The organism is Novosphingobium sp. 63-713 (assembly GCF_001898925.1).
Taxonomy (GTDB): domain Bacteria; phylum Pseudomonadota; class Alphaproteobacteria; order Sphingomonadales; family Sphingomonadaceae; genus Novosphingobium.
Genome location: NZ_MKVS01000008.1, coordinates 115,344 through 230,686, shown reverse-complemented (window position 1 = coordinate 230,686; position 115,343 = coordinate 115,344). Strand labels below are relative to the sequence as shown.

95 protein-coding genes, 1 tRNA gene and 1 other RNA gene (2 of these 97 cut by a window edge) are annotated in these 115,343 nt (G+C 63.6%); 60 read left to right on the top strand and 37 right to left on the bottom strand.

Annotation, left to right across the window (positions count from 1 at the left end; all coding sequences use genetic code 11):
• The 4 genes from recN to BGP00_RS06200 all read left to right on the top strand — a co-directional run.
• Positions 1 to 524 carry the 3' portion of a DNA repair protein RecN gene (gene recN, locus BGP00_RS06215; RefSeq protein WP_168604520.1) on the top strand. It extends 1,141 nt beyond the left edge of the window, so only the last 524 of its 1,665 coding nucleotides appear in the window; the start codon falls outside the window, past its left edge; it ends in the stop codon at positions 522 to 524.
• 103 nt (positions 525 to 627) lie between these two features.
• Positions 628 to 1,302, top strand: coding sequence for a GNAT family N-acetyltransferase (locus BGP00_RS06210; RefSeq protein ID WP_292690000.1), 675 nt, complete (start codon positions 628 to 630; stop codon positions 1,300 to 1,302).
• Between the two features lie 9 nt (positions 1,303 to 1,311).
• A complete protein-coding gene (gene ligA, locus BGP00_RS06205; protein WP_292690002.1) occupies positions 1,312 to 3,414 on the top strand; it encodes an NAD-dependent DNA ligase LigA in 2,103 nt (700 codons plus the stop codon).
• Positions 3,415 to 3,508: 94 nt separating this feature from the next.
• Complete coding sequence (locus tag BGP00_RS06200; protein ID WP_292690004.1) at positions 3,509 to 4,240, top strand: methyltransferase; 732 nt, start codon at positions 3,509 to 3,511, stop codon at positions 4,238 to 4,240.
• 236 nt (positions 4,241 to 4,476) lie between these two features.
• On the opposite strand, the gene BGP00_RS06195 is transcribed toward BGP00_RS06200, so the two are convergent.
• Positions 4,477 to 5,460, bottom strand: coding sequence for a 50S ribosomal protein L11 methyltransferase (locus BGP00_RS06195; RefSeq protein WP_292690005.1), 984 nt, complete (start codon positions 5,458 to 5,460; stop codon positions 4,477 to 4,479).
• Positions 5,461 to 5,654: 194 nt separating this feature from the next.
• Between BGP00_RS06195 and sdhC the strand changes: the two genes are divergently transcribed.
• From sdhC to sdhA, 3 genes are read left to right on the top strand one after another with little or no spacing between them, the layout of a single operon-like run.
• Complete coding sequence (gene sdhC / locus BGP00_RS06190) at positions 5,655 to 6,056, top strand: succinate dehydrogenase, cytochrome b556 subunit (protein WP_168604709.1); 402 nt, start codon at positions 5,655 to 5,657, stop codon at positions 6,054 to 6,056.
• 12 nt (positions 6,057 to 6,068) lie between these two features.
• Positions 6,069 to 6,449: a succinate dehydrogenase, hydrophobic membrane anchor protein gene (sdhD, locus tag BGP00_RS06185; RefSeq protein ID WP_168604525.1), complete on the top strand. Its 381-nt coding sequence runs from the start codon at positions 6,069 to 6,071 to the stop codon at positions 6,447 to 6,449.
• Between the two features lie 4 nt (positions 6,450 to 6,453).
• Complete coding sequence (gene sdhA / locus BGP00_RS06180; protein WP_168604526.1) at positions 6,454 to 8,262, top strand: succinate dehydrogenase flavoprotein subunit; 1,809 nt, start codon at positions 6,454 to 6,456, stop codon at positions 8,260 to 8,262.
• A 317-nt stretch (positions 8,263 to 8,579) separates the two neighbouring features.
• On the opposite strand, the gene BGP00_RS06175 is transcribed toward sdhA, so the two are convergent.
• On the bottom strand, positions 8,580 to 9,098 hold the full coding sequence (locus tag BGP00_RS06175; protein WP_292690008.1) for a hypothetical protein: 519 nt from the start codon (positions 9,096 to 9,098) through the stop codon (positions 8,580 to 8,582).
• A 65-nt stretch (positions 9,099 to 9,163) separates the two neighbouring features.
• Positions 9,164 to 10,078, bottom strand: coding sequence for a neutral zinc metallopeptidase (locus tag BGP00_RS06170; protein WP_292690010.1), 915 nt, complete (start codon positions 10,076 to 10,078; stop codon positions 9,164 to 9,166).
• Between the two features lie 240 nt (positions 10,079 to 10,318).
• Here BGP00_RS06170 and BGP00_RS06165 point away from each other — a divergent pair, with 240 nt between their 5' ends.
• The 6 genes from BGP00_RS06165 (at position 10,319) to BGP00_RS06140 (ending at position 16,964) form a co-directional block, all read left to right on the top strand.
• Positions 10,319 to 11,794 carry a M20/M25/M40 family metallo-hydrolase gene (locus tag BGP00_RS06165; protein WP_292690012.1) on the top strand — a complete coding sequence of 492 codons (1,476 nt, stop codon included), beginning with the start codon at positions 10,319 to 10,321 and terminating at the stop codon, positions 11,792 to 11,794.
• A gap of 92 nt (positions 11,795 to 11,886) precedes the next feature.
• On the top strand, positions 11,887 to 12,213 hold the full coding sequence (locus tag BGP00_RS06160; RefSeq protein ID WP_292690014.1) for a hypothetical protein: 327 nt from the start codon (positions 11,887 to 11,889) through the stop codon (positions 12,211 to 12,213).
• A 210-nt stretch (positions 12,214 to 12,423) separates the two neighbouring features.
• A complete protein-coding gene (locus BGP00_RS06155) occupies positions 12,424 to 13,305 on the top strand; it encodes a GGDEF domain-containing protein (protein WP_292690016.1) in 882 nt (293 codons plus the stop codon).
• Between the two features lie 146 nt (positions 13,306 to 13,451).
• Positions 13,452 to 14,909, top strand: coding sequence for an IMP dehydrogenase (gene guaB, locus BGP00_RS06150; RefSeq protein WP_168604710.1), 1,458 nt, complete (start codon positions 13,452 to 13,454; stop codon positions 14,907 to 14,909).
• Between the two features lie 264 nt (positions 14,910 to 15,173).
• Complete coding sequence (locus BGP00_RS06145; RefSeq protein WP_292690018.1) at positions 15,174 to 16,352, top strand: RsmB/NOP family class I SAM-dependent RNA methyltransferase; 1,179 nt, start codon at positions 15,174 to 15,176, stop codon at positions 16,350 to 16,352.
• A gap of 27 nt (positions 16,353 to 16,379) precedes the next feature.
• Positions 16,380 to 16,964 (top strand): tetratricopeptide repeat protein, encoded by a 585-nt coding sequence (locus BGP00_RS06140; protein ID WP_292690020.1) that lies wholly within the window; start codon positions 16,380 to 16,382, stop codon positions 16,962 to 16,964.
• Here the strand turns inward: BGP00_RS06140 and BGP00_RS06135 are convergent.
• Positions 16,961 to 17,461 (bottom strand): RNA pyrophosphohydrolase, encoded by a 501-nt coding sequence (locus BGP00_RS06135; RefSeq protein WP_292690022.1) that lies wholly within the window; start codon positions 17,459 to 17,461, stop codon positions 16,961 to 16,963. The genes BGP00_RS06140 and BGP00_RS06135 overlap by 4 nt on opposite strands.
• A 332-nt stretch (positions 17,462 to 17,793) precedes the next feature.
• Here BGP00_RS06135 and BGP00_RS06130 point away from each other — a divergent pair, with 332 nt between their 5' ends.
• The 3 genes from BGP00_RS06130 to BGP00_RS06120 all read left to right on the top strand — a co-directional run bounded on the left by BGP00_RS06130 (position 17,794) and on the right by BGP00_RS06120 (position 22,397).
• A complete protein-coding gene (locus BGP00_RS06130; RefSeq protein WP_292690223.1) occupies positions 17,794 to 19,674 on the top strand; it encodes a 2-oxoacid:acceptor oxidoreductase subunit alpha in 1,881 nt (626 codons plus the stop codon).
• Between the two features lie 11 nt (positions 19,675 to 19,685).
• A complete protein-coding gene (locus BGP00_RS06125) occupies positions 19,686 to 20,729 on the top strand; it encodes a 2-oxoacid:ferredoxin oxidoreductase subunit beta (RefSeq protein ID WP_168604535.1) in 1,044 nt (347 codons plus the stop codon).
• 294 nt (positions 20,730 to 21,023) lie between these two features.
• Positions 21,024 to 22,397: a deoxyribodipyrimidine photo-lyase gene (locus BGP00_RS06120; protein ID WP_292690024.1), complete on the top strand. Its 1,374-nt coding sequence runs from the start codon at positions 21,024 to 21,026 to the stop codon at positions 22,395 to 22,397.
• Between the two features lie 186 nt (positions 22,398 to 22,583).
• Here BGP00_RS06120 and BGP00_RS06115 read toward each other — a convergent pair whose 3' ends face one another.
• From BGP00_RS06115 to BGP00_RS06105, 3 genes are all read right to left on the bottom strand, one after another.
• Positions 22,584 to 23,285, bottom strand: a complete 702-nt coding sequence (locus BGP00_RS06115) for an SDR family NAD(P)-dependent oxidoreductase (RefSeq protein ID WP_292690026.1) — start codon at positions 23,283 to 23,285, stop codon at positions 22,584 to 22,586.
• 3 nt (positions 23,286 to 23,288) lie between these two features.
• Positions 23,289 to 24,782 (bottom strand): amidophosphoribosyltransferase, encoded by a 1,494-nt coding sequence (purF, locus tag BGP00_RS06110; protein WP_292690028.1) that lies wholly within the window; start codon positions 24,780 to 24,782, stop codon positions 23,289 to 23,291.
• A gap of 106 nt (positions 24,783 to 24,888) precedes the next feature.
• Positions 24,889 to 26,658, bottom strand: coding sequence for a sensor domain-containing diguanylate cyclase (locus BGP00_RS06105; protein WP_292690029.1), 1,770 nt, complete (start codon positions 26,656 to 26,658; stop codon positions 24,889 to 24,891).
• A 186-nt stretch (positions 26,659 to 26,844) separates the two neighbouring features.
• On the opposite strand from BGP00_RS06105, the gene BGP00_RS06100 reads away from it, so the two are divergent.
• The 6 genes from BGP00_RS06100 (at position 26,845) to dnaE (ending at position 33,822) form a co-directional block, all read left to right on the top strand.
• Positions 26,845 to 28,086, top strand: a complete 1,242-nt coding sequence (locus BGP00_RS06100; RefSeq protein ID WP_292690031.1) for a lipoprotein-releasing ABC transporter permease subunit — start codon at positions 26,845 to 26,847, stop codon at positions 28,084 to 28,086.
• Positions 28,079 to 28,783 carry an ABC transporter ATP-binding protein gene (locus tag BGP00_RS06095; RefSeq protein WP_292690033.1) on the top strand — a complete coding sequence of 235 codons (705 nt, stop codon included), beginning with the start codon at positions 28,079 to 28,081 and terminating at the stop codon, positions 28,781 to 28,783. Before BGP00_RS06100 ends, BGP00_RS06095 begins: the two co-directional genes overlap by 8 nt.
• Positions 28,784 to 28,840: 57 nt before the next feature.
• Positions 28,841 to 29,083: a hypothetical protein gene (locus BGP00_RS06090; protein WP_290005108.1), complete on the top strand. Its 243-nt coding sequence runs from the start codon at positions 28,841 to 28,843 to the stop codon at positions 29,081 to 29,083.
• Positions 29,084 to 29,086: 3 nt separating this feature from the next.
• Positions 29,087 to 29,683, top strand: a complete 597-nt coding sequence (locus BGP00_RS06085) for a GNAT family N-acetyltransferase (protein WP_292690035.1) — start codon at positions 29,087 to 29,089, stop codon at positions 29,681 to 29,683.
• 10 nt (positions 29,684 to 29,693) lie between these two features.
• Positions 29,694 to 30,176 (top strand): glutathione peroxidase, encoded by a 483-nt coding sequence (locus BGP00_RS06080; protein WP_168604543.1) that lies wholly within the window; start codon positions 29,694 to 29,696, stop codon positions 30,174 to 30,176.
• Between the two features lie 88 nt (positions 30,177 to 30,264).
• Positions 30,265 to 33,822, top strand: a complete 3,558-nt coding sequence (gene dnaE, locus BGP00_RS06075; RefSeq protein ID WP_292690038.1) for a DNA polymerase III subunit alpha — start codon at positions 30,265 to 30,267, stop codon at positions 33,820 to 33,822.
• Here the strand turns inward: dnaE and BGP00_RS06070 are convergent, their stop codons facing one another.
• Complete coding sequence (locus tag BGP00_RS06070) at positions 33,823 to 34,902, bottom strand: PA0069 family radical SAM protein (protein WP_292690040.1); 1,080 nt, start codon at positions 34,900 to 34,902, stop codon at positions 33,823 to 33,825. It lies immediately after the preceding gene.
• A gap of 102 nt (positions 34,903 to 35,004) precedes the next feature.
• Here BGP00_RS06070 and BGP00_RS06065 point away from each other — a divergent pair, with 102 nt between their 5' ends.
• On the top strand, positions 35,005 to 35,883 hold the full coding sequence (locus BGP00_RS06065; RefSeq protein WP_292690042.1) for an arylamine N-acetyltransferase: 879 nt from the start codon (positions 35,005 to 35,007) through the stop codon (positions 35,881 to 35,883).
• Positions 35,884 to 36,131: 248 nt separating this feature from the next.
• On the opposite strand, the gene moaB is transcribed toward BGP00_RS06065, so the two are convergent.
• From moaB to BGP00_RS06050, 3 genes are all read right to left on the bottom strand, one after another.
• Positions 36,132 to 36,671, bottom strand: a complete 540-nt coding sequence (moaB, locus tag BGP00_RS06060) for a molybdenum cofactor biosynthesis protein B (RefSeq protein ID WP_292690044.1) — start codon at positions 36,669 to 36,671, stop codon at positions 36,132 to 36,134.
• A gap of 14 nt (positions 36,672 to 36,685) precedes the next feature.
• Positions 36,686 to 38,401 carry a lytic transglycosylase domain-containing protein gene (locus BGP00_RS06055; RefSeq protein ID WP_292690225.1) on the bottom strand — a complete coding sequence of 572 codons (1,716 nt, stop codon included), beginning with the start codon at positions 38,399 to 38,401 and terminating at the stop codon, positions 36,686 to 36,688.
• Positions 38,402 to 38,547: 146 nt separating this feature from the next.
• Positions 38,548 to 39,342 (bottom strand): hypothetical protein, encoded by a 795-nt coding sequence (locus BGP00_RS06050; protein ID WP_292690045.1) that lies wholly within the window; start codon positions 39,340 to 39,342, stop codon positions 38,548 to 38,550.
• 105 nt (positions 39,343 to 39,447) lie between these two features.
• On the opposite strand from BGP00_RS06050, the gene BGP00_RS06045 reads away from it, so the two are divergent.
• The 5 genes from BGP00_RS06045 (at position 39,448) to BGP00_RS06025 (ending at position 45,503) form a co-directional block, all read left to right on the top strand.
• Positions 39,448 to 40,275, top strand: a complete 828-nt coding sequence (locus BGP00_RS06045; RefSeq protein WP_292690046.1) for a 4-(cytidine 5'-diphospho)-2-C-methyl-D-erythritol kinase — start codon at positions 39,448 to 39,450, stop codon at positions 40,273 to 40,275.
• Positions 40,272 to 41,006, top strand: coding sequence for an N-formylglutamate amidohydrolase (locus BGP00_RS06040; protein ID WP_292690047.1), 735 nt, complete (start codon positions 40,272 to 40,274; stop codon positions 41,004 to 41,006). The genes BGP00_RS06045 and BGP00_RS06040 overlap by 4 nt, the downstream gene beginning before the upstream one ends.
• A 79-nt stretch (positions 41,007 to 41,085) precedes the next feature.
• Positions 41,086 to 42,927 carry a dihydroxy-acid dehydratase gene (gene ilvD / locus BGP00_RS06035; protein ID WP_292690049.1) on the top strand — a complete coding sequence of 614 codons (1,842 nt, stop codon included), beginning with the start codon at positions 41,086 to 41,088 and terminating at the stop codon, positions 42,925 to 42,927.
• Positions 42,924 to 44,288 (top strand): NAD(P)H-hydrate epimerase, encoded by a 1,365-nt coding sequence (locus BGP00_RS06030; RefSeq protein ID WP_292690051.1) that lies wholly within the window; start codon positions 42,924 to 42,926, stop codon positions 44,286 to 44,288. Before ilvD ends, BGP00_RS06030 begins: the two co-directional genes overlap by 4 nt.
• A gap of 15 nt (positions 44,289 to 44,303) precedes the next feature.
• The gene (locus tag BGP00_RS06025; protein WP_292690053.1) at positions 44,304 to 45,503 is read left to right on the top strand and encodes a class I SAM-dependent RNA methyltransferase; all 1,200 of its coding nucleotides are present in this window, start codon (positions 44,304 to 44,306) and stop codon (positions 45,501 to 45,503) included.
• A gap of 16 nt (positions 45,504 to 45,519) precedes the next feature.
• Here the strand turns inward: BGP00_RS06025 and BGP00_RS06020 are convergent, their stop codons facing one another.
• Positions 45,520 to 46,173: a class I SAM-dependent methyltransferase gene (locus tag BGP00_RS06020; protein WP_292690055.1), complete on the bottom strand. Its 654-nt coding sequence runs from the start codon at positions 46,171 to 46,173 to the stop codon at positions 45,520 to 45,522.
• Between the two features lie 5 nt (positions 46,174 to 46,178).
• The gene (locus BGP00_RS06015; protein ID WP_292690057.1) at positions 46,179 to 47,417 is read right to left on the bottom strand and encodes a DUF3419 family protein; all 1,239 of its coding nucleotides are present in this window, start codon (positions 47,415 to 47,417) and stop codon (positions 46,179 to 46,181) included.
• 199 nt (positions 47,418 to 47,616) lie between these two features.
• Here BGP00_RS06015 and BGP00_RS06010 point away from each other — a divergent pair, with 199 nt between their 5' ends.
• The 9 genes from BGP00_RS06010 (at position 47,617) to alaS (ending at position 59,530) form a co-directional block, all read left to right on the top strand.
• Positions 47,617 to 48,828 carry a saccharopine dehydrogenase family protein gene (locus tag BGP00_RS06010; RefSeq protein WP_292690059.1) on the top strand — a complete coding sequence of 404 codons (1,212 nt, stop codon included), beginning with the start codon at positions 47,617 to 47,619 and terminating at the stop codon, positions 48,826 to 48,828.
• A complete protein-coding gene (locus BGP00_RS06005; RefSeq protein ID WP_168604558.1) occupies positions 48,828 to 49,172 on the top strand; it encodes a DMT family protein in 345 nt (114 codons plus the stop codon). Before BGP00_RS06010 ends, BGP00_RS06005 begins: the two co-directional genes overlap by 1 nt.
• A 3-nt stretch (positions 49,173 to 49,175) precedes the next feature.
• Positions 49,176 to 50,351, top strand: coding sequence for a carboxynorspermidine decarboxylase (locus tag BGP00_RS06000; RefSeq protein WP_292690061.1), 1,176 nt, complete (start codon positions 49,176 to 49,178; stop codon positions 50,349 to 50,351).
• A 309-nt stretch (positions 50,352 to 50,660) separates the two neighbouring features.
• Positions 50,661 to 51,869: a type III PLP-dependent enzyme gene (locus tag BGP00_RS05995; protein WP_292690063.1), complete on the top strand. Its 1,209-nt coding sequence runs from the start codon at positions 50,661 to 50,663 to the stop codon at positions 51,867 to 51,869.
• 129 nt (positions 51,870 to 51,998) lie between these two features.
• Entirely contained in the window at positions 51,999 to 52,481 is a 483-nt protein-coding gene (smpB, locus tag BGP00_RS05990; protein ID WP_168604561.1) for an SsrA-binding protein SmpB, read from the top strand.
• Between the two features lie 41 nt (positions 52,482 to 52,522).
• On the top strand, positions 52,523 to 53,047 hold the full coding sequence (locus BGP00_RS05985) for a DUF2062 domain-containing protein (protein WP_292690066.1): 525 nt from the start codon (positions 52,523 to 52,525) through the stop codon (positions 53,045 to 53,047).
• A 5-nt stretch (positions 53,048 to 53,052) separates the two neighbouring features.
• Positions 53,053 to 55,509: a response regulator gene (locus BGP00_RS05980; RefSeq protein WP_292690068.1), complete on the top strand. Its 2,457-nt coding sequence runs from the start codon at positions 53,053 to 53,055 to the stop codon at positions 55,507 to 55,509.
• A 107-nt stretch (positions 55,510 to 55,616) separates the two neighbouring features.
• Positions 55,617 to 56,690: a recombinase RecA gene (gene recA / locus BGP00_RS05975; RefSeq protein ID WP_168604563.1), complete on the top strand. Its 1,074-nt coding sequence runs from the start codon at positions 55,617 to 55,619 to the stop codon at positions 56,688 to 56,690.
• A gap of 191 nt (positions 56,691 to 56,881) precedes the next feature.
• The gene (alaS, locus tag BGP00_RS05970; protein WP_292690070.1) at positions 56,882 to 59,530 is read left to right on the top strand and encodes an alanine--tRNA ligase; all 2,649 of its coding nucleotides are present in this window, start codon (positions 56,882 to 56,884) and stop codon (positions 59,528 to 59,530) included.
• Positions 59,531 to 59,775: 245 nt separating this feature from the next.
• Here alaS and BGP00_RS05965 read toward each other — a convergent pair whose 3' ends face one another.
• Positions 59,776 to 61,554: a cation:proton antiporter gene (locus BGP00_RS05965; protein ID WP_292690072.1), complete on the bottom strand. Its 1,779-nt coding sequence runs from the start codon at positions 61,552 to 61,554 to the stop codon at positions 59,776 to 59,778.
• A 199-nt stretch (positions 61,555 to 61,753) separates the two neighbouring features.
• On the opposite strand from BGP00_RS05965, the gene BGP00_RS05960 reads away from it, so the two are divergent.
• Positions 61,754 to 62,479 carry a tetratricopeptide repeat protein gene (locus BGP00_RS05960; protein ID WP_292690074.1) on the top strand — a complete coding sequence of 242 codons (726 nt, stop codon included), beginning with the start codon at positions 61,754 to 61,756 and terminating at the stop codon, positions 62,477 to 62,479.
• Between the two features lie 166 nt (positions 62,480 to 62,645).
• Here the strand turns inward: BGP00_RS05960 and BGP00_RS05955 are convergent, their stop codons facing one another.
• Positions 62,646 to 63,869, bottom strand: a complete 1,224-nt coding sequence (locus tag BGP00_RS05955) for an NADP-dependent isocitrate dehydrogenase (RefSeq protein ID WP_168604567.1) — start codon at positions 63,867 to 63,869, stop codon at positions 62,646 to 62,648.
• A 238-nt stretch (positions 63,870 to 64,107) separates the two neighbouring features.
• Between BGP00_RS05955 and BGP00_RS05950 the strand changes: the two genes are divergently transcribed.
• Positions 64,108 to 65,025, top strand: coding sequence for a glycosyltransferase family 2 protein (locus BGP00_RS05950; protein WP_292690077.1), 918 nt, complete (start codon positions 64,108 to 64,110; stop codon positions 65,023 to 65,025).
• On the opposite strand, the gene BGP00_RS05945 is transcribed toward BGP00_RS05950, so the two are convergent.
• The 3 genes from BGP00_RS05945 to cpdR all read right to left on the bottom strand — a co-directional run bounded on the left by BGP00_RS05945 (position 65,002) and on the right by cpdR (position 67,214).
• The gene (locus tag BGP00_RS05945) at positions 65,002 to 66,477 is read right to left on the bottom strand and encodes an oligosaccharide flippase family protein (RefSeq protein WP_292690079.1); all 1,476 of its coding nucleotides are present in this window, start codon (positions 66,475 to 66,477) and stop codon (positions 65,002 to 65,004) included. The genes BGP00_RS05950 and BGP00_RS05945 overlap by 24 nt on opposite strands.
• 159 nt (positions 66,478 to 66,636) lie before the next feature.
• A tRNA-Val gene (locus tag BGP00_RS05940) sits at positions 66,637 to 66,711 on the bottom strand.
• A gap of 128 nt (positions 66,712 to 66,839) precedes the next feature.
• Positions 66,840 to 67,214, bottom strand: coding sequence for a cell cycle two-component system response regulator CpdR (cpdR, locus tag BGP00_RS05935; RefSeq protein WP_168604570.1), 375 nt, complete (start codon positions 67,212 to 67,214; stop codon positions 66,840 to 66,842).
• Between the two features lie 146 nt (positions 67,215 to 67,360).
• Between cpdR and BGP00_RS05930 the strand changes: the two genes are divergently transcribed.
• Positions 67,361 to 68,314 carry an N-formylglutamate amidohydrolase gene (locus BGP00_RS05930; protein WP_292690081.1) on the top strand — a complete coding sequence of 318 codons (954 nt, stop codon included), beginning with the start codon at positions 67,361 to 67,363 and terminating at the stop codon, positions 68,312 to 68,314.
• 322 nt (positions 68,315 to 68,636) lie between these two features.
• Here the strand turns inward: BGP00_RS05930 and BGP00_RS05925 are convergent, their stop codons facing one another.
• The gene (locus BGP00_RS05925) at positions 68,637 to 69,422 is read right to left on the bottom strand and encodes a SapC family protein (protein WP_292690083.1); all 786 of its coding nucleotides are present in this window, start codon (positions 69,420 to 69,422) and stop codon (positions 68,637 to 68,639) included.
• 104 nt (positions 69,423 to 69,526) lie between these two features.
• Positions 69,527 to 70,957 (bottom strand): FAD-binding oxidoreductase, encoded by a 1,431-nt coding sequence (locus BGP00_RS05920; protein WP_292690085.1) that lies wholly within the window; start codon positions 70,955 to 70,957, stop codon positions 69,527 to 69,529.
• A gap of 152 nt (positions 70,958 to 71,109) precedes the next feature.
• Here BGP00_RS05920 and BGP00_RS05915 point away from each other — a divergent pair, with 152 nt between their 5' ends.
• Positions 71,110 to 71,718, top strand: coding sequence for a hypothetical protein (locus tag BGP00_RS05915; protein ID WP_292925723.1), 609 nt, complete (start codon positions 71,110 to 71,112; stop codon positions 71,716 to 71,718).
• Positions 71,719 to 71,865: 147 nt separating this feature from the next.
• On the top strand, positions 71,866 to 73,299 hold the full coding sequence (locus tag BGP00_RS05910) for a DEAD/DEAH box helicase (RefSeq protein WP_168604575.1): 1,434 nt from the start codon (positions 71,866 to 71,868) through the stop codon (positions 73,297 to 73,299).
• A 267-nt stretch (positions 73,300 to 73,566) separates the two neighbouring features.
• On the opposite strand, the gene BGP00_RS05905 is transcribed toward BGP00_RS05910, so the two are convergent.
• A complete protein-coding gene (locus BGP00_RS05905; protein WP_292925722.1) occupies positions 73,567 to 74,697 on the bottom strand; it encodes a substrate-binding domain-containing protein in 1,131 nt (376 codons plus the stop codon).
• Between the two features lie 33 nt (positions 74,698 to 74,730).
• Positions 74,731 to 75,291 (bottom strand): NUDIX hydrolase, encoded by a 561-nt coding sequence (locus tag BGP00_RS05900; RefSeq protein WP_292690090.1) that lies wholly within the window; start codon positions 75,289 to 75,291, stop codon positions 74,731 to 74,733.
• Between the two features lie 154 nt (positions 75,292 to 75,445).
• Here BGP00_RS05900 and mscL point away from each other — a divergent pair, with 154 nt between their 5' ends.
• The 4 genes from mscL to BGP00_RS05880 all read left to right on the top strand — a co-directional run bounded on the left by mscL (position 75,446) and on the right by BGP00_RS05880 (position 78,089).
• A complete protein-coding gene (gene mscL, locus BGP00_RS05895; RefSeq protein ID WP_168604577.1) occupies positions 75,446 to 75,883 on the top strand; it encodes a large conductance mechanosensitive channel protein MscL in 438 nt (145 codons plus the stop codon).
• A gap of 75 nt (positions 75,884 to 75,958) precedes the next feature.
• Positions 75,959 to 76,360: a transfer-messenger RNA gene (ssrA, locus tag BGP00_RS05890) on the top strand.
• Between the two features lie 50 nt (positions 76,361 to 76,410).
• Positions 76,411 to 77,550 (top strand): cupin domain-containing protein, encoded by a 1,140-nt coding sequence (locus BGP00_RS05885; protein ID WP_292690093.1) that lies wholly within the window; start codon positions 76,411 to 76,413, stop codon positions 77,548 to 77,550.
• Complete coding sequence (locus tag BGP00_RS05880; protein ID WP_292690095.1) at positions 77,550 to 78,089, top strand: rRNA large subunit pseudouridine synthase E; 540 nt, start codon at positions 77,550 to 77,552, stop codon at positions 78,087 to 78,089. The genes BGP00_RS05885 and BGP00_RS05880 overlap by 1 nt, the downstream gene beginning before the upstream one ends.
• Here BGP00_RS05880 and BGP00_RS05875 read toward each other — a convergent pair.
• Positions 78,086 to 78,328: a hypothetical protein gene (locus tag BGP00_RS05875; protein ID WP_168604580.1), complete on the bottom strand. Its 243-nt coding sequence runs from the start codon at positions 78,326 to 78,328 to the stop codon at positions 78,086 to 78,088. The two genes, BGP00_RS05880 and BGP00_RS05875, sit on opposite strands and share 4 nt — an antisense overlap.
• A 338-nt stretch (positions 78,329 to 78,666) precedes the next feature.
• Here BGP00_RS05875 and BGP00_RS05870 point away from each other — a divergent pair, with 338 nt between their 5' ends.
• Positions 78,667 to 80,817 (top strand): malate synthase G, encoded by a 2,151-nt coding sequence (locus tag BGP00_RS05870; RefSeq protein ID WP_292690227.1) that lies wholly within the window; start codon positions 78,667 to 78,669, stop codon positions 80,815 to 80,817.
• A gap of 39 nt (positions 80,818 to 80,856) precedes the next feature.
• On the opposite strand, the gene rsmA is transcribed toward BGP00_RS05870, so the two are convergent.
• From rsmA to lptD, 4 genes are all read right to left on the bottom strand, one after another.
• A complete protein-coding gene (gene rsmA, locus BGP00_RS05865) occupies positions 80,857 to 81,702 on the bottom strand; it encodes a 16S rRNA (adenine(1518)-N(6)/adenine(1519)-N(6))-dimethyltransferase RsmA (RefSeq protein WP_292690097.1) in 846 nt (281 codons plus the stop codon).
• Positions 81,702 to 82,721, bottom strand: a complete 1,020-nt coding sequence (gene pdxA, locus BGP00_RS05860; RefSeq protein WP_292690098.1) for a 4-hydroxythreonine-4-phosphate dehydrogenase PdxA — start codon at positions 82,719 to 82,721, stop codon at positions 81,702 to 81,704. The genes rsmA and pdxA overlap by 1 nt, the downstream gene beginning before the upstream one ends.
• 28 nt (positions 82,722 to 82,749) lie before the next feature.
• Positions 82,750 to 84,231, bottom strand: coding sequence for a peptidylprolyl isomerase (locus tag BGP00_RS05855; protein ID WP_292690100.1), 1,482 nt, complete (start codon positions 84,229 to 84,231; stop codon positions 82,750 to 82,752).
• Between the two features lie 128 nt (positions 84,232 to 84,359).
• The gene (lptD, locus tag BGP00_RS05850; RefSeq protein ID WP_292690102.1) at positions 84,360 to 86,681 is read right to left on the bottom strand and encodes an LPS assembly protein LptD; all 2,322 of its coding nucleotides are present in this window, start codon (positions 86,679 to 86,681) and stop codon (positions 84,360 to 84,362) included.
• Positions 86,682 to 86,812: 131 nt separating this feature from the next.
• On the opposite strand from lptD, the gene BGP00_RS05845 reads away from it, so the two are divergent.
• From BGP00_RS05845 to ndk, 3 genes are all read left to right on the top strand, one after another.
• Positions 86,813 to 88,282 carry a leucyl aminopeptidase gene (locus tag BGP00_RS05845; protein WP_292690104.1) on the top strand — a complete coding sequence of 490 codons (1,470 nt, stop codon included), beginning with the start codon at positions 86,813 to 86,815 and terminating at the stop codon, positions 88,280 to 88,282.
• The gene (locus BGP00_RS05840; RefSeq protein WP_292690106.1) at positions 88,283 to 88,723 is read left to right on the top strand and encodes a DNA polymerase III subunit chi; all 441 of its coding nucleotides are present in this window, start codon (positions 88,283 to 88,285) and stop codon (positions 88,721 to 88,723) included.
• Between the two features lie 87 nt (positions 88,724 to 88,810).
• Positions 88,811 to 89,233, top strand: coding sequence for a nucleoside-diphosphate kinase (ndk, locus tag BGP00_RS05835; protein WP_168604587.1), 423 nt, complete (start codon positions 88,811 to 88,813; stop codon positions 89,231 to 89,233).
• Between the two features lie 277 nt (positions 89,234 to 89,510).
• Here the strand turns inward: ndk and purN are convergent, their stop codons facing one another.
• Positions 89,511 to 90,464 carry a phosphoribosylglycinamide formyltransferase gene (gene purN, locus BGP00_RS05830; RefSeq protein ID WP_292690108.1) on the bottom strand — a complete coding sequence of 318 codons (954 nt, stop codon included), beginning with the start codon at positions 90,462 to 90,464 and terminating at the stop codon, positions 89,511 to 89,513.
• Positions 90,457 to 91,566, bottom strand: coding sequence for a phosphoribosylformylglycinamidine cyclo-ligase (purM, locus tag BGP00_RS05825; RefSeq protein ID WP_292690110.1), 1,110 nt, complete (start codon positions 91,564 to 91,566; stop codon positions 90,457 to 90,459). Before purM ends, purN begins: the two co-directional genes overlap by 8 nt.
• Positions 91,567 to 91,664: 98 nt before the next feature.
• On the opposite strand from purM, the gene BGP00_RS05820 reads away from it, so the two are divergent.
• The 4 genes from BGP00_RS05820 to BGP00_RS05805 are packed head-to-tail and all read left to right on the top strand — an operon-like array spanning position 91,665 to position 94,776.
• A complete protein-coding gene (locus BGP00_RS05820; RefSeq protein ID WP_292690112.1) occupies positions 91,665 to 92,984 on the top strand; it encodes a heavy-metal-associated domain-containing protein in 1,320 nt (439 codons plus the stop codon).
• A gap of 18 nt (positions 92,985 to 93,002) precedes the next feature.
• Entirely contained in the window at positions 93,003 to 93,632 is a 630-nt protein-coding gene (locus BGP00_RS05815) for an ATPase (protein ID WP_292922928.1), read from the top strand.
• A 55-nt stretch (positions 93,633 to 93,687) separates the two neighbouring features.
• A complete protein-coding gene (gene epsC / locus BGP00_RS05810; RefSeq protein ID WP_292690116.1) occupies positions 93,688 to 94,416 on the top strand; it encodes a serine O-acetyltransferase EpsC in 729 nt (242 codons plus the stop codon).
• Positions 94,417 to 94,425: 9 nt separating this feature from the next.
• Positions 94,426 to 94,776, top strand: coding sequence for a DUF2794 domain-containing protein (locus BGP00_RS05805; protein ID WP_168604593.1), 351 nt, complete (start codon positions 94,426 to 94,428; stop codon positions 94,774 to 94,776).
• Here BGP00_RS05805 and BGP00_RS05800 read toward each other — a convergent pair.
• Positions 94,773 to 95,450, bottom strand: a complete 678-nt coding sequence (locus BGP00_RS05800) for an HAD-IA family hydrolase (RefSeq protein WP_292690118.1) — start codon at positions 95,448 to 95,450, stop codon at positions 94,773 to 94,775. The two genes, BGP00_RS05805 and BGP00_RS05800, sit on opposite strands and share 4 nt — an antisense overlap.
• 60 nt (positions 95,451 to 95,510) lie before the next feature.
• On the opposite strand from BGP00_RS05800, the gene glmU reads away from it, so the two are divergent.
• From glmU to BGP00_RS05785, 3 genes are all read left to right on the top strand, one after another.
• Positions 95,511 to 96,875 carry a bifunctional UDP-N-acetylglucosamine diphosphorylase/glucosamine-1-phosphate N-acetyltransferase GlmU gene (gene glmU, locus BGP00_RS05795; protein WP_292690120.1) on the top strand — a complete coding sequence of 455 codons (1,365 nt, stop codon included), beginning with the start codon at positions 95,511 to 95,513 and terminating at the stop codon, positions 96,873 to 96,875.
• 99 nt (positions 96,876 to 96,974) lie between these two features.
• Positions 96,975 to 98,798 carry a glutamine--fructose-6-phosphate transaminase (isomerizing) gene (gene glmS, locus BGP00_RS05790; RefSeq protein ID WP_292690122.1) on the top strand — a complete coding sequence of 608 codons (1,824 nt, stop codon included), beginning with the start codon at positions 96,975 to 96,977 and terminating at the stop codon, positions 98,796 to 98,798.
• 143 nt (positions 98,799 to 98,941) lie between these two features.
• On the top strand, positions 98,942 to 101,332 hold the full coding sequence (locus BGP00_RS05785) for a bifunctional diguanylate cyclase/phosphodiesterase (protein WP_292690124.1): 2,391 nt from the start codon (positions 98,942 to 98,944) through the stop codon (positions 101,330 to 101,332).
• Between the two features lie 43 nt (positions 101,333 to 101,375).
• Here BGP00_RS05785 and purQ read toward each other — a convergent pair whose 3' ends face one another.
• The 7 genes from purQ to purC form a co-directional block, all read right to left on the bottom strand.
• Positions 101,376 to 102,047, bottom strand: coding sequence for a phosphoribosylformylglycinamidine synthase subunit PurQ (gene purQ / locus BGP00_RS05780; RefSeq protein WP_168604597.1), 672 nt, complete (start codon positions 102,045 to 102,047; stop codon positions 101,376 to 101,378).
• Positions 102,048 to 102,050: 3 nt separating this feature from the next.
• Complete coding sequence (gene purS / locus BGP00_RS05775) at positions 102,051 to 102,281, bottom strand: phosphoribosylformylglycinamidine synthase subunit PurS (RefSeq protein ID WP_292690127.1); 231 nt, start codon at positions 102,279 to 102,281, stop codon at positions 102,051 to 102,053.
• Positions 102,282 to 102,429: 148 nt separating this feature from the next.
• Positions 102,430 to 103,857 (bottom strand): efflux transporter outer membrane subunit, encoded by a 1,428-nt coding sequence (locus BGP00_RS05770; RefSeq protein WP_292690129.1) that lies wholly within the window; start codon positions 103,855 to 103,857, stop codon positions 102,430 to 102,432.
• Complete coding sequence (locus BGP00_RS05765; RefSeq protein ID WP_292690132.1) at positions 103,854 to 107,012, bottom strand: efflux RND transporter permease subunit; 3,159 nt, start codon at positions 107,010 to 107,012, stop codon at positions 103,854 to 103,856. The genes BGP00_RS05770 and BGP00_RS05765 overlap by 4 nt, the downstream gene beginning before the upstream one ends.
• A gap of 18 nt (positions 107,013 to 107,030) precedes the next feature.
• Complete coding sequence (locus BGP00_RS05760) at positions 107,031 to 108,221, bottom strand: efflux RND transporter periplasmic adaptor subunit (protein ID WP_292922923.1); 1,191 nt, start codon at positions 108,219 to 108,221, stop codon at positions 107,031 to 107,033.
• 160 nt (positions 108,222 to 108,381) lie between these two features.
• On the bottom strand, positions 108,382 to 111,369 hold the full coding sequence (locus BGP00_RS05755) for an insulinase family protein (protein WP_292690135.1): 2,988 nt from the start codon (positions 111,367 to 111,369) through the stop codon (positions 108,382 to 108,384).
• Positions 111,370 to 111,601: 232 nt separating this feature from the next.
• Positions 111,602 to 112,381 carry a phosphoribosylaminoimidazolesuccinocarboxamide synthase gene (purC, locus tag BGP00_RS05750; protein ID WP_168604603.1) on the bottom strand — a complete coding sequence of 260 codons (780 nt, stop codon included), beginning with the start codon at positions 112,379 to 112,381 and terminating at the stop codon, positions 111,602 to 111,604.
• Positions 112,382 to 112,707: 326 nt separating this feature from the next.
• On the opposite strand from purC, the gene BGP00_RS05745 reads away from it, so the two are divergent.
• The 3 genes in view from BGP00_RS05745 to BGP00_RS05735 are tightly spaced (each overlapping or abutting the next) and all read left to right on the top strand, a layout consistent with a single transcriptional unit that may run on beyond the window.
• Positions 112,708 to 112,989: a TrbC/VirB2 family protein gene (locus BGP00_RS05745; protein WP_292690229.1), complete on the top strand. Its 282-nt coding sequence runs from the start codon at positions 112,708 to 112,710 to the stop codon at positions 112,987 to 112,989.
• Positions 112,986 to 113,294, top strand: coding sequence for a VirB3 family type IV secretion system protein (locus BGP00_RS05740; protein WP_168604604.1), 309 nt, complete (start codon positions 112,986 to 112,988; stop codon positions 113,292 to 113,294). The genes BGP00_RS05745 and BGP00_RS05740 overlap by 4 nt, the downstream gene beginning before the upstream one ends.
• On the top strand, positions 113,273 to 115,343 hold the 5' portion of the coding sequence (locus BGP00_RS05735) for a VirB4 family type IV secretion/conjugal transfer ATPase (protein WP_292690137.1). Its footprint extends 254 nt past the window's final position; only the first 2,071 of its 2,325 coding nucleotides appear in the window; its start codon is at positions 113,273 to 113,275; its stop codon lies beyond the right edge, outside the window. Before BGP00_RS05740 ends, BGP00_RS05735 begins: the two co-directional genes overlap by 22 nt.

The following is a 115,343-nucleotide window of genomic DNA, read 5'->3' as shown; positions in this document are numbered from 1 at the left end:
AACTGGCCCCATTGAAACTGGACGCGGCGCGGTTTCGCACCGATGTGGCCCGGCTTAATGAAGCCCAGTGGGGGGCATCGGGCATGGACCGCGTTGAATTCATGATCGCCACCAACCCCGGCGCGGATTTCGCGCCTCTGGCCAAGATCGCTTCGGGCGGCGAATTGTCGCGCTTTATCCTGGCGTTAAAGGTCGCTCTTGCGGAAGAGGGCGGGGCGGCCACGATGATCTTCGACGAAATCGACCGGGGCGTGGGCGGCGCGGTGGCGCAGGCGATTGGCGAGCGTCTGGCGCGTCTGGCCTCCTCCGGACAATTGCTGGCGGTCACGCATAGTCCGCAGGTGGCGGCGCGCGGGGGGCAGCATTATTTTATCGCCAAATCCTCCGACGGGCTGGTGACGCGGACGGGCGTGGTCCTGCTCGACGGTGGCGGGCGGCAGGAAGAGATCGCGCGGATGCTGTCGGGTGCGGAAATTACGCCTGAGGCAAGGGCGCAGGCGGATCGGCTGCTGGAGCGGGTTTAGCAGCGCTTGCGGCGATGGCGGGCGAGGGCATTGGCTGTGTTTAAATGATGGTTGGGCGATGCCGGGTCTGGACCCTCGCCTTATCCTCTCTATATAACGTGTTATGCATCCTCTCGACCGCCCGTTCTGGACCGCCCTCAACACCCGCCAATCGCATCTGGCCCGCTGGAATGCGGGGCAGACCGCGGTGCGGATTGAGCCCGATTATGGCCCTTTCGCCAATGCCGCACCGGGGCAGGAGGCTGCGCTGGCCGAACTGTTGAACGGGGCGGAGGATGAAATCTGGCTGGTCGAACCCGAGGAAGTGTTCGCCCCCGGCCTGACCGCCAGGCTGACAGCACCCTTGGTGCAGATGGTGTCGCAAAATTCGCCGCCCGAGGCGGACTTTGCCGGGATCATGTCTCTGGATAAGAGCCATGCGGAACAGATGGCCGCGCTCGCCATTGCCACAAAACCGGGGCCATGGGGGCCAAAGACCCGCCTTTACGGGCAATTCTATGGCATGTTCGATGGCGAACGCCTGATCGCCATGGCGGGTGAGCGCGCTCGCCCCGGCGATGGCTGGGCCGAGGTCAGCGGGGTCTGTACCGATCCCGATTATCGCGGGCGGGGCTTGGCGCGTCGGTTGATCCTGCGGGTGATGGCCGATCTGGCGGCGCGGGGTGATCGGGCCTATCTGCATTCATGGGCCGGGAATGCTGCGGCGATAGCACTTTATGAACAACTCGGTTTCGCCATTCGGCGCCCGATGGTGGCGAGCGTGCTGACGCTGGGCTAAGAGGGTGTCATGACGATATCCCTGCCCAACGAAGCTGAAGCCGCCAACGAACTGATGCGCCTTGCCCGCAAGATCAACCGGGCGAACAAGGCCTACCATCTCAATGATGCGCCCGAGATCCCGGACGCCGAATATGACGCGATGGTCCGCCGCAATGCCGAGCTTGAAGCGGCCTTTCCGCATCTGATCCGCGCCGACAGTCCGACCAACAAGGTGGGCCATGAAGTGGCCGCTTCGCCCCTGCGCAAGGTGGCGCATGAGGTGCGGATGATGAGCCTCGACAATGCGTTCACCGACGAGGAAGTGGGCGAATTTGTCGCGCGCGTGCGGCGGTTCTTGAACCTTGCCGAGGACGCGCCGGTGGCCTTTACCGCCGAGGACAAGATCGACGGCCTGTCGCTCTCGCTGCGCTATGAACAGGGCAAATTGGTGCGCGCGGCGACACGCGGCGATGGACAGGTGGGCGAGGATGTGACCGCCAATGTCGCGCATATTCCCGATATTCCTCAGGAATTGCGCGGAGATGCGCCCGATGTTTTCGAAATCCGCGGCGAAGTCTATATGGAGCGCGCGGCCTTTATCGCACTGAACGAGCGGCAGGAGCAGGCGGGGGACAAGATTTTTGCCAACCCGCGCAATGCGGCGGCAGGGTCTTTGCGGCAGAAGGATGCGCGGGTGACGGCATCGCGGCCGCTGCGTTTTCTGGCGCATGGCTGGGGCGCGGCCAGCAGCATTCCGGCGGGCAGCCAATGGGCGATGATGGAGCGGATTGCGGCCTGGGGTGTGCCGGTTTCGCCCTGGCTGCAGCGCTGCGACGGTCTTGCGGCCATGCTCGACCATTATCGCAATATTCAAAAGCAACGCATTGACCTGCCTTATGAAATTGATGGAGTGGTCTACAAGGTCGATGACTTTGCCCTTCAGGATCGCCTTGGCTTTGTCGCCAAGGCGCCGCGCTGGGCCATCGCCCGCAAATTCCCGGCCGAGCGCGCCGAAACCACGCTGGAGGCCATCGACATCCAGGTGGGCCGCACCGGCAAGCTGACCCCTGTGGGGCGTCTGGCGCCAGTGCTGGTGGGAGGCGTCACGGTGACGAATGTCACACTGCACAACCGGGACGAGATCGCGCGTCTGGGCGTTCGGATTGGCGACCGCGTGGTGTTGCAGCGCGCGGGCGATGTGATTCCGCAGGTGGTGGAAAACCTGACCCGCGAGGACCCGCGCCCCGCCTTTGATTTCCCCGACCATTGCCCCGAATGCGGCAGCGAAGCCGTGGCCGAGGAGGGCGAGGTCGATGTGCGCTGCACTGGGGGGCTGATCTGTCCGGCTCAACGCACCGAACGCCTCAAGCATTTTGTCAGCAGGGGCGCATTAGATATTGAAGGATTAGGTGAAAAAACGATTCAGGAATTTTTCAACCTGGGCTGGCTGGAAAGTCCGGCGGATATTTTCCGCCTCCATCGCCGCCGCGGTGATATTGTCGGGCGCGAAGGTTGGCAGGACAAGTCTGTGGATAACCTGTTGAACGCCATTGAGGCCAAGCGACAGCCCGATGCGGCGCGGCTGCTGTTCGGGCTTGGCATTCGGCATGTCGGCGCGGTGACGGCGCGCGATCTGTGCAAGCGTTTCGTGACGTTGCCCGCGTTGCGCGCGGTGGCGCAAAAGGCCAACCAGTTGCGCACAGACGGAGATGCGGGCGCGGCCGAACTTCCCGAAGTGGCCGATGCGCGCGCCGAACTGGTGAGCATCGACGGGATTGGCCCCGCCGTGGTCGAGGCATTGGGCGATTTCTTCCACGAGGCGCATAATGTCAGCGTGTGGGAAGACCTTTTGAACGAGGTCAGCCCGCCCGACTATATCGTCGAAACCAAGGCCAGCGAGGTGGCGGGCAAGACGGTGGTGTTCACCGGCAAGCTGGAAACCATGAGTCGCGATGAAGCCAAGGCGCAGGCCGAAAGGCTGGGCGCGCGCTCGGCAGGGTCGGTCAGCGCGAAGACCGATCTGGTGGTGGCCGGGCCGGGGGCGGGCTCGAAACTGACGCAGGCGGAGAAACTGGGCATCCCGGTGATCACCGAGGCGGAATGGGCCGAGATCGTCGCGCGGGCTGGATAGCGAGCGCGTACAAAATCTTACATTCGCGGCCTTGGCAATCCCTCGCGTTAGGATAGGTTCCCATCCGTCTCATAATAGGTGGGGAGTATCAGATATGTCGAAGGCGTGGATGATCGCGGGCGCATTGGCGCTGGCCGGCACGGCGATGGTGCCGGGTGCGGTTCTGGCGCAGGGCAACAAGGCGGCCATCGCGGCGGCCCTGGCCGACAAGGATCGCCCCGAGGCCGATGTGTCGCGCGATGCCGGGCGCAAACCGGGCGATTTGCTGGCCTTTGCCGGGGTCAAGCCGGGCATGAAGGTGGGCGAATTGCTGCCCGGCGGCGGCTATTTTACCCGCCTGCTGTCCAAGGCGGTGGGCCCCAAGGGCGTGGTCTATATCTGGATGCCCGCCGGAACCCCGCCCGAGCGTCTGGCGCGACTCGATCCGATCCTGAAGAACCCGGCCTATTCCAATGTGAAGCTGGTGCTGGGCGAGCAGATCGCGCCGCCTGAAAAGGTGGACCTGATCTGGACTACGCAGAACTATCACGACCTGCACCATACCGGCAAAAGCCCCGAGCCGACCAATGCGGCGGCGCTGGCCGCGCTGAAGCCGGGCGGGACCTATCTGGTCAGCGATCATGCGGCCAAGTCGGGTTCGGGCACCACGGATACGGACGCGCTGCACCGGATCGACCCGGAACTGGTGAAGGCCGAAGTGGTCAAGGCGGGCTTCAAATTTGCCGGTGAAAGCAAGGCTCTGGCCAATGCAGAGGACGATCATACCAAGAAGGTGTTCGATCTGCATGACAAGACGGATCAGTTCTTGTTGAAGTTTACCAAGTAAGGGGTTTTGCCTCCGGCGGGCCAAGGGACTCGTCCCTTGGCAATCCCGTTTTGGGGTGGCGAGAGATTTGCCAGATTGCGTCATGATTTTGGAAAGCCTGCGGCGCGGAGGCCTTGCGCCGGATAGCGCCGCAGGCTTTCAATTTCTAACGGGGCGTCCGACACCCATTGGCCGAACCTATGGCGCAACGCATACAGTCATGGGAGCGCGAGGGACGAGTCCCTCGCATCATCCTTTCACCACTTCTTCGACCAATCCGGCAATGCCCCGACCTGCGAAGCATGCACCCGCGCATAGCTCCGCTTGCGCAGCCACAGGATCGACCAGTCGCCCGAAACCATCCGCGCGGCAAGGCGCATCCCCGCCCGGCGACAGGCGGCGCGCACCTGCGGCTCCTGCGTTTCCAGCAGGCCCGCCAGCAGCAGATGCCCACCCGGCACCAGCGATTTGGCGAAATCGGGCGCCAGCGAGATCAGCGGTCCGGCAAGGATGTTGGCGATCAGCAGATCATAAGGCCCGCGCGCCTGAAGCACCGGATCGTCCATGCCGTCGGCCACGACCATCGTGACCTCGCCCGCGCGGGCGCCCATGGGAAAGCCGTTGACCGCGCAATTATGTTCGACCACGCCGACGCAGGCGGCATCGATGTCGCTGGCCGTGGCATAGGCGCGCGGCCACAATTCCAGCGCGGCAAAGGCCAGCAGCCCCGTGCCCGTGCCGATATCGGCCACATTGCGCGCGATCACGCCCTGATCCTTCATATGGCCCAGCATGGTCAGGCAACCGGCGGTGGTTTCATGATGGCCGGTGCCAAAGGCTCGACTGGCGGGAATTTCAAAGGGGATCAGCCCCGGCACCGGCGCATGGTCGGGCGTGTGCACGCAGAATCGCCCCGCCACGATCGGTTCGAGTCCCTCCTGGCTGGCCGTGATCCAGTCGATATCGGGCAGGCGTTCGACGATCAGTTGCGGAGTCGCATCGGCAAACAACGCGATGACCGCATTTTTATCTGCCTTGCGCGGTTTGCGCGGCAGATAGGCCTCCAGCACCCATTCCTCGGGCTTGTCCTTGGCCACTTCGCAGCCCGACAGCACGATCTCGAAATCCCAGTCAAAGGCGTCTTCATGCGCGATCAGCGCCGCCTCGATCTGTTTGCGGGGGCCAAAAACGGTGATTTTCCAGTTTTCGGCGGATTCAGGGCTGTCATTGGCGTCGGTCATACCGGCGCAGATAGGCCCAAGGCCGACCAATGCCAAGTGGCCGCGAAAATGACCCGCGTGTTACCATTCAATTGCGACTTTAGCGGCAATGCCTCATTGTGAAGCTTGCACGCGACAAGGATTTGGCTAAGGGGTTCTTCGCGCGGGACTGTCCCGCAACGCAACATGAACCAGCCCAAGGGGGATTCGTCGCAATGGCTCAAGCCTCGCAAGCCCGCAAAGCGCGGCCGCTTTCACCGCATTTGCAGATCTGGCGCTGGGGACCAGCTATGGCTGTCTCGATTTTGCACCGTGCCACGGGCAGCGCCGCGTCGTTTGCCGGGCTTGGCCTGCTGCTCTGCTGGCTTGGCACTCTGGCTGCTGGTCCTGACGCCTATGCGCTGTTTTCGGCGCAGGCTGGCACCTGGTATGGCCGTATCGTGCTGATCGGTATCAGCTGGTCGGTCTTTAATCATGCCGTTTCGGGCATCCGTCACTTCCTGCTCGACATCGGCGCTGGCTTTGAAGTGAAAAGCAACAATTTCTGGTCGGCGCTTTGCCCGGTCATTGGCATCTTGCTGACGGCGGCCTTCTGGGCCTGCCTGCTGGCCCGTTAAGGGGATTGGAAGATGGGTAACGGAACTTCCGTAGGCCGCGTTCGCGGTCTTGGCTCGGCCCATTCGGGCTCGCATCACTGGCTGCTCCAGCGCTTTACCGCCATCGGCAATCTGGTGCTGACCAGCTGGCTGGCGGTTTCGCTGATGGCGCTGCCGAATTTCTCTTACATCACGCTGCGCGACTGGATCATCAGCCCCGTGACCTCGACCGGTCTGGCGCTGTTCGTGATCAGCACCTTCTGGCACGCGCGCCTTGGCCTTCAGGTCGTGGTGGAAGACTATGTTCATGAGGCCGGCGCCAAGTTCGCCGCCATGACCGCGCTGAACCTGGCCGCCTTTGGCGGCGCGGCCTATGGCCTGTTCAGCATCCTCCGTCTCGCGCTGGGAGCATAAGATAATGTCCGCGCCTGCTTACAAGATCATCGACCATACCTACGACACCGTGGTTGTCGGCGCCGGGGGCTCCGGCCTGCGCGCCACCATGGGCAGCGCAGAAGCCGGTCTCAAGACCGCCTGCATCACCAAGGTGTTCCCCACGCGCAGCCACACCGTGGCGGCGCAGGGCGGCATTGCGGCCAGCCTCAAGAACAACACGCCCGATCACTGGACGTGGCACATGTACGACACCGTCAAGGGGTCGGACTGGCTGGGCGATCAGGACGCCATCGAATATATGGTGCGTGAAGCCCCGGCTGCGGTTTACGAACTGGAGCACGCCGGCGTGCCCTTCAGCCGCAACGCCGACGGCACGATCTATCAGCGCCCCTTTGGCGGCCACATGCAGAACATGGGTGAAGGCCCGCCGGTCCAGCGCACCTGCGCCGCGGCCGACCGTACCGGCCACGCCATGCTCCACGCGCTGTATCAGCAGTCGCTCAAGTATGACGCCGACTTCTTCATCGAATATTTTGCCATCGACCTGATCATGGAAAATGGTCAGTGCCGTGGCGTGATCGCCATCTGTCTCGATGATGGCACGATCCACCGCTTCAAGGCCCATGCCGTTGTGCTGGCCACGGGCGGCTATGGCCGTTCGTACTTCACCGCCACCTCGGCCCATACCTGCACCGGCGACGGCGGCGGCATGGTTCTGCGCGCGGGCCTGCCCTTGCAGGACATGGAATTCGTGCAGTTCCACCCGACCGGCATTTACGGCGCGGGCGTGCTGATCACTGAAGGTGCGCGCGGCGAGGGCGGTTATCTGACCAACTCGCAGGGCGAGCGTTTCATGGAACGCTATGCTCCCTCGGCCAAGGATCTGGCCTCGCGTGACGTGGTTTCGCGTTCGATGGCGCTGGAAATCCGCGAAGGCCGCGGCGTTGGCCCGCATGGCGACCACATCTATCTGCACCTCGATCACATCGATCCCAAGGTGCTGGCTGAGCGTCTGCCGGGCATCACCGAGAGCGGCAAGATCTTTGCCGGTGTCGACCTGACCCGCCAGCCTCTGCCGGTGGTGCCGACCGTGCACTACAACATGGGCGGCATTCCCTGTAACTATCACGGCGAAGTCGTGACCATCGGGCCGGACGGCAACCCTGACCATGTGGTTCCGGGCCTGTTCGCGGTGGGCGAAGCGGCCTGTGTGTCGGTCCATGGCGCAAACCGCCTTGGCTCGAACTCGCTGATCGACCTTGTGGTGTTTGGTCGCGCAACTGGTCATCGCCTGAAGGAAATCGTGAAGCCGGGCATGGCGCATGGCGAACTGCCCGCCGACTCGGCCGATCTGGCGCTGACCCGTCTGGATCACTTCCGCCACGCCAAGGGCGGCAGCTCGACCGCGGAAATCCGCACCGAGATGCAGCGCACCATGTCGGGCCACGCCGCCGTGTTCCGCACCGATGAGCTGATGGCGGAAGGCAAGACCAAGCTGGCCGCGACCTATGACAAGATGCAGGACATCGCGATCAAGGACCGCTCGCTGATCTGGAACTCGGATCTGATCGAGACGCTTGAACTCGACAACCTGATCTCGCAGGCTTCGGTCACGCTGCATGGCGCCCACGCCCGCAAGGAATCGCGCGGCGCGCACGCTCACGAAGACTTCCCCGATCGCAACGATGGCGAGTGGATGAAGCACACTGTGGGCTGGTTCGACGGTTGGGGCGGCAAGGGTGGCAACGTCAAGCTCGACTACCGTCCGGTCCACGAATACACGCTGACCGACGACGTCGAATATATCAAGCCGAAGAAGCGCGTTTACTAAGACGCCGGTTTCGGATTGAAATGCAAAAGAGCCGGGGGTGAGGAGCCTTCGGCTTTTTTGTTTTAGAAGTAGGGTTGAATGCGAGGGTCTAGACCCTCGCGCTCCCATTATTGTATGCGTTGCGCCAAAAGCGCGGCCAATGAGTGTCGGACGCGGCGTCTGATGTTGAAAGCCTGCGGCGCCAATCAGCCTGATGCTTCTGCGCCGGAGGCTTTCCAAATTCATCACACAATCTGTCAAACCTCCCACCACCCCAAAAATGGGATTGCAAAGGGCCGTCGCCCTTTGCCCGCCGGAGGCCCACTTTCTTTAAAACCTTACCCCGGCCGCGCCGGATAGCCGCAACCCTTCTGCAATCCCACGCCCTTCAGGAAGGCCCGCCGCGCAAACCCGGCATAGATTGCCTGCTGCAAGGCTCGGTTCTCGGCATTGGCCCCGCTGATCTCGCGCACGATGCCACGAAAGGGCAGGATGCCGCCGACCAGATCCTGCGCCACCTTGCCGGGGATGACCTTGCGCCCGCTGCGCCGGGCGGCATCGACATCCTCGCCCAGCACAGCGTTGAGTTGGCGGACTTCTTTTTGCAGCGCCGGGCAGCGGCTCATGCCACTCAGTCCATAAGGGGCGGCCTGCGCGCGGACCAGAATGTCGGGCACCCCCTTTTTGCGGATGTTGAGGTCGCTCAGCGGCGTGGTCGCAACATCTTCAACGCTTGGCGCGGCGCGGGTGACGGGCGGCGGCGGCTTGGGGCTGGGGCTGGCCGTCTGGGCCTGAACCGAGCGCGGCGTGGCCAGCAACGGGATCAGGGCAATCGCGATCAATCGGCAAAGTGTCATGGGCTTGGTCCCGCTGTTGCGTTCCTCTCATCCATGGGAACGCGCGAGACGGCAAAAGGTGGCGCTTATCCCTTCACCGCCCCGAATGTATCGCATTTCGCCGGATCGCCGCTCTCCATGCCGCGCCGCAGCCATTCCATCCTCTGGGCAGAAGAGCCATGGGTGAAGGCGGCCTCGACCGGGGTGCGGCCCGCGGATTTCATCAGCGTATCGTCGCCGATCTGATGGGCGGCATTCAGCCCGCTTTCCATATCGCCCTTTTCCAGCCGGTCGCGGTTGCGCGCGGCCCAGACCCCGGCATAGCAATCGGCCTGAAGCTCCAGCCGCACAGAGAGCGGGTTGGCGGCGTCAGGGTTGCGCTCCTGTTGGGCCTGCACCTTGGCCGAGGTGCCCAGCAGGCTTTGGACATGATGGCCATATTCATGGGCGATCACATAATCGCGCGCAAACTGGCCGGTCGCGCCCAGTTCGGTGTCCATTTGGCGATAGAAGTCGGTGTCGAGGTAGATTCCGTGATCGGCGGGGCAATAGAACGGCCCCATCGCGCTCTGCGCCGCGCCGCAGCCCGAGGATCCGCGTGAAGAATAGAACACGAGGCGAGGGCGGGCGAAAGTATGCCCGCGCCCTTCGAACAGCCCGCGCCATGTCTTGTTGAGCGAGGAGAGCGCGTTGCAGCTCTCCCGGCTTGCCGCATCCACCGTGCAACTGCTGGCCGCATCGCTGCCGCTGGCCACGGGGCGCTGCGCCACCGGCGCGCCGACCGGGCCGCCGCCCGCCAGACCCAGCACGCTGAGCGGGTTGAAGCCCAGCATCCATGCGCCAATCATCAGGACCGCGATCGTGCCGATCCCCAGTCCGCCGCCGCCCAGTTGCAGCCCCTGACCGCCCCCGCCAAAGCCGAAGCCGCCCCCCAGACCACCGCCACGACCGCGCTGATCCTCGATGTCCACATCATTGGGGTCGAAATCGTCAAGCCGCATGAAACTCTTCCTGTTCCTTGCATCGCTAGATCGGGATTTTCCCCCAGCCTTGCAAGCACGGGATGATGCGTGGAGGCAACTTTCGGAATTTTCCCCATTTTGACGTCATCGCCGGTCTTGCGGGTCAAAGCGTTCTGTGTAGGCTGGGCTGCGATGACACGAGGCCGAGTAGCGACAGACAGCAGATGGCGGCGCAGCATTGTGCCGCCTGTGGCCGCGTTGCTGGCCGCTTTTTGTGCGATGCCCGCCGCTGCCCGTACCGACAGCAGGAGCGAGAAGCAGATCGAGGCGCAATTGCTTGAGCATATCCGCGTGCTGGCCAGCGACGATTACGGCGGGCGCGAACCGGGCACCGATGGCGAGGCCAAGACCTTGCGCTATATCGGGCGGCAATTGTTCGAGATGGGGCTGGTGTCGGGCACGAATCAGCCCGCCAATCCCTGGTATGCCCCGGTCAAACTGGTCGCTCGCGAACCGGCGGGCAGTGTGGCGCGTTTCTCGCGGCGAGGGCGGGTCGTGCCCTTTGATCAGGATCAGGCGCTGCTGCTGACCTCGGGGCGGCGGGCGTTGGTTCAGGGGGCGCCGCTCTATTTTGTCGGGCGGGGCAATATCGTGCCGCCGCGCGCGGAACTGGCGGGGCGGGTGGCGCTGCTGCTCGACGATCAGGGCGGACTGGGGGCCAAAGAGGCGCCCTATGGGCCGGATGCGTCGCTGCGCCAGAACGCCTTGCTGGCAGGCGGGGCGGCGGCGGTGGTCACGGTGCTGGATGGTCAGCGCACGCTGGCCGGTGTGGCCGAGCGGCGGCGACGTCAGGGCTATGCGCTGGCCAGCGAGGCGCTGGGGGGCGATATGGAGGGGTTCCTCTCACCCGAGGGGCTTGAGCAGGCGTTGGCGGGTGTGCCCGACAATCTGGCCAGTCTGAGGCGCGAGGCGGACAGGCCCGATTTCGCACCCCATCTGCTCGACGTTTCGGCCAGTTTCGAAGCGACGACGCGCGAAACCAGCATCCGCACGCATAATCTGATCGGCCGCATTCCGGGGCGCAAGCCGGGATCGGGCGCAGTGCTGCTGCTGGCCCATTGGGATCATTTCGGCCAATGCGCCAGCCCGCCCGCCGAACATCTGATCTGCAACGGCGCGGTGGACAATGCCAGCGGGGTTGCGGCCTTGCTGGAGGTGTCGCGGCGGCTGATGAAGGTGCCAGGCGGGATGGAGCGCGATGTGATCGTGCTGTTCACCACGGGCGAGGAAATCGGCCTGCTAGGGGCGGAGGCTTTTGCGGAAAACCCGCCGCTGCCGCTCAAGAATATCGTGGCTGCTTTCAATATCGACTCGGTGGCGATTGCGCCTGCCGGAACGCCGGTGGGGATCGTGGGGCGCGGGATGACGGTGCTGGATACCGGAATCGCCACGGTGGCGCGCGAACAGAAGCGCAAGCTGTCCATGTCGGATGAGCCCAACCGCTATATCCGTCGTCAGGATGGCTGGGCCTTGATGTCGCATGATCTGCCCGCTGTGATGGTGACCAGCGCCTATGGCGATCTGGCGCGGCTCGAGAAATATTTCGACACCGATTATCACCGCCCGCAAGACGTGGTGAAGCCGGGCCTCGAATTGGGCGGGGCGGCGGAAGATGTGGCTTTTCATGTCGCCTTGGTGCAGTATTTTGCCGATACCAAACGCTTTCCGGCCACGGTGGTAGCGGGCACACGCTGAAGCTTTCGGTGCCGTGAACGGGTGGTTCATTGACTGCCAATCGGGCCGGGCATATCCAAGGCAAGTCGTAACCTGCGACGAGGAGGGATTGTATGAAAAAGCTGCTTTTGCCGATGGCTCTGATGGCTCTGGTTGCGCTGCCCGCCAGTGCGCAAGCTGAACAGTGCCGCAACGCCAAGGGTCAGTTCGCCAAGTGCGGTACGCCCGGCGCGATGCCATCCAAGGCCAAGGCCGGCCCGGCGATGAAGCCCGCCGCTCCCGCCATGAAGCCTGCCGCACCGGCCATGAAGCCCGCAGCCCCGACGATGAAGCCCGCCATGGCGCCCGCCGCCGCCAAGCCCGCCGCCCCCGCGATGGCCCCGGCCAAGAAGGCGCCTTGCAAGGACGCCAAGGGCAAATTCATCAAATGCGCCGCCTGAATTTCTGACCTGTCCCGGACGGGATGAAAACAGCGCGTCGGGCCGATCGCCCGGCGCGCTGTTTTGCTTTGAAAATGCCGGATTTTGATGGTCAGGGCTAAGAATGTATGGTGAATTGTTAACCAGTCTTGATCATCCTTTTTAATCAGTAGTTATACGAATCATCGCTCCAAGAAACTTGCCGCTTTCGCCGGGGGAAAAGGGGTTGCCATGAATTTCTATCTTGCCACCTCGTTCATTTTTCCGCGCTCCTTGCGGATGCGGATTTTCTTCCTGTGCTTTGCGGCCACGCATGTGCCTTTGCTGGTCTATACGGTCTGGGGGCTGGCCACGGGGCGGATCGCTGCGGTGGCTTTCTGGCTCTTGCTGACGGCCACGGCGGGAGGGGCGGTGCTGGCGCTGCTGGGCATTGGTGCGCTGTTGGCGCCGATCGAGAAACTGGCCGATGCGCTGGGCGACCAGGATGGCGACCAGGATGGCGAGGAGGAAGGCGAGGGCGGGCACGATATGTCGCGCGCGCAGGATCTGATCCAGAAGCTGTACAATGGCGTCCATCGCGCGCGGCGTTCGACCGACAAGACGATGCGCGAACTGGATCTGGTCGCGCATGAAGACATGCTGACCGGCATTTTGAACCGGCGCGGTTTTATGAAGAAGATCAATTCCTTGCCTGCGTCTCAGCGGCATGGCTGCTTTGCCATTCTGGATATTGACTATTTCAAGCAGGTCAATGACGAGATGGGTCATGATGAAGGCGACCGCGTGCTGCGCGCGCTGGCGGGGCGTTTGTCGGAACAGACGCGGCGGGCCGATATTGTCGCGCGTTGGGGCGGCGAGGAATTCGTCGTCTTCTTCAACGGCGTGATCGAAACCGAGGCGTGCTGGGCTCTTGAACGCATCGCCTGGCGGATGCAGGGCGACCCGATCGGCCGGATCAAGGGGCGTCCGATCACCTTCTCGGGCGGGGTTTGCCGCTGGGTCGAGGGCGATCTGACCGGCTCGCTGATCCATGCCGACGAGGCCCTGTATGAGGCCAAGCGCAATGGGCGCGATCAGGTCTGCACGGCGGTGGCGCTGACCCCGGCGCGGTAAAACGTGGCCAACAAAAATCGCAATGTCATGAAAACAGCCTGAACTCCCCTCTAGCCCTTTGCGCCATGCTTGTTTACATGGGCCGCCACGAATCGATGGGCGGATTCATCAAACGCCCTTCAGCATGGGAATTCAGCGTGGCGATCATGGACATCTCTCTCGGCCTTACCTTCGACGACGTGCTGCTGCGTCCTGCCGAAAGCGACATCGTGCCCTCCATGGCCGATACGCGCACTTGGCTGACCAAGGGCATTGCGCTCAATATTCCGGTGATCTCGTCCGCGATGGACACCGTGACCGAGGCCGATATGGCCATCGTCATGGCGCAGATGGGCGGCATCGGCGTGCTGCACCGCAATCTGACCATCGAGGAACAGGTGGCCGCCGTGCGCGCGGTCAAGCGTTTTGAAAGCGGCATGGTGGTCAACCCGATCACTGTCGGCCCCGACGCCACGCTGGGCGAAGCGCGCGCGATCATGCAGGCCAACCGCATCAGCGGCATTCCCGTGGTCGAGGCCAGCGGCAAGCTGGTGGGCATCCTGACCAACCGCGACGTGCGCTTTGCCGACAATGCGGCCCAGCCGGTGCGCGAACTGATGACGCATGAAAACCTCGCCACCGTGCGCGCGGGCGTCAATCAGGACGAAGCGCGCAAGCTGCTGCACGCCCGCCGCATCGAAAAGCTGCTGGTGGTGGACGACGCCTATAAGTGCGTCGGCCTGATCACCGTCAAGGACATCGAAAAGGCCGTGACCTATCCGGCCGCGACCAAGGATGCCGCCGGTCGCCTGCGCGTTGCCGCGGCCACGACCGTGGGCGAAAAGGGCTTTGAACGCACCTCGGCGCTGATCGAGGCGGAATGCGATGTGGTGATCATTGACACCGCCCATGGCCATAACCGCGATGTCGCGCGCTCGGTTGAGCGCGTGAAGAAGCTTTATCCCCATGCGCAGGTGGTGGCGGGCAATGTCGCCACGGCCGAGGCGACCAAGGCGCTGATCGACGCGGGCGCGGATGCGGTCAAGGTCGGCATCGGGCCTGGCTCGATCTGCACCACGCGTATCGTGGCGGGTGTGGGCGTGCCCCAGCTCACCGCGATCATGGAAGCAGCCAGCGCCGCGCGTGATGCGGGCGTGCCGGTGATCGGCGATGGTGGTCTGCGCACCTCGGGCGATGCGGCCAAGGCTCTGGCCGCTGGCGCCTCGACGGTGATGGTCGGCTCGCTGCTGGCGGGCACCGAGGAAGCGCCGGGCGAAACCTTCATCTATCAGGGCCGCGCCTACAAGGCCTATCGCGGCATGGGCAGCGTCGGCGCCATGGCGCGCGGCAGCGCCGACCGCTATTTCCAGCAGGACATCAAGGACCAGATGAAGCTGGTGCCCGAAGGCATTGAAGGTCAGGTGCCGTATAAGGGCCCGGCCAAGGATGTCATTCACCAGTTGGTCGGCGGCGTGAAGGCGGCGATGGGCTATACCGGCTGCGCCACGATTGAGGAACTGCGCACCAAGGCGCGCTTTGTCCAGATCACCAACGCGGGCCTCAAGGAAAGCCATGTTCACGACGTGACCATCACGCGTGAGGCGCCGAATTATCCGACGCGTTGATTTTTTTGGGTTCATGCCTCCGGTGGGCAAAGGGTCTCGACCCTTTGCAATCCCATTATGGGGATGATGGGGCCCAGATTGTGTGATGATTTTTGAAAGCCTGCGGCGCTAGCAAAAGGCGCCGCAGGCTTTCAAATTGGAACGGTGCGTCCGACATCGGACGGCAAACCCGTGGCGCAACGAAGACAGTAATGGGAGCGCGAGGGACTAGTCCCTCGCATTCAATCCTTCTTTAAAACCCCCAAAAGGCGAAGCCTCGAAACCATGACCCCTCAAGCCCGTGTTCAGGCCGCGATCGAGATCCTTGACGAGGTGATTGCGGCGGCGCGCAGGCAGGGCGCTCCGGCGGATCGGATCATCACCGAATGGTTCCGCACGCGCCGCTTTGCGGGCAGCAAGGATCGACGGGCGGTGCGCGAGCTGGTTTATGGCGCGATCCGCGCCTGCGGCCCGGTTCCGGTCGGCGGGCGTGCGGCGATGCTGCGCGTGGCGCAGGGGGATGCGGCGCTGGCGGCTTTGTTCGATGGCGGGCGTCATGCACCGGCGCCGATTGATCAGTCGGAAGAGGTGGCGCAGGGCGGGGTCGCCTCGGACTGGCTGGCGCAGCGACTGGCGGCGGGCGGCGTGGGCGGGGCTGACGCGCTTTCCTTGCTGGATCGCGCGCCTTTGGATGTGCGCGTGAATGCGCTCAAGGCGGATCGCGCCTCGTTGGCCTTGCCGGAAACGGGCGAGGCTTTGCTCGCGCCCCAAGGCTTGCGTTTCCCCGCCAATACACCAGTCGAGGGCTGGGACGCCTATGCGCAAGGGCAGATCGAGGTGCAGGACGGTGGTTCGCAACTGGTCTGCGGCGCGGTCAAGGCCCAGCCGGGCGAGACGGTGATCGACCTGTGCGCCGGTGCAGGGGGCAAGACTTTGGCGCTGGCCGCGGCGATGGGTAATCGGGGGCGGCTGATAGCGTGCGATGTGGACCGGGCGCGGCTTTCCCGTCTGGCGCCGCGCGCGCAGCGGGCGGGGGCGCTGATTGCCGAAACGATCCTAATGAACCCCAACCGTGAGGCGGAGGCCCTGGCCCCGCTGATGGGCCAGGCCGACGCGGTGCTGATCGACGCGCCTTGCAGCGGGACCGGTACATGGCGGCGCAATCCCGAGGCGCGCTGGCGTCTGACCGAGGCGGAACTGGGCCGGATCGCAGGGATCCAGTCCCGCCTGCTCGATCTGGCGGTGGGGCTGCTGAAACCGGGCGGGCGGATCGTCTTTGTCACCTGCTCGCTTTTGGACGAGGAGGGCGCGGATCAATTTGCCGCATTCCTGACCCGCCATCCCGCCATGGTTCAAATGCCGCTGGATTTGGGCGCGGGCGAGGTGCGCGGCGCCGGAATCCGCCTTTCTCCGGCCCATGATGGCACAGACGGCTTCTTTGTTGCCAGCGCCCGCTTGTTGTAAGCGCAAGCCTTTGGTAGCAAGATTGTCATGTTCGAAGCCTCCCCTGATATCCGGCGGTTTCGCCCCGTTTCGGCCAAGGAAATAGTCATGCGTTTTGCCCCCGTCTCGGCTGCCCTCTCGCTGGCACTGGCCGTGGCGGCCAGCAGCAGCCATTCGGCCCCGGTCGAGGTGCTCGACCCGCGCGCGGCGGTGCTGGAGGAAGCGGGGCGCGTGGCGTTGAACGCGGGGGATGTGGACAAGGCCACCGATGCCTTTGAAGCGGCGCTGGCCATTCAGCCCGGATCGAGCCGGATCACCATATCTTTGGCGCAGGCCGCGCGGATGCAGGGGATGCAGGGCAAGGCGCTGCATTATTACCGCACCGTGCTGAGCCGGGATCCGCAGAATATTGACGCCATGGGCGGCGAGGGCGAGACGCTGGCCGAAAAGGGCGCGGTGGAAAAGGCGCGCGAAAATCTGGCCAAAATCGAGAACCTTGGCGGCAAGGGCAGCGATGCGGCGAACCGTTTGATCGCCGCCATTGCCAAGGGGCCTTTGCCCGCCGCGCTGCCCAGCGCCAAGGTGGCCAGCACGGCGGATGTTGCCGCCAAGCCGACCCCTCAGACCAATTAAATCAGCGCGCGGAATTCTTCCAGCACGGCGCGATACACGCGCTTTTTGAACGGCACGATCAGATCGGGCAGGTGATCGGCCTCGGCCCATTTCCATGCGTTGAATTCGGCCGGATTATGCGCGTTCAGGTCGATGTCGTCATCGTGGCCGTTAAAGCGCATCAGGAACCAGTGCTGGCGCTGGCCGCGATATTTACCCTTCCACAGCTTGCCGATCAGGTGATCGGGCAGATCGTAGAGCAATTCCTCGCGCGTTTGGGCCAGAATGGTCGCATGAGCCTCGCCCACGCCGGTTTCTTCGGCCAGTTCGCGAAAGGCGGCGGCGCGCAATTCCTCGCCGGGGTCGATTCCGCCCTGAGGCATCTGCCAGAAATCGCCTTCGCCATCGACTTCGCTTTCACGCTGATCGATTCGGCGGCCGACGAAAACCCGGCCATGGGCATTCACCAGCATCACGCCAACGCAGGGACGATAGGGCAGGGAAGCAAGATCGGTCATGGGTTTAGGCAGGCTTTCATTGTTGCAGGGCGGCAGGATAGTCGTCTTGGCCGCACCGTCAAAGGGGAAAAGGTGAGGGCGCGGGGCAATAGAATCGCGATTGCCGCTTGACTAGAGCCCGCAACAGGTTTTGGGCAATTCCGACAGGTCCGTGCGCATGTCGGCTCTTTGGGCGGCGTTAAGGGTTGTCGGCCGGATAGCGCATCAAAAGCCAACGATGCGTTTTTGTGCTGACAGTTTTTCTCGATTGCACATGCGACGCCGCCGCGCCAAGGGCGATCACCTTCGGCGCGAAAGCAGCAGCGGTTCGGGCCGGGTATGGAAGGACGATGATGGCTACTGTTCTGGAAGCGGGCGCGAACGAAGGGCGTTCGACTGACAACACACCCGAAGCGGTGGTGGTGCGTTTTGCGGGCGATTCGGGCGACGGCATGCAGTTGACGGGCGGGCAGTTCACGCTCTCGACCGCGCTGGCGGGCAATGACCTTGCCACGTTCCCGGACTTTCCGGCGGAAATCCGCGCCCCTCAGGGCACGCTGTTTGGTGTTTCGGCCTTCCAGATCAATTTTGGCAGCACCGAGATTTCGACCGCGGGCGACCAGCCCGACGTGCTGGTGGCGATGAACCCCGCCGCGCTGAAAACCAACGTTGGTCAGTTGAAGGCTGGTGGCCTGATCATCGCCGACTCGGGCGAGTTCAACAAGCGCAACCTGGAAAAGGCCAAGTATGAGAGCAACCCGCTCGAAGACGGCAGCCTGGCCAAGTGGAACCTGCTGGCTTTCGACATTTCCAAGCTGACCATGGAATCGGTCAAGCCCTTCGGCCTTGGCAATAAGGAAGCGCTGCGCTGCAAGAATATGTGGACGCTGGGTCTGGCGCTCTGGATGTTCGACCGTCCGCGTCAGCCGCTGATCGACTGGCTCAACACCAAGTTTGCCAAGAACAAGGTGCTGGCCGACGCCAATATCGCTGCGCTGAATGCCGGTCATGCCTATGGCGAGACGGCCGAAATCGGCGGTCAGGTCAAGAAGCTGCACATAGAGGCCGCGCCCCAGACGCCGGGCCTCTATCGCACGATCACCGGCGCCGACGCCATCAGCCTCGGCCTGATTGCCGGTGCGCAGCTGGCTGAACTGCCGCTGTTCTTTGGCGGCTATCCGATCACGCCTGCCTCGGCCATCCTGCATAATCTGGCCAAGTTGAAAGAGTTTGGCGTCACGACCTTCCAGGCCGAAGACGAAATCGCCGCTGTCGCCAGCGCGATCGGCGCTTCCTATGCCGGTTCGCTGGGCGTTACGTCTTCCTCAGGTCCGGGCATCGCGCTCAAGACCGAGGCTATCGGCCTTGCGGTGATGACCGAGCTGCCGCTGGTGATCGTCAATTCGCAGCGTGGCGGCCCCTCGACCGGCCTGCCCACCAAGACCGAGCAGTCGGACCTGTATCAGGCGGTCTATGGCCGCAATGGCGACACGCCGCTGCCCGTCATCGCCGCGCGTTCGCCCGCCGACGCGTTTGATTGCGCGATTGAGGCCTGCCGTCTGGCGGTGCAGTTCATGACGCCGGTGATGCTGCTGACCGATGGCTATATCGGTAATGCGGCCGAACCGTGGAAGGTGCCGGATCCGGAAGGCTTCACGCCGTTCCCGGCCAAGTTCCTGCAGGAAAACAACAATCCCGAGGGCAAGGTTCTGCCCTATAAGCGCGATGAAAATGGCGTGCGTCCGTGGATCAAGCCCGGCACCCCGGACCTGATGCACCGCATCGGCGGCATCGAGAAGGCGCCCGACACCGGCGACCTCGATTACTCGCCCGCCACGCACCAGTTGCAGACCGATGCCCGCAAGGCCAAGGTCGATGGCATCGCCAACCATATCCCCGCGCAGGAAGTGTCGCAGGGCACCCCCAATGGCAAGCTGGCGCTGGTCGGCTGGGGCAGCACCTATGGCGCGATCCATCAGGCGGTGCGCCGCGCGCGCGCCAAGGGTCTGGACGTGTCGCACATCCATATCCGCCATGTCTGGCCGATGCCCGCCAATCTGGGTGATCTGCTGCGCGGCTATGACAAGATCATCGTGCCCGAAATGAACACGGGCCAGCTCAAGACCGTGCTGCGCGATCAGTATCTGGTCGATGCGCGTCCGCTGAACAAGGTTTCCGGCCAGCCCTTCACCATCGCGGAAATCGAAGCCGCGATCGAAGCTGCTCTGGCTTGAGGGGATAGAAGATGAACGAGATGACTGCCATCAAGACGACCCTCAAGGACTGGGAATCGGATCAGGAAGTTCGCTGGTGCCCCGGCTGCGGCGACTATGCGATCCTGAAGGCCGTGCAGCGCACGCTGCCCGAACTGGGCGCGGATCCGGCCAAGACCGTGTTCGTGTCGGGCATCGGCTGCTCCAGCCGTTTCCCCTATTATGTGTCGAGCTATGGTTTCCACACGATCCATGGCCGCGCGCCCGCCTTCGCCACGGGGCTGAAGCTGGCCAACCCCGAACTCGACGTCTGGCTGGTGACGGGCGACGGCGATGGCATGTCCATCGGCGGCAACCACACGATGCATTTCCTGCGCCGCAACATCAATTCGCAGATCCTGCTGTTTAACAACGAGATCTACGGTCTGACCAAGGGTCAGTATTCGCCCACCAGCCGCGAAGGCACCAACAGCCCGACCACCCCGCTGGGCAGCGTGGACCGTCCGATGCAGCCTTGCGCCTTTGCGCTGGGCGCGGGCGCTCGCTTCATCGCGCGCGGCTTCGATACGTCGAAGAATCTGGGCGAAGTGCTGAAGGCCGCTCATGCGCATCAGGGCGCGGCTTTCGTGGAAATTTTCCAGAACTGCATCGTCTACAACAAGGACCGCTTTGCCGACTTCACCGAAAAGGCGGTGGCCGACACCCGTCAGCTTTGGCTGAAGGATGGCGAGCCGATGCTGTTCAACAAGGGTACGCAGGGTCTGCGCCTGAATACTGATCGCCTGCATCTGGAAATCGTCGATGTCGTCGATGGTGACTGGAAGGCGGCGGGCGTGCTGGTGCATGACGTCAAGAACCGCTCGATCGCGCATATGCTGGTCGAACTGCCGATGGCGCTGTTCCCGGTCGCTCTGGGCGTGATCTATGACGATCCGCGTCCGACCTATGAATCGGCGCTGCTGGGTCAGGACGCCGTGGCGCGCGAAGGCAAGGTGGCCAACCTCGCCAAGCTGCTCGCCAAGGGCCAGACCTGGACGGTGCAGCCGGAGGATCAGGGGCCGCTTAGCGGGGTTTGATTTTGGGGTGATGCCTCCGGCGGGCAAAGGGTCTTGGACCCTTTGCAATCCCTTTACTGGTTAGCGCCAGAGGTGCGGCCAAGGCTGACCCTTGCAGCGTTTGAAATTGAAAGCCTGCGGCGCCTTTAGTTAAGCGCCGCAGGCTTTTTATCATCATGGCGGCACGCTGCGGATGAAACACCACCCCATAATGGGATTGCAAAGGGCCCCCGCCCTTTGCCCGCCGGAGGCCCTTTATAAAAACTTCCCCTTCTACCATCTTCTAAGCCCATAAATTCGCGCTACCTCCGAAGGATGACCGAACCCATCCTCCTCTGGTTTCGCCGCGATCTTCGCCTTGCCGATCAGGCGGCGGTTGTGGCGGCGGCGCATTCCGGCGCGCCGGTAATTCCGGTCTATGTGCTGGATGATGAAACGCCCAAGCATCGCAAAATGGGCGCCGCATCGCGCTGGTGGCTGCATGGCTCGCTCAAAAGCCTCGCGCGTGATCTGGAGGCTAAGGGCAGCCGCCTGATCCTGCGGCGCGGCGCGGCGGCCGAAGTTTTGGCGCAATTGGCGCAGGAAACGGGCGCGCGCGAAATTCACGGGTTGCATCATTACGAGCCATGGTGGCTGAATGCGGAAAAGGCGATCAGGCGCAAGGGTTTGGACCTGCACCTCTATGACGGCAATTTCCTGATCCCTCCCGGTAGCGTGACGACCGGGGCGGGGACGCCCTATCGAATCTACACGCCGTTCTGGCGTCAGGTGCAAATGCGGATGCCGCCTGCAGAACCGGCCCCCGCGCCCGAAAAGATTTCTGCGCCGGAAACATGGCCAGCCAGCGATGATCTCAGCGACTGGACCTTGCTCCCCACGCGCCCTGATTGGGCGCCGGGCTTCCGCGCGGAATGGACGCCGGGCGAGGGCGGGGCGCAGGATCGCCTCGACGCTTTCCTCCCCCGCTCGAACCTCTATGAGGAGCGCCGCAACCTCCCTTCGCGCCCCGGCACCAGCCGCCTCTCCCCCCATCTGGCCTTTGGCGAGATCAGCCCAGCAACCCTGTGGCATGCGGCGATGGATCAGGGCGGTTCGGTGAATGTGTTCCTTTCCGAATTGGGCTGGCGCGATTATGCGCAGAATATCATTGCCGAATTCCCCGATTACGGCGCCCATTCGGCCAAGCCCGATTTCGAGGCCATGCCATGGCGCGACGCCCCCGATGATCTGAAAGCATGGCAGAAGGGCATGACCGGCTACCCGATTGTAGATGCGGGGATGCGCGAATTGTGGGTGTCGGGCTGGATGCACAATCGCGTGCGGATGATCGTGGCCAGCTTCCTTATCAAACATCTGCTGATCGACTGGCGGCATGGCGAGCAGTGGTTCTGGGATACGCTGGTCGACGCCGATTATGGGCAGAATGCGGTCAACTGGCAGTGGTCGGCCGGATCGGGCGTCGATGCAAACCAGTTCACCCGCATCATGGCGCCCCTGACGCAAAGCCCCAAATTTGAAGCGGGCGATTATATCCGCCGCTGGGTGCCGGAACTGGCCGGACTGGATGAGAGCGAGATCCACGATCCCACGCCGATCACCCGCCGCCGCTGCGCCTATCCGATGCCGATTGTCGGCCATGTCGAGGGGCGCGAAAGGGCGCTGGCGGCCTATCGGGCTATCAAGGGCTGAAGGAAAAAGCAGGCGCGACCGGGCGGGGGTTCGCGGCGAGGGGCATGTCCACGAACGGCCACCCGTCGCGCCTGCTATAGAGATCGGGCAGCAGCGCTTCGCACAAAATACGCCAAGCCCGGTCGCCGATGGTAATCCGCGACACAGGCATCTTTGCAAAATGCAATGAATTAAGCGTTGCCGATCTTAGTTAATGGTGATCCGGTGCGGGCTGGCGAAATCCTGGCCGACCAATCCGACCACCGCATCGGCCACGACCGATGGGTCTTTGACACTCTTGGGATCTTCGCCCGGATAGGCTTTGGCGCGCATCGCGGTGCGGGTCGCGCGGGGATTAACAATCGCCACGCGGACCGAGGAAATATTGGCCACCTCCTGCGCATAGCAGTCGAGCAGGACCTCCTGCGCGGCCTTGGTGGCGGCATAGGCGCCCCAATAGGCGCGCGGCTGAGTCGCCACCGTCGTGGTGAGGCCGATCACGCGCCCGGCCTCGCTCTTGCGCAGCAGGCGATCAAAGGCGGCCAGCAAGGCCTGCGTTGCCAGCAGATGGGTCGAAACCGCCTTGCCCAGCGCCTTTTGGTCAATATCGACCACCGGCATCAGCGTGGGCAGGATGCCCGCGTTGATCACCATCACGTCCAGCTTGCCCCAGCGCCCCGCCACGGCCTCGGCCAGGCGCGCGATGGCGTCATGTTCGAGCAGGTCCATCGGGGCGATGGTGGCGGTGCCGCCCGCCTCGTGGATCGCCTGCTCAACGCCTTCCAGCGCCTTCACATCGCGGCCGGTGATGATGACATGTGCGCCCGCCGCGGCCAGAGCCTGCGCCGTGGCCGCGCCGATCCCCCGGCTTGCGCCGGTGACGAGAGCGATCTTGCCGGACAGATCCATGGTTTACGCCTCAGTCTCGCCCGCCACCGCATCAGCGTCATAGTCGGTCAGATGGGTGGGATATTCGCCGGTGAAACAGGCATCGCAGAATTGCGGGCACTTCGCGTTGCGATCCTGCTGCCCCACGGCGCGATAGAGGCCGTCGATGGAAACGAAGGCCAGACTGTCGGCCTGAATGTAATCGGCCATCGCCTCCAGATCCATCCGCGCGGCCAGCAGCTTGCTGCGCTCGGGCGTATCGACGCCATAGAAGCACGAGTGGTCGGTGGGCGGGCTGGCGATGCGCATATGCACTTCGGAGGCGCCCGCATCGCGCATCATCTGCACGATCTTGAGCGAGGTGGTGCCGCGCACGATCGAATCGTCGATCAGCACGATGCGCTTGCCCGCCACCAGTGCGCGGTTGGCATTATGCTTGCGCTTCACCTCGGCATGGCGCTTGCTGTCGCCCGGCTGGATAAAGGTGCGGCCGACATAGTGGCTGCGGATGATGCCCAGTTCGAAGGGAATGCCGCTTTCGGCCGCATAGCCGATGGCGGCAGGCACGCCCGAGTCGGGCACAGGCACGACCAGATCGGCGTCCGCAGGCGCTTCCTTGGCCAGCTCAACGCCGATCTGGCGGCGCGACTGATAGACCGATTGCCCGCCCAGGATCGAGTCGGGGCGGCTGAAATAGACCTGCTCAAAGATGCAGGGGCGCGGCGCAGGATCGCCAAACGGGCGGTGGCTGGAAATCACGCCATTGTGATCGACCACCAGCAATTCGCCCGGCTCGACCTCGCGTTCGAAATCCGCGCCGACAACGTCCAGAGCCACGGTTTCGGAGGCAAACACCACCGAGGCACCGATGCGGCCCATCACCAGCGGGCGGATGCCCAGCGGATCGCGGCAGGCGATCATGCCTGCCGGCGTGGTGCAGATCAGCGCATAGGCGCCCTCGATCAGGCGCAGCGCATCCACGAAACGGTCGAGCAGCGTGGGATAGCGGCTGGTGGCGACAAGGTGGATGATGACCTCGGTGTCAGAGGTCGACTGGAAAATCGAACCCTTGTGAACCAGATCACGTTTCAGCGTCATGGCATTGGAAATATTGCCGTTATGCGCGATGGAGAAACCACCGTCGGCAAGATCGGCAAACAGCGGCTGGATATTGCGCAGGCCCGAGCCGCCCGTGGTGGAATAGCGCACATGGCCCGAAGCCATCATGCCCGGCAGGTCGGCAAAGATATCCTGATTCTTGAACACATGCGCGACATGGCCGATGCCGCGATGGGAAAAGAACTCGCCGCCGTCAAAGCTGGTGATGCCGACGGCTTCCTGTCCGCGATGCTGCAGCGCATGAAGGCCAAGCGCCACAACCGAGGAGGCCGAGCGCGCGCCGATGACGCCGAAAATGCCGCATTCTTCATGCAGCGTATCTCCGTCATCGCCCACATCCCATGGGGTTTCATCGCGGAAAGCGTCGGAAAGGGCGGCGTGTTGGCTGATGCTGGTCATGCGGGTGGATGCGACTCTTCGATGACAATGCGCCGAGGCGGCGCGGGGCGGGGCGCATTTGGCGCTTGTTGCCCCCGAAAGCAAGGCCCCGGTGCATCACATATGATTAAGCCGCGATGGAAAGCCGGTCTCGGCCCGCTCCCTTGGCGGCATAGAGCGCCTGATCGGCCTCCGCCATGGCGTTGTCGGCGCAGGTGCCAAGGCGGGCAAGGCCGATGCTGGTGGTGACATAGATCTCATGGCCGTCGTAAATCGTGGCGGCATGGGCCAGCGTCTTGCCAAGGCGGGCGCAGATCCGTTCGGCCACCTCGATGCTGGCGCCGGGCAGCAGCAAGGCAAATTCCTCGCCCCCGATGCGCGCCAGCATGTCGGTGCCGCGCAGGCCCTGACGCGCCACCGACGCAAAGGTGCGCAGCACCGCATCGCCAGCCGCATGACCATAGCGGTCATTGACCTGTTTGAAAAAATCTAGGTCGATCAGCGCCACGCAGCCCGATTGCCCCCGCGTGATACAGCCGTTGATCGTATCGAGGAACAGGCGCCGATTGGGCAGGCCGGTCAGCTCGTCCGTCAGCGCCGCGCGGGCCAGCGCATTTTCATAGGCCTTGCGCTCGGACATATCGCGCACCACGCTGACCACGCTCTCGACCTGTCCGGCCTCATCCAGCACGGCGCGCATCTGCGCTTCATACCATCGCGGCGCAGCCTTGCGCGGCTTGCCCAGAAATTCGACCTCGACCGCATTGCCCTTGGCCGCCAGCGCGCGGCGATAGGCATCCACCACCGCCCGGCGATGGCGCGGCGCCACCAGCCGCAGCGCCGAATGGCCGATCAGGCGCTTGGGCTCCTGCTGTGCAAGCTGCTCGATCGAGGCGGAGGCAAAGCGGATCTTGCCCATCGTGTCGCTGGACAGAATGATGTCAGTCGAATTTTCCGCCAGCAGGCGATAGCGCGTTTCGCTCTCGCGCAGGCGGGCCAGCAGGTGGCGCATATGCTGGATCGCGCTGGTCACCGGCATGATGGCCAGGGCGGTGGAGGCCAGATAGACCTGAAGGAACTGCAACTGCCGCCCGATACTGTGGCCCGACAGCGCCAGCGTGCTGTCGCCCCCGCGCACGAACCACAGGCCGATAACCGCCAGAATGACATACATCAGCGACAGCGTGGCCAGATCCACAAACACCGTTGAGACCACCAGCAGCAGGATGGGCAGAAACAGCACCGGGATCATCGTCTGGGCAAAGCAGAGCGTGGCCACCAGCGCCATCGCCATGGGAAAGCCCAGCGCGACCGGCCAGCGCGGACGGTCGAACAGAAACCGCCGCCCGCGCCGCTGGGAATGGGCCAGCACGGTAAAACAGGGCAGAAAGATCATCAGCCCCAGACTGTGGCTGTAATACCAGTTGCGGAAATTCTGCAGAGCCTCGCCATGCCCTGCAATCGACAGGCCGATCAGGCTGATGCCGGCGCCCAGCAAAGGCGTGCAGACCGAAACGCCAAAGAGCAGGCCCATGAGCCAGTTGAGCGACCCCACCAGCTCGGTCTTGGGCAAAAGGCGGCGCATCAGCAAGGAGGCCGCTACCGCTTCGGACATATGGGCCAGCGCCATGATCGGCGCCGCCACCCAGCCCGCACCCCAGATGCCGGTCACCAGCATCGAGGCCAGCGCACAGGCCGCCACCCGCGAAAACCACACCCGCGTCGATACCGTGGCCAGCGATGCCGTCAGCACCGCGCCTGCGGGCCAGAGAAAGCTGTTGCCATGGTCGATCTGGGCAAAGCTGGTGCCCAGTTGCGCGCACAGGAAATAGACCAGCCCCAGAATGGCAAAGCCGGGAGGTGTGCGGTCATGGATAGGCGGGATGCGTAATCTCATGGACGAGGAATGTACGTATATAAGGGTTAATTTCGTCTTTAGGCTGGATTGCGAATGGCGAGAATCCTCTGTGCTGCGCTGTGTTTTGTCACCATCGGGGGATTGCACGTTGCGCGCTTGGCGCGGCGCGCCTAAATCCTGCGTCGGACGCCCGGGTGGGCCGCAGCAAACAGGCGCAATAATTCCGTGATTCTCAATCGTTTTGAATGGACAGTGGCCAAACGCTACCTGCTGCCGGGGCGCGGTGAGGCCTTTATAGCCCTTGTGGCCGGGATCAGCCTTGTGGCAGTCGCGCTCGGGGTGGCCGCGCTGGTCGTGGTGATGAGCGTGATGAACGGCTTTCGCGCAGAGCTGCTGGACAAGATCGTCGGGCTGAACGGCCATGCGATCATTCAGGCCTATGGCGGGCGACTCGATAATTGGGAGCAGGTGCTCAAGGATGTCCGCGCCACGCCCGGCGTGGTCAAGGCCAGCCCGCTGATCGAACAGCCCCTGCTGACCACCTTTAATGGGCGGGTCGAGGCCATTCTGGTGCGCGGACAGACCGCGCCCGATATTGCCGCGATGAAGTCCAAGGTCATTTCCGGATCGATGGACGCCATCACGCCCGACAGCGGCATGGTGGCCATCGGCGCGCGTCTGGCCGAAAGCCTGGGCGCGCGGGTGGGCGACAGCATCACCGTGATCAACCCCACCGGGCGCGACACGCCCTTCGGTACGGTCCCGCGTCAGGTCGCCTATCAGATAGGCGCGATCTTTGAGGTGGGCATCTATGACTATGACAATGCCTTTGTCATTATGCCGATTGCGGACGCGCAGACGCTGCTGCTGACCGGCGATTCCATTGGCATGATCGAGGTCAAGACCGACAATGCCGACAAGGCCGCCGAAATGCTGGCGCCTTTGGGCAAGAAACTGGCGGGCCAAGCGACGATCACCGATTGGAAAACCATCAATGCCCAGTTGTTCGACGCGCTGGCGGTGGACCGCGTGGTGACTTTTGTGGTGCTTTCGCTGATCGTGCTGGTGGCTTCGTTCAATATCCTGTCCAGCCTCATCATGCTGGTGCGCGCCAAGACGCGCGATATCGCCATCATGCGCACGATGGGGGCCTCGCGGCGTTCGATCATGAAGATCTTCCTGACCATCGGCGCGGTGATCGGTTCGCTGGGGACCGGGGCGGGGCTGGTGCTGGGCTTCACCTTCCTGTTCTATCGCCAGAATGTCCTGAATTTCGTCCAGTTGGTCACGGGCCAGCAATTGTGGGACCCCAAGATCCGTTTCCTGACCGAATTGCCCAGCCGGTCCGATCCGGTCGAGGTGATCGGGATCGTGGCGATGGCTTTGGGCCTGTCCTTTGTGTTCACCCTGTTCCCCGCGTTCAAGGCGGCGAGCACGGACCCGGTGCAGGTGCTGCGTTATGAATGAGGTTCTGAAACTGACCGGCCTGACGCGGGCCTTTGAACAGGGCGGGGTGCGGATCGAGGTCTTGAAGGGCATTGACCTGTCGATCATGCCGGGCGAGATTGTCGCGCTGCTCGGCCCATCGGGCTCGGGTAAATCGACGATGCTCCAGGCGGTCGGCCTGCTCGAGGGCGGCTTTGGCGGGCGGATCGAGGTGGCGGGGCAGGATGCCAGCGCGATGAACGGCGATCAGCGCACCGATGTGCGCCGCTCGTCCATCGGCTTTGTTTATCAGTTCCACCATCTCCTGCCCGATTTCACGGCGATGGAAAATGTCGTGCTGCCGCAACTGGTGGCCGGCCATGCGCAGGGCGAGGCCGAAGGCAGGGCGCGCGAATTGCTCGGCGCGCTGGGCCTTTCCTCGCGCGTGACGCATCGCCCCAACCAATTGTCGGGCGGCGAGCAGCAGCGCGTGGCCGTGGCCCGCGCGCTGGCCAATCGCCCGCGTCTCGTGCTGGCCGACGAACCCACCGGCAATCTGGACGAGGCGACCGCCGACCGCGTGTTCGATGAATTCCTGCGTTTGGTGCGCGAAAGCGGGGCGGCGGCGCTGATCGCCACGCATAATGAACGGCTGGCGCTGCGTATGGATCGCGTCTTGCGATTGCACGAGGGGCGGCTGCATAATGAGCGCGCGCCCAATTCTGAACAAACCGCTTGAAGGTTAATGTCGCGTCTCCCACATGGGGTTGGTAAGGCGCAAGATAAGGAGAGATCCATGACCAAACTGATCGACTGGCAGGAAACGGTGGCGCTGCATCTGGCCAATGACGGCGGCGGACTGCTGGACGAGTTGAAGACGGTGCGGCGTGGTTCTCTGGCTGATCTGGTGCGATATATTGCCCTGCTCGATGCGCCCGAGCGGCAGCGTTACGAGATCGAGCGGGTGGGCGACCACCGGATGAAGGCCGATGAAATCATGGAACTCTATGCGCGCGCCGATTTCCCCCATGCGGCATAGGGCGTGAGCCACTGGCCCGAAGTGCCGGTGCTGCGCGGGCGCCATGTCACCTTGCGCCCGCTGCAGCGCGCCGATCGGAACGATCTGCTGGCGGCCTTGTCGACGGGTTTTGAGCGAACCTTTGCGGGCGGATTGCCCACGCCCGAAACCATCGACAGCTGGCTGGACCGGGCAGAGGCCGAGACGGCGGCGGACCGGGCGCAGGTCTTTGCGGTGCTGGACGCCGATGGCGTGGTGGCGGGCACCACGCGCTATATGCGGATGAACGCAGCCGCGCGCCGGGTGGAAATCGGCACCACGCTCTATGCGCCCCGTGTGCGGCGCACCGGGCTGAACACCGAGGCCAAGCAACTGCTGCTGGGCCATGCGTTCGATGTTCTGGGCGTCCATTGTGTCCAGATCCGCACCGATGTCCTCAACCATGCCAGCCGCCGCGCGATCAAGCGGATCGGGGCCAAACAGGATGGCATCCTGCGCGGTCACAATGTCATGCACGATCCTGATTATGGCGAACGGCGGCGCGATACGGTGGTCTATTCGATCCTGGACATTGAATGGCCGGGCATTCGCCGCCATCTTGACGCCTTGCTGGACAGATAAGGATCCCCCGATGCCCCAGACGATTGCCGATTTCACCGCGCATCTCCCCAATGGCGAAACCATCTCGCTGGCCGACCGGCTGGGCAAAGTGCTGCTGGTGGTGAACACGGCCAGCAAATGCGGGTTTACACCGCAATATGACGGGCTGGAAAAGCTGTGGCGCGATTATGGCGCGCGCGGGTTTGAGGTGATCGCCTTTCCCTGCAACCAGTTCGGCGGGCAGGAGCCGGGCAGCGCGGAGGAGATCGGGGAATTCTGCCGCGTCAATTTCGGCCTGTCCTTTCCGCTGATGGCCAAGGTCGAGGTTAACGGCCCGGATGCCGATCCACTCTGGAACTGGCTGAAGGACAGCGCGCCGGGGATTTTAGGCACGAAAAAGATCAAGTGGAATTTCACCAAATTCCTGATCGGGCGCGACGGCCGCGTGGTCCGTCGCTTCGCCCCCAATGTCAAGCCGGAGGCGATCGCCGGGGCCATCGAAAATATCCTCTGAATTGTCCACAGCATTGGCCACAGGCTTGTCCGCAGATCCTGAAGGGTCAGATTGATGCCAAGGCCCCCCGCGCCCTAGGGATCTGATCATGGCTCATTCTTCCTTTGTCCCGCTGCATGTCTATTCCAGCTTCACCATGCTGGACGGCGCCATTGACCCCAAGGCCATGGCCAAGCTGGCGAAGAAGCACAATTTTCCCGCCATGGCGGTGACGGACCGCAATGGGCTTTACTGCGCGCCCGCCTATGCCGGCGCGTGCAAGGATATGGGCGTTCAGCCGATCATCGGCACGCTGCTCTCCATCGCGCGGCCCAGCGCGGGCGGCGGCGGCGTGCTGCCATCTGCGCCCCAGATCGACGCGGTGGTGCTGCTGGCCCAGAACGAGGCGGGGTGGAACAATCTGTGCCACCTGGTGTCCAAGGCGCATCTTGAACGGCCGCTGGAATTTGATCCCCATGTCCGCCTGTCCGATCTTGATGGGCATACCGACGGGCTGCTCTGCCTGACCGGCGCGGGCGAGGGCGCCTTGGCGCGCATGTTTGCCGAGGGGCAGAACGAGGCGGCCCAGCGCTATGCCGATGCGTTGCAGGCGGCCTTCCCCAACCGGCTCTATATCGAGATCGCCCGCACCGGCGACCCGGCCGAGGATGGCAGCGAAGAGGCGCTGATCGACCTTGCCTATGCCCGCGACATTCCGCTGGTGGCGACCAATCCGGCCCATTTTGCCGATGCCAAGGACAGCGCGGCCCATGACGCCATGCTCTGCATCGCTGGGTCCACCCATGTCGATGCGCCCGACCGCAAGCGCTCCAACCCCCAGCAATGGGTGCGCAGCGCCGAGCTGATGGAACAGCTCTTTGCCGATCTGCCCGAGGCTTTGGCCAATACGCTGGTGATCGCCCAGCGCTGCGCCTTTGAGCCGCCCAAGCGCAAGCCGCTGCTGCCGTCTCTGGCGGGCGACAAGGAAGGCGAGGCGCGCATGATGGTCGATCACGCCCGCGCGGGTCTGGCCAAGCGTCTGGCCCTCTATTGGCCTGGCGTGGACGAGGCGACGCTGGACAAGGCTCTGGCCGCGCCTGAGGAAAACTATGAGGCGCTGCGCCCGCTGGGCGTGGATGAAAGCTTCCTTGAATATGCCAAACGGCTCGATTTCGAGACGAGCATCATCAACCGCATGGGATTTGCCGGTTATTTCCTGATCGTGGCCGACTTTATCCAATGGGCCAAGCAGAATGACATTCCCGTAGGGCCGGGGCGCGGCTCGGGCGCGGGCTCGCTGGTGGCATGGGCGCTGACCATCACCGACCTTGATCCGCTGCGTTTGGGCCTGCTTTTCGAACGTTTCCTCAACCCCGAACGTGTGTCGATGCCTGACTTCGACATCGACTTTTGCGAAACGCGGCGCGGCGAGGTGATCCGCTATGTCCAGCGCAAATATGGTGCGGACCACGTGGCCCAGATCATCACCTTTGGTAAGCTGAAGGCGCGCGCCGTGCTGCGCGATACGGGGCGTATCCTGCAAATGTCCTATGGTCAGGTCGATCGCCTGACCAAGATGGTGCCCAACCATCCGACCGATCCGTGGTCGCTCGAACGCGCGCTCAATGGCGTGCAGGAATTGCACCGTGAATATACCAATGATCCCGAAGTCAAGCGCCTGATCGATCTTGCGATGCAGTTGGAGGGCATGCCGCGCAACTCTTCGACCCACGCGGCGGGCGTGGTGATCGGGGATCGCCCACTGGAACAACTGGTCCCGCTCTATCGCGACCCGCGTTCGGACATGCCGGTGACGCAGTTCGACATGAAATATGTCGAGAACACCGGTCTCATCAAATTCGACTTTCTGGGCCTCAAAACGCTCTCGATCCTGCGCAAGGCGGTGGATCTGCTGGGGCGGCGGGGGATTTCGATTGACCTGTCCACCCTGCCTTGGGATGACAGCGACGTTTATGACCTGCTGAAGCGCGGCGATACGGTCGGCGTGTTCCAGCTCGAATCCGAAGGCATGCGGCGCACGCTGGCGGCGGTGAAGCCCACCAATTTTGGCGACATTATCGCGCTCGTCTCGTTGTACCGTCCGGGGCCCATGGACAACATCCCCCTGTTCGGCCAGCGCAAGAACGGCATGGCGCCCATTGAATATCCGCATGAAAAACTCTCGGGCATTCTGGCCGAAACCTACGGGATTTTCGTCTATCAGGAACAGGTGATGCAGGCCGCGCAGATCCTTGCGGGCTACTCGCTGGGCGATGCTGACCTTCTGCGCCGCGCGATGGGCAAGAAGGTACAGGCCGAAATGGACGCCCAGCGCCTGCGCTTCGTCATCGGTTGCCGCGAAGTGTCGGATATCGACAAGGACAAGGCCAACGAACTGTTCGACATCATCGACAAGTTCGCAGGCTACGGCTTCAACAAATCGCACGCCGCCGCCTATGCCTTGCTTGCTTATCAGACAGCATGGTTCAAAGCGCATTATCCGCATGAATTCTATGCCGCCGCCATGTGCTTCGATATGCATCAGTCGGAAAAGCTGGCCATTTTCGTCGATGATATGCGGCGCAACGGCATCGCCGTTGCCGGGCCTTGCCTCAACCATTCCGAGGCCGAATTCATGGTCGAACAGACCGCCGATGGTCATCAGGTGCGCTATGCTTTGGCGGGCATCCGTAATGTCGGGGAAAAGGCGATGGAGGTTGTCGTCGCCGAGCGGCAGGCCAATGGTCCGTTCAAGGATCTGGCCGATCTGTTCACCCGCGTGCCTTATGGCTCGCTCAACCGGCGCATGCTCGAAGGTCTGGCAGCCAGCGGGGCGTTTGACGCGCTGGAGCCCAATCGGGCCAAGGTGCTGGCCAATGCCGACATGCTGCTCGCGGTGGCCGACGAGGCCGAGCGCACCCGCACCAGCGGCCAGCACGGTCTGTTCGGCGGCGAGGAAGCCGGCGCAGGCGCGATCCGCCTGACCGAAGCAACGCCTTGGAGCCGCAGCGACCAGATGGCCAAGGAACGCGAGAATTTCGGCTTCTATTTCGCCGCCCATCCGGTCGAACAATGGCGCGCCGTGGCCAGCGCCAATGGCGCCCGCAGCCATTCCAGCCTGCTGGCCAGCGGCGTTGCGGGCCGCACCAGCGCGGTGATGGCCGCGATGGTCGAAAACGTCCAGAAGCGCAAAACCAAGCGCGGCAAGGATTTCATCATGGCCGATTTCTCGGACCAGTCGGGCAATTTCTCGGCCTCGTGCTTTGAGGAATCTCTTGTCGACAGTTTCGTGAACTGGGCCAAGGAGGGCGCCTGCGTGCTGCTCACCGTGGAACTCGACAGCCCCAGCCCGGAGGAGCCGCCGCGCGTGACGGTGCGGGGCGCGCAGGCTCTTTCCGAAATCAAGGCGGCGGCCAAGATGACGCTCAGCCTTGATGTGTCGCGGCCCGATGTGTTTGGCGAATTGGCTGCTATGCTGCCGCGCGGGGGTCTGGGCACCGTCGAGGTGCTGCTCAAAACCGGCGGGGCGCAGGAGCCGCGTCTGCGTCTGGGGCGCGATTTCCTGCTGGATGGTGAATTGACCGATCTGATCGCCGGCCTCGACGGGGTGGCCAATGTCTCGCTCAAGCCCACGCGGGCGGGCGGGCATCTGCGGCTGGTCGCCTGATCAGAACAGCGTCATCTGCCCGTCGCGGCGCGGAGGGCGAAATTGGGTGATGTCCAGATCGGCGCGGTTGTCGGCAAGGCCTAATCGCGCCTTGGCAATGCGAAAGCGCGCGCGGATCAGGTCGGCCCACACGCCCTGCGGCTTCATCCGGGTGAAGAAATCGCTCTGATAATCGGCCCCGCCGCGCAGGGATTGCACGATATGCATGACCTTATCCGCGCGGTCGGGGAAATGCGCCTCCAGCCATTCGCGGAACAGCGGCGCGACCTCATGGGGCAGGCGCAGCATGATCCAGCTTGCCCCCCGCACCCCGCGCGCGGCGGCGGCCTCCAGAATGCGCTCGATCCATTCCTCAGTGATCGCGGGCACGATGGGCGAGACATTGACCCAGACCGGCACGCCCGCCGCGCTCAATTTTTCAATCGCCTCCAGCCGCTTGGCCGGACTGGCCGCGCGCGGTTCTAGGCTGCGGGACAGCCGCGCATCAAGCGAAGTCACCGAAACCGCCACTGCCGTCAACCGTTGCCGCGCGAGGTCGGCCAAGAGGTCGAGATCATGCAGGATGCGATCCGATTTGGTGGTGATTGTCACAGGATGGCGCGTTTCGAGGCAAACCTCCAATATCTGCCGCGTCAGGCGATAGCGCGCCTCGATCGGCTGATAGGGATCGGTGTTCGTCCCCATGGCAATCGGCGCGGGGGAATAGCCGCGTGCGCCCAATTCCCGGCGCAGCAACTTTGCCGCCTCAGGCTTGGCAAACAGGCGGCTTTCAAAATCCAGCCCCGGTGAGAGGTCGAGATAGGCATGGGTTGGCCGCGCATAGCAATAGATGCAGCCATGCTCACACCCGCGATAGGCGTTGATCGAGCGGTCGAAGGGCACATCTGGCGACTTGTTGCGCGAGATGATCTTGCGCGCGGCCTCCTCGGTCACGGTGGTGCGCAAAGGCGGCGGCCCGCCATCGACATCCTCCATGGCGTCCAGCCAATCCCCATCCGCCTCACGTCCTGGCAGGGCAAAGCGGGTGGAGAGCGCGCCGCTTTGCGCGCCGCGACCGCGGGGAGGGAGAGGCGAAACCATCGCTCATGAAGAACATAAAAAGAACAAATGCGCAAGCGCTGGCTATTGCGCCCCGCGCCGACTAAACGGATGCCCATTGCCCTCTGATCCGGAATCCCTTCCATGTCCGCGCCTTACGCCAGCCTGATTCCCGCCGATGCCGACCGCCTTTCGCTTTATCTGGCGCGAATCGGCCTTGCCTCCCCGGTCGAACCCACAGCGGAGGGGCTGGCAATCCTCCAGCGCGCGCATCGCATGAATATCGGCTTTGAAAACATGGATGTCATGCTGGGCCGCGCGATCAGCCTCGATCCCGATGCGATCTTTGGCAAGCTGGTGATGGGCGCGCGGGGCGGCTATTGCTTTGAGCAGAACTGGCTGTTCGGCACGATGCTGGCGCAGATGGGCTTTGCCAACCGGCCGCTGCTGGCGCGGGTCTGGCTTGGCCTTTCCGAAGATGCCCCGGCATCGCCGCTGACCCATACGTTCCGGCTGGTCGATCTGGATGGAGAGGCCTGGATTGCCGATGCGGGCTTTGGCGGCTCCTATGTCCCGCCCATGCTGCTGGCCGATGGCGCCACCGCCCATACCAGTGATGGCGCGCAGCATCGCATCACCCGGCACAGTGCGCCCGGCTCGCTGTGGGGCGAATGGCTGGTCGAGCGCATGGGCCCCGCCGCCGCCACTGACGGCCGCGCCACCGCGCCGGGGTGGCAAAAACAGTACAGTTTCAACCTCAACGAAGTTGCGCCCATCGACCTTGAACTGTCGAACCACTGGACCTTTACCAAGCCCGAGACGCGCTTCACCACCGCATGGATCGCCTCCATCGTGCTGGAGGATGGCTTTGCCGCGCTCAATGGGCGGCGGCTTTCCATGTATGCGGGCGGGCGCGGCGATGTGATGGAAATCGCCCATGCGCAGGATTGGCGCGCGATGCTGGCCGATTTGTTCCGGGTGGAGTTGAGCGAGGATGAGGTGGCGGGGTTGAAGGTGTTCTAGAGGGTTTAGATAAGGTGCGAGGGTCTAGACTCTCGCGCTCCCGTTACTGTCTGCGTTGTGCGCGTGGTTTGGCCGATGGGTGTCGGACGCACCCTCGCGATTTGAAAGCCTGCGGCGCCAATCGGCACAAGACCTCCACGCCGCAGGCTATAAGACCATAAGCCTCAACGGCGCCCACCAAAAGCTACCCATTAACGGGATTGCAAAGGGACGAGTCCCTTTGCCCGCCAGAGGCATAAAATCCCGGTTCAAACCTCCCGCAACCTCGGCATTAACTCGACAAAATTGCAAGGCCGGTTCCGGCTGTCCAACTGCTCGAACAGGATCCCGTCCCAGCCGTCCTTCACCGCGCCATTCGAGCCGGGCAGGGCAAAGATATAGGTAGCGCCCGCCATGATAGCCATCGCGCGCGACTGGACGGTGCTGGTGCCGATGGATTTATAGGACAGCCAGCGGAAGAGTTCGCCAAAGCCGGGGATAAGCTTGCCGCTGTGGGCAATGATGATCTGGTCGAGCGCCTCGGGCGTAACGTCGCGCCCGGTCAGTCCGGTGCCGCCGGTCGAGATCACGCAGTCGATTTCCGGGTCATCGATCCACGTATCAAGCTGCGCCACCAGCGTATGCACATCCTCGCGCAGGATCTTGCGCGTGGCGAGGATATGCCCCTTGTCGGTGATGCGCTGGGCCAGAATGTCGCCGCTGGTGTCATTGTCCAATGTGCGTGTGTCCGACAGCGTCAGCAGCGCGATGCGGATCGGTTTGAACTCGCGGGTTTCGTCAATGGCCATGGGCGCACTCCTTACTATGGAGTGGCTTGGTAGCCGTTCATGCCGGGGGCTGCAATCGCGCCATTGCTGGCCATTTTGACCCCGCGCGCGCCGTCGAGGCCGGGAAAGGTCGGCCACAGGCCCTGCGCCAGCGCGGTGCGGCTTTCCGAAGCGCCGCCCGCCTGCCGCTCATACATCCAGTAATTGCGCAGCACCGTGGCGACATAGCCGCGCGTTTCCCAATAGGGCACCGATTCCATCCACAGCAGCGGATCGCCGCCATCATGGATCTGTGTGTTCCAGCGCGCCACGGGCAGCGGCCCGGCATTATAGGCCGCCATCACCTTGGGCAGCAGCCCCTGTGTGGCGGCGCTGTTCTTAAGCGCCTGCAAATGCTGTTGGCCGAAAGCCAAATTCACATCGGGCCGCGTCAGATCGCCGACCGACCCCGAAACGCCCAGCGCCGCGGCATGATCGCGCGCGGCGGCGGGCATGATCTGCATCAGCCCGCGTGCGCCCGCGCTGGACAAGGCCGTAGCGCGAAACGCCGATTCCTGAAGCGTATGGGCCAGAACCAGCGCCGGATCGACCTGCCACCCGGTGGCGGGGGTCCATTTCGGCGTGGGGAAACGGCTTGCGGGCGCGGGCACTGCCCCGCCCGGCGCATTGTAGGCCATCCACAATTGTGTGGCGGGCAGGCCCAGATCGCGCGCCAGACGCGACAGCGGCTGATACTGATCCACGCTGCCGATGCGGGCCTGATGGCGCAGCACATCGTCGGCCAGCCCATCCTCGCCGATTTCGGCCAGAGCCACGGCCGCGCGGATATTGGGATTTTCGCGCAGGGATTGCCAGTCGGCGGCGGTGAAATCGGGCGCGGAATGGCTGGTGGGCATGCGCAGGCCCAATTGCTCGGCCGCGATCATGCCATACAGCGTTTCATCGAGCCGCGCGGCCGAACGCAGCGGCACCGAGGCCATTTCCGGCTGACGGCAACGCACCTGCGCGCGCGCCTGCCAATAATAGGCAGCGGCGGTCAGCTCATTGTTGGTGGAACCCTTGGCCGTGCGGGCAAAAGCCTCGCCTGCATTCAGGCAATCGCCCAGCCGCCATGCGGCAAGGCCCGCCACCCATGCTCCTTCGGCCACCCACGGGCCGGACATGGGTGCGCTGTTGTCGCCGATCGAGGAGGCGAGGGCGAAAGCATCGGCATCCTGATTGTTGATGTAATAGGCCCATGCGACCTTCTGCCGCCATTCGGCGCGGGCCTCGGCCGAAAGGGTGGCATCGACGCCGTCGAGCAGAAGGCGCGCGCCCAGCGGATCGTCCACCTTGATCTTGTCATTGATGCCCTGCGCGATGGTGGCGGGCATGGTGCCGTCGGCAATGCTGCGCGGGCGGGCGCGGCGCGGCGCGTTGGGCTGGGTATAAAGCGCCTGCGGCAGGGGCAGCGTGGGCAACGCCGTGCCCCCGCGCTTGATGGCCAGCGCGGCGATCTGTTCGGCCTGAGGCAGGGTGGGATTGGCATTGAGCCAGTCAGTCAGCGCGGCAAGATCAATGCGCGGCGAACCGGGGGCCAGATAATATTCGGCCCGCGCCGAACCATGCAGCGGGCCATCGGGGCGTTCGGCAAACATGGTCTGAACCCGCGTCCAGTCCTGCCGCTTGATCGCGCCGAATATGTCCTTGTACCAGGCGCGCTCGTCCTCGCTTAACAGTTTGGGCACGGCCGAGCGCGAGACGCGGCTCATGAAATAGTCGGCGGCGGCGGAATTGGCGGCGGCCGGCCCCGCCCCGGCGGCGGACGCCAATGCGGCAAGGGCGCAAAGCAACGCGCGCGCAGACCCAGCCTTTTGTCGATCCCGTAACCGCAAAATCAATCCCTTATCCCGTCCAGTCATTCGGCCCAATTCAGCCAGCTGCGCCAGAAACCGGCCTTGCGCCGTGGATTTTCCAGCAGCATACCCAGATCCTGAGCTGCCAGAACGGCGACCCCACGCGCATCCGTTCCGGCCTCCAGGCCGCCATGTCCTGCCTCACTTTGGTTAATCAGTGATAAAAGGGCAGGCTTTTGCGATGGGTCGTGGCCGAGCAGCGGCAGGATGCGATCCCCTAGCAAAAGCAGGCGGCGCGGCGCGGCCAGCGCAATATGGTGGGCCAAAACCGCACCCATGCCCTCTTGGCGCAGCAGATCCCAATCGGGCGCAGGCATCGCGCGGGGCAGTGCGGCGGCGATATAACAATTATCCGCCCCCAATCCCATCACGCGCAGCATGGCTTCCAGCAGCTTGCCCTGCGGCCCGGACAGCAGTTGGCCCGTTTCGCCATCCATGCTTTCGGGCATGGGCACGACCACCATCAGCGCCGCCCCGGCAATCCCGCGCGGGGGCACCCGACCCGAGGCGCCGGTGGGGTCCAATGTCGGCTCGCCCATCCACCATGGCGCGAAATCGGCCAGCGTTTGGGGCCATTGCCCAACCTCGCCGCCAAGGCGCGGGCGGGGTGGGGGAGGCGGCGGTTCGGGCTTGGCCCGCATCATCGGCGGTGGTGCGCCCTGCGGCGAGGCGCCTTCCTGCGCAATCTCCTCCAGCCATTCCTGCGGCTCGTCGCTGTAGGCATAGCTGACCCCGGCCTCGCGCCACCAGTCGAGCGCGGCGGCGATCTGGGCCGAAAGGGGAGGGTGGGCGGTCATTGCGCGCCTGATTGGCGGCATTGGGGGCGGATGACAAGATGCTGTGCGGTATTTTCATGCAAAGGCGTCTTGCCTGCGCGCGGCGCCCGCGCCATGGGAGGCGCCATGGAACCCGTCGATTTCCCCCTCTCCGAAACGGCTTATGCCAAGATCAACCTCGCGCTCCACGTGCGCCGCCGCCGCGAGGATGGCTATCACGAGCTGGAAACGCTGTTTGCTTTCGTCGACGCAGGCGATGCGTTGAGCGCGACGCAGGCAGGCGGGGATTCGCTGGCGATCACGGGGGAATTTTCGCCCTTGCTGGCCGGTGAGGAAAGCAATCTGGTGCTGGACGCGCTGGCGCTGATCCCGCGTGATGGCGGCTGGGCGGTGGCGCTGGACAAGGCGCTGCCGGTGGCCGCAGGGCTGGGCGGGGGCTCGGCCGATGTGGGGGCGGTGTTCCGCATGGCGCGGCGGGCGGGGGTTTTGCCGGATAATTGGCATGGGCTGGCCGCTGGGTTGGGAGCCGATGTGCCCGCCTGTGTGGAAAGCGTGGCGATGGTCGGGCGCGGCACGGGGACGGAATTGGAGCCTGCGCCCGAGGATCTGAAAGGCTGCCCGGTGCTGCTGGTCAATCCGCGCGTGCCTCTGCCCACCGGGCCGGTGTTCAAGGCTTGGGATCGCGTCGATCGCGGCGCCATGCCGCAGGGCAGCGCGCGCGAGATTGCTCTCCATGGCCGCAACGATCTGGAGGCGCCCGCGATTTCGATTTGCCCGCCGGTGGCCGATGTGTTGGGGGCTTTGGGGCAAACGGGGGCTTGGCTTTCGCGCATGTCCGGTTCGGGGGCGACGTGTTTTGCCCTGTTCGACGATGTGGCTGCGCGCGATGAGGCCGCCGCCGGAATTGCGGCGCATCATCCCGATTGGTGGCAAATGGCGGGGTTGCTGCGATGATCGCGCGCGAAACCGACGCCTATCGCCTGTTTGGCGAGCCGAAGTTCGGCGGCATCCTGATCGTATCCGACCATGCCAGCAACCGCGTGCCCGAAAGCGTGGACCTTGGCATTGCGCCTGAATTGATGGAGCAGCATATTGCCGTCGACATCGGCGTGGGTGCGATCGCCCAGATCATGGCGCAGCGCCCCGGCATTGCCGCCTATTGCGCCCATGTCAGCCGCCTTGTCTGCGACCTCAACCGGGGCGATCATCAGGCCGCGACCATCCCGCATGTCAGCGATGGCCATGCGATCCCCGGCAACGAACTGACGCAAGAGGCCCGCGAGGCCCGTCTGGCGCGGTTTCATCATCCCTATCACGCGGCGCTCTCGCAATTGCTGGATGATGCGCCGCCCGCGCTGATCCTCTCGCTGCATTCCTTCACGCCGCGTTTGGCCACCAGCGATGAGGCGCGGCCGTGGCATGTGGGCATCCTCTATAATGAGGATGATCGCGCCGCGCGCATCGCCATTCCGCTGCTGGAGGCCGAAGGGCTGATCGTGGGCGATCAATTGCCCTATTCTGGCCGCGTGCTGAATTACACGATGAACCGCCATGCCGAGGCCGAGGGGCGGCCCTATCTGGGCGTCGAGATTCGTCAGGACCTGATTGGCGATGCCGCAGGGCAGGCGCTATGGGCCAACCGCATGGTGGACATTTGTAATAAAGTTGCGCTAAATCTTCCCTGATTGCAATTTTCACATTGCCACTTGCGCAGCCCTTTAGTAGGGGCGCAAACGTCTTCCCCGAGTCTGCCGGAGTATCCCCATGCCTGCCTATCGTTCACGCACCTCCACCCATGGCCGCAATATGGCGGGCGCGCGGGGCCTGTGGCGCGCCACCGGCATGAAGGACAGCGATTTCGGCAAGCCGATCATTGCCGTGGTCAACAGCTTTACCCAGTTCGTGCCGGGCCACGTTCACCTGAAAGATCTGGGCCAGATGGTCGCGCGCGAGATCGAGGCGGCAGGCGGCGTGGCCAAGGAATTCAACACGATCGCCATCGACGACGGCATCGCGATGGGCCATGACGGCATGCTCTATTCGCTGCCCAGCCGCGACCTGATCGCCGACAGCGTGGAATATATGGTCAACGGCCATTGCGCCGACGCCATGGTCTGCATCAGCAACTGCGACAAGATCACGCCCGGCATGTTGATGGCCGCGATGCGTCTTAACATCCCCGTGGTCTTCGTCTCGGGCGGGCCGATGGAGGCGGGCAAGGTCGTGCTGCGCGGCAAGGAAGTGGCGCTCGATCTGGTCGATGCGATGGTCGCGGCGGCGGACGAAGCCTATACCGATGATGAAGTGAAGACCATCGAACGGTCGGCATGCCCCACCTGCGGCAGTTGCTCGGGCATGTTCACTGCCAATTCAATGAACTGCCTGACCGAGGCTTTGGGCCTGTCGTTGCCGGGCAATGGTTCGACGCTGGCCACGCATAGCGACCGCAAGGAACTGTTCCTGCGCGCGGGTCGTCTGGCGGTGGAACTGTGCAAGCGTTATTACGAGCAGGACGATGAAAGCGTGCTGCCGCGCAACATCGCCAGCTTCGAAGCGTTTGAAAATGCAATGAGTCTCGACATCGCCATGGGCGGCTCGACCAACACCGTGCTGCACCTGCTGGCCGCTGCACAGGAAGCGGGCGTCAATTTCACGATGAATGACATTGACCGTCTCTCGCGGCGCGTTCCCTGCCTGTCGAAAGTGGCTCCGGCCAAGAATGACGTGCATATGGAGGACGTTCACCGCGCGGGCGGGATCTATTCGATCCTTGGTGAGTTGGAGCGCGGCGGGCTGCTCCATGCCGATCTGCCCACCGTCCACTCGCCCACTCTGCGCGATGCGCTGGCCAAGTGGGACATTGGCCGCAGCAACGATCCTGAGGTTCAGGAATTCTTCCTCGCCGCTCCCGGCGGCGTGCCCACGCAGGTGGCCTTCAGCCAGAGCCGCCGTTGGGAAAGCCTCGACACCGACCGTGAAAAGGGCGTGATCCGCAGCGTCGAACACGCCTTCAGCAAGGATGGTGGTCTGGCGGTCCTGTTCGGCAATATCGCGCTCGAAGGCTGCATCGTCAAAACGGCGGGCGTGGATGAAAGCATCTTGAAGTTCACCGGGCCTGCCAAGGTTTATGAAAGCCAGGACGCCGCGGTGACGGCGATCCTGACCGGGCAGGTCGTGGCGGGCGATGTGGTCGTCATCCGCTATGAAGGGCCCAAGGGCGGTCCGGGCATGCAGGAAATGCTGTACCCGACCAGCTATCTGAAGTCGAAGGGGCTGGGCAAGGCTTGCGCGCTCATCACCGACGGTCGCTTTTCGGGCGGCACCTCGGGCCTGTCGATCGGCCATGCTTCGCCTGAAGCTGCCGAAGGCGGCGCGATCGGCCTTGTCGAAACCGGCGATGTGATCGAGATCGACATCCCCGGTCGCACGATCAACCTTGCCGTCTCGGACGAGGTGTTGGCCGAGCGCCGCGCCGCGCAGGCGGCCAAGGGCTGGCACCCGGCCAAGGAGCGTCCGCGCAAGGTTTCGACCGCCTTGAAGGCCTATGCCGCGATGACCACCAGCGCGGCCAAGGGCGCGGTGCGGGATCTCTCGCAACTGAAATGATCGCCCTGTCTCAGATCCTGTCCGCCGAGCAAATGCGCGCCGCCGAAGGCGCGCTGATCGCGGGCGGGATCGGCGTGGATGAACTGATGCAGCGCGCGGGGAACGGGGCGGCGGATTATGTCTGGCGCATCGCCGGGCCGCTGCGCCGGATCACGGTGCTGACCGGGCCGGGCAATAATGGCGGCGACGGCTGGGTGATTGCCGAGGCAATCCGGCGGCGGGGCGGCCATGTTGTGGTGGTTCCTGCCGCAGAGCCTCGCACCGATGCGGCACGGGTGGCGCGTTCGCTCTATTCCGGCGCAGTGGTTGATAGCCCAGTGGATGGCGATGTGCTGGTCGATTGTCTGTTCGGCACCGGGCTGACGCGCGGGTTGGGCGAGGCTGATCTGGCGCTGCTGAACGGTCTGGCGGCGCGCCATGGCAAGCGGATCGCGGTTGATCTGCCCAGCGGGATCGCCACCGACACGGGCGCGGCATTGAATGATGGTCTGCCCGATTATCACCTGACGATAGCATTGGGCGCGTGGAAGCCTGCGCATTTCCTGATGCCCGCGATGGCGCGGATGGGGGAGCTGCGGCTGGTCGATATTGGCTGCGGCGCGGTGGAGGACGCGGGGCGGGTGATCGGGCGGCTCCGGTTTCAAGCTCCGGCGGCCGACGCCCATAAGTATCGGCGCGGGCTGCTGGGCGTGGTGGCGGGTGCGATGCCGGGCGCGGCGGTGCTGGCGGCCACGGCGGCGCAGAGGGCGGGCGCGGGCTATGTCAAAGTGCTTTGCGATTCTCCTCTGACGGTGCCTGTCGATCTGGTCTGCGCACGGGCGGATTTTTCCGATGATCGGATCGCGGCGCTGTTGGTCGGGCCGGGGCTTGGAAGAAATGCGGCGGGCCATTTCCTGCTGGCCGAGGCATTGGCAGCGGCGCGGCCGACGGTGCTGGACGCTGACGGATGTCATTTGCTTTCCAAAGGGATGATGGCCACAATTGCCACACCGCATGAGGGTGAACTGGTCGCGCTGGAGCATCATTTCGGCAGCCATGGCGAGGACAAGATCTCCCGCGCCCGCAATCTGGCACAGGCGAGCGGGATGGTGATCGTGGCCAAGGGGCCGGATACGATAGTCGCCGCCCCCGATGGCCGCTGGGCCGCCGCGCCGCGCGCCTCAAGCTGGCTTTCTACGGCGGGTACTGGCGATGTGCTGGCCGGAACGATTGCCAGCAGGCTGGCCAATGGGGCCGAACCTTTCGCGGCGGCTTGCGAAGGCGTCTGGTTGCATGGGGAAGCGGCGCGGATTACGCCGCCGCCTTTTTCTGCCGGGGAACTGGCCAAATCCATCGCAAAAGCCTATCGGGCCTGCCTCTAGAGTTAAGGGGCCAGCATGAGTGACGATCCAATCCTGCGCATTGCCGCCAAGGGCGATGGCATAACCGCCAGCGGGGCCTATGTGGCCGGGGCTGCGCCGGGGGATGTGTTGCGCTCGGATGGCTCGATTGCGCGCGGGGCCAATTATGCCGCGCCCGTCTGCCGCCATTACGGCGCCTGCGGGGGCTGCACGCTGCAGCATGTGGGCGACGATGCCCTGTCCGATTTCGTGCGCGACCGTGTGGTCCATGCCGCGCGGGGGCAGGGGATGGAGCCCGAGATTTTGGCGCCCACCCATCTCTCGCCCGCCGGATCGCGGCGGCGCGCTGCGCTGCGCGCGGCGCGGGTGGGCGGCGCGATCGCTTTGGGCTATTCCGAGGGCGGGTCGCACAAGCTGGTCGATCTGAAGGAATGCCCGGTGCTGGCGCCCGAACTGGTGGCGGTGCTGGGGCCTTTGCGCAAATTGCTGGCGCGGCGCGATGGGCGCTTTGCCGTGGAAGTGGACCTGACGTTGGCCAGTCAGGGCGTGGATGTCGCGCTCAAAGGGCTCACGGTCGAGGGTTTGCAGCAGACCGAGGCGATGCTCGATTTTGCCCGCGACAATGGACTGGCCCGGCTCAGCCTCGATCAGGGCTATGGCCCGGAAAGCCTGTGGGAACCCGACGGCGTGACGGTCAATCTTTCGGGCGTCGAGGTGCCTTTGCCGCCCGGCGCCTTCCTTCAGGCCACGCTGGATGGCGAACAGGCGCTGGTGGGCGCGGCGGTGGAATGGCTCAAGGGCGTGTCGCCGGTGGCCGATCTGTTCGCCGGGCTGGGAACTTTCGCCTTCGCATTGGCCAAGGCTGGATCGAAGGTCTTGGCGGCCGAGGCTGATCAGGCCGCCTTCCTCGCCTGCAAATCGGCGGCGGGGCGCAGCGGGTTGATCGTTCATCCGCTGCATCGCGATCTGTTCCGCAATCCGCTGATGCCTGATGAGTTGAACCGCTTTGGCGGCGTGGTGCTGGACCCGCCGCGTGCGGGCGCGCGCGAACAGGTGGGGCGCATCGCCGCCAGCACGGTCAAGCGCGTGGTCTATATCAGCTGCAACCCGTCAAGCTGGGCTCGCGATGCGGCGCAATTGATCGAGGGCGGCTATCGTCTGGCCGAATTGCGTCCGGTGGGGCAATTCCGCTGGACCACGCATGTGGAACTCGCCAGCCTGTTTTTGCGCGATTAATTCGGGCCGGGGCGCATTACGCGCCCCGATACCGGCGGATGACGATCAGGCGATAGTAACCCAGCGGGCCGTCATGGGTCTCCACCGAGGCGATGCTGCCCGCCAGATGGTGGGCGACTTCGGCCAGATCGGGGCGGGGGCTGACATGGAAATGCGCCAGCCAGCGCATCAGCACCCAGCGCAAGGGCGCGGGCAGCCCGCGCGCATCGCCGAAATCGACAATATGCAGCTCGCCCCCCGGCGCCAGCACGGCGATGCCCTGAGCGATGGCTTCTTCCCATGCCGGGATCATCGAGAGGGCAAAGGAAATCATCACCCGTTCGAAATGCGGGCGGCCAAACAGGTCCTGCGCATCAAAATCGCAGGCATCGCCCACCGCCAGACGCGCGCGGGCGCCCAGCCGGTCCTGCGCGGTTTCCAGCATCAGGGGAGAAATATCGAGCCCATGGATCTGCGTCTTGGGCCACAGTTCGCGCACCAGCGAGAGGTTGCGCCCCGTGCCGCAGCCCACTTCCAGCACCGCGCTGCCATAGGGCATACGCAGGCCCCGGATCAGCCGGTCGCGCCCGAACAGGAAATATTTGCGCGTGACATCATAGATATGGCGTTGCCAGCGATAAACGCTGTCCATCAGATCGCCATGGGTTTCAAGAGCAGGTGCGGTAGCCATGGGGATCATCCCTTGAAGCGATAGAGGTGGAGGCCGCCATAGATCGAGGAGCGGTCGGCGCGGATCAGGCTGCGCGCTTCGGCCTCGCTGTAGTCCCAGCGCGAGAGGGTTTCCTCAGGCACGCGGCCGGGCAGGAGCGTTTCCTCGGCCGCCGTGCGGAACAGGACGCGCGCGCCGGGCCGGGCGGTGCGGGTGATCTGTTGCCACAGGTCGGTCAATTGCGCGTCGCTCATCCAGTCCTGCGCGTCGAGCAGGATGTAGCGGTCGAGGCTGGCGTCGGGTTGCTCGCGCAGATGGTCGGTAAAATTGACATGGCGCCAGTCGATGCGATCGATGCGGTCGCGCACCTTCGCGTAATTGACGGGTTGCAGATAGGGCGGCAACGGCGCGTCCGGCCCCTTGCCATAGCCGCGGTTGAAAGCCTGCCATGCGAAGTAATTTTCGCCTACGGCAAAGTCGCAGGCCAGTTTTTCCAGCCGCGCGCGCAGCACGTTGGCCATGCGCTGATCGCCCGCCAGCGCGTCAAATTGCGCAGGGGGGATGCCAAGGCCATAGAGGCTGGCGGGCTGGTTGGTCAGCCAGCGGATGAAGCGTTTGTCGAACACGGGCGCGATCTTTTCATCAAAAATGCGGCGCTGGTCCTCGATGCTCTGCGCCTCCAGAATGGCGCGCAGATCAACGCGATAGAGGCGGGCGACGAAATGGGCCATGCCGATGAAATTGCCCAGCAGGCCGCGCTTATAGATCCCGCTGGCAAAGCCGCCGATTCGCTTGCGCCCGGCCAGATCGCGCCCTTCCCAATAGCGGCGGGTGGGTTCATCGAGATGCGGCGCGAGATATTGGCGATAGGCGGCCAGATTGGCCTTGTTGTCGGCCTCGACAAAGAAGCTGCGCAGCGATTCGTAATCAGGCAGGTGACGAAACGCGGCATATTTCAGCCGCCCCAGCGCGATATGCGCGGTGTTGAGGTCCACCGCCGTGATCTGGGCCGGGTCGGCCACCAGATAGGACAGCGCATTGCACGAGCCCGAGGCGATGGTGACGATCCGGCTGTCAGGCGCGATTTCCAGCGCGGCCATGTCCACCACCGGATCTTCCCAGATCTGGGCATAGACCAGGCCGCGAAAAGCCAGCGCAAAAGCCCGGTCGGCAAGGCGTTCGCGCCGAGGGGCATGGCTGCGCACCACGGCCCTGTCGATAATATGCGGGTCGGTAATAGGGTTGGCGCGCATAGGGGCGGACATGGGCGACTGGTCTCCGGCTGAACTATTTTCAGCGCTCATATGACCGGTGCGTTGCGGCGCCATGACGCGGCCGTGACGGTTTGGCGACAATTGGGCCTATCAACGGATGTTGTGCTGTCACAATACGGCCCTATATGGCGGCATTCGGATTTTTCAGGGCCGGGCATCAGCGCCGGCCCGTTTTTATGGAGTTTCGCCCATGGGCAAGGTTCTGGTGATTGGCGCTGGCGGCGTCGGCTCGGTGGCGGTGCACAAGATGGCGATGAATGCGGACATCTTTTCCGACATCCATCTGGCCAGCCGCACCAAGAGCAAGTGCGATGCGATTGCCGCCTCGGTGAAGGAGCGCACGGGTGTCGATATCGCCACCTATGCGATCGATGCCGAGGACGTGCCCGCGCTGGCCGCTCTCATCAAGCAGATCGGGCCCAAGCTGGTGGTCAATCTGGCGCTGCCCTATCAGGATCTGACGATCATGGACGCCTGCCTGATCGCCGGCGCGCATTATATGGACACGGCCAATTATGAGCCCAAGGACGTGGCCAAGTTCGAATATCACTGGCAATGGGCCTATCAGGACCGCTTCAAGGAAGCTGGCCTGACCGCGCTGCTGGGCAGCGGTTTCGATCCGGGCGTGACCTCGGTTTTTGCGATGTGGCTCAAGAAGCATAAGCTGAAAACCATCCGCCAGCTCGACATTCTCGACTGCAACGGCGGCGATCATGGGCAGGCCTTTGCCACCAACTTCAACCCGGAAATCAACATCCGCGAAGTGACCGCGCCCGCGCGCCACTGGGAAGGCGGCCAGTTCGTCGAAACCCCGGCGATGGCCAACAAGGTCCAGTTCGACTTTGCCGAAGTCGGCCCCAAGAACATGTATATGATGTATCACGAGGAGCTGGAAAGCCTCGCCAAGTTCATCCCTGAACTGGAGCGTGCGCGTTTCTGGATGACCTTTGGCGATGAATACATCAAGCATCTGACCGTGCTGCAGAATGTGGGCATGACCCGCATCGATCCGGTCATCTACAATGGCGTGGAAATCATTCCGCTTCAGTTCCTCAAGGCCGTTCTGCCCGAACCCAGCACGCTGGGCGCGACGACGAAGGGCAAGACCAACATCGGCGACATCGCCACCGGCGAGGCGCTGGACGGCAGCGGCGAAAAGACGTTCTACATCAAGAACATCTGCGACCATGAAGAATGCTATGCCGAAACCGGCAATCAGGCGGTGAGCTACACCACCGGCGTTCCGGCGATGATCGGTGCGGCGATGGTGATGCAGGACATCTGGACCGGTGCGGGCGTGTTCAACATCGAACAGTTCGATCCCGATCCCTTCATGGACATGCTCAACAAGCATGGTCTGCCGTGGTCGGTCGAAGAGCTCGACGGTCCGGTGCAGTTCTGATGAATTGGGGTTTGATCCTGCCCCCGCTGATGCTGGCGGGGTCGAACCTGTTCATGAATGTGGCGTGGTATGGCCATCTCAAGGCGCCGCACAAGGCGATCTGGGTGGCTGTACTGGCCTCATGGGGGCTGGCCTTTTTCGAATATTGGCTGGCCGTTCCCGCCAATCGTCTTGGGTCAAAGGCCTATTCGCTGGCCCAGCTCAAGACGATGCAGGAAGTCTTTTCGCTGGCGGGCTTCGTGCTGGTGGCATGGGCGCTGTTCGGGCAAAAGCCGGGCCTGGCGCAACTGGCGGGCTTTGCGCTGATTATCGCGGGCGCGGCGCTGATTTTCAAAGGAAACTGACGCATGGAAACTCGTGCAGGCGATCCGGGCGCCTTTGCGCATTTCGACCTGAACCGTGTCAATTCGCCCGCCTTTGTGGTGGACGAGGCGCGGCTGCGGGCCAATCTGGCGGTGCTGGCCGATGTGCGTGACCGGGCGGGGATCAAGGTGCTGGCCGCGATGAAGGCGTTCAGCATGTGGCGCGTCGCCTCGATCGTGGGCGAATATCTCGATGGCGTCTGCACCAGCGGGTTGTGGGAAGCGCGTCTGGCGCAGCAGTCCTATAAGGGCGAGATCGCCACCTATTGCGCAGGCTACAAGGCCGAGGATCTGCCCGAGATCTGCGCGATCTCCGACCATGTGATCTTCAATTCGCCGAACCAGCTGGCGCGCTTCCGCCCGATCTTGGCGCAGCAGGGCGGCGATTTCGACATCGGCCTGCGTATCAACCCGCTGCACCGCGAGGGTGAGGTCGAGAAATACGACCCCTGCGCGCTGGGCTCGCGTCTGGGCTTTCCGGTCGATCAGGTGAGGGCCGAACATCTCGAAGGCGTCACGGGCCTGCATTTCCACACGCTCTGCGAGCAGGATTTCGAGCCGCTCCAGCGTACATGGAATGCCCTTTATCCCACCATCGCGCCTTGGCTGGCGGTGAATGGCGGGCCGATCCGCTGGCTGAATTTCGGCGGCGGGCATCATATCACCCGCGCCGATTATCAGCGCGACGATCTGGTCGCCTTCCTGCAAGTGGTGAAGGCGCAGACCGGCTGTGAGCTTTATCTGGAACCGGGCGAGGCGGTGGCGCTGGACGCGGGCATTCTGATCGGCACGGTGCTGGACACCCATACCAATGGCATCCCGGTCGCCATCGTCGATATTTCGGCCACCTGTCATATGCCCGATGTGATCGAGGCGCCCTATCGACCCGCCATGCTGGGCGAGCGCGAGGATGGTGAAGCGGTGCGTCTGGGCGGACCTTCGTGTCTGGCGGGCGATGTGATCGGCGATTATCGCCTGCCGGTGCCGTGTGAGCCGGGGCAGCGTTTTGCTTTCCTCGATCAGGCGCATTACTCGATGGTCAAGACCACGACTTTCAATGGCGTGCCGCTGCCTTCGATCTGGCTATGGAACAGTGCGGATGATTCGCTGGAATGCGTGAAACATTTCAGTTGGGAGACCTTTCGCGACCGTTTGAGCTGATTGCGCGATTGTCCGAATAAATAACTAAATTTCAATGATATATCAGAGTGGCGCGCCGTCCTGTCAGGGCGGTGCGTCACTCTGTTTTTGTCATGAAACTGTCATCTGATTCTGGGATCATTTCAGGATAGGCCAGTTTTCCGCCATTCGTGCTCAAAGCTGCGATGAAGCGTGATTTTTCCGCTTGCACCCCCCGACAAACGGCCTATATGCACCCCCCTCGCTGCCCCATGGGGACTTCCAAACCGCAAGGCAGCTTTTCACCATTGTGTTTATCTTGGCCGAATGGCCTATTGGGGGTCCCTTGCGTTGTCCATTCATCTTGATGCATCGGCTGTAGTTCGCGCCCTCGCGCCCAACGAACCCGTTATCCTCAATCGCCCGCAGGCTGCTGCGCGCGCTGCCCGCTTCTTTGTCGAGAAGTTTCCGGGCAAGTCGCTCTATGCGGTAAAGGCCAATCCCTCGCCCGACCTGCTGGCCGTGCTGTGGGAAAATGGCGTTACGCATTACGACACCGCCAGCATCGCCGAAGTGCGCCTTGTTCGTGAAGCGCTGGGCTCGGAGCCGACCCTGTGCTTCATGCACCCGGTCAAGCCCGTTGCCGCGATCCACGAGGCCTATCACATCCACGGCGTCCGCACGTTCAGCCTGGACAGCCAGGAAGAGCTGGAAAAGATCGTCGAGGCGACCCGCGACCGTGATGGCAATGCGGCCACCGATCTTTCGCTCTGTGTGCGTCTGCGCGTGTCGAGTGAATATTCGGAGCTGAGCCTCGCGTCGAAGTTCGGGATCGATCTGGCCGATGCAGCCCCGCTGCTTCAGGCCACGCGTCAGGTTGCCGATTGCCTCGGCATCTGCTTTCACGTCGGTTCGCAGGCGATGACGCCCTTCGCCTATGTTCAGGCGCTCGAGCGCGTGCGTGCGGCGATTGTCGATGCGTCGATCACGGTGGACATCATTGATGTGGGCGGCGGTTTTCCCTCGATCTATCCGGGGATGGAGCCTGCGCCGATGGAGGATTATTTCGCCTCGATCCACCGCGCCGCAGAATCGCTGCCGGTATCCTACTCGTCCGAGCTGTGGTGTGAACCGGGCCGGGCGCTGTCGGCGGAATATAACTCGATGATCGTGCAGGTGGAAAAGCGCCGCGGCAACGAGCTGTTCATCAACGAGGGTGCCTATGGCGCGCTCTATGATGCGGCCCATGTCGAATGGCGTTTCCCGGTCAAGTGCCTCAACCCCGAGCGCGACAGCGCCGAGGAAGATTTCGCCTTCTACGGCCCGACCTGCGACGATGCCGACTATATGGAAGGGCCGTTCCGTCTGCCCGCCAATATCCAGCCGGGCGATTATATCGAGATCGGTATGCTGGGCGCCTATGGTGCGGCGATGCGCACGCGCTTCAACGGCTTTGGCACCGGCATGGTGATCGATGTCCGCGACGAGCCGATGGCAACGCAATATTGCGGCACCCGCCGTGATCCGCGCCATTCGGACAATGTGGTGCGCCTGCGTTAAGGCCTTCGCAAAAGACATGAAAAAAAAGGGGGCGGCTCGGCATCGGGTCGCCCCCTTTTTTTGCCCATTGGGTCGAAAACGGCCCGCCAAGGGGTTTCGCTTGGGGCCTGCGCGCCCTACATGCCGAGTATGGCACGCCCGACTCCGACCCAATTCGACAAGAAAAAGACCGTTGCCGAAAACCGGCGCGCGCGTTTCGACTATTTTATCGAGGACAAGCTGGAAGCAGGCATCGCACTGACCGGCACCGAGGTGAAGAGCCTGCGCTTTGGCGAAGGCTCGATTGCCGAGGCCTATGCCGAGGTTCGCGATGGTCAGGTCTGGCTGGTTAACGCCAATGTGCCCGAATTCAGTCATGGCAACCGCTTTAACCATGAGCCCAAGCGCCCGCGCAAATTGCTGCTGCACGAACGCGAGATCGCCAAGCTGACCGGTGCGGTGGAACGCAAGGGCATGACGTTGGTGCCGCTCTCGGTTTATTTCAACGGGCGGGGCCGGGCCAAGGTCGAACTGGCGCTGGCCAAGGGCAAGAATGTTGCCGACAAGCGCAACACGATCAAAGAGCGCGACTGGAAGCGTGATCAGGCCCGGATCATGAGGGAATACAAGTGAGCGGGCGGCGGCTCGTTTCTCTGTCCAATTGGGCGCGAAACTTGCTGCCCACCCGAGCGGCTTTGGAAAACAGCCGCATTATCGCCCCCTTCGCCCACTTGGTGCTGCGCGCCGATCTGTGGCGGTTCAACCGGCGCAGCGTACCGCGCGGGGTGGCGGTCGGCCTGCTGGTCGGTATTTTCGCCTTGATCCCCGGCGTGCAGTTGGTGGGCGCGGCGCTAATGTGCGTGCCGTGGCGGGGCAATATCCCGCTGGCGGGCGCGATGACTTTCCTTTCCAATCCGGCCACCACGCCCTTCATCATGGTTGGGGCGATTTCGGTGGGCAATAATTTCGGTTTCCATGCGGATCTGGGCACGCTCGATCACCTGTATCGCAGCGGGGCAGGGTTGACGGAATGGAGCCGCTGGATGCTTTCGGATGGCGCGCCTGCGCTGCTGCTGGGGCTGGGCGTGATCTCGGTGGTCAGCGCGGCGGTCGGTTATGTGGTGGCCGCGCTGGTGTGGCGGCGGGTGGTGCTGGTGCGTCATGCGCGGCGGCGGCAACGCTCCGGCACGCAGGGCTGAACGGGATGATGATGTCGGGGGAGCAGGAGCGCGGGGATCAGCCCGCGCGCGGGATGGCGTTGCTGCTGGTCGGCGCGGCGCTGGCGATCAGCGCGGGTCTGGTATGGCTGGCCACGGGGCAGATGGGCGCGGTGGCGGGCTTTGTCGGCGGGGCGCTGGTGCTGGGCGCGGCGGGCGTGATGCTGGGGCGCGGGCCGGGCGCGGCGCCGGATGCGGAGCCCGTGGAACCGGACTGGTCAGTGACGGTGGCCGCGATCGAGGGCGATGCGGCGGTGGCGATTGTGGATCGCGCGGGGCGGCTGGTTTGCGCCAATGGCGCGTTTGAGGCCGGATTTGGCGCATGGGCGCCGCCTGCACTGCCCTTTGGCGATGCGGCGGGCGCCTTGGAGGATCTGGCGCGCGCGGCCTGGCGCGACGGCGCGGCGGCCGATGGCGTAACCGCACCTGACGGGACTCGTTGGCGGATCGAAGTGGCGCGGGCGGGCCGGACCGAGGCCTATCTGATCTGGCGTTTACGCCCGGTGGTCGCGCCCGATCCGGTGGGCGAACTGTGCAATCATCTGGCGGGCAAGCTGGGGGTTGTGCTGGGCCACGCCGGATTTTGCGCGGCGCTGGTTGAGACTAATGGGCAAATCCGCGCGGCGAATCATGCCTTCGCGCAAAGGTCGGGCGCGGAAGGGGCGTTGGTGGGCCAACCTTTCATCGGCCTGTTGGCGCAGGATGAGCAGGACCGGATTTTCTGGGCTCATGACGTCAAACGCTCGGTGCCTTTGACCTTGTTTTATTTGCCTTTGGTCGATCCAGATGGGCCCGATCTGGCCGATCCGCAGCAAAGCCCCTCGCTGATGCTGTTGGTCGATCAGGGGGTGGGCCTCGGCGGCAGCGGCGAGGTGAGCGCGGCGGTGCCGCATTTGCAGGCGCTGCTGGGCGGATTGCCGCTGGGGCTGGCGATGGCGGATCGCGATGGGCGGCTGCTCTTTGCCAATGCGGCCTTCATGCGCGCGGCGGGGCGCGAAGGGGGGGATGTTCCCACCTATCCGACCGATCTGGTGGTGCGCGAGGATAAGGCGGCGCTGGCCGATGCGGTGCGCCGGTTCGGCTATGGCGCGGCGACCAGCGGCGACGTTGCGGTGCGTCTGGCCGCGCAGCCCGAGGATCCGGTGTCGCTCAGCCTTGCGGGCGTGCGGGGGCTGGGCGAGGCGGCGGTGCTGCTGGGCCTGACCGATACGACCGAGGAAACGCGGCTGAAGCGGCAGGTGGCGCAGGCGACCAAGATGCAGGCCGTGGGGCAGTTGGCGGGCGGGGTGGCCCATGATTTCAACAATGTGCTGACCGCGATCATCGGCACATGCGATCTGATGCTGTTGCGCCATACGCCGGGCGACAGCGATTATGACGATATTCAGCAGATCCGCGCCAATTCGAACCGCGCGGCCAGCCTGACGCGGCAGTTGCTGGCCTTCAGCCGCCAGCAGACCTTGCGGCCGCAGGTATTGCAGCTGCCTGATATTGTTTCGGATATTACGCAGATGCTGCGCCGTCTGATTGGCGAGAAGATCCGGCTGGAGGTCAGCCATGACCGCGATCTGGGGGCGGTGCGGGCCGATCCGACGCAGGTGGAGCAGGTGATCGTCAATCTTGTGGTCAACGCGCGCGATGCGATGCAGGAAGCTTCGCGTAAGGTGGGCGGCGATGGTAGTGGGGCGCTGATGCTGGCCACGCGGCGGGTGCCGGCGGCCGATGTGCGTGCAATGGGCAGCGATATTCTGCCGATTGCCGATTACACGGCGCTGGTCGTGCGCGACACGGGCGGGGGCATTCCGGGCGATATTCTGGGCAAGATCTGGGAGCCGTTTTTCACCACCAAGGAGCAGGGGCGCGGCACCGGCCTTGGGCTTTCGACGGTCTATGGCATTGTAAAACAATCGGGCGGCTTCATCTTTGCCGATAATGTTCCGGCGCAGGACGGGGTGGCGGCGGGCGCGCGCTTCACGGTCTATCTGCCGGTCCATCATGGCGCGGCTGAGGTGGCTGCGCGGCCTTTGGAGGAGGCAACGGCCTGGGCAGGCGGCGGCGATATTCTGCTGGTTGAGGATGAGGATGCGGTGCGCGTGGTGGCCGAAAGGGCGCTGAGCCGCGCCGGCTATCAGGTGACCACGGCCAGCGATGGCGAGGAGGGTGTCGAGGCGGTGATGGCGCGGCGCGATTCGGGGGCCGCGATGTTCGATATGGTGGTTTCCGATGTCGTGATGCCGGTGATGGATGGGCCAGCCATGGCGCGCGCCATCCGTGGGGTTGAGCCCGATTTGCCGGTGCTGTTCATGTCGGGCTATGCCGAGGAACAGTTGCGGCGCGAGATCGATATAGTGAATATGTATTTCATCCCTAAGCCTTTTTCCGTAAACCAGATTGCCGGAAAAGTGGCTGGAGTACTGGCCAAAAGGGCGGGGAAAAAGGGCTGAGCGGGACGGCTGGAATAATTTTGTTCCGGCCTTGTTCTTTTGGAACAAATCGAATACACAATGCCGTGTTGACCTTTGGCAACAGCGCCTTAGCAAGGAGACGGCACGTGGCAGCTCAACTCAAGCTGATTCAGGAAGGCAAGGACAAGGACAGCATGGACCGTCAAAAGGCGCTGGAAGCCGCATTGGCACAAATTGATCGGGCGTTTGGCAAAGGTTCTGCCATGCGTCTGGGGGCCAAGGAAGCCATGCAGGTGGAAGCGATTTCCACCGGATCGCTGGGCCTTGATATTGCTCTGGGGATTGGCGGCTTGCCGCGCGGGCGTATCGTTGAAATCTATGGGCCGGAAAGCTCGGGCAAGACCACGCTGGCCTTGCACGCGATTGCCGAGGCGCAGAAAGGCGGCGGGACGGCGGCCTTTGTGGATGCTGAACATGCGCTCGATCCGGTCTATGCCAAGAAACTGGGCGTCGATATCGACAATCTGATCGTTTCGCAGCCCGATACGGGCGAGCAGGCGCTGGAAATCGTCGATACGCTGGTGCGTTCTAACGCGATTGACGTGCTGGTGGTCGACTCGGTGGCCGCGCTGGTGCCGCGGGCCGAAATCGAGGGCGAAATGGGCGACAGTCATGTCGGCCTTCAGGCCCGTCTGATGAGCCAGGCGCTGCGCAAGCTGACCGGTTCGATCAGCCGCTCGCGCTGCATGGTGATCTTCATCAACCAGGTGCGTATGAAGATCGGCGTGATGTACGGCAATCCTGAAACGACGACGGGCGGTAACGCGCTCAAGTTCTATGCTTCGGTGCGTCTGGACATTCGCCGCACAGGCCAGATCAAGGATCGCGACGATATCGTCGGCAATGCGACCCGTGTGAAGGTGGTGAAGAACAAGGTGGCGCCGCCCTTCAAGCAGGTCGAATTCGACATCATGTATGGCGAAGGCATCTCGAAGATCGGCGAGATCCTCGATCTGGGCGTCAAGGCCGGGATCGTCGAGAAGTCGGGCGCGTGGTTCAGCTATGATTCGATCCGGATCGGGCAGGGGCGTGAGAATTCGAAGAACTATCTGCGCGAGCATCCTGAGATTCGTGACCGCATCGAAAACGCCATCCGTGCGCAGACCGAAGGTCTGGCGGGCGAGATGATGGTCGGGCCTGAGGCCGAAGATGACGCGTGATTCCTTCGGTTGAAGGCTGAAAACAGGCGGGGGCGCGGGCGAATTTCTCTCTCGTGCCCCCGATTTTTTTGATGCGGGCGGGAACAATCAGCAGAAACTGGGCAAAACCTTGCACTGTTCGGCAAAAACGATGGCTATGATTGCGCCTTCCTGCTTGTCCGCCGCCCTTTGGTAGCTTATCGGCAAGCCCCATGATCTCGACCAACGACATCCGCCGCTCCTTTCTCGAATATTTCGGCTCGAATGGCCATGATGTGGTGCCGTCTGCGCCGCTCGTGCCCTATAACGATCCGACGTTGATGTTCACGAATGCGGGCATGGTCCCGTTCAAGAACGTCTTTACGGGGTTGGAGACGCGAGCGATCCCGCGTGCCACCAGCAGCCAGAAGTGCGTGCGCGCCGGGGGCAAGCATAACGATCTCGACAATGTCGGCTATACGGCGCGTCATCATACTTTCTTTGAAATGCTGGGGAATTTCTCTTTCGGCGATTATTTCAAGGAACAGGCTATTACCCATGCTTGGACGCTGCTGACCAAGGAATGGGGGCTGGCCAAGGACAAGTTGCTGGTCACGGTCTATCACACCGATGATGAGGCATTTGGCCTGTGGCAGAAGATTGCGGGTCTGTCGGAAGATCGCATCATCCGCATTCCGACCAGCGACAATTTCTGGTCGATGGGCGATACCGGGCCTTGCGGGCCCTGCAGCGAGATTTTCTTCGATCATGGCGATCACATCTGGGGTGGCCCTCCGGGTTCGCCGGAGGAAGACGGCGACCGCTTCATCGAGATCTGGAACCTTGTGTTCATGCAGTTCGAGCAGCAGGCCGATGGCACGCGCCTGAGCCTGCCCAAGCCGAGCATCGACACCGGCATGGGGTTGGAGCGCATTGCCGCGGTCATGCAGGGCGAGCACGACAATTACGACATCGACACGTTCAAGGCGCTGATCGCGGCGAGCGAATCGCTGACCGGTGTGAAGGCCGAGGGCGACAGCCGCGCCAGCCATCGCGTGATCGCGGACCATCTGCGTTCCACCAGCTTTCTGCTGGCCGACGGCGTGTTGCCCAGCAATGAAGGGCGCGGTTATGTGCTGCGTCGCATCATGCGCCGCGCGATGCGCCATGCCCATCTGCTGGGCGCGAAGGATCCGTTGATGCACCGTCTGGTGCCTTCGCTGGTGACGGAAATGGGCGCTGCCTACCCCGAACTGGGCCGGGCGCAGGCGTTGATCCAGGAAGTGCTGGAGCGCGAGGAAACCAAGTTCCGTCAGACGCTTGATAAGGGGCTCAAGTTGCTCGACGAGGCCACCGATGGCCTGGGCGAGGGCGGCACGCTGGCGGGCGAGACGGCCTTCAAGCTCTATGACACCTATGGTTTCCCCTATGACCTGACCGAGGACGCGCTGCGTTCACGCGGGATCAGCGTTGACAAGGACGGCTTTGACGCCGCCATGGCTCAGCAAAAGGCTGCGGCCCGCGCCGCATGGAAGGGCAGCGGCGAGGCCGCCGCTGGCGAAGTGTGGTTCGACATTGCCGAGCGTGTCGGGGCGACCGAATTCACCGGCTACACCAGCACCACCGGCGAGGCGCAGATCGTTGCCATCGTGAAGGACGGCAAGGAAGTCGAGAGCGCCGACGCGGGCGATGCGGTGACGATCATCACCAACCAGACGCCTTTCTATGGCGAATCGGGCGGCCAGATGGGTGATGCCGGCACGATCACGGGCGCGGATGGTTTGACCATCGTGATTGCCGATACCGCCAAACCGCTTGGCCGTTTGCACGCTCATGGCGGCAAGATCGAGAGCGGCAGTGTCAAGGTCGGGGATGCGGTCGTTCTCTCGATTGACGTGGCACGGCGCGATGCGATCCGCGCCAACCATTCGGCGACCCACTTGCTGCATGCCGCGCTGCGCAATCGTCTGGGCGCGCATGTTACGCAGAAGGGTTCTCTGGTTGCGCCTGAGCGTCTGCGCTTCGACTTCTCGCAGCCGACTGCGCTGACGGCGGAGGATATCGCCTCCATCGAGGCCGAAGTGAATGCGGAAATTCGCGGCAATGAGGTGGTCAACACCCGTCTTATGAGCCCGGAAGACGCGATTTCGGCGGGAGCCATGGCGCTGTTCGGCGAGAAATATGGCGAGGAAGTGCGTGTTCTGTCGATGGGCAGCAAGGCCGACGGCAAGAACTTTTCGGTTGAACTTTGCGGCGGCACTCATGTGCGGGCTTTGGGCGACATTGGCGTCCTGCGTATCGTGAGCGAAAGCGCGGTGTCGAGCGGCGTACGCCGGATCGAGGCGCTGACCGGCGAAGGCGCGCGGCAGTGGTTCGTGAACCGTGAAGAACAGTTGAAGGCTACCGCTTCGGCGCTGCGCACTACGCCCGATGAGGTTGAAGCGCGCGTTGTGGCGCTGCTCGACGAGCGCAAGAAGTTGGAGCGTGAATTGGCCGAGGCCAAGAAGGCGCTGGCTTTGGGCGGCGGCGGGGCTGCGGCGCAGGCGGCGGACGAGGTGATCAATGGCGTGACTTTCAGTGGTCAGGTGATTGACGGGTTGGACGCCAAGGAATTGCGCGGGCTGCTCGATACGGCCAAGCAGCGGATGGGCAGCGGCGTGGCGGTGATCGTTGCAGTCAATGATGGCAAAGGCGCGATTGCGGCGGCTGTGACCGAGGATCTGACGGACAAGGTCAGCGCGGTCGATCTGGTGCGCGCGGGCGTTGCGGCGCTGGGCGGCAAGGGCGGCGGCGGTCGTCCGGACATGGCGCAGGGCGGCGGGCCGGATGGCTCCAAGGCAACTGAGGCGATTGCGGCGGTCAAGGCTGTGATTGCTGGCTGAATTTCTTGATACTGTTGAATTTTATTAGGGTCGTTGCAGGGCAATCTGCGGCGGCCCTATTGTTTTCGGCGCGTGGTCGCGGCGATGTTCCGATACCGGCCGCATGGATGACTATGCGCTTCGCTTTTTTGGAAAAGTGGTCGCACCGTCTCGCGTGAGGCGTTTCTGATTCCGTAACCGGTGGATGAGCACGCAGCATCGAAAATGCCGCCGGTCGCCTCGCGGCGCCGGCGGCGGATTTTCCATTACCCCACGCGTTCCCGCAGACTGCTGCTTTTCAGCTTCGGCTTCTCGCTCAAGCCGCCGTCATGCATGATGGTTTCGCGATATTCGTCGCGCTTTTCATGGATCGAGGCGATGACGAAGCCCATCGGCACGCCCAATTCCACCAGCACAGCTTCGGACAGTTGCAGCGTCGCTTCGAGCGTTTCGGGGATCGCGTGGGTTGCGCCCGCGCGATACATGGCGGCGGCGTGGATCGTGTCGCGCGCGCGGGCCAGAATGGGCAGGTCGGGATATTGCGCGCGCAATTTCTTGACCAGACGCTGGGCGGTGCGCGGCTCGTCCATGGTCAGGATGACACAATTGGCGCGATCAAGGCCCAGCCTTTCCAGCATATGGCTCGATGACGCTTCGCCAAAAGTGGCGCGATAACCTTGCCGCACGGCGCCCGCGATCAGATCGGGATCGGAATCGATGCCCATATAGGGCTTGTGATGCGCGTTGAGCATATCGGCCACCAGTTGGCCAACGCGGCCGAAACCGATGATAACGGCATGGGGTGCGCTTTCCTCGCCCAGGTCCTGGGCCTGATGGGAGGCAGCATCGACCCGGCGCGCAAGGCGCCGCCCAGCCCATGCCAGCAAAGGCGTCACGGTCAGGCCCAGCGCGGTCACCGTCTGCCAGAATTGCGCCGTTGATGGCGCGATCAGCGAGGCGCCGCTGGCCGTGGCGAGCACGATCAGCGTGGTTTCCGAAGGGCTGGACATCAGGATGCCCGCCTCGGTCGCCACGCCCCGCCGCGCGCCGGTCAGACGCAGGATGCCCGCCGTCACCGCCGCCTTGATCACGACCACGCCGGTGGTGGCCGCGATGATCATCACCCAGTTTTGCGCGACGGCCGCGAGGTCGATGCTCATCCCCACGGTGATCAGAAAAACGCCCAGCGCCAGACCTTTAAAGGGGGCCGTGATGCCTTCGACCTCGGTGTGATATTCGGTTTCGGCAATCAGCAGGCCCGCGATCAGCGCGCCGACGATGGGTGACAGGCCGACGCCCGCCGTGGCCAGCGCCGCGACGATGACCACCAGCAGGCTGGCCGAAAGGAAGAGTTCGGGGCTCTTCGTGCGTGCGGCCTGGGCAAACAGATGGGGCAGCATGTAGCGCCCGAAAACCATCAACACCGCCACGACAAGCGCGCCATAACCCAGCGTTTGCGCCAGTTCCATCCAGCCCGCGCCTTCCGCGCGGGGCGCCAGCGCGCCCAGCAGGAAGATGATCGGCACAAGCGCCAGATCCTCGAACAGCAGCATGGCCAGCGCGGCGCGGCCAACCGGCGTGGTCGAACCGGCGATGGGCAGCACCAGTGCGGTCGAGGACATGGACAAGGCAAGGCCCAGCCCGACCGCGCCCGCCGCGCTTTGCCCCATCAGCTTTAGCCCGACGCCCAGCGCCAGAGCCGCCAGCAGCAATTCCGCCGCGCCCAGCCCAAGCACCTGTTTGCGCATGGCCCAGAGGCGGTCGAAGGACAGTTCCAGCCCCACCGAGAACAGCAGCAGAATGATGCCGAATTCGGCAAAGGGCGCCAGCGCCTGGGCATTGGTGATCGTGACAAAGGCCAGCCACGGCACTTCGGCCACATGACGGCCAAGACCATAGGGGCCGACCAGCAGGCCGACGAGAATGAAACCAATCACCGGCGTAATGCGAAAACGGGCGAAAACCGGGATAACGATGCCTGCTGCGCCCAGAATGACCAGCGCATCGCCCAGCGGCGTGGAGGGAGAGAAAGAAACATGAGCCATGGGGGCAGGCTAGGCCAAGGGGGCGGCCATGTCACGGCTGGATCGGCCGCAGACATGGAATGTGGCGGTTTTGTCATGACTTAGTCATAAAAATTCTGACTGTTGCAAAACGTGCAACATCCATTGCATTTTTCGCTTTTCCCGTGAAGGCGAATCGGTTAGCCTGGTCTCAACGAAAAGAAGTTTGGGGATTTGTTGGATGCGTAAGACCGGTAAGCGGATTTGGTTGCTGTTGGCGGGATATGCGGTTTCGGCCGCTGGCGTGCTCGCCGTTCCCGCTCAGGCCGCCGATCTTGCTACGCCGGTGACCATGGCCGCCGCCGTTCAGGTGGAAACGCCCTCGACCTCGATGGCGCTTTTTCCTGTTGCGGCGGCTATGGACCTGATGCGTTCGGGGCGTTCGGCCGACGCGCTGGCCTTGCTGGAACCGGCAATGGGCAAGCTGCAATCGGCGGCCAAGGGTGGGGCGCGGCCCTATTGCCAGCATGACGGTTCGGCCAAGCGCGGGGTTCGCGTGCTGGATGCGGATCTGTGCGATGCGCTCTATCTGCGCGCCTTTGCGCTGACCGAATTGGGCCGCCGCACCGATGCGGTGGAGGCTCTGGAGCAACTGACCCAGCTTTCGCCTGATTATCCGCGCTATTTTGTCGAATTGGCCTATGCTTATCGGGCCAGTGGCGACAAGGCGGGCGCGATGGAAACCTATCGCCACGCTGCCGAATTAGCTTCGGCGCCGGGGCAGCAGAAGTATCGCGCGGCGGCGCTGCGCGGCATCGGTAATCTGCTGGTGGATAAAGGGGATCTCGAAGGTGGGGAGAAAGCCTATCGGGACAGTCTGAGCGACGACCCGCAAAATAAGGTCGCGCTTGGCGAACTGCAATATATCGCCCGCAAGCGCGCGGCATCGGAACAGAAGGGCGGCTAAGACCCTAATGACCCTCTTTCAGGGGGGAAGCTGAAGGGCGCCTGTTAACGCAGGCGCCCTTTTTATTTGCCCGCAGCCCATTTGATCGGCCCGCGCGGCATGCGCAAAAAAGAAGAGGCCCGGTTTCCCGAGCCTCTCTTTTCGTCGTCGAAGGACCGAGGAGCGATTACTCGCCCTTGGCCATTTCGGCTTCGAGGTTCTGCACGATGGCTTCGAAGAACGCTTCGGTCGTCAGCCAGCCCTGTTCGGGGCCGATGAGCAGCGCGAGGTCCTTGGTCATCTTGCCGCTTTCGACGGTTTCGATGCAAACGCGTTCCAGCGTCTGGGCAAACTTCACCACTTCGGGCGTGTTGTCGAAACGGCCGCGATAGATCAGGCCGCGCGTCCATGCGAAGATCGAGGCGATCGGGTTGGTCGAGGTCGCCTTGCCCTGCTGGTGCTGGCGATAGTGGCGGGTCACGGTGCCGTGGGCCGCTTCGGCTTCGACGGTCTTGCCATCGGGCGACATCAGAACCGAGGTCATCAGACCCAGCGAGCCAAAGCCCTGCGCGACGGTGTCCGACTGCACGTCGCCGTCATAGTTCTTGCACGCCCAGACGAACTTGCCCGACCACTTGAGGGCCGAGGCCACCATGTCGTCGATCAGGCGGTGTTCGTAATGGATGCCGGCATCCTTGAACTTTTCGGCGAAACCTTCGGTGGCGAAGACTTCGGCGAACAGGTCCTTGAAGCGACCATCATACTTCTTGATGATGGTGTTCTTGGTCGACAGATACACCGGCCAGCCCAGCGCGAGGCCATAGTTGAACGAGGCGCGGGCGAAATCGCGGATCGAATCGTCAAGGTTGTACATCGCCATGGCGACGCCCGACGAGGGGAAGTTGAACACTTCGCGGTCGATCACTTCGCCATTTTCGCCTTCCCAGACGAGGCGCAGCTTGCCCTTGCCGGGGACGAGGAAATCGGTGGCCTTGTACTGGTCACCAAAGGCGTGACGGCCAACCACGATGGGGTCGGTCCAGCCCGGCACCAGACGGGGCACGTTCGAGATCACGATCGGCTCGCGGAACACAACGCCGCCAAGGATGTTGCGGATCGTGCCGTTGGGGCTCTTCCACATTTCCTTGAGGTTGAATTCTTCAACGCGGGCTTCGTCGGGGGTGATGGTGGCGCACTTCACGCCGACGCCATATTCCTTGATCGCGTTGGCCGAATCGACCGTCACCTGGTCGTTGGTCGCGTCGCGGTTTTCCACCGACAGGTCGTAATACTTCAGGTCGATGTCCAGATAGGGCAGGATCAGTCGTTCACGGATCCACTGCCAAATGATCTTGGTCATTTCATCGCCGTCGATCTCGACAACGGGGTTGGCTACCTTGATTTTTGCCATGTGCTTTTGTTCCCTGGGGTGGAGTGGCTTGCATTCCCCCTAGCATAGGATTTCCGCCGCGCAAGGGCGGGTTTTCGCATTGGGCGATGCGACGAAAGATAGTTTTTGATATTGCGAAGTCATAGCAAATAAACGCCTCTCCACAGGTCCCGCGCCCTTGGGCAAGGCTATTTTAACGCGCCAATCCTAGAGTAATCCGGCCGGGGCGCCTGCTTGCCGCCCCGATAAGGAGCTTTGCATGTCCGCCCCTGAGCTATCTGCCCTTGATGTCGATGTCATTTTGCGCACCCACAATCGCGCCGACATGTTGCCTGAGGCGGTGGCGTCGTTTTTTGCCGCCGATGTGCGCGGGGTCAATGCCCGATTGCTGGTGGTCGACAATGCATCGAGCGACAATACGCAGGCTGTGCTGGCCGATTTGCAGGCGCGTTATGGCGAGGCGCTGGTGCCGCTCTATGAGGCGCGCCCGGGCCCGCAACATGCGTTGAATGCGGCGCTTGGGGCTGTGCGCGGGCAGATCGTCGCCTGTTTTGACGATGATGAACGCATCGTGCCGGGCTGGCTTCAGGCCATCGCGCGCGAATTTGCCGATCCGGCCACTGATTATATCGCCGGGCCGGTGCTTTTCCCTCAGGGCAGTTCATTGCCCGAATGGCTGCCCGATGGGTTCAACGGCGCGCTGGGCTTTATCGACCACGGGAGCCAGCGCCGCCAGTTCGCTCCCGGTTTTCATGGCATGCTGACGCAGGGCAATTGCGCGCTGCGGGCAAAAATCTTTGAAGAATTTGGCCCTTATCCCGATTGCTTCAATACCGCCGAGGATCGCTGGCTCAACCAATGGCTGACCGATCAGGGCAAGCGGGGGTTCTATTGCCCCGACTTCGGCGTGACCCATCTGTTGCAGCCGGCGCGTGTGAACCGGGACTATTTCCGCCAATGGGCGCGGCGCGAAGGGCGCGATCTGGCCACGTGCGATACGCTGCTCTCGCGGCCCAACATGCTGGCGCAGCGCTGGTATTGGCGCAAGATTGCGGGTTGCGCCATGCGGCGGCTGGTGGGGGCGGGGACTTCGGCTGAAAAGTTCCGCGATGAATTGGAACTGCGCGTGGCGGCCAGTTATGCTGCCACCTGTTTAGGCCGCCGAGCTGCGGCCTAAACGCCCCATCGCCATCGCATAGGCCCGCGTGGCAATGGTGCGGATCTCGATGGTGGCGGGGTGGCGCACCAGAAACAGACAGGCCAGCCAGCACGGAATCCCCGCCACCGACAGAGCGATCAACAGGCCCCAGCCAATATCCCCGGCGCCCATGCCCAGCCAATCCTGCGCCACGATCAGCGGAATGCCCGCGCCATAGGCGGCCACCGCGCTGCGCCAGTAGATATTGACCAGATCGACAAAGCGGAAATGCATCAGCCGCGCCAAAAACACCCCGTAAATGCCCACCCAGACCAGGCCATAGACGATACGACTGGCCGCCGCCGCCTCAACCCCGATGAAACAGGCCACGGTCAGACAGCCGATGATGATCGCCGTATCGATCCAGTTCACCCAGATCAGCGTGCGGATGCGGCCCAGCAGGATCGGCACATCCATCTGCAGCGGCACCGCTACGAACAGCGTTTCGGACAGCGCCGTCCATTTCAGCAGCACCGACACGCCCGCCCATTTCGGCCCATATAGCAGATGCACCAAAGGCCCCGCAGCCAGCCCCAGTCCGATCATCGCCGCCCAGTTCACCGCCGTATTGCAGGCCGTCAGGTGCAGATAGGACGGCGCCAGCGGATCGCCCGCGTCGCGTTTGCGCGCAAAGGCGGCATAGAACACCGAGGTCAGTCCGCTGGTCACCAGCGTCGAGAGCTGGGCCGAAAGCGCGGTGGCACGGCTGAACAGGCCAGTGGCGGTCACACCCAGCAGGCGCGCAACGATTAGATCTTGGGTGCGCATACCGATGGCGCCGCTTGCGCTGATGAAAAAGGAATTGGCGCTGAAGGAGAGCAGCGGGCGGGCCGTAGCCCAGTCGCGCGGAAAGCGCGGCACCACCGGGCGAAACCGCATGACGATACCGGTGCGCAAGATTGCCGCCAGCAGCAGGCCCCACGCCATCGATGCAGGCCCCACCCCATGCGCGGCCAGATAGATGCTGAGCAGTCCGCCGGACAGGGCGCTGATGATATTGGCGAAAAACAGCGCACGAAAATTCATCTCGCGCGTCAGCAGCCCCACCGGGATCAGCGCGAAGGGGCTGATGAAACTGGCCGCAGCAATAATCAGCGTCAACCGGATCAGCGTCGTATCGTGATAGATATGGCTGATGACCGGCGCCAGCGCCCCCAGCACCACCGCCACACCGCAGGCGATCGAAACCGCCACCCCCGCGTAATCACGCACATGGGCCGGATCCATCGCCCTTTGCCCCGATACGAAGCGCGTGATCCCGGCATCCTGAAACATAGCCACCAGCATCGAGGCGGCCAGCGCCACCGAATAGACGCCAAATTCCGAGGGGCTGAGATAAAGCCGCGAAATGATGACGCTGACCGCGAACTGGATGACAAAGGCCAGATATTGCGTGGCCATTGACCATGCGATGGATGCGCGAATCGACATGGGGTTCAGCAGCCGACCGGAATGCAGGGCAGGGGAGAGATCATGGCCCCAAGCTCTAGCCATCAGAGGTAAAGATTTACCCCGAAGGCCCGGATGCTTCACGCAAAAGACATGCAAAACAAAAAACCCGCCAGCCTTGCGGCGTGGCGGGTTTTTGAATGGTGGGCGTAGGAAGGATTGAACTTCCGACCCCTGCGATGTCAACACAGTGCTCTACCACTGAGCTATACGCCCACACTTTCAAGTCCATCCCGGTTGGCGTTGTTGGCGTCCGCCGGGTGTGACGCGGCCTCTAACGGTGCTCTTCGATTAGCGCAAGAGGCTTATGCGAAATATTGCAATTTTTTTGCGTAAGGGCCTGTTTAGACGCTGATTTGGCTGGGCTGGCCAAACACGCGCTGCACTTCGGCCACCAGATCGCGCAGGTGGAAGGGCTTGGAAAGCACCTTGGCCTGGGGCGCTTCGCGGCTCGCCTTGAGCGTGACGGCGGCAAAGCCGGTGATGAAGATCACCTTGGTGTCCGGGCTGACCTCGGCGCAGCGCTGGGCCAGTTCGATGCCGTCCATTTCGGGCATCACGATGTCGGACAGCAAAAGGTCGAAATGCTCGCGCTCCAGATAGGGCAGCGCCGCCGTGCCGCGATCCACCGCCACCACGTCATAGCCTGCGTTTTCCAGCGCGCGGGCCAGATAGGTGCGCATGGCGGCTTCGTCTTCGGCAAGCAGAATTCGGATCATGGCGTTATCTCTCTTTATCGTTGTTCCGCTTATAGCGCGCGCTGCAAAGGATTTCTCGCGGCATTTCGGGCATGACCTGATTTGAAACACCCCGGCGCCAAGGTGCTAACTTTGACACGCGGGGGAGAAATCCGCACTGTGGGGCGATGAATGAAATTCGGCCTGAACTGTGCGATTCGCTCGGTGTGATCCGTCGCGATGGCGGCGTGATCCCCGGCCTTGGTGAACCGGCCTTTTCTGTTCTGTCGCCTGCGGTTTCGCGCCTGCCGGTGGTGATTGCCGCGCCCCATGGCGGGCGGCGCTATCCTCCCGATGTGCTGGCGCGGATGCGGTATCCCGATGTCGCGGCGCTGCGGCTTGAGGATCGGTTGGTGGACCATCTGGCTCTGGCGGTGGCGCGCGAAACCGGGGCGGCGCTGATGCTGGCCCATGCGCCGCGTGCGATGCTGGATCTCAACCGCGCCGATGATGATGTCGATTGGGATATGCTCGGTCTTGTCGCGCCGGGGCCGGGGCCCGCCAATGGCCGGGCGCGCAGCGGGCTGGGGCTGGTTCCGCGCCGCCTGCCGGGCATGGGCGAGATCTGGCGTGGGCGCCTGTCATGGAGCGAGGTCGAGGCGCGAGTCGATGGTATTCATCAGCCCTACCATACCGCTCTGGCCGATCTGGTGGCGCAGGAGCGCGAGCGCTGGGGCGCGGTGCTGCTGATCGACCTGCACTCCATGCCGCCGCTGCCGCGAATCATCGGGCAGGAGGCGGCCACTATTGTCGTCGGGGATCGTTTTGGGGCCAGTTGCCATGGTGAACTGGTGGCGCGGACCTTCTCGCATTTCGCGGGGGGAGGCGTGTTGGCCGCGCATAACCGGCCCTATGCCGGGGGATTTGCGCTTGATCACCATGCCGCGCCGCGCCGTGGCGTCCATGCCATGCAATTGGAGGTGGACCGGGCCGCCTATCTCGACTCGCAACTGATCGAAACCGGCGAGGGTTTCGATGCGATGGCGGCGCTTTTGTCCTCGCTGGTCCTTACACTGGGCGCGCAGGTGGCCGCGATGGGCGGGCGGCGGGCGGGCGAAACATGGCCCGAGGCGGCCGAATAAGCCGCGCGGCACATAAAAAACCACCTCGCGCGATGCGCGAGGTGGCCAAGGTTCAGGGAGGAAGTGCAACCGAAGTTGCACCAATCCAGTCGGGCCATGAGGGAAGCGCCAACCGGATGACTGTGTATTACCCTGACATTTTGGCCGCCGCAAGCGTTTAGTGATAAAATGCATCACTTGGAAAAGAAAATGCGACGAGTTGAAATTTATCCTTTTTGGTTCGTTTAAAGCAAAACCCCGCCGGGCGCAGGGCCGGGCGGGGTCTGTTTTCATCACGGCCGGTGATGGGCCGCGATATCACGCATTAAGGCGCGTCACGCGTTCAGGCGACCGGAGCGACCTGCGGCAGCACAACCGGGCCAACGCCGAGCTGAACCTGACGGGCGAAGATTTCGCGCAGCAGGTCGAGGCTGAACAGGTGGGCGAACAGCAGCGGCAGCAGGCCCGACTGGTTCCAACCGCGCAGCACGTCGCCGCGCACTTCGCGCAGCTTAGCCTGATCGACCATCTGGAAACCGCGATAGACGAAGGGCTGTTCCGTGCCTTCCTGCTGGATGGCGACTTCGCCTTCCATCAGCAGGTTGTGCTTCTTGAGCTCTTCAACGAAAGCGGCGGTGCGCATACCGGCTTCTTCGAAGTTTTCGCAGAACTGCAGCAGGTTCTTGGTGGCTTCGCTGGGCGCTTCGCCATCGAACAGCGGCGCGCCGTCCACTTCTTCGCCCAGCAGGTTGGTGGTGGGGTCAAAGCAGAGCGACAGTTCCTGCGCGTCGGGCGTCAGGCGGGCCAGCATGAAGGGATAGCGACGGACATAGGCCGGCACATAGACTTCCGAGGTCAGCTTGCCTTCGGCATCGACGAAAACGTTCACGCCTTCGTTCAGGCCCATCAGCGCCAGCGGAACCGGCTGATCGCCGCTGGAGAACACGATGGGGAAGTGGCGCGCGGCCTGCGGGAATTCCTCGACCGTCAGCGGCACGGCGTGCTGGCCAATCAACCAGGTCGCCTTGTCGGTGCTCTGGCTCTTGTAATTGGCGTGGTCCCGGCTGTTGAGCGGAACGAGGTCGTTGTAGAACAGCGGCAGGTTGGCGTTCTGCGGCGCGCTGGCCATGGGGTCTCTCCGAAAACTGGGGCAATAAAGGCCCCACAAGGTCAATATTCAAGTTACAGGCCATAGGGCGCGGTTTTGCCCAAGGCAAGTCACCCTGCACGGTTTCACACCGAGGGCAATAGCTTTCCCGGGTTAAGCAATCCTTTGGGGTCCAGCGCGGATTTGACCGCACGCATCAGGCCCAGCGAGGCCGGATCGCCAAGGCGCTGTAATTCGCCCACTTTCATCTGGCCGATGCCATGTTCGGCGCTGAGCGAGCCGCCCCATTGCGTGACCAGATCGTGAACAAAACGGCTGATGGCCTTGCCGTCCGAGGCCTCCCAGACGGCCCTTTCGCTCCCTTCCGGAGAGATTACGTGGAAATGCACATTCCCATCGCCAAGATGCCCAAAAGCCACGGCATGGACGCCCGGAAAGGTCGCCTCGACCCGCCCGATGGCGTCGGTGATGAAGTCGGGCATTTTTTCCACCGGAACGGATATATCGTGCTGCATCGCCGGTCCCTTGCTGCGTTCGGCCATGGGAACCGTCTCGCGCAGGCCCCAAAATGCCTCGGCCTGCGACTCGCTGTTGGCGATGGCGGCGTCCTGCAGCAGCCCCGCCTCAAACGCATCGGCCAGCATCGTCTCGACCCGCTCGCCCAGCGTCGGCGCATCCGCCGCATCGGCCACGACCTCGATCAGCGCGTACCATGCATGAGCGCCCTCCAGCGGCGATCGCATATCGGGCGCGTAATCGAACACCGCTTCAAGGCTGGGGTGGGGGATCACCTCAAAGCCTTCCAGCGCCTCGCCCACGGCCTTTTCGGCATGAAGCAGCAACGCGCGCGCGGCTTGAATGCTCTCCACCCCGGCCCAGATCACCCGCCGGTCGGCCAGCGCCGGTTCGAGCTTGAGCGTGGCCGCCGTGACGATGCCCAGCGTCCCTTCGGACCCGATGAAAAGCTGCTTCAGGTCGAAACCGCGATTGTCCTTCTTCAGCGGCGTCAGCGCGGAATAGATCGCCCCATCGGCCAGCACCGCCTCCAGCCCCAGCACCTGCGAGCGCATGTTGCCGTGGCGCAGCACCTGCGTGCCGCCCGCATTGGTCGAGATCAGCCCGCCCACCGTGGCCGAACCCTTGCCGCCCAGGGTGAGGGGGAAACGCAGCCCCACCGCCTCGGCGGCTTCGTGCAGGTTTTGCAGCACCACCCCCGCCCCGCAAGTGACGCGGCGGTTTTCCAGATCGATCGGCCCGATGGCATTCATCCGCCGCAGCGAAACCAGCAACGAGGCCCCGCTGGCATCGGGTGTTGCCCCGCCGCTCATGCCCGAATTGCCGCCCTGCGGCACCAGCGTCACATTGTGCTCTCCTGCCAGCATCACCAGCTTGGCCAGTTCGGCGCTGTCGGCGGGCGAGGCCAGCCCCATGGCCGAGCCCGTATAGCGCCCGCGCCAGTCAGTCAGCCACGGCGCCAGAAGGTCAGGATCACAGGTCAATCCGCGCGGGCCAAGAAGGGCGGCGGCGGCGGCGAGAAAGGTGTCGTTCCGGGTCATGGCCCGCCCTATGCCACAGACCCTGCGCCGCTTCCAGAAGGTGCAGGTTAAGCGGCTGTTCAAACAAATGTGATTATGTCACAAGTCCGAGAAACAGACATGAGGGTTACACGTTTGGCCTGCCGCATGGGAGGATCAAACCTTGCAAATATATGGCCAGACTTCCCTTTCCGATCCTTTTGCGGCGCATGATTGGCGTCAGCTCCGGCCTGCGCCGCGGGCGTTGGGTGCTTGGGGGAGCCGTGGCTGTGCTGGGCCTTGTCGCACTGATTCATGGCGAGTCTCCGGCCGGAGCAGCCTCACTGGTCGATACGGGCGAGAAAGTCTGGCATGCTGTGCAAGTGCGCGGCCTCGATCTGGACGATGAATACAAACAGGTCCGCATTCAGCAGCAGTTCTCGATCCGCATTTCGCCCGGGCCGCCGGTGCCGCCGCCGGTCTTCGTGATCGAGAATGATCAGGAGGATCGCTCCACCCGGCTGGAAGAGCGCAACATGGGCAAATGCCTGCCCGCCTCCTCCATTGTCAGCGTTCAGAGCGCGCCGCGCAACCGCCTGCTGTTCTTTCTGCGCGATTCGCGGGTGGTCACGGCGGGGCTGGATAAATCATGCCATGCGCATGATTTTTATTCCGGTTTTTATGTCGAACGCAACGCCGACGGACAGATCTGCATCGAACGTGACAAGATCCACGCGCGCTCGGGCGCCAATTGCCTGATCCATGATTTACACGCCCTGGTCGAAGTTCCCGTGCGCCGTTAAGGCTGTTTCGGGCGATTTTCTTGACTTTCGTCGCGATTTGGCGCTAATCCCCCAACACCCGCGCCGCCTTGTCCGCCAAGGCGGCGGTTTTGTGCATCCGGCCACGGGTAGGACGGATGCCCCCACTTGCGGAAACACCCCAAACCCATGAGTTTCGCCGATCTCGGCCTTTCCGACGAATTGCTGCAAAGCGTTACCGCTGCTGGCTATGACACGCCCACGCCGATTCAGGCGCAGGCAATCCCTTCCGTGCTGATGATGCGCGACCTTATCGGTATTGCACAGACCGGCACCGGCAAAACCGCCAGTTTCGTGCTGCCGATGATCGACATTCTCGCGCATGGCCGCCGCCGCGCGCTGATGCCGCGGTCGCTCATTCTTGAGCCTACGCGCGAACTGGCCGCGCAGGTGGCCGAGAATTTCGAGAAATATGGCAAGAACCATGATCTCAAGATGGCGCTGCTGATCGGCGGCGTGCAGATGGGGGATCAGGTCAAGGCGCTCTCGGATGGTGTGGACGTGCTGATCGCCACGCCGGGCCGGTTGATGGACCTGTTCGAGCGGGGCAAGATCCTGCTCACGGGCTGCGACCTGTTGGTGATCGACGAAGCCGACCGTATGCTCGACATGGGGTTCATTCCCGACATCGAGACGATCTGCTCCAAGCTCCCGGCCCAGCGCCAGACGCTGCTGTTTTCCGCGACGATGCCGCCGCCGATCAAGAAGCTGGCCGACCGCTTCCTGAGCAACCCGAAATATATCGAGGTTGCCCGGCCCGCTTCGAACAACACCAGCATCGCCCAGCACAAGGTCAAATGCGGCCCCAAGCAGAAGCGCGAAGTGCTGCGCCATCTGTTGCGTCACGACAACGTGACCACGGCCATCATTTTCGCCAACAAGAAAACGACGGTGCGCGAACTGGCCAAGAGCCTGAAGCGCCACGGTTTTGCCGCCGGTGAAATCCATGGTGACATGGATCAGTCGAGCCGTATTGCCGAGCTGGACCGGTTCAAGGATGGCTCAATCAACATCCTGTGCGCTTCGGACGTGGCCGCGCGCGGGCTGGATGTGAAGGGCGTTTCTCACGTCTTCAACTTCGACACGCCCTGGCATCCGGATGATTATGTCCACCGCATCGGCCGCACCGGTCGCGGCGGGGCCACAGGCCGCGCCTTCACGATCTATTGCGATGCCGATCTGGAAGCGATCCAGAATGTCGAGAAGCTGACCGGCGGCCCGATCCCGGAAATCAAGCTGGAGATCGACCACAAGGCCGAAAAGGCGGAAGAGAAGGCCGAGAAAACCGCGCATAAGCCGCGCGAGCGCAAGGCGCCGGAACGCGCTGCGCGTGAAGAACGGCCTGCCCGTGAGGAGCGTCCGCGCCGCGAGGAACGGGCGCAGCAGGAAGAGCGCAGCCCCCGCGAGGAGCGCGCGCCCCGCCGCGAGCATAGGCATGAAAACCGCCACGAGCATCGTCAGGAAGATCGCAGCCGTGGCCGTTGGCGCGACAATGATCCGCCGTCCAAGCCGGGCGAATGGAATGGGCCGATTCCCGAATTTTTGGGTGTATCGGCTCTGTAAGGATGGATTGAAGGGCTGCGTGTTTCGTCACGCGGCCCTTTGCCTTTACCGCTTTTGCGGAACCGTTCAGCCGAACCTGCGATTATAGGTGCCTTGAACCGCAAGGCCCTGCGCATCTCGTGCCGGCTTAAAAAGCATGGACGCACGGGCATGGGTGCATGTAGCCTGGTCCAGTTCCCCTGATCCGCTGGATTTGGTGAGGGCGCAGTTGGCTGGCATTTCGGCCGTTTACGCAGCCGGCAAAAGCGCAAACAGCAAAAGGCTCCCTTACCTCCGGCTGCTGCCCCTGGGCAACAAGCGCACCGGTACGCGTTTCTTTTCGCCCGGCGTGCCTGCGATCACCGAGAGCAGGCGGTCCACCAGAACTTCGCCCGCTGTCTGGAAATCCGGTTCGACCGAGGAGAGGGGCGGGGCCGAATGCGCCCCGGCGCGAATGCCGTCAAAGCCGATCAGGCCGACCTGTTCAGGCACCGAAATCCCCTGTTCGCGCAGTACACGCAGCGCGCCCAGCGCCATTTCGTCGCAGCAGGCAAAGATCGCATCGAAAGGCACGCCCGAACGGATCAGTTCCACCGCCGCGCGGCGTCCCTGTTCGTCGCGGCTCATCCCCTCCTCAAAGGTGATCAGGCGCGGCTCCATGCCCTGTTCGCGCAGCAATTCGGCATAGCCCTCATAGCGCTCCTTGAACTGGCGCTGGGCCGAGGTTTCCGAGGCAATGCAAACGATGTTGCGATAGCCCGAATCGATCAGATGCTGGGTCGCCATCCGCGCCCCGCCGATATTGTCCGACCGCACCCAATCGAGGTCCTCATGCGGGCTGCCCCAACAGACCAGATGCGCGCCCTCGGCGGCAATGGAGTGGAAGTAATCCCAAGCGTCCCAATTCTCGCTGGTGCCGATGACGATCAGCCCGTCGGCCTTGCGCTGTTCCTGATACAGGCCCCACAGGTGGTCGGACGCGCCCTGAAACGAGACGATCGTTTCATGCCGCCGCCGCGAAGCCGCCGCGCAGACGCTGCCCAAAAGCGCGAAGTGGAAAGGGTTGAAATTCTTGATATCTTCGTCGGGTCGGCAGATCACCACCACCGCCAGAGTGCCCGTCCGGCCGGTGCGCAGGCGGGCGGCATTCTCGTCCACGTGATAATTCAGCTTGGCTGCGGCCGCGGCCACGCGCGCGCGGGTCGCCTCGCTCACCACCGGGTCGCCCGCCAGCGCGCGGCTGACGGTGGACTGGCTGACGCCTGCCTCGGCGGCCACATCGAAGGACGTGACGCGATAGCGCTTCTTCGCCTTACCGGCGTCGATCAGCGCTTCGGCCTCGTCGGTCGAATGCAGCTTGGCGGTTTTGTGGCGATCATCTTCCCCCATGGCGGCGGTCTTGGCCCTCTTTGCTATCACTTGTCCAGAGGCCATTGGGCCACACGGTCGATTTCACCCCCGCGCAATAATCTGAGGCGCGAGCAGCATCAACAGTTTCACGTCAATCGCCATGCCCTCGGCGCGGCGGGCGGCGACAAAAGCGCCGATGTCGGCAAGGGGCACACGGTGGGTAATGATCTCTTCGTCATCCACCCCGCCGCCCGGGCCGACCTTGGTCAACCCATGGGCGCGCAGCAGGGTAAAGCTCTCGGTCACCATGCCGGGCGAGGAGTAAAATTCGCCCACCACTTCCATGCGCGCGGCATCATAGCCGGTTTCCTCGATCAATTCGCGCCGGGCGGCATCGGTGGCCACTTCATCGGCATTGTCATCGGAATCGCCGACCAAACCGGCGGGCAATTCCAGGCAGGTGCGCTTCAACGGCACGCGATATTGCTCGACCAGCAGGACATGGTCCTCCTCGTCAATCGCCAGAATGACGGCGGCGCGGATGTTGCGCGCGCGGCTGACATATTCCCAGTTGCCGCGCTGCTTGGTCGCGATGAACCGGCCCTGCCAGACCACCTGCTCTTCGCTCTCGCGCCAGGTCTGGACGATCTTTTCCTTGGTCATCAAAGGCTCCGTTGCAACGTCTTGTCGGCTAACCACCGCTTTGGGCAAAGTGCAAGGCGTCAGGTTGAAGGCGCAAACATAAGGGCCTGATAGGCGGTTGTGGTTAACATCGCCCTGTGGCAATTCTGGGTCAGGCAGAAGAGGGAAGGATAATATGCTTCAGGAATTCAAGACCTTTATCGCACGCGGCAATGTGCTGGATCTGGCGGTCGGTGTGATCATCGGCGGGGCCTTTGGCAAGATCGTTTCCTCCCTTACCGATGATGTGTTGATGCCGGTGATCGGCAAGGTCACGGGCGGCATCGATTTTTCGTCCAAATTCATCCTGCTGGGCGATATTCCGGCCAGCTATACCGGATCGCCCACCGATTATGCCGCGCTGAAAAAGGCGGGTGTGGCGATGCTGGGCTATGGCAGCTTTGTCACCGCGATCATCAATTTCCTGATCATGGCCTTCGTGATCTTCCTGATCGTCAAGGGCGCGAACAAGGCCACCGCCAAGCCTGCCGCCCCCGAGGCACCGGCCGCGCCCGCCGGCCCCACCGAGGTCGAACTGCTGGCCGAAATCCGCGATGCCCTTAAGGCGCGTTGAAAAAGGCTCGTTGAAAAAGGCGCGCTGAGACCAGCCAACATGCACAGGGGGGCTGCCATCGGAAATCGGGGCGGCCCCCTTTTCTTTTGCAAAATTGCGCCTATATCACCCCTCGCCGGTTTCGACCGGCTATGGTGATAAACTGCGGCGTGCAATAGATGCAGCGGACCCGGGGGCGGTACCCGGCGGCTCCACCATCACTACCCGGACCTGTGCCGGGGCCTCGTTGTCGCGAGGGTGTTGATGGGGCCGAACTAGGATCGACGTGTGTTGAAAAGCGCTGTTTTTGCCCGGGCTGAGTAACCCGTATAAGGCTCAAAACTCATAAGTGCCAACGACAACGAAGCACTTGCTCTGGCTGCGTAATTCTAGGCCTTAACGGGCTGAAGTTACAAACCTAGAACACGGTTGAACCCACCGGGTAACAGAAGGGAATTCGGGGGCCCGGGGCGGGCCTAGCAACAGAACCGCCCCACCTATCTCCCCTACATTTTGACAGAACGCGCCCAAGAGCGCATGAGCGCGCGATGCAATTCGCCCATTTCGATGTCGCCGCCTTCCTCAACGCCAATTGGCAGAAGCGCCCGCTGCTGATCCGCAATCCGTGGAAGGCTTGGGCCAATCCGCTTGAGCCGGACGAACTGGCGGGCCTTGCCTGCGAGGAGGGCGTTGAATCGCGTCTGATTACGAGTGGCAGCGGCAAATTGGCGCTGGAGCGCGGCCCCTTTGCTGAGGAACGCTTTGGCGCTCTGGGCAAGGAGCCGTGGACGCTGCTGGTGCAGGCAGTTGACCATTATGTGCCGGATGTGGCGGCGCTGATCGAGCCGTTTCGTTTCGTGCCGGACTGGCGGATCGACGATGTGATGGTTTCCTATGCCAATGACGGCGGGGGCGTGGGGCCGCATTTCGATCAGTATGATGTGTTTCTGATTCAGGGCCTTGGTCGCCGCCGCTGGCGGGTCGGCCCGGTTTGCAATGCGCAGACGCCGCTGGTTCCTCATGAGGATCTGCGCCTGATCGAGGATTTCGAGGCGACGGGCGATTGGGTTCTGGAGCCGGGCGATATCCTCTATGTCCCGCCCGGTTTTGCCCATGACGGCGTGGCGATTGGCGATGATTGCATGACCTATTCGGTGGGTTTTCGCGCTCCCTCGCGCGCCGAACTGGCCGAGGCGTGGACCGCGCATCAGGTTGACGCCATGGCCGAGGATGACCGCTATGCCGACCCCGATCTGAGCCTTCAGGCGCATCCGGGCGAGATCACCGCCGAGGCGCTTGACCGCCTGCATGGCATGGTGCTGGCCTCGCTGGCGGATCGCGGTGCCTTTGCCCGCTGGTTTGGCCATTATAACAGCCTGTCCAAATATGCCGAAACCGACTGGCGCCCTGAGGAGCAAATGGAGGCCGACGAGGTCGCCGCGATGCTGGGCGAGGGCCATGCGCTGCATCGCAACCCGGCGCATCGCTTCGCCTTTATCGAGGCAGGTGAGGGCGTTCTGCTCTTCGTCGATGGCGTCTGCCGCGAATGTCGGGGCGAGGCCGCAGAACTGGCGCGCGACCTTTGCGCGGGCGGCGAATGGAGCGGGACTGCGCCGGGCGAAGAGAGCTTGGTCCTGCTTACCGCGCTCATCAATCAAGGTAGTCTTGGTTTTGAGGAAGAGGATTGATGGCGCTGATTCTCTTCAACAAACCCTATAGCGTGCTATGCCAGTTCACCCCCGAACCCAATGGCCCGCCGCGCCCGACCTTGGCCGATTTCATCAAGCGTCCTGGCGTCTATCCGGCGGGCAGGCTCGATCATGACAGCGAGGGGCTGCTGCTGCTCACCGATGACGGGCGGCTTCAGGCGCGCATCACCGATCCGCGCTACAAGGCGCCCAAGACCTATCTGGTGCAGATGGAAGGCGAGCCGGACGAGGCGGCTCTTGAAGCGCTGCGGCGAGGGGTGCGGTTGAAGGATGGCATGACCTTGCCCGCCAAGGCCGAGCGGATCGACCCGCCCGATCTGTGGCCGCGCGATCCGCCGGTGCGTTTTCGCAAGACGGTGCCTGATTGCTGGATCGCGCTGACCATTCACGAAGGGCGCAACCGTCAGGTGCGCCGCATGACCGCCGCCGTGGGGCACCCGACCTTGCGTCTGGTGCGCTGGCGCGTGGGGGAATGGTCGCTGGATGGATTGGGGCAGGGCGAATTCAGAGAGGTTTAGGCTTTGACGGTTTCCGGTTCGGCCTTGGCCGCTTCATGCTTGATGCAGTCGAGGATCTTGGCGCCCGCCATGAACACCGAGCCGGTGCAGGCCAGAAACAGCAGCTTGCCCCCGAAACCGGGATATTGGCCCAGATAGACCTGTCCGCGCTGCACCGCGCCATTGGCCAGCGCGAAAATCACGAGAAACGCTTCGGCACGAGTCTTGATGACGAAAAGACGGGCGATTTTCTGCCACATAAGCCAAACCTCTGCTTTGCCCTCACGGTGTTTTGAAATGTCCGTGTCGGCCTGTGGCTCCACTCTGGCATAACCCCTAGGTGGTGCAAGGGTGGTAAACATGGCGTTAACCATGAATTGTTCGCCTTTGGGACAAAACGCTCCGGCTTTGCGATAATTGCCGCAAGGCGCCTGAAAATTCGCCGCGCCCGACAAGCCGGTTGCCAAAGGCGCCGCCATCGGTCATAAGTCTATCTGTCTCTCCTCCCCGGAGTCCATGTATGCCATGCGTTTAGCGCGCATGCCTTTATGTCGTTCAGGCATTCGCTTGGGCGGCGCCTTGGATGAGGGTGATGATGATGAGCAAGTATCAGGACCGGGCTGGCCTTCAGGTTGATGGCGATCTGGCCCTTTTCGTCGAAAATCGGGTTTTGCCGCCGCTGGGGCTGGATGCATCGCGCTTCTGGTCGGGCTTTGCCGCGTTGCTGGGCGAATATGCGCCGCGCAATCGCGCGCTGCTGGCCCGCCGTGATGAACTTCAGGTCGCCATTGATGGCTGGCATCGCGAGCGCGGCAAGATCGCCGTGGATCTGCCCGAATATGAGGGCTTCCTGCGCGCCATCGGCTATATCGTGCCCGAACCGGCGCCCTTTGCCATCACCACGCGCAATGTGGACGCGGAAATCGCGACGATGGCCGGGCCGCAATTGGTTGTGCCGGTCCTCAACGCCCGCTTCCTGCTCAACGCCGCCAATGCGCGCTGGGGCAGCCTGTATGACGCCTATTACGGCACCGATGCGCTCGATGCTCCGGCGGCCAAAAAGGGCGGCTATGATGTCGAGCGCGGCGCGGCGGTGATCGCGGCGGGACGGGCTTTCCTCGATTCGGCGGTTCCGCTGGCCGAAGGCTCATGGGCCGATTGGGAAGGCATCAGTCCCGAACGTCCGCTGCCTGCTCTTGCGCGGCCCGAACAATTGATCGCCCGGCGCGGCGATGGGCATAAGGGCGCGCTGCTGCTGGTCAACAATGGCCTGCATATTGAGATCGTGATCGACCACACCCATGTCATCGGCGCGACCGACAAGGCGGGGATCAGCGATATCATCCTCGAATCGGCGCTGACCACGATCTGCGACCTTGAGGATTCGATCGCGGCCGTCGACGCCGAGGACAAGATCGCCGCCTACGCCAACTGGCTGGGCCTGATGCGCGGCGATCTGACCGAGAGCTTTGAAAAGGGCGGCAAGATCCTGCACCGCGAACTGGCGGCGGATCGGGAATGGACGGCGCTGGATGGTTCGAACCTGACGCTGGCCGGACGCAGCCTGCTGTTCATCCGCAATGTCGGCCATCTGATGACCAATCCGGCGATCCTGCTGGCCGATGGCCGCGAGATCCCCGAAGGTGTGATGGACGCTGTCATCACCAGCGCGATTGCGATGCAGGACCTTAAAGGTCTGGGCCGCCATCGTAACAGCCGGACGGGCAGCATCTATATCGTCAAGCCCAAGATGCACGGGCCGGAGGAGGTCGCCTTCACCAACGACCTGTTCAACGCGGTCGAGGATCTGCTGGGCCTTGCGCGCCACACGATCAAGGTGGGCGTGATGGACGAGGAGCGCCGGACGAGCGCCAACCTTGCCGCCTGCATTGAGGCGGTGAAGGAGCGGATCGTCTTCATCAATACCGGCTTCCTTGACCGCACCGGCGATGAGATCCACACCTCGATGCAGGCCGGCCCGGTCATTCGCAAGAATGCCATCAAGGCTTCGGCTTGGATTTCGGCCTATGAGGCGCGCAATGTCGGCATCGGCCTTGCCAGCGGCCTGTCGGGCAAGGCGCAGATCGGCAAGGGCATGTGGGCCGCGCCCGACCGGATGCGCGACATGCTGGAGCAGAAGATCGGCCATCCGCGCGCCGGGGCCAACACCGCATGGGTGCCTTCGCCCACGGCGGCCACGTTGCATGCCACGCATTATCACGGGCTGGACGTCTTTGCCCGCCAGCGTGAAATCGCCGCGCAGCCTGTGCCGGGTCTGGAGCCTTTGCTGACGATCCCGCTGGCGCTGGGCACCAATTTCTCGACCGAGGATGTCGCCGAGGAACTGGATAACAATGCGCAAGGTTTGCTGGGTTATGTTGTGCGCTGGATCGATCAGGGCGTCGGCTGCTCCAAGGTGCCCGACATCAACGATGTTGGCTTGATGGAGGACCGTGCCACGCTGCGTATTTCCAGCCAGCATATGGCCAACTGGCTGCTGCATGGCGTGGCCACGGGCGAGCAGGTCATGGATTCGCTCAAGCGCATGGCCGCCAAGGTCGATGCCCAGAACGCGGGCGATCCGCTCTATGAGCCGATGGCCGGGCGCTGGGAGGAAAGCTATGCCTTCCGCGCGGCCTGCGATCTGGTGTTCAACGGGGTGGAGCAGCCCAGCGGCTATACCGAGCCCTTGCTGCACGCATGGCGCCTGAAGAAGAAGCAGGCGGCGCGGCAACTCGAAACGGCCTGATGCAAGAAACCCCCGGGGCCGATGCTCCGGGGGTTTTCTTCAGGCGCTGAGAATTTTGGCGATGCTGACGAATTCTGCCACGGACAACGTTTCGGCGCGGCGGGCCGGGTCGATGCCAAGGGTTTCGAGGGCATCCAGCGCGCCGGGCAGGCCTTTCAGGCTTTGCCGCAGCATTTTGCGCCGTTGGCCAAAGGCGGCCTCGGTCACGCGCTCCAGCATCCGGGCCGAGACGCCTTCGGGCATATCGCCGGGCTTCACATGGATGATCGCGCTCATCACCTTGGGCGGCGGGGTAAAGGCGCTGCGATGCACCTTCATCGCGATCTTGGGGGCGGCGCGCCATTGGCTGAGCACGGCCAGACGCCCGAAAGCATCGCTGCCCGATGGCGCCACGATCCGCTCGGCCACTTCCTGTTGAAACATCAGCGTCAGGCTGGTCCAGCGCGGTGGCCAAGTCTCACCCGACAGCCAGCCCGTGAACAAAGCCGTGCCGACATTATAGGGCAGGTTGGCCAGGATCGCGTAAGGTTCGCCATCAAACAGGGCGGCATGGTCGATTTTGAGCGCATCGCCTTCGATCACCGTCAATTGCCCCGGAAACGCCTCGGCCAACTCGCCCAGCGGCGCCATGCAGCGCTTGTCCATTTCGATGGCCGTGACCTTGGCCCCCGCGCGCAGCAGGGCGCGAGTCAGACCGCCGGGGCCGGGGCCGACCTCCAGCACATTCTGGCCCTTCAGCCGTCCGGGGATGGCCGCGATGCGCGAAAGCAATTGCTCGTCGAACAGGAAGTTCTGGCCCAGCGCCTTGCTGGCAAACAGGCCATGGGCATTGATGACCTCGCGCAGGGGCGGCAAATCGGGACGCGGTAAATCGGAATCGCTCATCAGGCCGCCAATAGGGCGGCGCGGCTGCGTGCGCAATCGGCGGCAAGGCGCAGCGCCGAGACCGTCGCGCCGACATTGGCCTGCCCCTTGCCCGCGATGGGAAAGGCTGTGCCGTGATCGGGCGAGGAGCGGATGATCGGCAGGCCCAGCGTGATATTGACACCATGGTCAAAATCGAGCGCTTTCAAAGGGATCAGCGCCTGATCGTGATACATGCAGATGGCCACGTCAAACGAGGCCCGCCCACGCGCCGCAAACAGGCCATCGGCGGCGTGCGGCCCGCTGGCATTGATGCCCTCGGAGCGCAATTGTTCGATGGCCGGGGCCACGATGCGCTGATCCTCGTCGCCAAAACGCCCATCTTCGCCCGCATGGGGGTTGAGCGCGGCAATGGCGATGCGCGGGTTGGTCAGCCTGAAATCACGCTCCAGCGCTCGCGCCACCACCCGCGCACGGCGCAGGATCAGGTCTTGCGTAATCAACCCCGGCACCGCCGAGAGCGCGACATGGACCGTCAGCGGCACGGTGCGCAAATTCGGACCCGCCAGCATCATCACCGCATCCTCGGCCTCAACACCTGCGGCATGGGCGACAAATTCGGTCTGTCCGGGATAATCGAAACCCACCTCGGCCAGCCGCGATTTGGCGATCGGCCCGGTCATCAGCGCGCCCGCCTGACCCGACACGGCCAGAGCGGTGGCTTGAGTCAGGCTTTCCAGCGCCAGCGCCGCGCCGTCGCGATCAGGCGCGCCGGGACGATATTCGCCATCGAACTCGCCGATCACGGGCAGCGCGCGATCATAGACCAGCGCGGCCTCCTCCATCGAAGCGACGCGCTCGACCGGAATGTCCAGCCCGCGCGCGCGCGCCGCCCCGGCCAGCACGGCCGCGCCGCCCACCGCGCAAAAGGCGGGCAGGGCATGGACGCGGCGCGCAAACCACGCCGCCGCGATCAGTTCCGGCCCCACACCGGCCGGATCGCCCAGCGAAACAGCCAATGGAAGGATTGGATAGGCCACCTCTTTATCCTCAGTTAAACCCGATATCTCAGTTATACTCGATGATCGCGTCGCGGCGAAGGTCGCGCATGTACATTTGCGCGCGCTTGTTGACGCGGTCTTCTTCCATCTGCGACATCAATTCCTCGAACGAGGGGCCGCTGGCCGCCTTGGGATCGTCGCGGCCGCACAGCATCAGCATGCGGATGCCTTCCTGCACCGAACCAAACGGCGGCGTGGTTTCGCCCAGCGAAAGCGCCAGCAGCGACTGCTGAAGCGGGGCGGGCAGGTCGCGCGCGCGGATCTGGTCGTTGGCGACAACCTGCGCGCCCAGCTTGCCGGCAACCGCATCGACGCCGCCGCAGCCCTTGGCCGATTTAATCGCGTTGGAAAATTCGTCGATCTTCTTGTTGGCTTCGGCCTCGGCAATATTGGCGGGCAGGGCCAGCGTGATCTGCTTGAGCGCAAGCACCGCATCGCGCGGATCGGCGGTCAGCACCTGACGCTTGTCGATCAGATAAAGGATCGAGAAACCGCCGCGCATCTCGATCGGGCCAACGAGCTGGCCGGTCTGCATCTCGCGCGCGGAGGCGGCCAGTTCGGTGGGCAATTGCGCCAGACGGATCCAGCCCAGATCGCCGCCCACCGCCTTGGTCGAGGCTTCGGAATATTGGCGGGCATAGGCGGCAAAGCTGCCGCCTTCCTTCAACTGGCTCATGATGCGCTGGGCATTTTCGGCCACGACGGCGCGGCTGTCGGGCGTGGCCGACAGATAGATTTCGCCCAGACGGTATTCCTCGGTGCCCTTCGACGCCTTCATCCGCTCGAGCAGTTCCTTGACTTCCTGCTGGCTGACATTGACGAAAGGCTGGACATTGCGGCGCAGCACGCGGTTCCATGCCAATTCGCCGCGGATCTGGCGCTTCAGCGAATTGGGCGAGGAGCCGATGCGGGCCAGATAGGCGTCGAGCGCGGCCGGTTCCTGCTTGAAGTTTTCCTGGGCGACGCGGGCATAGGTGCCGTCGACCTCGCCCTCGTCGATCTTGATGTCGGCGTTCTTCGATTCCTGAATCTGGAGCGTTTCGTCGATCAGGTTGCGCAAAACCTGCGCGCGAAGCCGCTCGACTTCCTCAGGCGCGACCTTGCCCCCATTGGCCGCCAGGATCAGCGCCAGACGCTGGTTCACATCGGTGCCGGTGATGATATCGCCGTTAACGATGGCGGTGGCGCGGCGCAGATTGGGGTTGTCCTTGCCCAACATGGTCACATTCTGGCCGATGCCGAAAGGATCGCTGGCCGTGGGCGCTTCGGCGGGCTTGGCGGCCGGGGCCTTGGGCGCTGTCGCAGGAGCCTTGGGCGTTTTGGAGCGCACGGGGGCTTGCGCGAAACCTTGCGCGGCCAGCGCCAGAGACAGGCCAGCGAGCGCGCCCATCCGGGCCACCGCCCTTACGCGCGCCGCACCCGATCCAGATCCTGCCTTTTTCGTCACCACCATAATCTTGCGCTCGATCCTGTTCTTGTCGCCGTGCATCTGCACCCTCCGGGCTTAACCCCGGCTGAGCCAGCAGCGATTTGGGAGCATATCGTGATATGCCACCCCGCCATGGCCGCAGGCGATAGCGTCTTTGTCTTGCCCTGCCAACAGATGCTTGTGGCCGTTTACCGGAAACCCAGATTGCGCAGCGAAAAGCGCAATTCAAAGCTGCTGCCGCGCACGGCGTCACCGATGGTCACATAGTCGCGCCGCCAGTTCAGGTCGAACTGGAAGCAGTCGGTCTGGAAGGACACGCCCAGCCTTGTGCGCAAGGGCTGGAACGAGGCGGTGCTGGTGTTGGCCAGCAGGCTCTTGTCCGAAAGGTCGAACACGCCCGAACCGAACACAGACCAGAATTTCGCAAAGGCGATTCGCCCCGCTGTGCGCAATTCATTGCTGTCGACCAGATCTTCCTGACTGGTGGTGATATTGCGGTTCAGGCGCGCATAGCCGACCTCGAGATAGGTCGTGTCGCTGCCCAAGGTCGCGTCCACTTCGTTACGGCGAAACACGAAGCTGTCGTGGTCGAGCCGGTAACGGTGGGTGATCTTGAAGAAATCGCGATAGCGGATTTCGGTGCGCCCGACGATATCGGACATGCGGTCCGACAGGCCCGTGCCCTGAGGCAGCAGGGTGGGCTGGCTGGTCAGGCGATAGGATTGGCCGACATTGGCGTTGATGCGCCAGTTGGGCCGCTCCAGCCGCCATTCCATGCCATAGGTCACGCGGTTGCCGTCCTCGATCCGGTCATAGCCGGGAAAGCGGTTGAGCGCGAAGAGATTGATATCTTCGAGTTCGATGGCGCGCGCGTCCTCGTTGGGGATTCGCATGTTGGGCGTGGGCGATGTGGCCACGAACTGCACATGAGGGGTCAACACCTGCGTTCCGCCGAACAGCGGGCCGACAAAGGGCCAGGTGATGTCGGCCGCAGCCGTGGCCGTGGCGCGCCCCTGCCAACCGGCGGTGCCGCGATAGATGGCGGTGCTGGTCAACAGATTGTCGGTCGAATGATAGACATCGCCCCGGCCCAGCGCGGTCAGCGTGATGATCTGCCCCATGGGCGTCATCTTGCGCAGGTTCCATTCCACGCTGGCAAAGGCGCGCTGCATGTCCTGCCCGGCGCTGCGGGTGATGGCCAGCGTGTTGGCGCGCACCTCGATCTTGCCGCCCAGCAGGTTTTCGTCAAACCGCCGGCGATAGTCGATCATCGGCAGGGCAATCGGCACCAGCCCCTGCGTGCCCGTGGCGCGCAGCGTCTGGAACGCCCAGCCCGAGAGCGAGAAATAGGACGTCTGGCCGATCCGCTCCAGATTGATGTTCGAGCGCAGCGTATCGTCCGAGGAAATATAATAGCGGCGCAGGAACGTGCGGTCGGAGGCAAAGCGGCCGGAAAAATCGAGGCTCCAGTTGGGCGAGAGCTGATATTTGCCGTTGGCGTCGAAATAGCCGCGCCACTTCTGCTGGGTGTTGAGGCCCGAAACGTCGGTGGCGGCCGAGCGAGTCAGATAGCCGGTGATCTGAAACGCGCCCGTATCGCCCAACTGGCGGTAATGCACCTTGGCCATCGGCTTGGCCTTGGTAAAGGCATAGCCGGTGATGGCCAGATCCTTGTTATTGGCAAGGCGGGCGTAATAGGTGCTGGAAAATTCAAATCCGTTGGCCGCCGATGTGCGGAAATCGGGCACCAGAAAACCGGGCAGGGGCCGTCCGTCCGTCGCCACCTGAAGGCTGGGCAGAGGTACGATGGAGGCGCCGAACAGCGACAGGCGCGCGCCCTTGAAACGCACAATCTTTTTATCGGGATCATATTCGACGTGACGCGCCGTCACCTTCCAGATCGGCTTTTTCTCGCATCCCTTGCTGTCCACCACGTCGCAGCCGGTATAGGCCGCCTGGGTCAGGACATAATGGCCGTTGGTGTCGCGCCGCCCTTCATTGGCGGCCAGGCGCCCGCCCTCGCGCATCAGCATCAGCATATTATGCGTCAGCCCAACGCTCAAATCCTCGCTCAACTCCATCTGGTCGGTGAGCAATTCGTTGCCATTGGCATCGACCACGCGAAGCTGGCCCTGCGCCATGATCTGGCCGGTCTTGCGATTCCAGCGGACGGTATTGGCGCGCACGGTCTGTTCGCCGCGCCGCAAAAAGACATTGCCCGTGGCGATCACGACATCATTCGTGTCGTCGTAATCGACCTGATCGGCGGCAAAATCGATCTTGTTTTCGTCATAGCGCGTGCGCTGGGGCAGGTCGGCGGCCGGGCCGCCCGCCTCGGCGCCGGTTTCCAGCCCCCCCGCCGATAGCCCACCGGCCTCGCGCATGGTTGCCGCCCATGCCGGATCGGCGGCCAGCGCGACGCAGAGCGCCGCCCATGGCGCCATCCGGCGCAGGACAATGGAAAGGTTCGGTTTGGTAAGGGGCGCATGAGGCCCAATCAACGCAGGCATGGCTTGCCTATCGCAGAGGGGATGCCTAACTGCAATCCATGAAGGCGATGAGATTGGCATCAACCCACCGCATCGCAATACCGACCCAATGCTTTTGAACGGGCCGCTCGTCCGGCCTGCAAGGAGTTACCATGATCGTCACATTCCTCGCCAGCCCGCCCGCTTCGGTCCTTGCGCCGGTCGCCCGTTTCGTGGCCGCCGATGGGTGGGAACAAGGTTTGCCCGCCGTGATCGTGGCCGGTGCCAAGGCCGCGCGCTTTGCGGGACGGGCCGGACAGGTGTTTGAAGGCTTTGCCGATGTTGATGGCGTGATCGGGCGCCTGGCGCTGGTGGGCATCGGCGGGGGCGATTCCGATACCGACCGCCGCGCTTCGCTGGAAAAGGCGGGCGGGGCGCTGGCGGGCAAGTATCGCACCTCGGGCGCGACGCAACTGCTGCTCGACGGCGCGGGGCTGGCGGCGGATGAATTGGCCAGCGTGCTGCTGGCGCTGCGTTTGCGCCTGTGGAAACAGGATGGCTATCGCACCACGCTCAAGGACGAGGAAAAGGCCAGCCTTGAGGAAATTCTGGTGATGAACGCCGCCGATGGCGCGCAGGCCGCGTGGGAAGCCGCCACCGCCATTGCCGAGGGCGTCGAATTCACCCGCGAACTGGTGACCGAACCGGCCAATGTGCTGTATCCGGAAAGCTTCGTTGAACGCATCCGCCAGCGTTTCGCCGGGACGGGCGTGGACATCCGCGTGCTGGACGAAAAGGAAATGCGCTCGCTGGGCATGGGCTCACTGCTGGGCGTGGCGCAGGGTTCGGCGCGGCCGCCCCGGATGGTGGTGCTGGAATGGCGCGGCGGCGCGGCTGATGCGGCCCCGCTGGCCTTTGTCGGCAAGGGTGTGACCTTTGACACCGGCGGCATCAGCCTCAAGCCCGGCGCGGGCATGGAGGACATGAAGTGGGACATGGGCGGTGCGGGCGCGGTGTCGGGCGCGATGCTGACGCTGGCCCGGCGCAAGGCCAAGGCGAATGTGGTGGGCGTTCTGGGCCTGGTTGAAAACATGCCCGACGGCAATGCCCAGCGCCCGGGCGACGTGGTCACGTCCATGTCGGGCCAGACCATCGAGGTCATCAACACCGACGCCGAAGGCCGCCTCGTGCTGTGCGATGCGCTGACCTTTGTGCAGCGCGAGTACAAGCCTGCCAAGATCGTTGATCTGGCCACGCTGACCGGCGCGATCATCATGAGCCTTGCGCATGAATATGCCGGGCTGTTCTCGAATGATGATGCGCTTTCGGCCGATCTGACCAAGGCGGGCGCGGCCACCGGCGACAAGCTGTGGCGGATGCCGATGGGTCCGGTCTATGACAAGATGATCGACAGCCCGATTGCCGACATGAAGAATGTCGGCGGCCGTTTCGGCGGCTCGATCACGGCGGCGCAGTTCCTCGCTCGCTACATCGAAAAGGACGCTGACGGGAAGCAGACTCCGTGGGCGCATCTCGACATCGCGGGCACGGTGTGGACCGACAAGCCCGGCGCGACCTGGGACAAGGGCGCGACCGGCTTTGGCGTGCGCCTGCTCGACTCGCTGGTCCGTGAAGCAGAATAAATGCAGGCCGACTTCTACCTGCTGGAAACCGGCGGCCCGGAACTGGCCCTTGCCCCACTGGCGGGCAAGGTGCTGGAGACGGGCGGTCGCCTGCTGGTGGTGGCGGGCGAGGCGGGCGCGCGTGAGCGGATTTCGCAGGCCTTGTGGAGCGCGGGGGCGACCAGCTTTCTGGCCAATGGCATCGCCGGGGGCGACCATGATGCGCGCCAGCCCATCCTGATCGCGCAGGACGTGGCCCCGGCCAACGGCGCGCGCTTCCTTGCTCTGGCCGATGGCGTCTGGCGCGAGCCCGGCGAGGGGGATTTCGACCGCGTCCTGCTTGTCTTTGGCGAGGCCGAGCGTGCCGCCGCACGTGAGACATGGCGTCTGCTCAAAGGGCGCGAGGGCTGGGCCTGTCGCTTCTATCGCCGGGAAGGCCGGAAATGGACGCAAGCGGGATAATGGTCACCCTTGCAGGAGAGAGCGCGAAAGGCTAGGGCGCCGCGCAACAGGGCCGTCAAGGCCCATCCAACGCAAGGAACCTACGACATGGCGCTTACCCGCACCTTCTCGATCATCAAGCCCGACGCCACCCGCCGCAACCTGACCGGCGCCGTCACCAAGATGCTGGAAGAAGCCGGCCTGCGCGTCGTCGCCAGCAAGCGCATCCAGATGACCAAGGAACAGGCCGAAGGCTTCTATGCCGTTCACGCCGAGCGTCCTTTCTTCAATGACCTGGTTTCGTTCATGATCTCGGGCCCGGTCGTGGTTCAGGTTCTGGAAGGCGAAGACGCTGTGAAGCGCAACCGCGACATCATGGGCGCCACCAACCCCGCCAACGCCGACGCCGGCACCATCCGCAAGGAACTGGCCGAATCGATCGAAGCCAACTCGGTCCATGGTTCGGATTCGGAAGAAAACGCCGCGATCGAAATCGCCTATTTCTTCAAGCCGGAAGAAATCGTCGGTTAATTCCGGCCGTTTGATGGCATGAAAAAGCCGCCGGAGGGATGGTCCTTCCGGCGGTTTTTTTGTTGTGGGTTTTATGCCTCCGGCGGGCAAAGGGACTCGTCCCTTTGCAATCCCTATACTGTCTTTGTTGCGCTTCGGATCATCGTCGCGCGACCTTGCAGCGCCGCAGGCTTTTAAACCGCTTCGCGGAACAACGTTTCCCGGCAAATTTGGCGCAACTCCATTCATGGGATTGCAAAGGGACCGAGTCCCTTTGCGCGCCGGAGGCCCTTAAACCTTAAAACTGATCCGCCACATCCATCAACCGCGTCAACCGCTTGGGCGCGACCGAGCGCCAGCTCCGCGCCAGCCAATCGGAGACCTGATCCCAATCCACATCCGCCCGGTTCAGGATCAAGCCCGCCCAGCCCGAAGCCCCGTAATAGGCAGGCCGGAACCATACCTCGGGATCGGCGTCGATCAGGGCGTTCATTTCATCCTGCCCACTGGTTTTCACCAGCAGGGCAATATGCTGCTCACCATGGTGGCGATCATTGAAATAGGCGAAGAATTTGCCGCCCTTGATCGACCATGCGGGCGAACCGTGGCTTTCACGTGCCTCGACTTCGGGCAGGGCGGCGGCCAGTTCCGACACGCGTGCCAGCAGCCAGTCGGCGCGATAGGGCCGCGTCACCAGTTCGGTCAGACAGCGGGCATAGAGCTGATGCTCGGCAAACAGCACGCGCCCGGCAAGGCTCTCGGCGGTGTCACCGGGAATGATCGCCACGGGCGTCTGGCCCAGAATCGGCCCGTCATCCAACTCGGGCGTCACCAGATGGACAGTCACGCCGCCATGGCTGTCGCCCGCCTCGATGGCGCGTTCGTGGGTGTGCAGCCCCTTGTATTTGGGCAGCAGCGAGGGATGGATATTGAGCATCCGCCCGGCCCAACCGGAAACGAATTCCGCCGTCAGGATGCGCATATAACCGGCCAGCGCGACATATTCCGCCCCCGATGCCCGGATCGCCGCGTCCATCGCCATGTCATGATCGGCCCGTGCCATGCCCTTGTGGGGCAGGGCAAAGGTGGGCACGCCCTCGGCGGCGGCCAGTTTCAGGCCGCCCGCCTCAGGATTGTTGCTGGCCACCAGCACGATTTCGAAGGGGCATTCCGGCGCACGGCTAGCATAGAGCAGCGCGGCCATATTCGTACCCCCGCCCGAAATCAGGACGGCGACCTTTGCTTTATGCATTATGGGTGGCTTCCCATGCCTGCCGTGCGCTCCACGCCTCGGCGCTGCCCGAAACGGTGCAGCCGCGCGCGCCTTCGCGGATTTCGCCGATGCGGAACACCGTCTCGCCCGCAGCGGCCAGATCGGCGGCTAGCGCTTCGGCTTCCTCGGGCTTGACCGCCAGCACCATGCCGATGCCGCAGTTGAAGGTGCGCGCCATTTCGCCCGGCTCGATATTGCCCTGCGCCTGAAGGAAGGCCATCAGGCGGCTCTGTTCCCAGCTATCTGCGTCGATGAAGGCATGAAGCCCCTCAGGCAGCACGCGGGGGACGTTTTCCAGCAAACCGCCGCCCGTGATATGCGCCAGAGCGTTGATGCGACCCGAACGGATAAACGGCAGCAGCGTCTTCACATAAATGCGAGTCGGCTCGATCAGATAGTCGATCAGCAGCTTTTCATTGTCGAACAGGGCGGGGCGGTCCAGCTTCCAGCCCTTGTCGGCGGCCAGACGGCGCACCAGCGAATAGCCGTTCGAATGCACACCCGATGAGGCCAGACCCAGCAGCACATCGCCCGCAGCAACCCGGTCGCCGGTCAGTTGCTCGCCGCGCTCCACCGCGCCGACACAGAAACCGGCAAGGTCATAATCGCCGGCGGTATACATGCCCGGCATTTCGGCCGTTTCGCCCCCGATCAGCGCGCAGCCCGCGATGCGGCAGCCCTCCGCGATACCGGCGATGACGCGCTCGGCCACGCCGTTTTCCAGCTTGCCCGTTGCGAAATAGTCGAGAAAGAACAGCGGCTCGGCGCCTTGAACGATCAGGTCGTTGACGCACATGGCCACCAGGTCGATGCCGATCTTGTCATGGCGGTCATGGTCGATGGCCAGCTTGACCTTGGTGCCCACGCCGTCATTGCCCGCCACCAGCAGCGGGTCCTTGTAACCGGCCGCCTTCAGGTCGAAAAAGCCGCCAAAACCACCCAGATCGGCGTCTGCGCCGGGGCGGCGGGTCGATTTGGCCAGCGGGCCGATGGCCTTCACCAAGGCATTGCCGGCGGCAATCGAGACGCCTGCGTCCTCATAAGTGTAATTGGTGGGGCCAGAGGCTGTGGTGTCGGTCATGGGGCCTTGCTCGCTTGCGAAGAAATCACGTTTGGGGGCCGCCTAGCGCTTTCCTGCTTGGATTTCCATGCCCGATTGGGCAATAGCGGGCCCTGAACATGACAAAACCGGCAAATCTTATCGCACGGCGTGGCAGAATCGCGCTTCTCCCTCGTGGTTTTGCCGCGCGCGGCGCGCTGGCGGCGGGCCTGTTGCTGGCGGGCGGGGTGGCTTTTGTCGGCCCCGATCACCTGCTCGCGCAAATCGAGGGCGAGCGCGGCATCGCCCCGGTGGTGGCCAGCAACGATATTGAAATCGGCAATATCGAGGTCGACGCCACTGGCAAGAACGCGCAGGACGCCAAGCTCAATGGTTGGCGCGAAGCCTATAAGAAAGCGTGGGAGGCCGCCCATGGCCCGGCGCTGGACGTGGGGACGATCGAAAGCATCGTGGCGGGCGTGGTGGTGGACCGCGAGGAAATCGGCCCGCATCGCTATCGCGCCAAACTGGTGATCGCGTTTGATCGCGGCCGGGCCGGTCAATATGGCGCGGGCAATGGCGGGGTGGCGGTGCGTTCCGCGCCGATGCTGGTGATTCCCATGCTGACCTCGGGCGGGGTGTCGCAGGTGTTTGAGGTGCGCAGCCCCTGGCAAAAGGTCTGGGCCGAATATCGCACCGGGGCCAGCGCGATTGATTATGTGCGCGCCAATGGCGGCGGCGCCGATTCGCTGATCATCAACGCGGGCCAGCCCGGACGGCGCAGCCGTGTGTGGTGGCGCGGGGTGCTGGATCAGTTCGGCGCGTCCGATGTGCTGATCCCGGCGGCGCGGCTGGAGCGGCAATGGCCCGGCGGTCCGGTGAAGGGCTTTTTTACCGCGCGCTATGGCCCGGACAATATCGCGCTGGGTTCGTTCGAGCTGGCCGCTTCGGATGATGGCGCGGTGCCCGCGATGCTGGCGCAGGCGCTGGCGCGGATGGACCAGATTTACACCGATGCGCTGTCACGCGGGCTGTTGCGGCCTGATCCCACGCTGTCGGTCGATCATCCCACGATGGATCCGGGGCTGGCCTCGTTGATCGCCGCAGGCCGCGCCGCAGAGGCCGCCGCCGCCGCGCAGGCCGCCGCCGAACATGCCGCAGACGAAGCCGCCGCCGCCGAAACGGTCGCCGCCGCGCCTGTCGCGCCCCAGCCCAAGCCGGGCGCGGCGGCGCTGACTATTCAATTCGCCTCGCCCGATGCGCGCGCGGTGGATCAGGCGCTGGCCGCAGTGCGCGGCGTGGCGGGCGTGGACAATGCGGCCACCACTTCGATCGCGATTGGCGGAACTTCGGTGATGCGCGCGCAGTTCAACGGCAATGCCGACGCTCTGGCGGCGGCTTTGCGCAAGGCAGGGTGGCAGGTCAGCGTGGCAGGGGCCGCGCTGCGCATCCGCCGATAGAGATTTATGAGCAAAATGATGAAAAAACCCGTTTCCAGTCAGTTCGCGCTGCCGCTGGCCCCCGATCAGTCGCCCAGCGCCGCGCGCATTGTCGTGGGCGAGGGCAATGCTTCGGCGATTGCCGCGCTTTCCGCGCCCGACAGTTGGCCGTTTCGCACCGCGATTCTGTCCGGCCCGCCGCGTTCGGGCAAGAGCCTGCTGGCGGCATGGTTTGCCGAGAGCGGCGGCGTCGCGCTGGACGACGCCGACACGATGGATGAAACCGCCGTGTTTCACCGCTGGAACCGCGCGCAGGAGGAAAAGACGCCTCTGCTGTTGACCACCACCGCGCGCGAGGGCGGGTGGAAGATCACGTTGCCCGACCTTGGCTCGCGCATGGGGGCGGCGCTCTGGCTGGACATTGAGGCGCCCGATGACGAGATGATGGCCGATCTGATCGCGGCCCATGCCGAAACGCGCCTGCTGCCTTTGACCGACGATCACGCGCGCTATCTTGCAAGCCGGTGTGAGCGTACCCATATCGCGGCAGAACGTCTGGTGGCGACGATTGACCGGCTGTCTCTGGAGCGCAAGGCGCCGCCGGGACAGGCGATCCTGCGTGACGCGCTGGAGGAGTTGAATGGGTCCGCCGAACCGCGTATGTTGTAAGGCATAGCATAAGGCGGATGTGGGACGCCCACGGCGCGCAGAGGGATTTTGAGGGATGATTTCAGGTCTGATCGCCTATCTGGACTCGATTGTCGCGCGTGACCCTGCGCCGCGTTCGCGTTGGGAAGTGCTGCTCTATCCGGGCCTGTGGGCGGTGGGTTTCCATCGCGTGGCGCATCGCCTGTTCCGGGCGCGGCTGTTCTTTCTGGCCCGCGCGGTCAACCATCTGGCGCGGTTTTTTACCGCCATCGACATCCATCCCGGCGCCACCATCGGGCGGCATCTGTTCATCGACCATGGCTTTACCGTGATCGGCGAAACGGCGGAAATCGGCGATAATGTCACGATTTATCAATGCGTGACGCTGGGCGGGACCAATCCGGCCAATGGCATCGGCGGCAAGCGCCACCCCACGCTTTCGGATGACAGCATCATCGGTTCGGGCGCGCAGATTCTGGGGCCGATCACGATTGGTCGCCGCGCCCGCGTCGGCGCCAATGCGGTCGTGACCGAGGATGTGCCCGAGGGGGCGACCATGGTGGGGGTCAAGGCGCGCAGCACGCTGGTGGCGGCCGAGACATGGGCCAAGGATTTCATCCCCTATGGCACGCCTTGCAAGGAGCCTTGTGCGGATGCCGAACCGGCGGTCGGGCGCATCTGCAAGCTGGAGGCCGAAATCGCCGATCTGCGCGCGCAGGTGGCCGATCTGCTGGCCGCCGATCTGCGCGCGCAGGTGGCCGATCTGCTGGCCGCCGATCAGCGCCACGATGGGACCAAGGGGTAATCCGGCGCGATGGAGCCGGAGAAGCCGCCTACAGTCGTTGCCTTTCCCCGCCCGGTTTTGCAGGTCGCCTTTGATCGGGCCGAATTGATGCGCATCCTCGACCTTTATGGCCGGATGGTCGCGGCGGGCCAATGGCGCGATTATGCGATGGATTTCGGCAAGGAAGCCGCCAGTTTCTCCGCCTTTAAACGCAGCGCCGAAAGGCCGCAGGCGCGGATCGAAAAGCGCCCCTCGCTGCGCGGCAAACAGGGCATGTGGGCGCTTTACGGCGAGGCCGGGCAGGTACTCAAACGCGGCCACGAACTGGCCGGGGTGCTCAGCATCATCGAGCGCCGGTTGCTCAAGGCTGTCGAGGGTTAGAGGCTTTCCAGCGTCGGCACCAGCGCGTCGAAATGGTCGATCACCGCATCGGCCCCCAACTCCCCCGTCTGGCCCTGATTGAAGCCAAAGCTGCACACCACGCATGGAATGCCCGCCGCCTGCGCCGCGCCGGTGTCAAAATGGGTGTCGCCGATATAGGCGGTGCGCGGGGAGGACATCCCCGAACGCTCGACCATCAGATGAAGCAGATCGGGCAGCGGCTTTTGCCGCCCCGGACCCAGCGTGTCGCCCCCGATGATCGTATAGAACCGGTCCGTCAGTCCAAGTTCGCCAAACAATTTGCGCGCCAGGCGCTCCATCTTGTTGGTCACCACGGCCAGCCTGACCCCGCGCCCGGCCAGATCGTCGAGCATCTCCGCCCCGCCCGGAAACAGGCGCGAATGGACCGCGATATTGGCCTCGTAATAACGCACCAGTTCAGCCGCCATCGCGGTTAATCCGTCATGGTCGAGCGTCGCCCCCTGAACCGCCAGCGCGCGCTCCATCAGCACCCGCGTGCCTCCGCCCACAAGGCGCGGAATCATGTCGAGGGGAACCGTCGCAAAGCCGCCCTGTTCGAGCGCATGGTTGAGCGCCACGCCAAGGTCGAGCTTGCTGTCGATCAGCGTGCCGTCGAGGTCGAATCCGACGATATCGAAAGGAAAATTGTGCATGACTGATGCCGATGCCGCGTCCGTATGGAATCTGCAAGGATTTGCTGGCATGGGGGCGGTATGACAAATATCCCGACACCGCTCGCCGTCATCGTCCTTGCCGCGGGCAAGGGTACCCGCATGAAAAGCGACACCCACAAGGTGTTGCACCCGATTGCCGGAAGGCCGATGCTTGAGCATCTGCTTTCGAGCGCGGCGGATCTGGCGCCTGCGCGTCAGGTGGTCGTGGCGGGGCATGGCCGCGATCAGTTGGAAAAGGCGCTGGGCGCGCGGGCGGCCATCGCCGTGCAGGATCCCCAGCATGGCACGGCCCATGCGGTGCAGATGGCGCAGGACGCGCTGGCCGATTTTGATGGCGATGTGCTGGTGCTGTATGGCGATGTGCCTTTTGTCACGGCCGAGACGATGCGCTCGATGATCGAGCGGCTTCATGCCGATGATGCGCCCAAGGTGGTCGTTCTGGGCTTTGCGCCTGATGATGCGCTGGCCTATGGCCGCGTGATTGCCGATGGCGATGCCATTGTGAAGATGGTGGAGTTCAAGGACGCCACCGAGGCCGAGCGCGCGACGAAATTGTGCAATTCGGGCCTGCTGGCGGCGCGTTCGGGCGATCTTTTCGCGCTGCTGGCGCGGGTGGACAACAACAATGCGCAGGGCGAGTATTACCTGCCCGATATCGTCAATATCGCGCTGGCCGATGGGGATCGCGCCGCTGTGGTGGTGACCGCCGACCCCGACGAGGTGGCCGGGATCAACAGTCGCGCCGAACTGGCCGATGCCGAGCGCCGCTGGCAGGATCGCCGCCGCGCGCAGGCTATGGCCGATGGCGCCACGTTGATCGCGCCCGAAACCGTGTGGTTCAGTTGGGACACGCAGATCGGCCGCGATGTGCTGATCGAACCCAACGTCGTGTTTGGCCCCGGCGTGACCGTGGCGGATCACGTTACGATCCATGCCTTCAGCCATCTGGAAGGCGCGACCGTGGCCGGCAAGGCCGAGCTTGGCCCCTATGCCCGTCTGCGCCCCGGTGCGGATATCCGGGCCAAGGCCAAGATCGGGAACTTCGTCGAAATCAAGAAGGCGGCCATCGGCGAGGGCGCCAAGGTCAACCACCTCTCCTATGTCGGGGACGCCGAAGTGGGGGCGGGCGCCAATCTGGGCGCGGGTACGATCACCTGCAATTATGACGGCTATTTCAAATACAAGACCGTGATCGGCGAGCGCGCCTTCATCGGTTCGAACAGCGCGCTGATCGCCCCGGTGCGTATCGGCAAGGACGCCATTGTGGCCGCCGGCAGCGCCGTTTCGCGCGATGTGGGCGATGGTGAATTGCGGCTGGTGCGCGCCGAACAGATGGTCAAGCCCGGCTGGGCCGATCGTTTTCACGACGCGATGAAGAAGAAAAAGGCCGAAAAGCAGGGCTAAACCCGCTTAATCGGACAGAAAGCGTTTGCCCCCTATGGGGGCGGCAAGGAATGGCCGGGCATGGTCCGGCCACGGATGGATAAAGGGGCGGCTGAACATATGTGCGGGATTATCGGCATTGTCGGCAAGGAAGAGGTGGCGGATCGTCTGGTCGATGGTCTGCGCCGGATGGAATATCGCGGCTATGACTCGGCGGGCGTTTGCACCGTGTATGACGGCGAATTGATCCGCCGCCGCGCGCCGGGCAAATTGCTCAATCTGGTCAAGGAACTGGCGGTCAATCCCGCGCCGGGCAATGTGGGCATCGCCCACACCCGCTGGGCCACGCATGGCGCGCCCACGGCCGCCAATGCCCACCCCCATGCCACGGAAAAGCTGGCGCTGGTGCATAACGGCATCATCGAGAATTTCCGCCCCCTGCGCGAGGCATTACAGGCCAAGGGCCGCGTGTTTGAATCGGAAACCGATACCGAGGTGGTGGCCCATCTGGTTTCGGATCTGGTCGAGGGCGGACTGTCTCCGGTCGATGCGGTCAAGGCTGCGCTGCCGCAATTGCGCGGGGCCTTCGCGCTGGCGATTGCCTTCCGCGAACATCCCGACATGCTGATCGGCGCCCGTCTGGGTTCGCCTTTGGTGCTGGGCTATGGCGAGGGCGAGACTTTCCTCGGTTCGGACGCGCTGGCTCTGGCGCCTTTGACACAGCGCATCACCTATCTCGAGGAAGGCGACTGGGTCGTCATCCGCCGCGAAGGGGTGGAGATCTTCGACAAGGACAACAATCCCGTCACCCGCGCGATTGTGGCCTCGGGCGCTTCGGCGGCGGCGGTGGAAAAGGGTAATTTCCGCCATTTCATGCAGAAGGAAATCTACGATCAGCCGACGGTTGTGGCCCAGACACTGCAAAGCTATGTCCGCCGCGATGATGAAAGCGTGGCGCTGCCCCAGATCGACTTTGATCTGTCGGCGATCAAGCGCGTGACCATCGTGGCCTGCGGCACCTCGTATTACGCGGGCCTCGTGGCCAAATATTGGTTTGAGCATTTCGCGCGCCTGCCGGTGGACATCGATGTGGCGTCCGAATTCCGCTATCGCGATCCGGTGCTGGAGCCGGGCGGTCTGGCGATCTTCATCAGCCAGTCGGGCGAGACGGCCGATACGCTGGCCGCGCTGCGCCATTGCAAGGCCAATGGGCAGACCATCGCTGTGGTGGTGAACGTGCCGACTTCCTCGATGGCGCGCGAGGCTGATCTCCTGCTGCCTACCCATGCAGGGCCGGAAATCGGCGTGGCCTCGACCAAGGCGTTTACCTGCCAGCTTGCTGTGCTGGCCGCTCTGGCGGCGCATCTGGCGGTCAAGCGCGGGCGCATGACGCGCGATGAGGAGCGCGAAGTTGTGCGCAATCTGATCGAGACGCCCTCGGCGCTCAATGCCGCGCTGGCCTATGATGATGCGATTGCGGCCATGGCGCACCTTATCGCACCGGCGCGCGATGTGCTCTATCTGGGCCGTGGTCAGGATTATCCGCTGGCGCTGGAAGGCGCGCTCAAGCTGAAAGAAATCAGCTATATCCATGCCGAAGGTTATGCCAGCGGCGAGATGAAGCATGGGCCGATTGCCCTCATTGACGAGCATGTGCCGGTGATCGTGATCGCGCCATCGGGCCCGCTGTTTGAAAAGACCGTTTCAAACATGCAGGAAGTGCGCGCGCGCGGCGGCAAGATCGTGCTGATTTCGGATGCCGAAGGGCTGGCCGAGGCGGGTGAGGGCTGTATGGCCACCATCGAAATGCCTCAGGTCCACCCGCTGATCGCGCCCCTGGTTTACGCCGTGCCGGTGCAGTTGCTGGCCTATCATGTGGCCTGCGTTAAGGGTACCGATGTTGACCAGCCGCGCAATCTGGCAAAGTCGGTGACGGTGGAATAATTGACGGAATTGCGGGGGCGGGGACGGCAGAGTATCTGTTTGTTCCCGCCCCCTTTGTGACTTTAAAACGGCAAAGGGTTGATTGGCCGTTTACCAAATCCATTACACATGGTGATAGGCATTGCAGCGTAGGTTACTCTGCAATGACTCACGCGATTTCCTCCCCCGCGATTGGCGAATTGAGCATCTGGTCGGTGCTGGGCCTTTCTGGCCAAGGCACGGATGAATGGGCGCGGCTGCGCGGCCTGCAATATTCGCAACTTGCGCTGGTGGCGCGCGCGCGGATTTGGGCGCAGGCGCTGGCCGCAATCGTCTCGGTGCTGCTGTTTGCCCCCTTTGTCAGCCATCCGATGATCGGGGGGTGGCTGGGCGCTTTATGCGCCTCGTTAACCTATAGTGTGCGCAACGAAGGGCAGTTGAGCGACGCCGACCGCCGCGGCATGTTCAGCAATGAATTCCGCCGTCAGGCGCTTGGCACGATCATCAATGCGCTGGTCTGGGCCTCGCCTTTGCTGTTTTTCCTGCCTCAGGCGCCGGTGCATCTGCGCTATGAATTCTGGACCGTGCTGGCAATGCTGATGACCGTTTCGGCGGTGATCGTGCCCACGGTGCCTTTGTCCACGCTGCTGTTTTCCACGATTGTCGGCTGCGGCTCGGTGGTGGGCTTTTTCACGCTGCTTCAGCCGGGCATGGCGGGGGTAGCGGCGCTGTTTGTGGCCAGTATCGCGCTGGGCACGATCGAGGCCTCGCGTCATTTCCTTGCCTCGCGCCTTGCGGTGGCGGGCATGGCCGAACGCAACGAGGTGGTGAGCCTGCTGTTGCGTGAATTTGATGAGGATGAGGCCGACTGGCTGTGGCAGACCGACGCCCAGCGCCGGGTGCGCGCGGTGTCGGAACGTTTCGCCGAAGCCATGGGCATGGCGCCCAGCGAGATCGAGGGCGCGGGATTTCTTGCGCTGTTGCTGGGGCCGGGCGGCGATCCGCGCTCGGGCGAGGGGCGCGGGATTGAGCGCGGGACGGTGCCCGGGCTCAAGGAACTGGAAGAAAAGTTCAAGGCGCGCGAGAGTTTCTCGAACCTCGTGGTGCGCGTAATGGTGCAGGGCACGCGGCGTTACTGGTCGCTGTCCGGCGCGCCGCGGTTCGATGATGTGGGGGCCTTCATGGGCTTTCGCGGCGTGGCATCGGATGTGACCGAGCAGCAGGAAACTAGTGAGAAGATTGCCTATCTGGCGCGCTATGACACGCTGACCGGGCTGCCCAATCGCATGATGGTGATTGATGCGCTGGAAAATGCGCTGGTCGCCGCGCGTGAGGGCGATGGGCAATGCGCCTTCATGATGATCGATCTCGACCGGTTCAAGGCGGTAAATGACACGCTGGGCCATCCTGTGGGCGATCAGTTGCTGAGCCAGGTGGCCGAACGTTTGCGCGTGCTGATGACGCCCAATTCGCTGTGCGGGCGGCTGGGCGGTGATGAATTTTGCGTGGTGCTGCGTCAGGCCAATGAGCGCACGCTCGTGGCCCGTTTGGCCCAGGCGATCATTGCCGACCTCTCGCAGCCCTATTTCGTCGATGGCCATGAATTGACCATCGGCGCCTCGGTCGGCTCGGCCTTTGGCCCGGTCGATGGAGGCAGCGTGCCGGCCCTGATGCGCAATGCCGATTTCGCGCTTTATCGCGCCAAGCGCAACGGGCGCGGCATGCATTCGGCCTTTGACGAAGCGCTGCGCGCCGAGGCCGAGGCGCGCGCCTGGCTGGAAGAGGCCCTGCGCGCGGCGGTCGAGCGGCAGGAATTCGAGATGTTCTATCAGCCCGTCGTCGACGCGCCCAGCGAACGGCTGGTGGGCTTCGAGGCTTTGCTGCGCTGGAACAGCCCCGAATTGGGCCGGGTTTCGCCCGACCGCTTCCTGTCGCTGGCCGAGGACACGCGCCTCAGCCTGCCGATCGGTGCATGGGTGCTGAAAGAAGCCTGCCATCAGGTCGCGCAATGGCCCGGAAACCTGCGAGTTTCGGTCAATGTATCGGACAAGCAGGCGCTGGATCCGGCCTTCATCGATCATGTCGTCACCGCGCTGGCGGTCAGCAATCTGGCGCCGCAACGGCTGGAAATCGAGGTGACCGAGAGCCTGTTCCAGCGCGACCCTGCGCTGGCGCGCGCCACGATAGAGCGGCTGACGGCGCTGGGCTGTTCGGTGATCCTTGATGATTTCGGCGCGGGGCAAGCCTCGGTCGCGATCCTGTGCGAGATGCGGTTCGACGCGATCAAGCTGGACCGGGCGCTGATGAAAGGCGCGGCTTCGGGCAATGCGGAAAGCGTGGCGATGATCCGCGCCGCTGTGGCGATCGCCGACAGTCTGGAAATGATCACCATCGCCAAGGGTGTGGAAACCCCGCAAGAGCTGGAAATCGCCTGCAAACTGGGTTGTCGCCGCCTTCAGGGGCTGGCCTATGGCGAGGCGCGCGGGGTGGAGGAAGTGCGCGATCTGTTCGGCACCCGCTCAATGCCGGTGGCGCAACAGGAAAAGGCGGGCTGACCGTCTGGTCAACCCGCCTTTCTGATCCCATCGTTTGAAGCGATCAGGCGCTCAGCAGCGCCTTGGTCACGCCTTCGAACAGCGCGCGGCCATCGGTGCCGCCCTGCGCCGCCTCGATGAAGCGTTCCGGGTGGGGCATCATGCCCAGCACATTGCCGCCTTCGTTCAGCACGCCCGCGATGTTGCGGGCCGAACCATTGACGTCCTCGGCATAGCGGAAAGCCACGCGGCCTTCGCCTTCGATGCGGTCAAGCGTGGCATCGTCGGCAAAGAAATTGCCGTCGTGATGCGCCACGGGGATGGTGATCGTCTGACCCTTGAGATAGCGATGCGTGAAGGCGCTGGTGTTGTTGTCCACCGTCAGCTTCACTTCGCGGCAGACGAAGCGGATACCGGCATTGCGCATCAGCGCGCCGGGCAGCAGGCCTGCCTCGGTCAGCACCTGAAAGCCGTTGCACACGCCCAGCACCTTGACGCCGCGATTGGCCGCTTCGATCACGGCGCGCATGATCGGGCTGCGGGCCGCCATCGCGCCGCTGCGCAGATAGTCGCCATAGGAGAAACCGCCGGGCAGGGCGATGAAGTCCAGACCTTCGGGCAGGGCGGCATCGCCATGCCAGACGCGGTGAACCTCGCCGCCGCAGACCTGCTCAACGGCCACGGCCATGTCGCGGTCGCAATTCGATCCGGGAAAGGTGATGACTGCCGAACGCATGGCTTACACCCTCTCGATGCGGTAGTTCTCGATCACCAGATTGGCGAGCAGCTTCTGCGCTATCTCTTCAAGCGCTGCATCGCTGACCGTCTCGTCCACTTCCAGCTCGATCAGGCGACCGGCGCGGACGTCGGAAACGCCCGAAAAGCCAAGGCCTTCGATGGCATGGTGGATCGCGCGGCCCTGCGGATCGAGCACCCCGTTCTTGAGGCTGACGTAAACGCGCACTTTCATCGCTGGGCGGCCTTTCTGTTATGGCACCCGATCGGGTGCGATGCACCGATGATGCATCATGGTAGAATCGGCCCCGCCTATGGCGCGCAATGGCGCAAAAGCCAAGGGGGCGCGGGCCTTTTGACGTCAAAAAGCCCGCACTGCCCCTTTAACGCGGTGCAATGGCCGCGCGGTCGCCGCCCAGCGCGCGATAGAGGCCGACCAGATTGCTGGCCCGCGTATACTGAGCCGACACCAGCGTCTTTTCGGCCGAATAGAGCGCCTGCTGCGCGGTCAGCGCATCGAGCCATGTGCCGATCCCGCCTTCATAGCGGCGGTTGACCAGACGGTAGTTGTCGGACGCCGCATCGCGCCCCGCGCGCACGGCCTCCACCTGCGCCTCGATCGTGCCGCGCCGGGCCAGAACATTGGCCACATCCTGAAACGCGGTCTGCACCGTCTTGCGATAGGTGGCGATCGCCGCATCGCGCTGGGCCTGACTGACGCGATAGGATGCTTTGGCCGCGCCGCCCTTGAAGATCGGCCACGAGGCCGCCGAGGTAAGACCCCATGCGAAATTCGTGGGCGAAAACAAGCTGGAAAGCGCAGTGGTCGCCACGCCCGCAACGCCCGTCAACGTGATTTTGGGATAGAGCGCCGCGCGCGCGGCATCGACATTGGCATAGGCCGAACGCAGCGAAAATTCCGCCTGCGCCACATCGGGGCGGCGCAGCAGGATCGAGGAATCGAGCCCCGCCGCCACCGGCGCCAGACGCGAGGCCGCATCATCAATCGAAGCGGGCAACAGATCGCCCGGCACCTCATCCCCCACCAGCAGGCGCAGCGCATTGAGATCCTGCGCCACCGCATTGGTCTGGGCCGCGACATCGGCCTGCGCCGTGCGCAGGGTCAGTTCGGCCTTGCGCTGATCGGCCAGCAGGCCGATCCCGCCATCGACCCGCCGCTTGGTCAGCGCCACGCTCTTTTCCGCGCTGGCCGCCGTATCCTGCGCCAGTTTCAGCAGACTGCGATCCGCCGCATAGGTCAGCCAGCCATTGGCGACATTGGCGATCAGCGACAGGCGCGTGGCGCGCGATCCGGCCTCGCTGGCCAGATAGGTCGCCTTGGCCGCCGCCGTCAGGCCGCGCACGCGCCCGAACAGATCAACCTCATAGCTGGCCAGAGTGCCGGTCGCGCTGGCCGAATCGCCCTTGGTGGTCGCCCCGGCCACGCGGGTCCCATCGCCGCCCGCATGGGTGAAACCGCCATTGGCGTCGATTTCGGGAAAGAGCGCGCCGCGCTGCACCAGATACTGATTGCGCGCCGTCTCGATATTGGCGAGCGCCACGGCCAGATCCTGATTCCTGGCCAGCGCCAGTTCGATCACCTTGACCAGACGCGGATCGGCCAGAACCTGCGCATAGGAATAGGACGGCAGCGCCGCATCGCCGGGCAGGACATAGGCCTCGCCCTTGGGCCAGGCGGCGGGGATCGGCAAGGGCGCGGGATCGGCGGGCTGATCGGCGCGCGGGCGGGCTTCGAGTCCTGCCGGGACGACCACCAGAGCGAGAGCCGCAATCAGGGAGAGGTTCTTCATGCCACCGCTCCCTGATCGTCCGCTTTCTTGCGGCGGAACTGACGGAAACCGCCGCGCACCAGCACGAAGAAGAGCGGAATGAAGAAGATCGCCAGACCTGTGGCGGTCAGCATCCCGCCGATCACCGAAGTGCCGATGGCGATGCGCGCATTGGCGCCCGCCCCCGTGGCAATGGCCAGCGGCAGCACGCCGAAGATGAACGCGCAGGACGTCATCAGAATGGGCCGCAAACGCATCCGCGCCGCATCCAGCACGGCCGTGATCGGATCCTTGCCCGCCTTTTCGCCCTGTTCGGCAAATTCGATCATCAGGATCGCGTTCTTGGCCGCCAGACCCATCGTCGTCGTCAGACCGATCTGGAGATAGACGTCATTCTGAAGCCCGCGCAGGGTGACCAGAGCCACCGCGCCGACCAGACCCACCGGAATGACCAGCAGCACGGCAAAGGGAATGCTCCAGCTTTCGTAAAGAGCCGCAAGGCACAGGAACACCACGATCAGCGACACCGAATAGAGCAGCGGCGCCTGACCCGAGGACAGGCGTTCCTGATAGGAGGCGCCCGACCATGCGATCGACACATCGGGATATTGCGCGACCAAAGCCTCGAACGCATTCATCGCATCGCCCGAGGAATAGCCCTGCGAGGACTGGCCCGAAACCTCGAAATTGGGCGTGCCCGAGAAGCGGTAGGTCGCATTGGGCGCCTTGCTCCACGTAAAGCTGGCAAAGGCCGAGAAGGGGACCATCTTGCCGCTGCTGTTGCGCACCTGCCATTGCGACAGATCCTCGGGGCGCGAGCGGAACTGGGCATCGCCCATTACATAAACGCGCTTCACACGCCCGCGATCCACGAAGTCATTGACATAGCGCCCGCCCCAGGCGGCGGCCAGCGTGGTGTTCACATCCGAAGGCGCGACACCCAGCGCGGTCAGCTTGGCCGTGTCAGTGGTGATCTTCAGCGTCGGTTGATCGGGCAGTCCGGTCAGGCGGACGTTCGAAAGCTGGGGCAGCGTGCGCGCCTCGGCCAGAATTTCGTCACGCAGCTTGGCAAAGGCTTCGGCATCCATGCCGCCGCTGTTCAGCACCTCGGCGGTAAAGCCGGTGGCCTGACCAAGGCCGCGTACAGTGGGCGGTTGCAGCGCATAGAATTCCAGATCGCGATAGCCGCCGCTGATCGCGGCAGTCGCACGGCGCGTGATGGCCTCGGCCGAATTTTCCGTGCCCTTGCGTTCGTCCCAGTCGGTCAGCGAGACAAAGCCGCGACCCGCGTTCTGGCCGCTGCCGCCGCCCTGCGAACCGCCCGCCACGACCAGAACCGCATCAATGTTCTTCTTGTCGTGCTGGAGGAAATATTTCTCGATCGCCAGCTGTGCTTCCTGCGTGCGCTCCAGAGTGGCGCCGGCGGGCAACTGGAAGCTGATCTGGGCCATGCCCTGATCTTCCGAAGGCAGGAAGCCCGTGGGCATCCGCACAAACAGCACGACCAGCGCCACCAGCACCACGCCATAGGCCACAATCGGAATGCGCTTGTGCGTCGCGGCCCAGCTCGCCTTGGGGTGATACCATTCGAGCAGGCGCCCGAAATAGCGCTCGAAACGGACCCGCATCCAATGGCTGGCCCGGCCTACCAGCGAGGTTTCATCCTCATCCTCGGGCCTTTTCAGGATCGTCGTGGTCAGCGCGGGCGAGAGCACCAGCGCCACCACCACCGAAAGCGCCATGGCCGACACGATGGTCAGCGAGAACTGGCGATAGATCACGCCCGTCGAGCCGCCAAAGAAAGCCATCGGCATGAACACCGCCGAAAGCACCAGCGCGATGGCGATCAGCGCGATGGAGATTTCCTTCATCGATTCGATGGTCGCCTCACGCGGGGTCATGCCCGGATTTTCGGCCATCAATCGCTCGACATTCTCCACCACCACGATCGCGTCATCGACCAGCAGACCAATGGCCAGCACAAGGCCGAACAGCGTCAGCGTGTTGATCGAATAGCCCGCCACCGCAAAGATCGCGAAAGTCCCCAGCATCACCACCGGCACCGCAATCGCCGGGATCAGCGTCGCGCGCCAGCTTTGCAGGAAGACGAACATCACGATCACCACCAGAATGATCGCCTCGAACAGCGTTTCCACCACGTCGGCCACCGACTTGGAGATGAAGCGCGTCGAGTCATTGGCAAAGCCATAGGTATAGCCCGCCGGGAAGCTCTTGGAGAGCTCAGCGAACTTGGCCTTGACCAGCTTGGCCGTAGCCAGAGCGTCCGCCCCCGGCGCCAGCGAGATGGCCAGCGCCGCGCCCGGATGGCCGTTGACGCGGCTGACCACGCCATAGGATTCCGAACCCAGCTCAATGCGCGCCACGTCCGAGAGGCGCACCGTTGCGCCGCTGCTGGCGCTCTTCACCACGATCTGGGCAAATTCGGCCGGGCTGGTCAGGCGCGACTGGGCGGTCACGGTGGCGTCCAGCATCTGGCCCGCAGGCGAGGGGACAGCGCCGATTTCGCCAGCGGCCACTTCGGCGTTCTGCGCGGTGATCGCGGTGATGATGTCGGAGGGCATCAACTGGTTGGCGGCCAGCTTGTTCGGGTCCATCCAGACGCGCATCGCATATTGCGCGCCAAAACCGTTGGTCTGGCCCACGCCCTCGATGCGCCCGATCGGCTCCTGCAACCGGCTCGCCAGAAAGTCGGAAACGTCGATATTGGTCGTGCGGTCATAGGTGTCGGCCACATAGGCCACGAGCAGGAAGTCGGGGTTCGACTTCGTGACGCGCACGCCCTGCTGCTGCACCACCGAGGGCAGGCGCGAGAGGGCCTGCTGCACCTTGTTCTGCACCTGCACCTGGGCGATGTCGGGGTTGGTGCCCTTTTCGAACGTGGCCGAAATCGACACCGAGCCCGAGGAACTCGAGGTGGAGGAGAAGTAGAGCAGCCCGTCAAGGCCGGTCAATTGCTGCTCGATCACCTGCGTGACGCTGGTTTCCAGAATGGCGGCCGACGCGCCCGGATAGGTGGTGTTGATGTTCACCTGCGGCGGGGCGATATCGGGAAACTGTTGCACCGGCAGGGTCGAAACCCCGGCGATACCGGCCAGCATGATGATGATCGCGATCACCCATGCAAAGATCGGACGGTCAATAAAGATGCGCGACATGACGCTTTTTCCCGTCTCTTACTTTGCGGAGGGCTTTTGGGCTGAGGACTTGTCATGGGCCTTGATGCCCTGCGGCGTGCTGTCGGGCACGGCCACCACGACCTGACCCGGACGGATCTTGCCAAGGCCCTGCGTGATCAGCTTGTCGCCCGGTTTCAGACCATCGGTCACCACCCATTGGTCGCCGATCGTGCGGTCGGCGGTCACCTTGCGGATCTCGGCCTTGCTGCCCGCGCCCAGCACCATCACCGTGGCGCCCCCACGCGGATCGCGGCTGAGCGCGCCCTGCGGCACCAGCACGACCTTGCTCTGCTTGCCCTGCGACACGCGCGTGCGGACAAACAGGCCGGGCAGCAGCGTGCCGTCGGGATTGGCGAATTTGGCGCGCAGCGCGACCGTGCCGGTGGTGGTGTCGACCGTGACTTCGGAAAATTCCAGCGTGCCCGGGATCGGATATTCGCTGCCGTCCTCAAGGATCAGCTTGACCTTGCCGACTTCCTTGATGCCGCCATCGGCAAATTCCTTGCGCAGCTTCATCAGGCTGGCGCTGCTCTGCTGAATATCGACATAGATCGGGTCCAGCGTCGAAATCACCGAAAGCGGATCGGTCTGGTTCGCCGTCACCAGCGCACCCTCGGTATAGAGCGAGCGGCCGATGCGGCCTGTGATCGGCGCGGGAACGGTGGTAAAGCGCAGGTTGACCTTGGCGCTGGCCAGAGCGGCGCGATATTGCGCGACAGAGGCGGCGCTGGTGCGCGCGGCGGCGGCGGCATCAGTGTAATCCTGCTGGGCCACGGCCTGATCCTGCGCCAATGGCTTGTAGCGGTCGGCCTTGACCTTGGCGGCTTCGGCGCTGGCCTGCGCGCTCACCAGATTGGCGGCGGCCTGATCGGCGGCGGCGCGATAGACGCTGGGGTCGATCTGATAAAGGGGCTGGCCCTGATGGACCAGTTGGCCTTCGGTGAACAGGCGGCGCATCAGCACGCCCGACACCTGCGGGCGGACCTGACCCTGGCGATAGGGGGCGGTACGGCCCGGCAGTTCGATTTCGAGCGGAACCTCGGTCAGCGTGACCTGTGAAAAGCCGACCTGCGGGGTCTTTTTGTCGCGTTGCGGGCCGCCCGAACACGCGGACAATGCCAGCGCAAGGCTGACAGCCAGCATGGCAGGCCCACCCGCAAGGGAGGCAAGGCGACGGCTATGAAACATGGAGGGCCCCCGGTACTGATACAATCGTTCTATAGCTTGCGGCTTTCCGGTCACAGGCCACAAACGTCAAGGGTGCCAAAGGAGCAGAATGTCGGAAAAAGGGTAATTATTTGTCGCAAGGCGTACGCTGTTTCGCTCACTTTACGGCCATTCGGTAAAATCACGAGGCCGGGGCATCGCCGCGGGAAACAAAACCGCTTTCATGCGTTGTCATCCCTTGCGGCTTTGCGGCCGGTTCCTTGGAGGCCGTGGATGGCTCGGGCGCCGCTGCAGAGGCGGGCAGGACCGTGATCCGCACCGCATCGCGCGCGGCCAGATAGCGCCGCGCAGCGGCCTGCACCGCCTCTGGCGTTACGGCGCGCAACCTTTGCGCCGCATGGACCTGACGCTCGATCTGATCGGGCTCGCTCTGGGCCAGCGCGACAATGCCCAGCCAGCCGCCATTGGTGTTGAGCGTATTGTCGATCGTTTCCAGCAAGGGCTGACGTGCGCGCAGCATCAGATCGTCCGAAGGCGGTGTTTTGGCCAGTGCCTCCACCGCTTCGTCAATCGCCTGCTTGGCCACATCCACGCTGTTCACATCGACCGACGCGGCCACCGCGAAAGTGCCGTAATCGCGCCACACCCGGCTCAGATCGCTGCTGGCGCTGGGCGAATAGGAACGGCCCAGTTTCTGGCGCAAGGTTTCCGTCAACTGGATGCGCACCACCCGCTGCAGCATGTTGAACACCTGCTTTTCATTGGGATCGCGATCATCGCGCGTGGGCCACACGTCATAGATCAGCGCCTGATCCGCAGGGCCGGTATGGGTCAGAGTGCGATCCCCCCGCCGGCTGGTAAAGGGCCGTTTGCGCTGGTCATCATACTGGCGAAACTCGGCCTCGCGCGGGGGCAGCGCGCCAAAGGTGCGCGCCACATCAGCAATCGCGGCCTCCTCGTCCAGATCGCCGACAAGACCGATCTCGATGGCCCCATGCTGCAGGCGCTCGCTGATATCGGCCTTCAGCTTGGCAAAGGTCAGGCCGCGATAGGCGGTGACGGGCTGCAACGTGAAGCGCGGGTCATTGTCCGACAGAATGCCGCCGATGGCGCTCTGCAACGCGCTGCTCGGCGTGGCGCGCAGGCGCAGGAACATCGTGTTGGCGTTCTGGTGAAAGATATTCTCGCCCTCTTGCCGATAGCCCGGATCGGTGATCAGTGCGGCCATCATCTGAAGCTGGAGCAGGAGATCCTTGGGCCGCGTCCCCGCCGATGCGTTGAAACTGTCGCCCGTGGCGGTCAGGCCAAGGCTGACCAGATGGCCTGCGGTCAGCGACTGCATCTCGTCCAGCGTATGTTTGCCAAGCCCGCCCGTGCCCATCATCGCGGTCATTTCCACGGCCAGCGGATTGCCGCTGGTGGCCAGCATCTGTCCGCCATCAATCGCCATATGCACCAGCACCGATTGCCGCGAGAGCGTGGTGCGCTTCAGGTTCAGCCGGACGCCATTGGCAAAACGGATCTCGCGGATACCGAAAAAGGGCTCGCGCTTGTCCTCAACCACGCGGCCCGGCGCGCCGAAATCGGTATAGGCAAAGGGGGCGGGCGGCGGCTCCATGATCGTGGGCAGGGGGGTGGTGGATGCCTCGTTCCACGCCGTGCGGATGGCGTCGGCCCCGCCATCGGGCGCGCGCCGCCCGGTAAAGCGGATCAGCGGATTGTCGAGCGCGGCCATATCGGCCTTGACGGCGGCCAGCACGCGCTCAGGCGTCAGGCCGGGGGTCTGCGCCTTGATGAAGGCTAGGTTGGCGTTCGGATCGGACGGGATCGCCCCTCCGCGCAGCATCCCCAGCGCCGCATTGGCCAGCGCCACGCTGCCCTGCGTTTCCTCGCGCGCCGCCGCCGTTTCGGCAAGGCTGGTCAGCACCGCCACCTGCTCGTCGATCTCGCGCTGGGTAAAGCCCTGCTCGATCGCACGGCGCACCTCGGTGGTCGCGGCGGTCAGCGCGCGGCGCCAGCGTCCGTCGATCGAATCGACATTGATCGCCGTATCGCGCCCGGCGTGGAAAATGTCATTCGTGCCGAACTGCGCCGCGCGGAAGGGCGGATCGAGCCGCCGCGACAATTTCTGCAGCCGCCGGTTGATGATGGCATAGCCCACCGTGCCGGCCAGGCCTTTGCGTCGGTTGGCCCATGTGTCGGGCTCGTCGCGCCATGCGCTGCGCCGGGTGATGGTGATATGTTCGGACAGCGAGGGGTCGAGATAGATCGAATTGCGCCCCGCATCAGCCCCGTCAATCGGCCCCGCCGAAGGCTGCGGCGCGGCGGGCGATGGTGCCCAATCGCCAAAGCGGGAGCGGATCTCGGCCTCGACCGCGACGACATCGAAATCGCCCACCATTACCAGCACGGCCTTTTCCGGCACATAATTACGGCGCCAGAACGCGCGCAGCGCTTCGGCCGTGGCTCCGCCCAGCGTTTCCTCGGTACCGATGGGGCTGCGTTGCAGATAGCGCGATTTGGGATCGACAAAGGCGTAGCGGTCCTGCGCCTCGCGATACTGCCAGTTATTGCGGTCGCGCTTTTCCGACAGGATCACGCCGCGCTCATTGCTCACGCTCTCGGGCGAGATGGTCAGTTCGCCCGCCGTTTCGCGCATCAGCATCAGGGCCGTGTCGATCAAATCGGGCGTGTTGCGCGGCAGGTCTAAATGATAAGTCGTCGTTTCATAGGTGGTAAAGGCGTTGGTATGCGCGCCAAAGGCCAGCCCCTTGCGTTCTAGCAGGCGCACCATCTCGCCCTGCGCGACATGGGTGCTGCCCTGAAACGCCATATGTTCGACGAAATGGGCAAAGCCGCGCTCCTGCTCGCCCTCGTCCAGCGAGCCGACATCAAAGCGCATCCGCACCGCGATTTCGCCCTTGGGCGTTTCATTGTGGCGCAAGATATAGCGCATGCCGTTGGGCAATTGGCCAAAGCGATAGGCCGGGTCGGGGGCAATATCGCTCTTTTGAAACGGCCATGTGCCGATATTGGCGGCGATGGCGCGATGCGCCGCGCCATGTTGCGGCAAAGGCGCCGGACGCGCCCACAGCGGGGCGGCAACCAGTCCGAACAGGGCGGCTCCGAATAGGGCGGCAGGGGCAAACGAAGTACGAAGCGGCTTCATGGCCTCAGAGTAAGGGCGAAAGCCGCGCAGGGGAAGCGGACAATTGTCGCCGGATCCTCCGGGCGCAGGAACGGCATCGGCCAGTTTTATCCGTTATCGAAGCGTTTATGGCGCAACCGGATAATTGCGGATACGAGATCCAGGCCGGACCCAACTCATAGGATTGGCCGCATACAAAAAGGGGCGCCCCGGTGTGGAGCGCCCCTTTTGTTCAGACCCGAAAGCCGCCGGCTTACTTGCCGCGCAGCTTGCGATGGTGGTTCAGGTCGAGAACCTCGCTCGGTCCTTCATTGTCGAGCAGGCCAAGACGGCGCGCGACTTCCTGATAGGCTTCTTCCTCGCCGCCCAGATCCTGACGGAAGCGGTCCTTGTCCAGCTTCTCGCCCGAATTCATGTCCCACAGGCGGCAGCCGTCGGGGCTGATTTCATCGGCCAGGATCACACGGCTGTAATCGCCATCCCAGATGCGGCCGAATTCGAGCTTGAAGTCGATCAGACGGATGTTGATCGCCGCAAACATGCCGCACATGAAATCGTTGATGCGGATGGCCATGCTGGAAATGTCCTGCATTTCCTCATTGCTGGCCCAGCCGAAGCAGGCGATGTGCTCTTCGGCGATCATCGGATCGCCCAGCGCATCGTCCTTGTAGTAATATTCGATCAGCGTGTGGGGCAGCGGCTCACCCTCGGGGATGCCCAGACGCTTGGAAATCGAACCTGCGGCCACATTGCGCACCACCACCTCGATCGGCACGATTTCGCACTGGCGCACCAGCTGTTCGCGCATGTTCAGGCGGCGGATGAAGTGGGTCGGGATGCCGATATGGTTCAGGCGGGTGAACACATATTCGCTGATGCGATTGTTGATCACGCCCTTGCCGTTGATCGTGCCCTTTTTGAGCGCGTTGAAAGCGGTGGCATCATCCTTGAAATACTGGATGATCGTGCCCGGCTCAGGACCCTCGTAAAGGATCTTGGCCTTGCCTTCATAGATCTGACGGCGACGCGACATGGGCTTTCCCCTAATTCCTGACTGGATCGGCGATACATGCCTTTGGCGCCCAGCGCCGCCAAAAGGCAAGCCCCGGAATGCGGAAAAATTCGGCGACAATACCGCCAGACTCCGGGAAAGGGCGGGCCTTTAGCCGAAGCAGGCCCCGGCATCAACCTTTGTCCGACACGCTTTGTCGAGATTGAACGATAGGGCTGATGCTTTTAGGTAAAAAATCGGATTGAAAACCGATGCAATCCGCGTTGCGCGCTGTCGCACCCGTTTTTAGCCTTTGGGCCATGAAACAGGATTTTCTCCCCTATTATCGTCGGATGGCCGGGCTTTTGATGGCGCTTTGGGCTGTGCCAACCTGGGCGCAAACCTATGGCGCGGCCGACCCGGCCGGTTCGGGCCCCATCGTCGGCGCGCTGCGCTGGGTTCAGGGGACGCTGATGGGTTCGGTGGCCACGGTGGCGGCTGTGGTGGCCGTGGCGGTGGTGGGCATGATGATGCTGACCGGGCGGATCAACTGGCGATACGGGGCTAGCGTCATCCTTGGATGCTTCGTCCTGTTCGGCGCGGCCAGCATCGTGGCGGGCATCCAGTTGGCGGCGGGGATGGGGCAATGAACGGGCGCTCCGCGCCATCCTCGGCCCCTCTGGCGCGCGATACGCTGTTTGTGGGGCTGACCCGGCCCCAGATGTTCGCGGGTGTCACATGGTCGTTTTTCGTGCTCAATCTGGTTGTCTCGACCGAGGCGTTCCTGTTGCTGCGCTCGGCATGGGTGGTGGCGCTGGCCTTGGGCGTGCATGGGCTGGGGGCGCTTGCCTGCCTGCATGAACCGCGCCGGTTCGATCTCTGGATGGTCCGCGCCATGCGCTGTCCGCGCGTGCGGCATTACCGGTTCTGGCAATGCAATTCCTATCGGCCGTAAAGGCGCCCGATTACGCTGGAGAGGCGGCGGCGGGCGCGCATCTGCCCTATTCGCATCTGGTCGATGATGCCACGCTGGCGCTGCGCGACGGGGCGCTGATGCAGGTGATCCGCATCGACGGGCTGATGTTTGAAACCGCCGATGGCGATACGCTGAACTATCGCAAGGACATGCGTGAGGCGATGCTGCGGGCGATCGGCTCTTCGCGTTTTGCCCTCTATCACCATATCCTGCGTCGCCGGGTGGAGCCTGAGCTGGGGGGCGCTTTCCCTGATGCCTTCAGCGCGGGGCTGGACGAGGCATGGCGCGAAAGGCTGGCGGCGCGGCGGCTTTACACCAATGACCTGTTCATCACCGTCATCCGCCGCCCGGCGCGAGTGCGGCGCCTGTGGAGCCGGGCGCAGGGGGCGGAGATGGCGGGCGAATTGCGCGCGCTGGAGGCGGCGGTCGAGCAGGTGCTGGCCGCGCTGGCCCCCTACGGGGCGCGGCGGCTGGGGGCCTATGACGCGGGCCATGGCGTGTGCAGCGAGTTGCTCGAATTTCTGGGCGCGCTGTTCCATGGCGATATGGCGCCGATGCTGCTGCCCCATGGCGATGTCGGCCATCATCTGCCTCGCGCCCGCGTCTCCTTTGGTCAGGATACGGTGCAAATCGGGCATGGTTTTGGCGCGATGGTCTCGATTAAGGACTATCCGGGCCAGACCACGGCGGGGATGCTCGACGATCTGCTGCGCCTGCCCTTTGCGATGAGCATCAGCCAGAGTTTTGCCTTTGTGGACCGGGGGGAGAGCCTTGGCCGGATGAACCGCGCGCTGCGCCGGATGCGCGCCGCCGATGATGAGGCGATCAGCCTGCGTGAGGAACTGACGCAGGCCAAGGATGAAGTGGCGGCAGGGCGCGCCGGTTTTGGCGAACACCACCTGAGCGTGCAGATCATGGGCGAGGACCAGCGCGAGGTGGATACGGGCGTGGCCGAGGTGCTGGCGGCGCTGGGTGATCTGGGCATCGTGGCGGTGCGTGAGGATGTGGGGATGGAGCCGGCCTTCTGGGCCCAGTTTCCGGGTAATTTTTCCTATATAACCCGCCGCGCGCTGATCGGCTCGGCCAATTTCGCCGCCTTTGCCAGCGGGCATAATTTCCCGCTGGGCCGCGCGCGGGGCAATCCGTGGGGCGATGCGGTGGCTCTGTTTGAAACCACGGCGGCGGGGCCTTATCATTTCAACTTTCACGCCGATGGCGATCTGGGCAATTTCACCGTGATCGGCCCCAGCGGCAGCGGCAAGACCGTCATCACCAATTTCCTGCTCGCCCAATCCCGCCGCTTTGCCCCGCGCATCGTGCTGTTTGACAAGGATCGCAGCGGGGAAATCTTTATCCGGGCGATGGGCGGCGCCTATGAGGCAATGCGGCCTGATCGCCCCTCGGGGCTGAACCCGCTGCGCCTGCCCGATACGGCGGGCAACCGGGCGTTTCTGCTCGACTGGCTGGGCTGCCTTGTGGGCGGGCTGCGCGATGCGGCGGAAATGGAGGTGATGCGGGCGGCGGTGGAGGCCAACTATCTGGCCCCGCCCGAATTGCGGCGGCTGCGCCATTTTGCTGCCCTGCTGCGCGGAGGGGCGCGGCCTACGCCCGATGATCTGGCGGCGCGGCTGCGGCCATGGTGGGGGGTGGGCGAACACGCCTGGCTGTTTGACAATGAGGGGGCGGACAGCCTCGATCTGACGCATGATGTGGTCGGGATCGACATGACGCTGGTGCTGGACCATCCGGTGCTGCGCACCCCGCTGATGATGGCGCTGTTTCATTTGGTGGACGCCAAGCTGGACGGCATGCCCGCGATCATTGTGGTCGATGAGGGGTGGAAGGCGCTGGATGATGACATCTATGCCGGGCGGCTGCGTGACTGGCTGAAAACCATTCGCAAGCGGGGCGGTATTCTGGGCTTTGTCACGCAAAATGCCGAGGATGCCTTGGCCAGCCGGATCGCCGGGGCGATTGTCGAGCAGACGGCGACCCAGATCTTCACCGCCAACCCCAAGGCACGGGCGG

Bases quoted from the DNA above. Each gene is read 5' to 3' on its own strand.
- BGP00_RS05875 (WP_168604580.1), bottom strand. From the start codon at position 78,328: ATGTGGCAGAAAATCGCCCGTCTTTTCGTCATCAAGACTCGTGCCGAA.
- alaS (WP_292690070.1), top strand. From the start codon at position 56,882: ATGATCTCGACCAACGACATCCGCCGCTCCTTTCTCGAATATTTCGGC.
- BGP00_RS06030 (WP_292690051.1), top strand. From the start codon at position 42,924: ATGATCGCCCTGTCTCAGATCCTGTCCGCCGAGCAAATGCGCGCCGCC.
- purM (WP_292690110.1), bottom strand. From the start codon at position 91,566: ATGACCGACACCACAGCCTCTGGCCCCACCAATTACACTTATGAGGAC.
- BGP00_RS06000 (WP_292690061.1), top strand. From the start codon at position 49,176: ATGGAAACTCGTGCAGGCGATCCGGGCGCCTTTGCGCATTTCGACCTG.
- BGP00_RS05910 (WP_168604575.1), top strand. From the start codon at position 71,866: ATGAGTTTCGCCGATCTCGGCCTTTCCGACGAATTGCTGCAAAGCGTT.
- moaB (WP_292690044.1), bottom strand. From the start codon at position 36,671: ATGGCCATTGACGAAACCCGCGAGTTCAAACCGATCCGCATCGCGCTG.
- BGP00_RS06130 (WP_292690223.1), top strand. From the start codon at position 17,794: ATGGCTACTGTTCTGGAAGCGGGCGCGAACGAAGGGCGTTCGACTGAC.
- purS (WP_292690127.1), bottom strand. From the start codon at position 102,281: ATGAAAGTGCGCGTTTACGTCAGCCTCAAGAACGGGGTGCTCGATCCG.
- BGP00_RS05960 (WP_292690074.1), top strand. From the start codon at position 61,754: ATGCGTAAGACCGGTAAGCGGATTTGGTTGCTGTTGGCGGGATATGCG.
- purN (WP_292690108.1), bottom strand. From the start codon at position 90,464: ATGCATAAAGCAAAGGTCGCCGTCCTGATTTCGGGCGGGGGTACGAAT.
- sdhC (WP_168604709.1), top strand. From the start codon at position 5,655: ATGGCTCAAGCCTCGCAAGCCCGCAAAGCGCGGCCGCTTTCACCGCAT.
- BGP00_RS06080 (WP_168604543.1), top strand. From the start codon at position 29,694: ATGCCCCAGACGATTGCCGATTTCACCGCGCATCTCCCCAATGGCGAA.
- BGP00_RS06045 (WP_292690046.1), top strand. From the start codon at position 39,448: ATGGAACCCGTCGATTTCCCCCTCTCCGAAACGGCTTATGCCAAGATC.
- BGP00_RS06155 (WP_292690016.1), top strand. From the start codon at position 12,424: ATGAATTTCTATCTTGCCACCTCGTTCATTTTTCCGCGCTCCTTGCGG.
- BGP00_RS06170 (WP_292690010.1), bottom strand. From the start codon at position 10,078: ATGCGGCTTGACGATTTCGACCCCAATGATGTGGACATCGAGGATCAG.
- BGP00_RS06165 (WP_292690012.1), top strand. From the start codon at position 10,319: ATGCCCGCCGCTGCCCGTACCGACAGCAGGAGCGAGAAGCAGATCGAG.
- BGP00_RS06070 (WP_292690040.1), bottom strand. From the start codon at position 34,902: ATGGTTTCGCCTCTCCCTCCCCGCGGTCGCGGCGCGCAAAGCGGCGCG.
- dnaE (WP_292690038.1), top strand. From the start codon at position 30,265: ATGGCTCATTCTTCCTTTGTCCCGCTGCATGTCTATTCCAGCTTCACC.
- ligA (WP_292690002.1), top strand. From the start codon at position 1,312: ATGACGATATCCCTGCCCAACGAAGCTGAAGCCGCCAACGAACTGATG.
- BGP00_RS06125 (WP_168604535.1), top strand. From the start codon at position 19,686: ATGAACGAGATGACTGCCATCAAGACGACCCTCAAGGACTGGGAATCG.
- BGP00_RS05880 (WP_292690095.1), top strand. From the start codon at position 77,550: ATGGCGCTGATTCTCTTCAACAAACCCTATAGCGTGCTATGCCAGTTC.
- BGP00_RS05925 (WP_292690083.1), bottom strand. From the start codon at position 69,422: ATGGCCAGCGCGCCGCAGAACGCCAACCTGCCGCTGTTCTACAACGAC.
- purQ (WP_168604597.1), bottom strand. From the start codon at position 102,047: ATGCGTTCGGCAGTCATCACCTTTCCCGGATCGAATTGCGACCGCGAC.
- BGP00_RS06090 (WP_290005108.1), top strand. From the start codon at position 28,841: ATGACCAAACTGATCGACTGGCAGGAAACGGTGGCGCTGCATCTGGCC.
- BGP00_RS06140 (WP_292690020.1), top strand. From the start codon at position 16,380: ATGTTCGAAGCCTCCCCTGATATCCGGCGGTTTCGCCCCGTTTCGGCC.
- purF (WP_292690028.1), bottom strand. From the start codon at position 24,782: ATGACCAGCATCAGCCAACACGCCGCCCTTTCCGACGCTTTCCGCGAT.
- rsmA (WP_292690097.1), bottom strand. From the start codon at position 81,702: ATGAGCGATTCCGATTTACCGCGTCCCGATTTGCCGCCCCTGCGCGAG.
- BGP00_RS06040 (WP_292690047.1), top strand. From the start codon at position 40,272: ATGATCGCGCGCGAAACCGACGCCTATCGCCTGTTTGGCGAGCCGAAG.
- epsC (WP_292690116.1), top strand. From the start codon at position 93,688: ATGATTTCAGGTCTGATCGCCTATCTGGACTCGATTGTCGCGCGTGAC.
- sdhD (WP_168604525.1), top strand. From the start codon at position 6,069: ATGGGTAACGGAACTTCCGTAGGCCGCGTTCGCGGTCTTGGCTCGGCC.
- BGP00_RS06050 (WP_292690045.1), bottom strand. From the start codon at position 39,342: ATGACCGCCCACCCTCCCCTTTCGGCCCAGATCGCCGCCGCGCTCGAC.
- purC (WP_168604603.1), bottom strand. From the start codon at position 112,381: ATGTCGCGTCGCCGTCAGATCTATGAAGGCAAGGCCAAGATCCTTTAC.
- BGP00_RS05915 (WP_292925723.1), top strand. From the start codon at position 71,110: ATGGCCAGACTTCCCTTTCCGATCCTTTTGCGGCGCATGATTGGCGTC.
- BGP00_RS06200 (WP_292690004.1), top strand. From the start codon at position 3,509: ATGTCGAAGGCGTGGATGATCGCGGGCGCATTGGCGCTGGCCGGCACG.
- BGP00_RS05815 (WP_292922928.1), top strand. From the start codon at position 93,003: ATGAAAAAACCCGTTTCCAGTCAGTTCGCGCTGCCGCTGGCCCCCGAT.
- BGP00_RS05930 (WP_292690081.1), top strand. From the start codon at position 67,361: ATGAATGAAATTCGGCCTGAACTGTGCGATTCGCTCGGTGTGATCCGT.
- BGP00_RS05785 (WP_292690124.1), top strand. From the start codon at position 98,942: ATGACTCACGCGATTTCCTCCCCCGCGATTGGCGAATTGAGCATCTGG.
- BGP00_RS06210 (WP_292690000.1), top strand. From the start codon at position 628: ATGCATCCTCTCGACCGCCCGTTCTGGACCGCCCTCAACACCCGCCAA.
- BGP00_RS05755 (WP_292690135.1), bottom strand. From the start codon at position 111,369: ATGAAGCCGCTTCGTACTTCGTTTGCCCCTGCCGCCCTATTCGGAGCC.
- BGP00_RS05770 (WP_292690129.1), bottom strand. From the start codon at position 103,857: ATGAAGAACCTCTCCCTGATTGCGGCTCTCGCTCTGGTGGTCGTCCCG.
- lptD (WP_292690102.1), bottom strand. From the start codon at position 86,681: ATGCCTGCGTTGATTGGGCCTCATGCGCCCCTTACCAAACCGAACCTT.
- BGP00_RS05955 (WP_168604567.1), bottom strand. From the start codon at position 63,869: ATGGCAAAAATCAAGGTAGCCAACCCCGTTGTCGAGATCGACGGCGAT.
- BGP00_RS06010 (WP_292690059.1), top strand. From the start codon at position 47,617: ATGGGCAAGGTTCTGGTGATTGGCGCTGGCGGCGTCGGCTCGGTGGCG.
- BGP00_RS05900 (WP_292690090.1), bottom strand. From the start codon at position 75,291: ATGACCAAGGAAAAGATCGTCCAGACCTGGCGCGAGAGCGAAGAGCAG.
- BGP00_RS05760 (WP_292922923.1), bottom strand. From the start codon at position 108,221: ATGTTTCATAGCCGTCGCCTTGCCTCCCTTGCGGGTGGGCCTGCCATG.
- BGP00_RS05965 (WP_292690072.1), bottom strand. From the start codon at position 61,554: ATGGCTCATGTTTCTTTCTCTCCCTCCACGCCGCTGGGCGATGCGCTG.
- BGP00_RS05950 (WP_292690077.1), top strand. From the start codon at position 64,108: ATGTCCGCCCCTGAGCTATCTGCCCTTGATGTCGATGTCATTTTGCGC.
- BGP00_RS06195 (WP_292690005.1), bottom strand. From the start codon at position 5,460: ATGACCGACGCCAATGACAGCCCTGAATCCGCCGAAAACTGGAAAATC.
- BGP00_RS06145 (WP_292690018.1), top strand. From the start codon at position 15,174: ATGACCCCTCAAGCCCGTGTTCAGGCCGCGATCGAGATCCTTGACGAG.
- BGP00_RS06160 (WP_292690014.1), top strand. From the start codon at position 11,887: ATGAAAAAGCTGCTTTTGCCGATGGCTCTGATGGCTCTGGTTGCGCTG.
- ilvD (WP_292690049.1), top strand. From the start codon at position 41,086: ATGCCTGCCTATCGTTCACGCACCTCCACCCATGGCCGCAATATGGCG.
- BGP00_RS05805 (WP_168604593.1), top strand. From the start codon at position 94,426: ATGGAGCCGGAGAAGCCGCCTACAGTCGTTGCCTTTCCCCGCCCGGTT.
- BGP00_RS05980 (WP_292690068.1), top strand. From the start codon at position 53,053: ATGATGATGTCGGGGGAGCAGGAGCGCGGGGATCAGCCCGCGCGCGGG.
- smpB (WP_168604561.1), top strand. From the start codon at position 51,999: ATGGCACGCCCGACTCCGACCCAATTCGACAAGAAAAAGACCGTTGCC.
- BGP00_RS05800 (WP_292690118.1), bottom strand. From the start codon at position 95,450: ATGCACAATTTTCCTTTCGATATCGTCGGATTCGACCTCGACGGCACG.
- BGP00_RS06175 (WP_292690008.1), bottom strand. From the start codon at position 9,098: ATGACACTTTGCCGATTGATCGCGATTGCCCTGATCCCGTTGCTGGCC.
- BGP00_RS05870 (WP_292690227.1), top strand. From the start codon at position 78,667: ATGAGCAAGTATCAGGACCGGGCTGGCCTTCAGGTTGATGGCGATCTG.
- BGP00_RS05885 (WP_292690093.1), top strand. From the start codon at position 76,411: ATGCAATTCGCCCATTTCGATGTCGCCGCCTTCCTCAACGCCAATTGG.
- cpdR (WP_168604570.1), bottom strand. From the start codon at position 67,214: ATGATCCGAATTCTGCTTGCCGAAGACGAAGCCGCCATGCGCACCTAT.
- BGP00_RS05845 (WP_292690104.1), top strand. From the start codon at position 86,813: ATGATCGTCACATTCCTCGCCAGCCCGCCCGCTTCGGTCCTTGCGCCG.
- BGP00_RS06115 (WP_292690026.1), bottom strand. From the start codon at position 23,285: ATGGATCTGTCCGGCAAGATCGCTCTCGTCACCGGCGCAAGCCGGGGG.
- BGP00_RS05945 (WP_292690079.1), bottom strand. From the start codon at position 66,477: ATGTCGATTCGCGCATCCATCGCATGGTCAATGGCCACGCAATATCTG.
- BGP00_RS05740 (WP_168604604.1), top strand. From the start codon at position 112,986: ATGAACGGGCGCTCCGCGCCATCCTCGGCCCCTCTGGCGCGCGATACG.
- guaB (WP_168604710.1), top strand. From the start codon at position 13,452: ATGGACATCTCTCTCGGCCTTACCTTCGACGACGTGCTGCTGCGTCCT.
- BGP00_RS05820 (WP_292690112.1), top strand. From the start codon at position 91,665: ATGACAAAACCGGCAAATCTTATCGCACGGCGTGGCAGAATCGCGCTT.
- BGP00_RS06105 (WP_292690029.1), bottom strand. From the start codon at position 26,658: ATGAGATTACGCATCCCGCCTATCCATGACCGCACACCTCCCGGCTTT.
- glmU (WP_292690120.1), top strand. From the start codon at position 95,511: ATGACAAATATCCCGACACCGCTCGCCGTCATCGTCCTTGCCGCGGGC.
- BGP00_RS06005 (WP_168604558.1), top strand. From the start codon at position 48,828: ATGAATTGGGGTTTGATCCTGCCCCCGCTGATGCTGGCGGGGTCGAAC.
- BGP00_RS05855 (WP_292690100.1), bottom strand. From the start codon at position 84,231: ATGCACGGCGACAAGAACAGGATCGAGCGCAAGATTATGGTGGTGACG.
- mscL (WP_168604577.1), top strand. From the start codon at position 75,446: ATGCTTCAGGAATTCAAGACCTTTATCGCACGCGGCAATGTGCTGGAT.
- BGP00_RS06055 (WP_292690225.1), bottom strand. From the start codon at position 38,401: ATGAGCCGCGTCTCGCGCTCGGCCGTGCCCAAACTGTTAAGCGAGGAC.
- BGP00_RS06025 (WP_292690053.1), top strand. From the start codon at position 44,304: ATGAGTGACGATCCAATCCTGCGCATTGCCGCCAAGGGCGATGGCATA.
- BGP00_RS06065 (WP_292690042.1), top strand. From the start codon at position 35,005: ATGTCCGCGCCTTACGCCAGCCTGATTCCCGCCGATGCCGACCGCCTT.
- sdhA (WP_168604526.1), top strand. From the start codon at position 6,454: ATGTCCGCGCCTGCTTACAAGATCATCGACCATACCTACGACACCGTG.
- BGP00_RS05840 (WP_292690106.1), top strand. From the start codon at position 88,283: ATGCAGGCCGACTTCTACCTGCTGGAAACCGGCGGCCCGGAACTGGCC.
- glmS (WP_292690122.1), top strand. From the start codon at position 96,975: ATGTGCGGGATTATCGGCATTGTCGGCAAGGAAGAGGTGGCGGATCGT.
- BGP00_RS05920 (WP_292690085.1), bottom strand. From the start codon at position 70,957: ATGACCCGGAACGACACCTTTCTCGCCGCCGCCGCCGCCCTTCTTGGC.
- BGP00_RS05765 (WP_292690132.1), bottom strand. From the start codon at position 107,012: ATGTCGCGCATCTTTATTGACCGTCCGATCTTTGCATGGGTGATCGCG.
- BGP00_RS06135 (WP_292690022.1), bottom strand. From the start codon at position 17,461: ATGACCGATCTTGCTTCCCTGCCCTATCGTCCCTGCGTTGGCGTGATG.
- BGP00_RS05745 (WP_292690229.1), top strand. From the start codon at position 112,708: ATGGCGCTTTGGGCTGTGCCAACCTGGGCGCAAACCTATGGCGCGGCC.
- BGP00_RS06095 (WP_292690033.1), top strand. From the start codon at position 28,079: ATGAATGAGGTTCTGAAACTGACCGGCCTGACGCGGGCCTTTGAACAG.
- BGP00_RS06015 (WP_292690057.1), bottom strand. From the start codon at position 47,417: ATGTCCGCCCCTATGCGCGCCAACCCTATTACCGACCCGCATATTATC.
- BGP00_RS06120 (WP_292690024.1), top strand. From the start codon at position 21,024: ATGACCGAACCCATCCTCCTCTGGTTTCGCCGCGATCTTCGCCTTGCC.
- ndk (WP_168604587.1), top strand. From the start codon at position 88,811: ATGGCGCTTACCCGCACCTTCTCGATCATCAAGCCCGACGCCACCCGC.
- BGP00_RS06020 (WP_292690055.1), bottom strand. From the start codon at position 46,173: ATGGCTACCGCACCTGCTCTTGAAACCCATGGCGATCTGATGGACAGC.